Annotated in this window: 106 protein-coding genes, 2 tRNA genes and 2 pseudogenes (1 of these 110 running past the window's edge); 49 read left to right on the top strand and 61 right to left on the bottom strand. The window is 54.9% G+C overall.

The annotated features are described in order from the left end of the window. The 8 genes from pnp to rimP form a co-directional block, all read right to left on the bottom strand. Positions 1–80, bottom strand: the 5' portion of a protein-coding gene (pnp, locus tag J4P41_RS00550) for a polyribonucleotide nucleotidyltransferase (protein ID WP_426065742.1). 2071 nt of this gene lie to the left of the window's left edge; only the first 80 of its 2151 coding nucleotides appear in the window; the start codon lies at positions 78–80; its stop codon lies off the left edge, out of view. A 195-nt stretch (positions 81–275) separates the two neighbouring features. Continuing rightward, entirely contained in the window at positions 276–545 is a 270-nt protein-coding gene (gene rpsO / locus J4P41_RS00545) for a 30S ribosomal protein S15 (protein ID WP_010500901.1), read from the bottom strand. Continuing rightward, positions 505–1506, bottom strand: coding sequence for a tRNA pseudouridine(55) synthase TruB (gene truB, locus J4P41_RS00540; RefSeq protein ID WP_426065741.1), 1002 nt, complete (start codon positions 1504–1506; stop codon positions 505–507). The genes rpsO and truB overlap by 41 nt, the downstream gene beginning before the upstream one ends. Positions 1507–1606: 100 nt before the next feature. After that, on the bottom strand, positions 1607–2026 hold the full coding sequence (gene rbfA, locus J4P41_RS00535) for a 30S ribosome-binding factor RbfA (RefSeq protein WP_010500897.1): 420 nt from the start codon (positions 2024–2026) through the stop codon (positions 1607–1609). Next, positions 2023–4818, bottom strand: a complete 2796-nt coding sequence (gene infB / locus J4P41_RS00530; RefSeq protein ID WP_010500895.1) for a translation initiation factor IF-2 — start codon at positions 4816–4818, stop codon at positions 2023–2025. Before infB ends, rbfA begins: the two co-directional genes overlap by 4 nt. Further along, the gene (locus tag J4P41_RS00525) at positions 4815–5519 is read right to left on the bottom strand and encodes an RNA-binding protein (RefSeq protein ID WP_023944810.1); all 705 of its coding nucleotides are present in this window, start codon (positions 5517–5519) and stop codon (positions 4815–4817) included. The genes infB and J4P41_RS00525 overlap by 4 nt, the downstream gene beginning before the upstream one ends. Further along, positions 5467–7014: a transcription termination factor NusA gene (gene nusA / locus J4P41_RS00520; protein WP_010500891.1), complete on the bottom strand. Its 1548-nt coding sequence runs from the start codon at positions 7012–7014 to the stop codon at positions 5467–5469. Before nusA ends, J4P41_RS00525 begins: the two co-directional genes overlap by 53 nt. A gap of 34 nt (positions 7015–7048) precedes the next feature. Further along, positions 7049–7663 carry a ribosome maturation factor RimP gene (gene rimP, locus J4P41_RS00515; protein ID WP_010500889.1) on the bottom strand — a complete coding sequence of 205 codons (615 nt, stop codon included), beginning with the start codon at positions 7661–7663 and terminating at the stop codon, positions 7049–7051. A gap of 202 nt (positions 7664–7865) precedes the next feature. Between rimP and J4P41_RS00510 the strand changes: the two genes are divergently transcribed. From J4P41_RS00510 to J4P41_RS00500, 3 genes are read left to right on the top strand one after another with little or no spacing between them, the layout of a single operon-like run. Beyond that, positions 7866–8468 carry a hypothetical protein gene (locus tag J4P41_RS00510; protein ID WP_061932739.1) on the top strand — a complete coding sequence of 201 codons (603 nt, stop codon included), beginning with the start codon at positions 7866–7868 and terminating at the stop codon, positions 8466–8468. 31 nt (positions 8469–8499) lie between these two features. After that, positions 8500–9750, top strand: a complete 1251-nt coding sequence (locus J4P41_RS00505; RefSeq protein WP_034881021.1) for an AAA family ATPase — start codon at positions 8500–8502, stop codon at positions 9748–9750. A 3-nt stretch (positions 9751–9753) separates the two neighbouring features. Continuing rightward, positions 9754–10677, top strand: coding sequence for a hypothetical protein (locus J4P41_RS00500; protein ID WP_426065740.1), 924 nt, complete (start codon positions 9754–9756; stop codon positions 10675–10677). Between the two features lie 65 nt (positions 10678–10742). Here J4P41_RS00500 and J4P41_RS00495 read toward each other — a convergent pair whose 3' ends face one another. Both J4P41_RS00495 and J4P41_RS00490 read right to left on the bottom strand, forming a co-directional pair. Beyond that, a complete protein-coding gene (locus J4P41_RS00495) occupies positions 10743–12311 on the bottom strand; it encodes an ABC transporter substrate-binding protein/permease (protein WP_426065739.1) in 1569 nt (522 codons plus the stop codon). Continuing rightward, the gene (locus J4P41_RS00490; RefSeq protein WP_023944804.1) at positions 12311–13096 is read right to left on the bottom strand and encodes an amino acid ABC transporter ATP-binding protein; all 786 of its coding nucleotides are present in this window, start codon (positions 13094–13096) and stop codon (positions 12311–12313) included. Before J4P41_RS00490 ends, J4P41_RS00495 begins: the two co-directional genes overlap by 1 nt. 171 nt (positions 13097–13267) lie before the next feature. Between J4P41_RS00490 and ccmA the strand changes: the two genes are divergently transcribed. The 4 genes from ccmA (at position 13268) to J4P41_RS00470 (ending at position 20249) form a co-directional block, all read left to right on the top strand. Further along, the gene (ccmA, locus tag J4P41_RS00485; protein WP_023944803.1) at positions 13268–13897 is read left to right on the top strand and encodes a heme ABC exporter ATP-binding protein CcmA; all 630 of its coding nucleotides are present in this window, start codon (positions 13268–13270) and stop codon (positions 13895–13897) included. Next, positions 13894–14559: a heme exporter protein CcmB gene (ccmB, locus tag J4P41_RS00480; RefSeq protein WP_426065738.1), complete on the top strand. Its 666-nt coding sequence runs from the start codon at positions 13894–13896 to the stop codon at positions 14557–14559. The genes ccmA and ccmB overlap by 4 nt, the downstream gene beginning before the upstream one ends. Positions 14560–14806: 247 nt before the next feature. Then, on the top strand, positions 14807–16786 hold the full coding sequence (locus J4P41_RS00475) for a Hint domain-containing protein (RefSeq protein WP_426065737.1): 1980 nt from the start codon (positions 14807–14809) through the stop codon (positions 16784–16786). A 148-nt stretch (positions 16787–16934) separates the two neighbouring features. Beyond that, positions 16935–20249 (top strand): S41 family peptidase, encoded by a 3315-nt coding sequence (locus tag J4P41_RS00470; protein WP_426065736.1) that lies wholly within the window; start codon positions 16935–16937, stop codon positions 20247–20249. Between the two features lie 45 nt (positions 20250–20294). On the opposite strand, the gene J4P41_RS00465 is transcribed toward J4P41_RS00470, so the two are convergent. After that, complete coding sequence (locus tag J4P41_RS00465) at positions 20295–20825, bottom strand: cytochrome b (RefSeq protein ID WP_426065735.1); 531 nt, start codon at positions 20823–20825, stop codon at positions 20295–20297. Between the two features lie 124 nt (positions 20826–20949). Here J4P41_RS00465 and J4P41_RS00460 point away from each other — a divergent pair, with 124 nt between their 5' ends. The 3 genes from J4P41_RS00460 (at position 20950) to J4P41_RS00450 (ending at position 23372) form a co-directional block, all read left to right on the top strand. After that, positions 20950–21528, top strand: a complete 579-nt coding sequence (locus tag J4P41_RS00460; protein WP_426065734.1) for a YqaA family protein — start codon at positions 20950–20952, stop codon at positions 21526–21528. Positions 21529–21729: 201 nt separating this feature from the next. Further along, positions 21730–22008, top strand: a complete 279-nt coding sequence (locus J4P41_RS00455) for a hypothetical protein (protein ID WP_426065733.1) — start codon at positions 21730–21732, stop codon at positions 22006–22008. After that, on the top strand, positions 22005–23372 hold the full coding sequence (locus J4P41_RS00450) for an MFS transporter (protein ID WP_211567652.1): 1368 nt from the start codon (positions 22005–22007) through the stop codon (positions 23370–23372). The genes J4P41_RS00455 and J4P41_RS00450 overlap by 4 nt, the downstream gene beginning before the upstream one ends. A gap of 101 nt (positions 23373–23473) precedes the next feature. Here J4P41_RS00450 and J4P41_RS00445 read toward each other — a convergent pair whose 3' ends face one another. Then, a complete protein-coding gene (locus tag J4P41_RS00445) occupies positions 23474–25444 on the bottom strand; it encodes a transglycosylase SLT domain-containing protein (RefSeq protein WP_426065732.1) in 1971 nt (656 codons plus the stop codon). Positions 25445–25609: 165 nt separating this feature from the next. After that, entirely contained in the window at positions 25610–26443 is an 834-nt protein-coding gene (locus J4P41_RS00440) for a uracil-DNA glycosylase (protein WP_426065903.1), read from the bottom strand. A 21-nt stretch (positions 26444–26464) separates the two neighbouring features. On the opposite strand from J4P41_RS00440, the gene J4P41_RS00435 reads away from it, so the two are divergent. Genes J4P41_RS00435 through J4P41_RS00425 form a run of 3 tightly spaced genes read left to right on the top strand, consistent with a single transcriptional unit; the run spans position 26465 to position 29539 of the window. Next, positions 26465–28228: a tetratricopeptide repeat protein gene (locus tag J4P41_RS00435; protein ID WP_426065731.1), complete on the top strand. Its 1764-nt coding sequence runs from the start codon at positions 26465–26467 to the stop codon at positions 28226–28228. Continuing rightward, positions 28225–29103, top strand: coding sequence for a 4-(cytidine 5'-diphospho)-2-C-methyl-D-erythritol kinase (locus J4P41_RS00430; protein WP_426065730.1), 879 nt, complete (start codon positions 28225–28227; stop codon positions 29101–29103). Before J4P41_RS00435 ends, J4P41_RS00430 begins: the two co-directional genes overlap by 4 nt. A gap of 37 nt (positions 29104–29140) precedes the next feature. Continuing rightward, positions 29141–29539 (top strand): hypothetical protein, encoded by a 399-nt coding sequence (locus tag J4P41_RS00425; protein ID WP_426065729.1) that lies wholly within the window; start codon positions 29141–29143, stop codon positions 29537–29539. A gap of 7 nt (positions 29540–29546) precedes the next feature. On the opposite strand, the gene J4P41_RS00420 is transcribed toward J4P41_RS00425, so the two are convergent. From J4P41_RS00420 to J4P41_RS00375, 10 genes and pseudogenes are all read right to left on the bottom strand, one after another. Next, positions 29547–29873, bottom strand: a complete 327-nt coding sequence (locus J4P41_RS00420) for a hypothetical protein (protein ID WP_426065728.1) — start codon at positions 29871–29873, stop codon at positions 29547–29549. Between the two features lie 3 nt (positions 29874–29876). After that, the gene (locus tag J4P41_RS00415; protein ID WP_023944789.1) at positions 29877–30272 is read right to left on the bottom strand and encodes a response regulator; all 396 of its coding nucleotides are present in this window, start codon (positions 30270–30272) and stop codon (positions 29877–29879) included. Next, the gene (locus J4P41_RS00410; RefSeq protein WP_426065727.1) at positions 30269–31330 is read right to left on the bottom strand and encodes a protein-glutamate methylesterase/protein-glutamine glutaminase; all 1062 of its coding nucleotides are present in this window, start codon (positions 31328–31330) and stop codon (positions 30269–30271) included. The genes J4P41_RS00415 and J4P41_RS00410 overlap by 4 nt, the downstream gene beginning before the upstream one ends. Then, a pseudogene (locus J4P41_RS00405) lies at positions 31327–32156 on the bottom strand (CheR family methyltransferase). The gene J4P41_RS00410 and the pseudogene J4P41_RS00405 overlap by 4 nt, the downstream one beginning before the upstream one ends. Then, on the bottom strand, positions 32144–32566 hold the full coding sequence (locus J4P41_RS00400; protein ID WP_426065726.1) for a chemotaxis protein CheW: 423 nt from the start codon (positions 32564–32566) through the stop codon (positions 32144–32146). The pseudogene J4P41_RS00405 and the gene J4P41_RS00400 overlap by 13 nt, the downstream one beginning before the upstream one ends. 2 nt (positions 32567–32568) lie before the next feature. Continuing rightward, entirely contained in the window at positions 32569–34581 is a 2013-nt protein-coding gene (locus tag J4P41_RS00395; protein ID WP_426065725.1) for a chemotaxis protein CheA, read from the bottom strand. Further along, positions 34578–34937 (bottom strand): response regulator, encoded by a 360-nt coding sequence (locus J4P41_RS00390; protein ID WP_426065724.1) that lies wholly within the window; start codon positions 34935–34937, stop codon positions 34578–34580. The genes J4P41_RS00395 and J4P41_RS00390 overlap by 4 nt, the downstream gene beginning before the upstream one ends. Next, entirely contained in the window at positions 34937–35203 is a 267-nt protein-coding gene (locus J4P41_RS00385; RefSeq protein WP_426065723.1) for an STAS domain-containing protein, read from the bottom strand. The genes J4P41_RS00390 and J4P41_RS00385 overlap by 1 nt, the downstream gene beginning before the upstream one ends. After that, on the bottom strand, positions 35203–36699 hold the full coding sequence (locus J4P41_RS00380) for a methyl-accepting chemotaxis protein (RefSeq protein WP_426065722.1): 1497 nt from the start codon (positions 36697–36699) through the stop codon (positions 35203–35205). The genes J4P41_RS00385 and J4P41_RS00380 overlap by 1 nt, the downstream gene beginning before the upstream one ends. A 116-nt stretch (positions 36700–36815) precedes the next feature. Continuing rightward, positions 36816–37778: a retropepsin-like aspartic protease family protein gene (locus J4P41_RS00375; protein ID WP_426065721.1), complete on the bottom strand. Its 963-nt coding sequence runs from the start codon at positions 37776–37778 to the stop codon at positions 36816–36818. A gap of 202 nt (positions 37779–37980) precedes the next feature. Between J4P41_RS00375 and J4P41_RS00370 the strand changes: the two genes are divergently transcribed. Beyond that, positions 37981–38057, top strand: a tRNA-Asp gene (locus J4P41_RS00370). A gap of 194 nt (positions 38058–38251) precedes the next feature. Next, positions 38252–38488, top strand: coding sequence for a hypothetical protein (locus J4P41_RS00365; RefSeq protein WP_426065720.1), 237 nt, complete (start codon positions 38252–38254; stop codon positions 38486–38488). Between the two features lie 11 nt (positions 38489–38499). On the opposite strand, the gene J4P41_RS00360 is transcribed toward J4P41_RS00365, so the two are convergent. After that, positions 38500–39264, bottom strand: a complete 765-nt coding sequence (locus J4P41_RS00360; RefSeq protein WP_426065719.1) for an ABC transporter ATP-binding protein — start codon at positions 39262–39264, stop codon at positions 38500–38502. Between the two features lie 3 nt (positions 39265–39267). Further along, positions 39268–40107 (bottom strand): ABC transporter permease, encoded by an 840-nt coding sequence (locus J4P41_RS00355; protein WP_426065718.1) that lies wholly within the window; start codon positions 40105–40107, stop codon positions 39268–39270. Positions 40108–40230: 123 nt separating this feature from the next. Between J4P41_RS00355 and queE the strand changes: the two genes are divergently transcribed. The 3 genes from queE to J4P41_RS00340 are packed head-to-tail and all read left to right on the top strand — an operon-like array spanning position 40231 to position 42100. Then, a complete protein-coding gene (gene queE / locus J4P41_RS00350) occupies positions 40231–40872 on the top strand; it encodes a 7-carboxy-7-deazaguanine synthase (RefSeq protein WP_426065717.1) in 642 nt (213 codons plus the stop codon). After that, complete coding sequence (gene queC / locus J4P41_RS00345; RefSeq protein ID WP_023944775.1) at positions 40869–41570, top strand: 7-cyano-7-deazaguanine synthase QueC; 702 nt, start codon at positions 40869–40871, stop codon at positions 41568–41570. Before queE ends, queC begins: the two co-directional genes overlap by 4 nt. Next, positions 41567–42100, top strand: a complete 534-nt coding sequence (locus tag J4P41_RS00340) for a 6-carboxytetrahydropterin synthase (protein ID WP_426065716.1) — start codon at positions 41567–41569, stop codon at positions 42098–42100. The genes queC and J4P41_RS00340 overlap by 4 nt, the downstream gene beginning before the upstream one ends. 6 nt (positions 42101–42106) lie before the next feature. On the opposite strand, the gene folE is transcribed toward J4P41_RS00340, so the two are convergent. The 5 genes from folE to J4P41_RS00315 form a co-directional block, all read right to left on the bottom strand. Beyond that, entirely contained in the window at positions 42107–42745 is a 639-nt protein-coding gene (gene folE, locus J4P41_RS00335; RefSeq protein ID WP_426065715.1) for a GTP cyclohydrolase I FolE, read from the bottom strand. 8 nt (positions 42746–42753) lie between these two features. Beyond that, positions 42754–43641 (bottom strand): 2-amino-4-hydroxy-6-hydroxymethyldihydropteridine diphosphokinase, encoded by an 888-nt coding sequence (gene folK / locus J4P41_RS00330; RefSeq protein ID WP_426065714.1) that lies wholly within the window; start codon positions 43639–43641, stop codon positions 42754–42756. Beyond that, positions 43638–44483, bottom strand: a complete 846-nt coding sequence (folP, locus tag J4P41_RS00325; protein WP_426065713.1) for a dihydropteroate synthase — start codon at positions 44481–44483, stop codon at positions 43638–43640. The genes folK and folP overlap by 4 nt, the downstream gene beginning before the upstream one ends. 46 nt (positions 44484–44529) lie before the next feature. Further along, on the bottom strand, positions 44530–46995 hold the full coding sequence (locus J4P41_RS00320) for a putative bifunctional diguanylate cyclase/phosphodiesterase (protein WP_426065712.1): 2466 nt from the start codon (positions 46993–46995) through the stop codon (positions 44530–44532). Between the two features lie 339 nt (positions 46996–47334). Beyond that, a complete protein-coding gene (locus J4P41_RS00315; protein ID WP_175266246.1) occupies positions 47335–48150 on the bottom strand; it encodes a DsbA family protein in 816 nt (271 codons plus the stop codon). 152 nt (positions 48151–48302) lie between these two features. On the opposite strand from J4P41_RS00315, the gene J4P41_RS00310 reads away from it, so the two are divergent. After that, positions 48303–49694 (top strand): gamma-glutamyltransferase, encoded by a 1392-nt coding sequence (locus J4P41_RS00310; protein ID WP_426065711.1) that lies wholly within the window; start codon positions 48303–48305, stop codon positions 49692–49694. Between the two features lie 2 nt (positions 49695–49696). Here J4P41_RS00310 and fliP read toward each other — a convergent pair whose 3' ends face one another. Both fliP and J4P41_RS00300 read right to left on the bottom strand, forming a co-directional pair. After that, on the bottom strand, positions 49697–50434 hold the full coding sequence (fliP, locus tag J4P41_RS00305) for a flagellar type III secretion system pore protein FliP (RefSeq protein ID WP_426065710.1): 738 nt from the start codon (positions 50432–50434) through the stop codon (positions 49697–49699). After that, the gene (locus J4P41_RS00300) at positions 50431–50724 is read right to left on the bottom strand and encodes a hypothetical protein (protein WP_426065709.1); all 294 of its coding nucleotides are present in this window, start codon (positions 50722–50724) and stop codon (positions 50431–50433) included. Before J4P41_RS00300 ends, fliP begins: the two co-directional genes overlap by 4 nt. Before the next feature lie 208 nt (positions 50725–50932). Between J4P41_RS00300 and J4P41_RS00295 the strand changes: the two genes are divergently transcribed. The 7 genes from J4P41_RS00295 to recA all read left to right on the top strand — a co-directional run bounded on the left by J4P41_RS00295 (position 50933) and on the right by recA (position 55456). After that, on the top strand, positions 50933–51325 hold the full coding sequence (locus J4P41_RS00295) for a flagellar basal body rod protein FlgB (protein WP_061932798.1): 393 nt from the start codon (positions 50933–50935) through the stop codon (positions 51323–51325). Positions 51326–51338: 13 nt separating this feature from the next. Then, a complete protein-coding gene (gene flgC / locus J4P41_RS00290; protein ID WP_023944765.1) occupies positions 51339–51746 on the top strand; it encodes a flagellar basal body rod protein FlgC in 408 nt (135 codons plus the stop codon). Between the two features lie 3 nt (positions 51747–51749). Beyond that, the gene (locus tag J4P41_RS00285) at positions 51750–52067 is read left to right on the top strand and encodes a flagellar hook-basal body complex protein FliE (RefSeq protein ID WP_426065708.1); all 318 of its coding nucleotides are present in this window, start codon (positions 51750–51752) and stop codon (positions 52065–52067) included. A 3-nt stretch (positions 52068–52070) separates the two neighbouring features. Beyond that, positions 52071–52343, top strand: coding sequence for a flagellar biosynthetic protein FliQ (locus J4P41_RS00280; RefSeq protein ID WP_426065707.1), 273 nt, complete (start codon positions 52071–52073; stop codon positions 52341–52343). Next, positions 52340–53167 carry a flagellar biosynthetic protein FliR gene (locus tag J4P41_RS00275; protein ID WP_426065706.1) on the top strand — a complete coding sequence of 276 codons (828 nt, stop codon included), beginning with the start codon at positions 52340–52342 and terminating at the stop codon, positions 53165–53167. Before J4P41_RS00280 ends, J4P41_RS00275 begins: the two co-directional genes overlap by 4 nt. Positions 53168–53170: 3 nt before the next feature. Beyond that, positions 53171–54247, top strand: a complete 1077-nt coding sequence (locus J4P41_RS00270) for an EscU/YscU/HrcU family type III secretion system export apparatus switch protein (protein WP_426065705.1) — start codon at positions 53171–53173, stop codon at positions 54245–54247. A gap of 174 nt (positions 54248–54421) precedes the next feature. Next, a complete protein-coding gene (gene recA / locus J4P41_RS00265; RefSeq protein WP_010500791.1) occupies positions 54422–55456 on the top strand; it encodes a recombinase RecA in 1035 nt (344 codons plus the stop codon). Positions 55457–55498: 42 nt separating this feature from the next. On the opposite strand, the gene J4P41_RS00260 is transcribed toward recA, so the two are convergent. The 3 genes from J4P41_RS00260 to J4P41_RS00250 all read right to left on the bottom strand — a co-directional run bounded on the left by J4P41_RS00260 (position 55499) and on the right by J4P41_RS00250 (position 58342). Continuing rightward, positions 55499–56464, bottom strand: coding sequence for a diguanylate cyclase domain-containing protein (locus tag J4P41_RS00260; RefSeq protein ID WP_426065704.1), 966 nt, complete (start codon positions 56462–56464; stop codon positions 55499–55501). A gap of 199 nt (positions 56465–56663) precedes the next feature. Further along, entirely contained in the window at positions 56664–57647 is a 984-nt protein-coding gene (locus J4P41_RS00255; protein WP_010500788.1) for a hypothetical protein, read from the bottom strand. A 53-nt stretch (positions 57648–57700) separates the two neighbouring features. Beyond that, positions 57701–58342, bottom strand: coding sequence for an ATP-dependent Clp protease proteolytic subunit (locus J4P41_RS00250; protein ID WP_026017357.1), 642 nt, complete (start codon positions 58340–58342; stop codon positions 57701–57703). Positions 58343–58360: 18 nt separating this feature from the next. On the opposite strand from J4P41_RS00250, the gene J4P41_RS00245 reads away from it, so the two are divergent. The 6 genes from J4P41_RS00245 to J4P41_RS00220 all read left to right on the top strand — a co-directional run bounded on the left by J4P41_RS00245 (position 58361) and on the right by J4P41_RS00220 (position 65044). Beyond that, positions 58361–59509 (top strand): hypothetical protein, encoded by a 1149-nt coding sequence (locus J4P41_RS00245; protein WP_327791927.1) that lies wholly within the window; start codon positions 58361–58363, stop codon positions 59507–59509. 97 nt (positions 59510–59606) lie between these two features. Then, positions 59607–60833 carry an LL-diaminopimelate aminotransferase gene (locus J4P41_RS00240; protein ID WP_426065703.1) on the top strand — a complete coding sequence of 409 codons (1227 nt, stop codon included), beginning with the start codon at positions 59607–59609 and terminating at the stop codon, positions 60831–60833. Then, a complete protein-coding gene (locus J4P41_RS00235) occupies positions 60830–62119 on the top strand; it encodes a homoserine dehydrogenase (RefSeq protein WP_426065702.1) in 1290 nt (429 codons plus the stop codon). The genes J4P41_RS00240 and J4P41_RS00235 overlap by 4 nt, the downstream gene beginning before the upstream one ends. Then, positions 62116–63117, top strand: coding sequence for a class II fructose-bisphosphatase (glpX, locus tag J4P41_RS00230; RefSeq protein WP_062014957.1), 1002 nt, complete (start codon positions 62116–62118; stop codon positions 63115–63117). The genes J4P41_RS00235 and glpX overlap by 4 nt, the downstream gene beginning before the upstream one ends. Positions 63118–63127: 10 nt before the next feature. Beyond that, complete coding sequence (gene recJ / locus J4P41_RS00225; RefSeq protein WP_426065701.1) at positions 63128–64927, top strand: single-stranded-DNA-specific exonuclease RecJ; 1800 nt, start codon at positions 63128–63130, stop codon at positions 64925–64927. Between the two features lie 41 nt (positions 64928–64968). Beyond that, positions 64969–65044, top strand: a tRNA-Glu gene (locus tag J4P41_RS00220). A gap of 232 nt (positions 65045–65276) precedes the next feature. Here J4P41_RS00220 and J4P41_RS00215 read toward each other — a convergent pair. Both J4P41_RS00215 and J4P41_RS00210 read right to left on the bottom strand, forming a co-directional pair. Beyond that, entirely contained in the window at positions 65277–66413 is a 1137-nt protein-coding gene (locus tag J4P41_RS00215) for a HupE/UreJ family protein (RefSeq protein WP_426065902.1), read from the bottom strand. Positions 66414–66476: 63 nt separating this feature from the next. After that, positions 66477–68432, bottom strand: coding sequence for an adenine deaminase (locus J4P41_RS00210; RefSeq protein ID WP_426065700.1), 1956 nt, complete (start codon positions 68430–68432; stop codon positions 66477–66479). Positions 68433–68737: 305 nt separating this feature from the next. Here J4P41_RS00210 and J4P41_RS00205 point away from each other — a divergent pair, with 305 nt between their 5' ends. Next, positions 68738–69421 carry a Fe2+-dependent dioxygenase gene (locus J4P41_RS00205; RefSeq protein WP_426065699.1) on the top strand — a complete coding sequence of 228 codons (684 nt, stop codon included), beginning with the start codon at positions 68738–68740 and terminating at the stop codon, positions 69419–69421. A gap of 452 nt (positions 69422–69873) precedes the next feature. After that, the gene (locus tag J4P41_RS00200) at positions 69874–71670 is read left to right on the top strand and encodes a putative bifunctional diguanylate cyclase/phosphodiesterase (RefSeq protein ID WP_426065698.1); all 1797 of its coding nucleotides are present in this window, start codon (positions 69874–69876) and stop codon (positions 71668–71670) included. Between the two features lie 66 nt (positions 71671–71736). On the opposite strand, the gene J4P41_RS00195 is transcribed toward J4P41_RS00200, so the two are convergent. Then, positions 71737–74004, bottom strand: a complete 2268-nt coding sequence (locus J4P41_RS00195; protein WP_426065697.1) for a TonB-dependent receptor — start codon at positions 74002–74004, stop codon at positions 71737–71739. A gap of 182 nt (positions 74005–74186) precedes the next feature. Here J4P41_RS00195 and J4P41_RS00190 point away from each other — a divergent pair, with 182 nt between their 5' ends. Beyond that, positions 74187–76448 (top strand): TonB-dependent receptor, encoded by a 2262-nt coding sequence (locus J4P41_RS00190; protein WP_426065696.1) that lies wholly within the window; start codon positions 74187–74189, stop codon positions 76446–76448. A 26-nt stretch (positions 76449–76474) separates the two neighbouring features. Here the strand turns inward: J4P41_RS00190 and J4P41_RS00185 are convergent, their stop codons facing one another. Beyond that, on the bottom strand, positions 76475–77128 hold the full coding sequence (locus J4P41_RS00185) for a TetR/AcrR family transcriptional regulator (RefSeq protein WP_426065695.1): 654 nt from the start codon (positions 77126–77128) through the stop codon (positions 76475–76477). Positions 77129–77412: 284 nt separating this feature from the next. Here J4P41_RS00185 and J4P41_RS00180 point away from each other — a divergent pair, with 284 nt between their 5' ends. Beyond that, entirely contained in the window at positions 77413–78357 is a 945-nt protein-coding gene (locus tag J4P41_RS00180; protein ID WP_426065694.1) for a glycosyltransferase family 2 protein, read from the top strand. A gap of 28 nt (positions 78358–78385) precedes the next feature. Here the strand turns inward: J4P41_RS00180 and J4P41_RS00175 are convergent, their stop codons facing one another. The 4 genes from J4P41_RS00175 to J4P41_RS00160 form a co-directional block, all read right to left on the bottom strand. Next, a complete protein-coding gene (locus J4P41_RS00175) occupies positions 78386–78931 on the bottom strand; it encodes a cupin domain-containing protein (protein ID WP_211567704.1) in 546 nt (181 codons plus the stop codon). Positions 78932–79221: 290 nt separating this feature from the next. Then, positions 79222–79989, bottom strand: a complete 768-nt coding sequence (locus tag J4P41_RS00170; RefSeq protein ID WP_426065693.1) for a sulfite exporter TauE/SafE family protein — start codon at positions 79987–79989, stop codon at positions 79222–79224. 15 nt (positions 79990–80004) lie between these two features. Then, entirely contained in the window at positions 80005–81690 is a 1686-nt protein-coding gene (locus J4P41_RS00165; protein WP_426065692.1) for a TIGR01244 family sulfur transferase, read from the bottom strand. A gap of 44 nt (positions 81691–81734) precedes the next feature. After that, complete coding sequence (locus J4P41_RS00160; protein ID WP_426065691.1) at positions 81735–82661, bottom strand: MBL fold metallo-hydrolase; 927 nt, start codon at positions 82659–82661, stop codon at positions 81735–81737. Positions 82662–82765: 104 nt separating this feature from the next. On the opposite strand from J4P41_RS00160, the gene J4P41_RS00155 reads away from it, so the two are divergent. The 4 genes from J4P41_RS00155 (at position 82766) to J4P41_RS00140 (ending at position 85420) form a co-directional block, all read left to right on the top strand. Then, entirely contained in the window at positions 82766–83410 is a 645-nt protein-coding gene (locus J4P41_RS00155) for a peroxiredoxin (RefSeq protein ID WP_023944745.1), read from the top strand. Then, entirely contained in the window at positions 83407–83814 is a 408-nt protein-coding gene (locus J4P41_RS00150; RefSeq protein WP_211567709.1) for an ArsR/SmtB family transcription factor, read from the top strand. The genes J4P41_RS00155 and J4P41_RS00150 overlap by 4 nt, the downstream gene beginning before the upstream one ends. Positions 83815–83929: 115 nt before the next feature. Next, complete coding sequence (locus J4P41_RS00145; protein WP_408871196.1) at positions 83930–84193, top strand: hypothetical protein; 264 nt, start codon at positions 83930–83932, stop codon at positions 84191–84193. A 144-nt stretch (positions 84194–84337) separates the two neighbouring features. Continuing rightward, entirely contained in the window at positions 84338–85420 is a 1083-nt protein-coding gene (locus tag J4P41_RS00140; protein ID WP_034880995.1) for a LacI family DNA-binding transcriptional regulator, read from the top strand. Between the two features lie 25 nt (positions 85421–85445). Here the strand turns inward: J4P41_RS00140 and J4P41_RS00135 are convergent, their stop codons facing one another. The 7 genes from J4P41_RS00135 to J4P41_RS00105 all read right to left on the bottom strand — a co-directional run bounded on the left by J4P41_RS00135 (position 85446) and on the right by J4P41_RS00105 (position 93251). Further along, a complete protein-coding gene (locus tag J4P41_RS00135; protein ID WP_211567713.1) occupies positions 85446–86111 on the bottom strand; it encodes an HAD family hydrolase in 666 nt (221 codons plus the stop codon). A 46-nt stretch (positions 86112–86157) separates the two neighbouring features. Next, positions 86158–87024 (bottom strand): methylenetetrahydrofolate reductase [NAD(P)H], encoded by an 867-nt coding sequence (gene metF / locus J4P41_RS00130; protein ID WP_426065690.1) that lies wholly within the window; start codon positions 87022–87024, stop codon positions 86158–86160. A gap of 30 nt (positions 87025–87054) precedes the next feature. Beyond that, positions 87055–87981 (bottom strand): ArsR/SmtB family transcription factor, encoded by a 927-nt coding sequence (locus J4P41_RS00125; protein WP_426065689.1) that lies wholly within the window; start codon positions 87979–87981, stop codon positions 87055–87057. A gap of 283 nt (positions 87982–88264) precedes the next feature. Continuing rightward, a complete protein-coding gene (locus tag J4P41_RS00120; protein WP_426065688.1) occupies positions 88265–90412 on the bottom strand; it encodes a beta-N-acetylhexosaminidase in 2148 nt (715 codons plus the stop codon). 84 nt (positions 90413–90496) lie between these two features. Then, entirely contained in the window at positions 90497–91453 is a 957-nt protein-coding gene (locus J4P41_RS00115) for an ABC transporter substrate-binding protein (RefSeq protein ID WP_426065687.1), read from the bottom strand. Continuing rightward, complete coding sequence (locus J4P41_RS00110; RefSeq protein ID WP_426065686.1) at positions 91450–92232, bottom strand: ABC transporter ATP-binding protein; 783 nt, start codon at positions 92230–92232, stop codon at positions 91450–91452. The genes J4P41_RS00115 and J4P41_RS00110 overlap by 4 nt, the downstream gene beginning before the upstream one ends. Next, positions 92229–93251 (bottom strand): FecCD family ABC transporter permease, encoded by a 1023-nt coding sequence (locus J4P41_RS00105; protein ID WP_426065685.1) that lies wholly within the window; start codon positions 93249–93251, stop codon positions 92229–92231. Before J4P41_RS00105 ends, J4P41_RS00110 begins: the two co-directional genes overlap by 4 nt. Before the next feature lie 427 nt (positions 93252–93678). Here J4P41_RS00105 and J4P41_RS00100 point away from each other — a divergent pair, with 427 nt between their 5' ends. From J4P41_RS00100 to J4P41_RS00090, 3 genes are read left to right on the top strand one after another with little or no spacing between them, the layout of a single operon-like run. After that, positions 93679–95013, top strand: coding sequence for a c-type cytochrome (locus tag J4P41_RS00100; RefSeq protein WP_282857134.1), 1335 nt, complete (start codon positions 93679–93681; stop codon positions 95011–95013). A 26-nt stretch (positions 95014–95039) separates the two neighbouring features. Further along, on the top strand, positions 95040–95516 hold the full coding sequence (locus tag J4P41_RS00095) for a (2Fe-2S)-binding protein (protein WP_426065684.1): 477 nt from the start codon (positions 95040–95042) through the stop codon (positions 95514–95516). Further along, on the top strand, positions 95509–97821 hold the full coding sequence (locus J4P41_RS00090) for a molybdopterin cofactor-binding domain-containing protein (RefSeq protein WP_426065683.1): 2313 nt from the start codon (positions 95509–95511) through the stop codon (positions 97819–97821). The genes J4P41_RS00095 and J4P41_RS00090 overlap by 8 nt, the downstream gene beginning before the upstream one ends. 69 nt (positions 97822–97890) lie before the next feature. Here J4P41_RS00090 and J4P41_RS00085 read toward each other — a convergent pair whose 3' ends face one another. Continuing rightward, a complete protein-coding gene (locus J4P41_RS00085; RefSeq protein WP_426065682.1) occupies positions 97891–98907 on the bottom strand; it encodes a 1-aminocyclopropane-1-carboxylate deaminase in 1017 nt (338 codons plus the stop codon). A gap of 143 nt (positions 98908–99050) precedes the next feature. Between J4P41_RS00085 and J4P41_RS00080 the strand changes: the two genes are divergently transcribed. The 3 genes from J4P41_RS00080 to J4P41_RS00070 all read left to right on the top strand — a co-directional run bounded on the left by J4P41_RS00080 (position 99051) and on the right by J4P41_RS00070 (position 102020). Next, positions 99051–99527 carry an Lrp/AsnC family transcriptional regulator gene (locus tag J4P41_RS00080; protein WP_010500732.1) on the top strand — a complete coding sequence of 159 codons (477 nt, stop codon included), beginning with the start codon at positions 99051–99053 and terminating at the stop codon, positions 99525–99527. A gap of 83 nt (positions 99528–99610) precedes the next feature. After that, complete coding sequence (locus J4P41_RS00075; RefSeq protein ID WP_426065681.1) at positions 99611–100702, top strand: glycosyltransferase family 61 protein; 1092 nt, start codon at positions 99611–99613, stop codon at positions 100700–100702. A gap of 139 nt (positions 100703–100841) precedes the next feature. Next, complete coding sequence (locus tag J4P41_RS00070; RefSeq protein WP_426065680.1) at positions 100842–102020, top strand: nucleoside hydrolase; 1179 nt, start codon at positions 100842–100844, stop codon at positions 102018–102020. 39 nt (positions 102021–102059) lie between these two features. On the opposite strand, the gene J4P41_RS00065 is transcribed toward J4P41_RS00070, so the two are convergent. The 3 genes from J4P41_RS00065 to J4P41_RS00055 all read right to left on the bottom strand — a co-directional run bounded on the left by J4P41_RS00065 (position 102060) and on the right by J4P41_RS00055 (position 104739). Further along, on the bottom strand, positions 102060–102986 hold the full coding sequence (locus J4P41_RS00065; RefSeq protein WP_426065679.1) for a lysophospholipid acyltransferase family protein: 927 nt from the start codon (positions 102984–102986) through the stop codon (positions 102060–102062). A gap of 210 nt (positions 102987–103196) precedes the next feature. Next, positions 103197–104252, bottom strand: coding sequence for an adenosine deaminase (gene add, locus J4P41_RS00060; RefSeq protein ID WP_426065678.1), 1056 nt, complete (start codon positions 104250–104252; stop codon positions 103197–103199). 79 nt (positions 104253–104331) lie between these two features. Beyond that, entirely contained in the window at positions 104332–104739 is a 408-nt protein-coding gene (locus J4P41_RS00055) for an MliC family protein (RefSeq protein WP_426065677.1), read from the bottom strand. Positions 104740–104852: 113 nt separating this feature from the next. Between J4P41_RS00055 and J4P41_RS00050 the strand changes: the two genes are divergently transcribed. Then, the gene (locus J4P41_RS00050) at positions 104853–105446 is read left to right on the top strand and encodes a DUF4339 domain-containing protein (protein ID WP_061932874.1); all 594 of its coding nucleotides are present in this window, start codon (positions 104853–104855) and stop codon (positions 105444–105446) included. A gap of 6 nt (positions 105447–105452) precedes the next feature. Here J4P41_RS00050 and J4P41_RS00045 read toward each other — a convergent pair whose 3' ends face one another. Together J4P41_RS00045 and J4P41_RS00040 are read right to left on the bottom strand one after the other, a co-directional pair. Continuing rightward, positions 105453–106481 carry a glycosyltransferase gene (locus J4P41_RS00045; protein ID WP_426065676.1) on the bottom strand — a complete coding sequence of 343 codons (1029 nt, stop codon included), beginning with the start codon at positions 106479–106481 and terminating at the stop codon, positions 105453–105455. Positions 106482–106493: 12 nt separating this feature from the next. Then, positions 106494–107027: a hypothetical protein gene (locus J4P41_RS00040; protein WP_062014936.1), complete on the bottom strand. Its 534-nt coding sequence runs from the start codon at positions 107025–107027 to the stop codon at positions 106494–106496. 145 nt (positions 107028–107172) lie between these two features. Between J4P41_RS00040 and J4P41_RS00035 the strand changes: the two genes are divergently transcribed. Then, positions 107173–109872, top strand: a complete 2700-nt coding sequence (locus tag J4P41_RS00035) for a M16 family metallopeptidase (RefSeq protein WP_426065675.1) — start codon at positions 107173–107175, stop codon at positions 109870–109872. 100 nt (positions 109873–109972) lie between these two features. Here J4P41_RS00035 and J4P41_RS00030 read toward each other — a convergent pair whose 3' ends face one another. The 5 genes from J4P41_RS00030 to J4P41_RS00010 form a co-directional block, all read right to left on the bottom strand. Then, positions 109973–110098 carry a hypothetical protein gene (locus J4P41_RS00030; protein WP_426065674.1) on the bottom strand — a complete coding sequence of 42 codons (126 nt, stop codon included), beginning with the start codon at positions 110096–110098 and terminating at the stop codon, positions 109973–109975. 478 nt (positions 110099–110576) lie between these two features. Beyond that, on the bottom strand, positions 110577–110906 hold the full coding sequence (locus J4P41_RS00025; RefSeq protein ID WP_426065673.1) for a hypothetical protein: 330 nt from the start codon (positions 110904–110906) through the stop codon (positions 110577–110579). 76 nt (positions 110907–110982) lie between these two features. Further along, a complete protein-coding gene (locus tag J4P41_RS00020) occupies positions 110983–112002 on the bottom strand; it encodes a CgeB family protein (RefSeq protein ID WP_211567743.1) in 1020 nt (339 codons plus the stop codon). A gap of 48 nt (positions 112003–112050) precedes the next feature. Continuing rightward, a complete protein-coding gene (locus J4P41_RS00015; RefSeq protein ID WP_426065672.1) occupies positions 112051–112497 on the bottom strand; it encodes a glycosyltransferase family 4 protein in 447 nt (148 codons plus the stop codon). 21 nt (positions 112498–112518) lie between these two features. After that, positions 112519–115032, bottom strand: coding sequence for a glycosyltransferase (locus J4P41_RS00010; RefSeq protein ID WP_426065671.1), 2514 nt, complete (start codon positions 115030–115032; stop codon positions 112519–112521). A 171-nt stretch (positions 115033–115203) separates the two neighbouring features. Here J4P41_RS00010 and J4P41_RS00005 point away from each other — a divergent pair. Then, positions 115204–115343: pseudogene (locus J4P41_RS00005) on the top strand (IS5/IS1182 family transposase); the annotation flags it as partial.

Raw genomic sequence — 115343 nt, 5'->3', positions numbered from 1 at the left:
GCCTGACGGGCAATCTTGCCGGTTTCGAGGATCAGCGGGCGTCCGGCCCACTCGATTTCCTTACGGAAATAATCGAACATATCGTTCTCCTAGATTAGGAACCAGCCATCATCTGGATAGTCCGGCAGGTGACGGAGCAGCGTTTCGGACGGCATGGCGGTGGCAACGGGAGAATACCCGCAACGACACCATGTGGCCTGAAACGCCGGTCGCGCACCCCACCTGCGGAACATCCGATGGCAGGAATGTCCGGGGGCAAGCCCCCGGACGACGTATCAGCGACGCAGGCCGAGACGCTCGATCAGACCCTGATAGCGGGCCTCATCCTTGCGCTTCAGATAGTCCAGCATGCTGCGACGCTGACCGACCATCATCAGAAGACCACGACGGGAGTGGAAATCCTTCTTGTGGGTCTTCAGGTGCTCGGTCAGGTTGACAATGCGCTCGGTCAGGATCGCGACCTGAACTTCCGGGGAGCCCGTGTCGGTCTCGTTCTGGCGGTATTCAGCGATCAGAGCCGTGCGGCGTTCTGCAGTAATCGACATCGTGTTCTCCAAAAAACTCGTGGTTTTCCAGCATCCGTGCTGCCCTGAGCCGTCCATCGCGGATCTGACACAGGCCAATCACGTGCTCTCCGATCATCGCACGCCACAGTTGGTCTCCCTCCTGTGACACGGCCGGCAGAGGATACGTCAGATCAGCGGGGTCAAGAGACTGCCCCCAGATCAGTATCCTTCCCTCCGCTTCGGTAACGGCCAGCGCCGGGATGTCGACCAGCGCGGTCGCTACATCCAGCAGAGGAGCCGGAAGAGCATCGGCCTTGTCCACAGTTTGAGCCGATTTGTCCAGTGCTATCTGATCTATCGTCATGGCATGGGACAGATCGAAAGGTCCGCATTTCGTCCTGCGAAGGACTGAAATATGCCCGACCGTTCCACAGGCCAGAGCAATGTCACGGGCCAGCGAGCGCATATAAACACCCTTGCCGGATTGGACTTCAAAGATTGCTGTGTCTGCATCAGGACGCGACACCAGAGTTATCGAATCGATACGTGCAGGACGTGGAGGAAGCTCAGGCGGACGGCCGGAACGCGCCAGATCATAAGCTCGCTGACCACCAACACGCAGCGCTGAAAAGACAGGAGGAACCTGCATGACGTCACCGGTCAAAGATGGCAGGCAGGCTCGGAGTTCTTCATCCGTCGGACGATACGATGAGGTTGCCAAGACCTCACCTTCCAGATCATCAGTCGTGCGGCTTTCACCCATCGTCAGCGTGAACTGGTAACGCTTTGTCGCATCCATGATGTAGGGGATGGTGCGTGTAGCCTTGCCGAAAGCGATGGGCAAGATACCAGAAGCCAGAGGGTCAAGCGTACCAGCGTGGCCAGCTTTCTGAGCGTCAAATGCCCAGCGCAGCTTGTTGACCATATCTGTTGAGGTCGGACCAAGTGGCTTGTCGAGAATCAGCCAACCGTCAATCTCGCGTCCACGTTTTCTCGCCACTGTCCCAGCACCCTTTGTCCATGATCGGGCGCTGATAGACCAGTCAGACAGGTAAATGCAAAAAACTCCTCCTGACGAATGTCAGAAGGAGTTTTTCAAATCAGTCTTCCAGATCGCGCTTCACTTCCGGAGACCGGAAAAGCTGATCCAGTTCCATCGCATTGTCCAAAGCCGTATCTGGCTGGAAATGGATTTCGGGAACAGTCCTGAGCCGAAGCATCTTGGACAGCCCCGTCCGAAGGAAAGGAGCAACCCGCTTCAGCGCCGGAAGAACCTCTTCCACATCGCTGCGACCCAGACGGGTTACAAAAGCCGTCGCATGACGAAAATCCGGAGAAATCCGAACTTCCGTCACAGTCACATGAACATCCAGCAGTTCCGGATCACGGAACTCCGTACGGGCAAAGATTTCCGCCAGAGCACGACGGACTTCCTCAGCCACCCGAAGCTGCCGGGTGCTTGGTCCGTGAGCAGAGACGCCCGCCGGACCCTTCAGGTCATTTCTGGAACGTGAGCTCAAGCCGGGATCACTTCCATCTCATAGCACTCGACGACATCGCCTTCGCGCAGATCATTGTAACCTGCGAAGGACAGACCGCACTCATAGCCACGAGCCACTTCCTTGACGTCGTCCTTGAAGCGCTTGAGCTGGCTGAGTTCACCCTGATGGATGACCACGTTCTCACGCAGCAGACGCACGCCACAGCCACGCTTGACGAGGCCTTCGGTGACATAGCAACCGGCAACCTTGCCAGTCTTCGTGATGTTGAAGACCTGACGGATTTCCGCATAGCCCAGGAACTTCTCGCGATGCTTGGGCGCAACCTTGCCCTTCACGAGCTGCTCTACGTCGTCCGCCACCTGATAGATGATGGAGTAGTAGCGGATGTCCACACCTTCACGCTGCGCCAGTTCACGAGCCTGCGTTGTCGCACGAACGTTGAACGCCACGATGATGGCATCGGAGGCCTTGGCCAGCTGAATGTCGCTTTCCGTGATCTGGCCGACAGAGGCGTTCAGAACCCGGATCGCAACTTCTTCATGGGCAAGCTTCTGAACCGTCGTCGCAATGGCTTCAGCAGAACCCTGCACGTCAGCCTTGATGAGAAGGGCAACTTCCTTCTGATCACCAGCCTGAATGCGGGCCAGCATCTGGTCGAGCGTTCCACGAGCGGCAACCTGCGTTGCAGCCTGCTTGTCCTTGATGACACGCTGACGGAACTCGCTGATCTCACGGGCACGGGCGTCGTTTTCAACAACAACGAACGGCTCGCCAGCACCAGGAACACCCGTCACGCCGAGGATTTCAACCGGCATGGAAGGACCAGCATCCTTGAGCTGACGTCCACGATCGTCGAGAACCGCACGGACACGTCCCCATTCCGCACCTGCGACAACAATGTCACCACGGCGAAGAGTGCCCTTCTGGACAAGAACGGAAGCAACTGGGCCACGTCCACGATCCAGACGGCTTTCGATAACCGTACCTTCAGCCACACGATCCGGGTTAGCCTTCAGGTCAAGCATTTCTGCCTGCAGAAGAATGGCTTCTTCCAGCTTGTCCAGACCAGTGCGCTTGAGAGCAGACACTTCGATGTCCTGCGTGTCACCACCCATGGCTTCCACAACGATTTCGTGGCTGAGCAGTTCCTGACGGACACGATCCGGATTTGCACCCGGCTTGTCGATCTTGTTGATCGCCACAATGATCGGAGCATTCGCAGCCTTGGCATGCTTGATGGCTTCAATCGTCTGCGGCATGACGCCGTCATCCGCAGCAACCACCAGAACAACCACGTCCGTCACGGATGCACCGCGAGCACGCATGGAGGTAAATGCCTCATGACCCGGGGTATCAATGAAGGTGATCTTCTTACCGGAAGGCGCCGTGACCTGATACGCACCAATATGCTGCGTAATACCACCGGCTTCTCCACCCGCCACATCAGCAGCGCGCAGGGCATCCAGCAGGGACGTCTTACCATGATCGACATGGCCCATCACAGTCACAACCGGAGCACGCGGCTTCAGGTCTTCCGGACGGTCCTCGACACCTTCAATGCCGATTTCAACATCGCTCTCGGCAACACGCTTCACGCGGTGGCCGAATTCCTCGACAACCAGTTCTGCCGTATCACCGTCAATGCTCTGAGTTGCCGTCGCCATGACGCCCATCTTCATGAGCGACTTGATGACTTCACCCTGACGGGACGCCATACGGTTCGCCAGTTCGGCAACCGTGATGGTCTCCGGCACGATCACGTCACGAACGACGCGAACCTGATCCGAACGCAGACGCTCCAGTTCAGCCTGACGACGCTCGCGATCACGCTGACGACGGACCGAAGCCAGTGAACGGGTCTTACCGTCGTCACCTTCAATCGCTGCACGCACGTCAATACGTCCGCTACGACGATCGCTACCACCGCCAGCGCCCTTGCGGGGTGACGGCTGTGCAGAACGACGCTGCGCCGCACCACCCGGTGCGCCACCACCGCCACCACTGCGGCGGGCAGGGGCACGACGTTCCTCATCACCGCCTACATTGGCAGCAGCCGAACGCAAGTGAAGGGTTTCCCCACCACGCGGCTGAGCCGGTGCAGAGGCGGGAGCCGGACGAGCCGTCTGAATGGGGCGCTCCGGCATGATGGCACGTTCTGCCAGCGGACGAAGACGCTGAACCGGCGCGGCCAGCTGAACACCACCAGTTGAATGGCTGCGCGGATCAAGAGGAGCAGAGCGCGCGGCTTCTTCGGCTTCACGTTCTGCCTGACGTGCGGCACGTTGCGCTTCCTGCTCAGCATGGATGCGCGCTTCTTCGGCGGTACGGACAGCCTGAAGGTCACGTTCTTTGCGAGCGGCCTCTTCAGCAGCCTGAGCCTCGACAGCCAGGCGCTGTTCTTCCTCGGCACGTCGAGCTGCTTCTGCAGCCGACATGATCTGGATTTTTTCTTCTTCGCGACGCGCAGCTTCCTCGGCTGCAGCTTTCCGCTGCGCCTCGAGAACGCGCTGGCGGGTCGCAAGCTCGGCAGCCGTCAGGGCGCGACCGCCGGCACCAGCACCACGTCCACCACGCGCACCACCTGCCGGGCCACCAGGACCAGAAGTTGCACGCTTGGGCTTGCGCACCTCAACCTGCACGACCTTGGATCGGCCATGGCTGAAGCTCTGCCGTACGGAGCCGGCATCCACTGTACGACCAACATCCTTGCGGCCTGCGGGGCGTAGGGACAGGCGGCCGCTCTTGTTCTGTTCGCCGCCCTGTGATGGGGTCTGTGTTCCGTCCTGGTTGCGCTCGTTGCCGTCGCTCATAGTTCCGCCTGTTCCTTACTGACCCCTGCGGGGTCTGGGAGTGGACGTCCTGCCACTCCCGAAAATCTCTCATGTTCGGCGATCAGGCGCTGTGCCAGCGCACCCGGCGCCATCACCGCATAGACCGCCCGGTCCCGGCCGAACGCCGAAGCCAAGACGCGATCGGGAACTGTCACCACCGGCAGAGAACGCCGGCCCGACACCAGTCTGGAGAACTCGTCCGGACTTGCACTTTCCGAACGGATCACCACCCCTGCCCTACCGGAAGTGAGCCACTCCCGGCATTTCTGAAACCCGCAGACAACCTGCCCCGCTCTTCGGGACAGACTGACGGCATCCAGCATCCGCTGTGTCAGACCGGCTTCGACGAGATCCGCCAAACTGTCCGGTACAGACACCTGAGCCTTCGCAGCACGTGCGAAAGCCTGACGGGTGCGGGGGCTATCTAACACATCCCGGCTAGCACTCAACCACATTCCCCGACCCGGCAGCTTTGCCGCCAGATCAGGCACAACCCGGTTATCCGGGCTGACTACGAAACGGATCATGCTCTCAGGCGGCTTCTGCTCTCGAGTCACGAGGCAGCGCCGCTCTGAACTGCGGCGCCCTAGAGCACCACGAACGGGACCATTATCAGTATCAGAAATATCAGACGTCGGTCGACTCCCCGTCCTGCTTGTCGGCTTCAGCCGATTCGTCACCTTCGAACCAGTGTGCTCGAGCAGCCATGATGACTTCATTTGCAGCATCTTCATCCATGGCATCGGCGCCAAGAATGTCCACAAGTTCGTCACCAGCCAGATCGGCCAGATCGTCGAGCGTCTTCACACCCTTCTCACCCAGCGTTACCAGCATCTGGTTCGTGAAAACTCCGAGGTCAACAACATCGTCCGTCACGCCAAGCGCCTTGCGCTTGTCGTCCAGCTCCTGTTCCTTGCCAGCCAGATACTCGTTTGCACGGAGCATCAGCTCTTCGGCAACGCTCTCGTCGAAGCCTTCAATATCATGAAGCTCGCCCGGGTCCGTATAGGCCAGTTCCTCAATGGAATGGAAGCCTTCTGTCACCAGCAGACTTGCAATCACGTCATCCACGTCAAGGGAGTCCACAAAGAGACCTGTCCGCTTGCGGAACTCTTCCTGACGGCGCTCCGATTCCTCGGCTTCTGTCAGAATATCGATGTCCCAACGCGTCAACTGGCTAGCCAGACGCACGTTCTGACCGCGACGACCGATAGCGAGCGAAAGCTGCTCGTCAGGCACCACGACTTCAACGCGCCCTGCCTCTTCGTCCATCACCACCTTGCTGACTTCAGCAGGAGCAAGGGCGTTCACCACGAACGTGGCGGCCTGCGGGCTCCAGGGAATGATGTCGATTTTCTCGCCCTGCAGTTCGGCCACAACAGCCTGAACGCGGGAGCCGCGCATACCTACACAGGCACCGACCGGATCAATTGCCGCATCGCGGGAAATCACGGCCATCTTGGCACGAGATCCAGGATCACGGGCAACAGCCTTGATCTCAATGATACCGTCGTAGATTTCCGGCACTTCCTGAGCAAACAGCTTTGCAAGGAAAGCCGGATGCGTACGGGACAGGAAGATCTGTGGTCCGCGCGGTTCGTCACGCACATCATAGATATAGGCGCGAACGCGGTCGGAGTTGCGGAAAGACTCGCGGGGGATCAGTTCGTCACGACGCAGAAGGCCCTCGGCATTGCCGATTTCGACCATCATGTTGCCGTACTCGGTCCGCTTGACGGTACCGTTGACGATCTCGCCTACGCGATCCTTGAATTCGTTATACTGGCGCTTACGCTCATATTCGCGAACGCGCTGAACGATGACCTGCTTCGCCGTCTGGGCAGCGATACGTCCGAAATCGATCGGAGGGAGCGGATCAACGAGATGCTCGCCAATCTGGATTTCCGGCTGGAACTTGCGGGCGATGTGAATGGGGATCTGCGTGTCCTCATTCTCCACCTGCTCGACAGCTTCCGTCCAGCGGCTGAGACGAACTTCGCCCGTCTTACGGTCGATGGTCGCGCGAATATCCTTCTCGTGACCATACTTTGCGCGGCCGGCCTTCTGAATGGCCTGCTCCATCGCTTCCAGCACTTCCTCGCGGTCGATGTTCTTCTCGCGCGAGACTGCGTCTGCGACCAGCAGCAGTTCAGGGCGGATAACAGATGTGTCCATCAGATCGGACCTCCAGCCAGCATGAGACGGGTCATTAGTTCTTCTTCCCCGGCTTCTTCGGGTTCAGTTTAGGAACGCGCGGCGTCTCGCCATCGCTTTCCTCGTCGGACGAAACGCCTGACAGGGCAGCACTTGCCTCGATCAGGGCATCCGTCAGCACCAGACGAGCCTTGCGGACTTCCGTCAGCGGCAGCTCTGCCTCGGTGCCGTCATCCAGACGGATAACACCTTTGCCATCCCGCGCGCCCATCACCGTTCCGGAGAAGCGACGACGGCCATTCAGCGGCACATCAAGTTCAGCCTTGGCCAGATGCCCGGCGAATCGATCCCAGTCCTTGGCGCGGGTCAGCGGACGGTCGATCCCTGCGGACGACACCTCCAGCATCCAGGCCCCAGGAATTGGATCATCGACATCAAGAATGGCGCCGACAGCGTGGCTGATCTGCTCACAGTCATCCACAGAAATCAGGGAGCCGTCTGCACGGTCTGCCATGATCTGGATGGTCGGGGTGTCGCGCCCGAGAACGGAAAGGCGAACGAGCTCGTAGCCCAGATCCGCCAGAGTCGGCGCGATCCGCTCTGCAATACGGGCTTCAAGGCCCGTGAGATGAGGCAGTTCGAGACCGGAAGATGTGTTCTGTTGAGGCAAGACAAAAAAGGCGGCCCGTCAGGGCCACCCCCCGAAAAGAGCGGAAGATGAATGGAATGGAACCTACTTAGGCCCTCGCCCCTCTCAATGCAAGTAGAAGCACAGGGAAGCTGCCATGCAGGGGATTCGAAAGATTTGTTTACATTTATCCAGACGCAGAGTGCTTGCCTTGGAAGGCCTGTCGGGGTGAGATGACTATCCGATGACAATCCAACCCGAGCCTAAACCACAACTTCTTCCTCAGCAGGAAACGCCTCGCAGTCGTTCACTCTGGGCGGGAGGAACCCTTCTGGCCGTTGCGTCCATCGGAGCGGGAGCTTTTTTCTTTACGCACTCTACTTCAACGCCAGCGGCGGCAACACTCGCTTCCTCAGCTGGCAATCAGACAGCCAGCGCTGCATCGACCTTTCAGGCAGATGCTCAGCTTTCCATGATTGCTCCTGGGGACGCTCCCAAAGCATTGGCAGGCACCAGCTTCACGGAACAGCAGAAAATCAGCATTTTGGCTGCCGTCAAACGGGGCGACATGCGACTTGTGGAAATGCCTGTTCTTGATGGCGCAGGCGTTACAGGGCAAACCGTTGATGTTACAGTGTCAGGGTTCACGCAGCGTATTGTTCTGACAGGAAAATTCCAGCACCTCGTGCTCCCGATTGTGGAAGCAGCGCAGGTCACGATTGATCCCGTCACCATGCCTCATGCCCCCGCTCTCACCATCGGCGCCCTGACCGCTCTTGGCCCCGAAGCCCTGCCAAGCCTGACTGCGCTGACCCAGCGTATCGTGCTTGACGTGATTGTTCAGTAAAGGCCTCCCGGTGCTTAAGTCGATCGTCCCCATGCTCAACCGGGCCATGCCACTCATGATGGCGGCCTTCCTAATTTTGGCGGTCATTCAGGTGGCCGTCATGCTACATCTGTCCCTGGACGGGCTTTGGCGAGCCATAGATTGGATGCGCCCTGCTTACCTACCTCTCGCCGGGACAGGCGCAGCACTCACCGCTTTAGGCCTCGCCTACGAAACTTCTGCTGAAAAACTGGCACGCCGTGGGCTACGCCGGAGGAAAGGTTTGATCATGGATGTTCTCAGCCGGCTGACCAATCGCGGTGCCCTCGAAGAACTCATGGCCCGCGAACAGCGAGAAACCGTCATTGATGCGGAAGAACTCGCCGCCTCCCTCCGGGCCCGTGTCATCGGGCAGGATCGCGTCTGCGAAGATATTGCCCAACAACTTCGGCGGCGACTGGCTCTTCAGGTCCGTGGCAAGCCTGTTGGAATTTTTCTGCTGGCTGGTCCCCCTGGCACAGGCAAGACCTATTTGGCCAAACAGATCGCAAAGCAGATGGAGCGACCCCTCCTGCATTTCGACATGACCCAGATGTCCAGCCCTCATGCAGCAACCCAGCTTTTCGGTTCTCCGAAAGGCTATGTGGGTTCCGACACGTTCGGCAAGCTGACAGGCGGCCTCAAGGATCAACCAGATGCGGTCGTTCTGCTAGATGAAATCGAGAAAGCACATCCAGATGTCTTCAAGAAGTTTCTGACGGCCTGGAACGATGGTCATGTTACGGAGGCTTCCACCGGTGAGCAGGTTTCCACCACGCGCGCCATTTTCATGCTGACATCCAACATCGCAACCGACGCCCTGACGGAAATTGCAGACCGGCTTGAAAATGAGCCGGACAAGATGCGGGCCGAGTCTGTGGAAGCTCTTAAGCGGGCCGGCTTTGCGCCGGAAGTTCTGAACCGCCTTGATCGGATCTTTGTTTTCCGCGCTCTGAGAGGGCTGGATCTGGCACGCGTGGCAGCTCTGGAAATCGAAGCCATGATTGAAAGCTACGGCCTTCATGTCGAGACAGGCGGCATTGATGCCGCCCTGCTCTTCCAGGTTATGGTCAAGCAGAAGAACCTTGGAACAGGGGCCAGCGCACGCGATCTGGTTCGCTCTATTGAGGATATGGTCAGTGAAAGCCTGATTGTCGCACGACAGCAGGGCGCAAAGATGGTCCGCCTTTCTGCCGGAGACGATGGCGTCAGAGCTGAAATCTCAAAGGATGCAGATGTACAGCTCGGTCGCCTGAGTCACTGATCCATGACAGCATTTGGTCGACTCTGGCGCCGTGCGCCCCTCTGGCGCACAAGCCTTTTCATTATGGTGGGAGGCATGGGAATGGCAGCATTCTTTCCTACCCCCACACTAAAGAAGCATCTTCCATGGCTTCCGGGAAAAGCTCCGGGAGCCAGTCCTGCGCCCACACAATCCGCACAGGGAAATGGCGGCGGCACGCCGAACAATAGCCCGGATAGTGTGACGGCCCCAGATCCCGCTATCATCCAACAGGCGGGACTGCACCTGGCCGGGCGCATCATTCCTCTCCCCGTTGGCGAATGGCATCCTATCCTGGCGGCCCGCACCGGGCCACACGGCGAAATTTCCCAACAGGTTCTGGCCAGAACGTCTCTTGGTGTCGTTTCGGGCGTCATAGTCGTCGAGGCCAGCCAACAGCCTCTACCGCCCCAGGCCGTAGATGATCTGGAACGCCCCTGCCATGATGATCGGAACTATGCATCCCAGATTGTGGAAAAACAGGGCCTGGTCGAAGAATGTGCCTATATCGGCAATGCCTTCATTCTGCCCGGGTCTCCCAACGGTGGCCCTTTTGTAAGTGCAGCTTTCGACCGCATGAACACTCTGGGCTTTCCCATCCCACCGCTCATGATTACGCTTGGATGGTATCACGCAGCGGCTCAAGGTACTCAGGGCGTCCAGATTGAAGCGGTGGAAACCCTGATTGCCCCAATAGAGCCGGGCTCACGCCAACTTCTGGCCCCTCCCCCCGTCTGGACGAAGGATGGGATCAAGACCAACCCGGCAGCGGCGAAATTTATTTCCGACGTTAAGACATGGATGCCCGGATGGACGGATCTGCTTCGCAGGGGATTCGATGGCAAGCTGGATGCGAATGCAATCCCTATTGCCCCCACCAGAGATCCGTCTGCCCCCAAAACGCCCTGAACTCTGTCAATGTCTGAGTAAGTAAAGGTCGCGCTTAGAGCACGACCTCTACTGCCTTCAAGTTGTTAGTGATGACCGACATTCCCGCCCATGCTGCGCCCCATCCGACGTTCTGCCATGCGGGCCAAACGTACGAAGGGCAGCCCCAGCAACAGATAGGCTGCGCCCACCATCAGGCCAGTTCCGAAATAATCGTAATAGGTGGATGACAGGCGCACATAAGTCTGGCTGAGCTCCGTCAGAGTGATAACGGAGACCAGCGAACTGTCTTTGAGCAGGGAGATGAAGTCGTTGGTCATGACGGGCACAACCGTGCGGAACGCCTGCGGCACCACAACCAGACGCAAAGCCTGCCAGTGCGTCATGTTCAGAGCAATCGCCGCTTCCATTTGTCCACGTGGAACGGACAGAAGTCCCGCACGATAGTTCTCGGCCTCATAGGCAGCGTAATTCAATCCAAGGGACAGGACACCGGCCATGAAAGGCGACAGGCGAATTCCAAACGCTGGCAGGCCGTAGAAAATGAATAGCACCTGAATCAGGAGCGGCGTACCACGCACGATTTCGACATAGAAACCGGCCGTCAGACGCAGTACAGCGCCACCGTAATGTCGGGCCAGAGCAAGTAAAAGCCCCAACGCAACAGCAAGAACCATGGCAAGCGCAGAAACCGCTAGCGTCATGAGAGCGGCCTGCCCAATCAGGGGCAGAAAACCGACATAGCGATGAACCAGAACTTTCCAATTATTTCCCGTCGTACTGGCCATGGCAGCCCGGTACCGGTCCCATTCCACCGGAGCGATGTCCGGATGGGTATGGTCGCCGGTATAGTTCTCCATCAAGGGAGTCCACAGGTTCCAGCGTGCCAGAATTTTATGGAGCGTTCCGTCCTTGATGAGTTCGCCAAGGACTGCATCCACCTGATCGCGCAGCGCACGGCTTCCAGGCGCAAAGGCGATGCCATACTCCATGCTGCCAATCGGTTCGCCGACCAGCTTCATGTCATCGGAAATACTGCCGTAATACATCGCGATGGGTGCATCGAGCAGGATCGCATCCAGTCGCCCGTTCCGAAGATCTGAAAAGGCGTTCGTCTCTTCTTCGTAAGACCGGATTGTGGAACCACCCTGTCGACGGAGCATACGCTCAGCAGTTGTATCCTTAATGGTTCCGATCTTGTGCCCCTTGAGCGCCTCCATCGTGTCGAGGCCAGTCTCATCCTTGCGCAGAATGATCCGCTCGCTCGTCACATAATAAGGGCGAGAAAACAGAACAGCCGCCTTGTGTTCCGGCGTCATTTCGATGCCGTCCACAACCATGCTGTACAGATCGCGGGACAGACCGGGGATCAGGCCGTCCCAGTCGTTCTGAATAAAGCGCCCTTTGCGGTGCATCTTCTCAGCAATGGCGTTGACCAGATCATACTCGAAGCCGGTCATCCGGGATTCATGTTCCGGGTCATGGAACACATAAGGCACGTTGGCCTCACCGTCCGAGGCCCAGGGCAGGTCCGTACTGTCCTTTGCTCCCGGAACAACCAGCGGTGCAGCAGTCTGCTCGTCAGCAGCTACAGCATGAACGGACGGCGCCAGCGTAAGAGCCAGCACAACGAGACACGCAAAAAACTTGTTCATTACAGCAGCGTCCGCAGGAAGCGTCGTGTGCGCCCCTCTTTCGGGTTGGCGAACATCAGGTCCGGGTCACCGCTTTCGACGATTTCCCCACCTTCTACATACAGTACCCGATCAGAGGCAGCCCGGGCGAATCGCATGTCATGTGTCACGACAAGCTGCGTCATGCCATCATCGTCCAGATCCCGCATGACGGAGAGAACTTCTTCCGAAAGCTCCGGATCCAACGCAGAAGTCGGTTCGTCATACAACATGACGGAGGGCTTCATCGCGAGTGCACGCGCGATGGCGGCCCGCTGTTTCTGCCCGCCAGACAAACTGTCCGGATAACGGTTCTTGACGCCAGACAGACCAACCTTCTCCAGAAGGGTACAAGCGGTGGCCTGCGCCTCATCCCGTGAAACACCCTTTACATGCATGGGCGCCATCATGACGTTATCAATGACGGTTCTGTGCGGAAAAAGATTGAAGGCCTGGAACACCATACCAACATGCGCGCGAAGGCGATGAGCCTGCGCTTCATTGGCGCGTGTCCAGTGCTTTCCGGTACAGGACAGTGTCACGTCTTCAATGCGGACAGTCCCGGCATCCGGATGCTCGAGGAAATTAAGGCACCGCAGGAACGTGGATTTGCCACAGCCCGAAGGCCCAATGATCGAGATCAGCTCGCCACGTTCAACATCCAGTGACAGACCACGAAGAATTTCGTTGCCATCAAAAGACTTGGCGATTGCGCTCGCCTGTAACACCAGATCAGTCAGTGCCGGATATCCCTTCAGAAGCCTCACGACCTTGCAGCCGCCCAGCCCTCATAACGAACCTCGCTGCAGCTATCGAGACCTTTCCTGCACATGACTTCGAGAATTCACCAGATTGCAGCTTTTCGGACGCCCCCTTGCAGTTCTTTCCTCCAGGGTCTCTAAGTCAGGCAGGACTGTGAACGAGACAGAATACGACACATGATACCCCAGCCTTCGTCTTCCGCGCCTCCTGCGTCCCTTCTGGATGTCAGGGATGTTACGGTGTTCCGCGGTGATCGACTGGTGCTTGATGGGGTGTCTCTTTCTCTGTTTTCCGGGGATGCGATGATCCTGACCGGCCCGAATGGGGCTGGAAAATCTACGCTTCTCAGAACCATCTCCGGATTACGCAAACCGGATGGCGGAACGGTCGACCGTCAAACAGAGATCGCCTGGCTGGGCCATCAGGATGCGCTGAAGCCCGGATTAACGCTGATCCAGAACCTTGCCCTTGCTGAGAAGCTCGGCAAAAGCCAGATGAACAAAGTTCTGGAGGCTCTGGACCTCGCATTTCTGGCAGATTTGCCTGCCCGTTTGCTTTCTTCCGGGCAGAAACGTCGGGCCGCTTTTGCGCGTGTCATGTTATCAGGCGCGGGTCTCTGGCTTCTGGATGAACCCACTGTCGGGCTGGATGTAGCGAGTATCGAACGACTTGGCGCCATCATGGCAGAGCATCGTGCAAAAGGGGGGGCCATGATCGTGACGACACATGTTCCCCTCCCCCTTGAAAACACCCGTTCGCATGAACTGCCCTCTCTCGCGAATACTGAACCGCTCTGGCTGTCATGACTGCTTTTCTTGCCCTGATCGACCGTGACCTGCGTATGGCCTACCGGTTTGGCGCCGATACGCTGGCGTCCCTGCTCTTCTTCATATTGTGTGGCAGTCTGTTCCCGCTGGCGCTTGGTCCGTCCCCTGACCTATTGCGCCATATGGGCCCCGGTATTGTCTGGGTCTGTGCGCTACTCGCCTCCCTGCTTCCCCTGGACCGTCTGTTCGGCTCAGAATTGGAAGACGGCTCCCTAGATTTGCTGATGCTGACCGGTCTACCCGCTTACGCCGTTGCGTTTGCCAAGATGATCGCTCACTGGCTGACAACAGGATTGCCTCTGCTGATCGCCGCCATACCGCTGGGAGTCATGCTTGGCGTTAAAGGCACCGAACTTCCCCTGCTTCTTCTGGGATTGATGCTGGGAACGATGTGCCTGTCCCTTCTGGGCGGCATGGCAGCATCCGTGGTTCTGGGCGCCCGACGTGGAGGCGTACTCCTGCCGTTGCTGGTCCTGCCTCTTGCAACACCAGTTCTGATTTTTGGCGCGGCCTCGTCTTATGCCGGACAGTTGGGGACCTCTTCGACTGCCGGATTCGATCTTTTGGGGGCGTGCCTTCTGGCTATGCTGCCTCTTTGTCCGCTCGCTGCAGGACAAGGCCTTAAAGCCGCAGTCGGCTAGGACGCGACACTACTTACAGCCTTACATCATATGGATTTTATAGCCGCTTATCTTCGAGAGAGGTGGACAACGGCTGATATCATCCTTCGTTAATAATACATAAATTGTTTATTTTTTTCAAAAAAATTATTGACTGTTAATTTTATATAATCCAAATAAGGCCTCAATACGCTTTCACGTTCCCGTGAGATTAAACTCCGTGAGCGCAGTCAAAGCTTCCCCTTATTTTCTGGAAATTTATAACATCATGGCTACACCTGACTGGACCACTGGCGACAAGTACACTTGGGTTGGCCCCAAGACCGGTGGCGACTGGAACGATGTCGCGAACTGGCAGTATGACGGCGTCGCCGCAACGCATGTTCCTAACACCCAGACAAATCAGGGAACGGTAACGATCCCTGCAGGGGTAACCGTCACGGTTTCAAGTTCCACGACGACGCTTGCAAACGTAAACATCAAGGTTTCCGGTACGCTTGATATTACATCAAGCAGCAGCGCTCTGAGCGTTAACAATCTGGAAGTTGCGTCTGGCGGCACAGCCAATATTGCGCGCGCCCTCACCGCGAACAACGGCCTTCAGGTTGACAGCAATGGTACGGCAACCTTATCAAATGTTACGCAGGACTGGTCGGGTTCTCCGGGCCTTAAGCCTTCCGTTGCTTCGGGCGGCACGCTGAACTTTGACAACTCGAATATTACGCTGGGAAGCGTTAACGGGAACGGCATTGCTGGCAATCTGAACATCTACAACGGTTCAACCGTCAAAACAGCCGGAAACAGCACGACCATCTCCGGTCCGATTACCGTCAGCGGTACGAATACGTCCTTCACTGAAAATTCGCAGCTTCAATCAACTCTGACGCTGAATGACGGCGCCAAGGCAACCGTTACAACTTATCCAGCAGACGGCACAAAGGTTGTTTTCGGAACGGGCCATAACACGCTCATTCTGCCAAGCGAGCAGTATGCTGCCAATAAGTTGGTTCTGGCCAACCTCAAGGAAGGCGACACGCTCGGCGTTAATGGTCAGACGGTAACTTCCGCGACCATGACAAGTGACAATGTCTCCCTGACCACGTCCAGTGGTACCATTGCCCCAAAGAGCGTCACCTACGACAGCAGCTACACAAGCGCTCCAACAGGCAATCAGAAGGTTGCGGTCGACACCAGCAACGGCAACGGCGTCATCTGCTTTCTCGCAGGCTCAATGATCCTAACGCCAACCGGTGAAATCGCAGTCGAAAACTTGGCAGTTGGCGACAGCGTGATTGTACATGTTGCGGGCCGCGAAGAAATTCGTCCTGTGACCTGGGCTGGCCGTCGCACCATGACGGTTCGCGCAGATCTTCCGGCTGATGAAGCGGGCTACCCGGTTCGCATCCTGAAGGACGCGATCTCAGCTGGTGTGCCTCATCAGGATCTGCGGGTCACGGCAGAACATTGCCTGTTCCTGGATGGCAAGTTCATCCCGGCTCGTATGCTGGTGAACGGTCGTTCCATTCACTATGACCTGTCCATTAGCTCCTATGACTACTTCCACATCGAGACGGCTGAACACTCAGTCATCACGGCCAATGGCCTCCTGACCGAGAGCTACCTCAACACTGGTAACCGTGGCTCCTTCCAGCAGGACGGCTCCGTGATCAGCCTTGGTGGCTCCATCAAGAGCTGGGTTGAAGACGCCGCTGCACCTCTAACGACGGATCGCACAACGGTAGAGCCGATGTTCCGGGCCATTGCTGCTCGCGCTGAAGCAGCTGCACTGCCGAAGGTTGCGCAGGACGTCACGCTGACAGCCGATGCAGACCTACACCTCGTGACGGAAGACGGTACAGTCCTTCGCAAGATGCGTGAGACCAACGGTTATGCCATGTTCATGCTTCCGCAGAACGTCCGCACCGTCCGTCTCGTGTCCCGCACGAGCCGTCCGGCAGACGTCGTTGGGCCGTTCGTTGACGATCGCCGCCAGCTTGGCGTGCTTGTCGGCAATATTGTTCTCTACGATGCAGGCAGCACAACCAACCTTTCCGCTCACCTGACAGAAGAAACACTGTCCGGCTGGAGCGCATTGGAAGGCCAGACTGCACGCTGGACGACCGGAAATGCAGAAATCCAGATCACGGATCGCGCTACGCACAGCATCGCCATGCTGGGTGTGCAGATCCTGTCTTCCAGCCAGTACATTGTGTCTGATGTGAAGACGGCAGCAGCCCAGACAGCCTGATCCTGCTTTCTTTTCCAACGGAAAACGCCAGCCTCCCGGGGCTGGCGTTTTTTGTTTTCAGCCTACGAAAATCACGACTGTTATCTCGACGCTGATAGGAAACCGCCGCATCATCAGGCCACGTTTCATATCAGAAGTCTTGCTCACCATGCGGTTTTCCCTCCGACGCTCCCTTCTCTCATGCGCCGCCATTTTAGGGTGCGGCTATGGCCTGACAGCCCACGCGGAAGCTGGTTATTTCAGGGAACCATCTTTATCCGGCCAGACAGTTCTCTTCAATGCAGAGCAGTCTGTCTGGAGCGTTCCGCTTGCAGGCGGCACGGCCCAGCGCCTGACGAGCGCACCGCACGGTGCAAACGCAGTTGATCCGCATCCCGTCCTTTCCCCAGACGGAACCGAAATCGCGTTTCTGGCCAATTTTGATGGACCGACAGAGGTCTATGTCATGCCGAGTTCTGGCGGCACGCCTAGACGGGTCACGTTTGAGAATGCCCCGAAGCTGCTTCTGACAGGCTGGGATGCACATGCTGGTATTCTGTATGCCATGCCGGATGCGACTGGCCCCTACTACAGCTACAACGTCGCCTCGCTCGACCCGAAAACGGGTACGAAACACGTCTATCCCTTGGCCTATGCCAATGACGCTGCGCTCAGCCCGGACGGAAAATGGCTCTATGCCGTTCGCTTCGGGCTTGCCGTTACGGGCGATCATATGCGGGCCTATCGTGGCGGTAGCCTCTCCCAGCTCTGGCGCTTTGACCTGCAATCCGGGAAAGAAGCCGAGCGGATCGGGTCACGCACAGCCAACCTTGTCCATCCCATGCCATGGCGTGACCGTCTGATTGTCCTGTCTGACGAAAACGGCCGCTACAATCTCTGGAGCCTTGCAACAGACGGAACTGATGCAAAGCAACTGACGCATTTCACGGATTACAGTGTTCTGGAGGCCTCTCTCTCTGGCGATACTGTTGTTTTCCGCAAGGGGGCGGACCTGTTTGCTCTGGATCTGACTTCCGGTCAGAGCAGGCAGATCCCTATCACTCTGGTGTCGGACAATGCACCACGCGCACCCTATTGGCTGGATCGTCCAACGCGCTTCACGACGTCCGAGGCCATCTCCCCCAAGGGGGATACAACAGTCTTCACCATGCGTGGTCACACCGTTGTCGCCGCAGCATCCCCCAGACGCCTCATTGTCATCCCGACAGCCGATAATGTTCGTCTGAGACTGGCCCGCGTCACACCTGACGGAAAGTCTGTTATCGCGTTCAGCGATGCAGGAGGCGAATCTGCCCTCTGGCGCTTCGCCGCGGATGGCAGTGGCAAAGGAGAAGCCCTGAGCCAACCTTCCTCCACCGAACCTGTGGCGTTGGCCATTTCACCTGATGGCAAATTCGTCGCCCATACCGATCTTCTGGGTCGTTTGTGGCTCTTCAACCTGTCTAACAAATCCGAAAAGCTGGTTGATGACGCGACAGCGGACGGAACGAATGTCTTTGACACCCTGTCCTGGTCGGCAGACGGGAAAGTTCTGGCATTTGTCAGAACACGAGGTACGGGTCTGCGACGACAGATTGCTCTCTACGCCCCCGAGACAAATCACACGGAATGGGTAACCGGGGATCGCTATGAATCTTATAGCCCGACATTCTCCCCGGATGGAAAGTGGCTCTGGTTCCTGTCAGACCGGACGTTCTCTCTGGCCAACATCTCCCCTTGGGGTGACCGCAATCTCGGTCCGGCCTTTCCACATCGCACGGGAATCTATGCCCTCGCCCTTCAGGATGGAAACCATTTCCCGTTTCAGCCCCCCACCGAACTGGATCACGACGACAGCAAGGACAAGCCTGACGAGAAGACCGGAAAGAAAGACGGCAAGGACACTCCGAAAAAGCCACTCCCTGCTCTTGAATGGAACGGGCTGGCAGATCGTCTCTATCAGGTACCGGTGCCAGCGGCGGACTATCATGGTCTGGGTGCCTCAAACGAGTTCCTTTTCACCATGGATGGCACCGATGATGATACGAACCCTCTGAAGTCCATCCACATCGACAATAATGAGCACAAGATCGAAACTTTTGCTCCAAAAGTGGAGGACTTCGACATTTCGGCAGATGGCAAAACCATCATGACCGTCACGCCTCGTCCAAAGCAGACACCGGAAGTGATGCTGCTCCCTGTCGGAGCAAAAAAGCCTGACGATGTTACCGGCAAGACCGTCAGCCTTGATGGGCTCCGTCTGCGCATCGACCCGGCTCAGGAATGGAGCGATGAATTCGTTGATGCCTGGCGCCTTCATCGTGATCATTACTATGACCGCGATCTGCATGGCGTGGACTGGAAAGCCGTTAGAGCCCATTTCGCACCATTTGTGGACCGACTGGGAGATCGCGCCGATCTGGATGACCTGCTCGGCCAGATGGTGGCAGAAATCGGTGCAATGCACTCCCAGCTTCGCCCTGCACAAGGCCTCGACGAACCAGCAACAAGTCTGATTGCTGGGCTAGGAGCGCAACTGACCCGTGAGGCTCAGGGCTTCCGCATTACACATATCTATAGAGGAGACCGGGACCTGCCGGATCAGCAGTCCCCTCTCGCAAGATCAGGTGTAGACGCACAGGACGGAGACCTGATTGTTGCTGTCAACGGACAACCCACAGCTGGCGAACCGGATCTTTCCGCTCTTCTTGCCAATCAGGCTGGAAAACAGGTTCTCCTCACGCTCTCCCGCAAGGGAAAAGAGCACAAAACCGTCGTGACAGCCGTTAGTTTTGCCAAGCAGAAATCCTTCCGTGCGCGGGACTGGGAAGTCAGCCGCGCCGATGCCGTGGATCGCGCGAGCCATGGCCAGATCGGCTACCTGCATCTGCAGGCCATGGGCGGAGACGACATGGAGGCCTTTGCACGGGAATTCTACGCCAATATCGACAAGGATGGCCTGATTGTTGACGTCCGAGGCAACAACGGCGGCAACATTGATAGCTGGGTGCTGACCCAGCTCATGCGTCGGCCATGGATGTTCTGGAGCCGCTATGGAAACGCTCCGGCCATCGACATGCAGCAGGCTTTCCAGGGGCACCTCATCGTCATCGCAGATGAGAGAACCTATTCAGACGGCGAGACCTTCTCGCAGGGGATCAAGTCTCTTCATATCGCGCCAGTTCTGGGCGAACGCACGGCGGGCGCGGGTGTCTGGCTGTCTGATGGGGATCGTTTGATTGATAACGGGAATGCCCGGACGGCCGAAAATCCGTATTTCGATATGGATGGGCATTGGCTGGTCGAGAACAAGGGAGTCTCGCCAGATATCGAGGTCGAGAACATGCCAGTCGCGACCTTCAATGGACAGGACCAGCAACTCGATGCAGCGATTGCCTATCTGAAGAAGCAAATGGCTGACCATCCACGACCAGCACTCAAGGCGGAACCTTTCCCGCTGCAAGAGCCTGCGTCCCCGAAGTAAGGCACATTGAACAGGGCCTCTGCTTCTGGCGGAGGCCCTCTTTTATCAGAGCATCATGTCCATGACCTGATCGCGGCGGGAGAACCGATGCATCAGGGCCGCCACGATATGCCCAGCAATCAAAACGCCCAGAATCCAGGCTGAAAACTGGTGCAGGACCCCGAGGGTCGGGGCCAGAAGAGGCGTTTTCTGGATGAGTGCGGGGAGATGAACCGTCCAGAGCATCTGCACGGGCGCTCCATGGGCAGAGGCCATGAGCCATCCCGTCAGAGGCGTGCTCAGCATCAGAAGATAGAGACATCCCTGTAGAACGCGGGCCGCAATCTGCTGCTCTTCCGGAACGCTGCCGGGCAACGCGGGTGGTCGATGTGTTGCCCGCCAAGCCATTCTCAACACCACAAGAATAATGACCGTTGAAGCGATTTCCTTGTGAACGGACAGCAAATCGCTCTTGAGTGGAGACGGTCCACGCGGCAGCAGTCGACCGGCCGAAAAGCCAATCAGCCAAACAGGAATGATAATGGCCGCCATGCCCCAGTGAAACAGGCGAGCCGTAAGGGAATAACGCTGGGGCACAGAAAATCCGTTTTGTGAAAGATAAGATTTTCTACTTTCCATATCCCAGATGAAACACCAACGGATTTCCATTCAGTGGCTGGGAGGATAGGAAGTTCTGATATTTTCTCCACAAGGCCAGACCGTGATCGACTCTCTTTACCGCCGCATGACCGACCTCGCTGCCTCTCCAAAAGCTGTATGGTGGCTGATCGTCATCGCCATGGCAGAAGCGTGTATCTTTCCCATCCCAGTGGATCTGATGCTGATCCCCATGATCCTGACACGCCGGGACAGGGCTTGGTTTCTGGCCTCTGTCTGCACAATCGCAAGCGTGATTGGCGGCATAATCGGATGGATTCTTGGGGCATTCCTGATGAAACACATCGGTATGCCCATCGCACATTTCTATCATGCGGATGGACGGATCGTGGCACTCGAAGAAATGTTCCGGCGCTATGGTGTCTGGATCATTCTCGGAAAAGGGCTAACGCCCCTGCCCTATAAATTTGTCACTCTGGCGGCCGGAGCGGCGCATTATTCTCTCCTGCCCTTTATCGCCGCAAGCATCGTTACACGTGGGGCACGTTTCTTTCTGGAAGCAGCCCTGCTCAAGGCTTTTGGCGAGCCCGTCCGTGAGTTTATCGAGAAACGCCTGACTGTGATTCTGCTGATTTTGCTAGTGGTGATTATCGCCGGGGTAGCGTTGGTCGAGCTCTTCTGATCTTATATTCACACGAAAACAACCAATTTTGCATATAAAATAACAGAATTACGCTTTAATTATAACAAATCCATGTTATCATCGCCAATGATCGTAAACCTCATACGGTCATCGGTTACGGCTTTCCGGCAGCTACACCTGCTTACCAGTCCCCGCCGTCCTTTCTGCTTCGCCCACCGCGGCGCTGAAGGGGTGGCGAAGATGGATTGCCAGTCTCCGCACGACAACCCGAACGTCCAATTCCCGCTGTCACAGGAGTATGCCATGTTCAGAAGAGAGACTAACTTTAGCGCTAAACGTTTTCAGATTCTGCCTGCTGCCACACGCGCAACTGGTGTGTTCAGTAGTCTGGAAGCGCAGTTTCTTGGAATGGCTTCTCCTGGCATTCTCACACTGCGGGACGCTGTTGATGGTGCAGACTCCCAGCCGATGACGCCGTTTGAGGACAACTTCCCTTCACGGAGGCATGACCATCCATGAGTGCCACAGAGGTTTCTCCTCCCCACCGACCGCTCATCACAAAATCCCGCGTCCTTTGGGGCATGCCGGTGATGTTGCTGTGGGGCTACATCGCTGTTGCCCTGTACATGACGGGCGACGGCATTGAAGTCGCATTCCTTGCAAAATACGTTACCCAGATCGGATTTACCCCCAAGCAAGCCGGGATGCTCTTCACCATCTATGGTGCAACCGCCGCCCTTGCGAGCTGGCTGTCTGGCGTTCTGGCTGAAGTCTATGGCGCACGTCGCATCATGGCGATCGGCACGCTGTGGTGGGCCCTATGTCATGTGGCTTTCCTGAGCCTGGGGCTGTCCCAGCATTCTTTCCCACTGATGATGCTGTTTTACGGCCTGCGTGGCTTTGCCTACCCGCTGTTTTTCTACGCTTTTTTCTTCTGGATCGTTCAGAAAACACCGGATCACCGACTGGCTTCCGCCATTGGCTGGGTGTGGTCCATGTTCACACTGGGCTACGGCATCATTGCTTCGTTCCTACCAAGCTGGACGATTCCGGCTTTCGGCTTCATGCCTACACTCTGGATGTCGCTCGCATGGGTTCTAGCTGGTGGCGCGCTCGCTTGCCTGACCATTCGTGAAGAACCATCCGAGGGGGCTCCTCTGGCATCAAAGGTTCCGCTGAAGGATCAGTTGATCGAAATCAGCCGCAGCCTCACGCTGATTGTGGACAATCGAGACATCGCGCTGGCACTTATCACGCGTGTCATCTGCAACTTGTCCCTGTTCGGTTTCCCGGTCATCATGCCGCTGTTCTACACCTCTCCAGAGGTCGGCTTCACCATGCCGGAATGGCTTCGGATCTATGGTGCTTTCTTTCTGGTGCAGCCTGTAACGAACGTGGTGTGGGGACTGATCGGAGATCGGATTGGCTGGTTACGGCAGATGCGGTGGTTCGGTTTTGTCGGCTGTGCCATGGCGAGCCTTGCCTTCTACTTCATTCCTCACCTGATGCCGGGCAACATGTTCACCGCCATCATTGGTGCCCTTTTTCTTGCTTTAACGCTCAATGCCTTTGTGCCCATGGGAGCGATCTTCCCGGCTATTGCGCCTGAGCATAAGGGAGCTGCCGTATCGGTTCAGAATCTTGGTGGTGGTCTGAGCAACTTCCTTGGCCCGGCACTGGCAACAGTGTTTGTCACCAGTTACGGCACGCAGGGCGTCGTCTTTATTTATGCCGCCCTGTACCTCCTAGCCGCTGTCATTACATGCTTCATTCGCCTGAAGCAGCCCAAAGGCGCCAATGCAATGGAGGTCTTCTCCGCTGCCAAAGCCGCTGCAGTTCATGAAGAAATGAGTGATCTGGGCCTTCAGACGCAGAAAAGCTGAAGCCAAAAAAAAACAGAACAGCCCGGCGCATGACCACCGGGCTACCAGACAGACAGAAACGCCACCCGCAGCTTTTGTGGGTGGCGTTTTTTTTGTGTCGTTCAGTTCAGGGCGAGACGCTCATGGGCCAGAGCCATTTCAGCTCCGAAGGACGGCCATTCAGCGTGCGTCAAAGCCTTAAGGGATGGGGAAGAGAGACCCATACGTTTGGCGTAAAGCCATGTGTAGGTGAGCGCACGATGAACATAATCCCGTGTCTCGGTATTTGGCAGCGTTTCCATGAAAAACAACGGGTCATGCAAATCTGCCGTCTGAGCGCTTTCCCAGCGGGCGATGGCGCCCGGCCCGGCATTATAAGACGCCAGAACGCGTACCAGATCCCCACCTTCGGGCTGAGCAGCCTGGGCCGTATGGCTGGACTGATTTGCCAGATAGAGGACGTAAAGCTGGCCGATTTCAAGATTGGAAGCCGGATTGTGCAAACGGCTCACCATATCTGGCGGAACCGGGATCACAGCCATACCGTGAGCATCATATGTCTGATGATGCAGCGTGATGAAACTCGCTGTCACAGGACGGATCTGCATCAGACCGTGAGCTCCAGCCCCCGAGGTCGCAGCCGGATCAAAGTTCGATTCAACACGGGTCAGCGCATAGACAAGCGCCGGGTTCATACGGAAACCATGGTTGGGACGAAGGCGCGGCATTGGAAGTATCGTTGCCGACGTATCTGAATGGCTTTCCCCATCCATGATCAAAGACGCCAGTTGCTCGGAAAGATCCTCGAAACCGGCAGCCTGCGCAACGAGTTGAAGCGAACGCGCGCGCGCACTGTCTACGGCAATTTCAGGCCAGATACGCCGCATCAGGGCTTCAGCACGCGCACGCTCCCCGATCTGAAGAAGCGCGAAAAGCTGACGCCCCTGCGGAAGCGCTCCAATAGCCTCGACATCAATTTCGCCGAGAACCGGAACAGGATCATGCAGAGTGATTTCGATGGGGCTATCTGGCAGGCGGGCATGACCTCTCCGTCCCAGATCAAGCGTCTGGGCCGCCAGCATCCCATAGAATGTTTCGTGATGGTTTGCTGCACGGTGCAACCAGGACACATATGCCGCCATGGCATGACGACGCGCCTCTGCCCGCGCAGCCCAGAAAGCTGCAGCGGCATGAAGCTCCCGTGACGTCACAGGCGCGTTGGCTGCAGATTCAAACAGCTCATATGCCGCATCAACATGCCCTTCTCGCCATGCTGCCAGCCCAGCCACATACGCCGGGAGTCCCACCTGATGACCGCCACGCTCAAAGCCTGCACAGCCATGTCGTAATGCACTCTGCGCTTCGCCTTGAGAGAGTAGACTAAGGGAAATCTCTCCATAGAGCTGCGCAGCGTAAGCGGGCGTCATTCCGGGCGTAATATCCACGAGGTGCAACGCACTCGTTGCCCCTTTGAGACCTTGCATGGATCGCTCCTGAACCGTGTGGTCCAGAAGAGGATTCCGGGTAAACGCTCGCGCCAAAGGGTCAGAATTGGGGGTCTGGGACACATGCACCGTGTTCGGGCTGTCATTAGGAGCAAGAGATCGCACAAACGATTGGGCTGAAACGGTTCCTGATGGAGCCGTTTTAAGCAGAAGCCCCTGAATGGCTGGAGCATCCGGTTGACCAGAATAGTTTTTCAGCCAGTCCCGAAGCTGATCGGCTACGGGATGTGCGCCTGGTGCCAGATAGCGATCTGCCAGAACGTCCGAGATCAGAACACGATCCGTCAGAAGACGTGCCAGGTCGTTCGCCGTTTGCAGATCGCCACGACGCTGGGCCTGAAGGATCAGGCGATATCGGTTGGCCACAGTGGCCGTAAGAGGGTGAGGCAGCGAGACGGTACCGTCTCCACCAAGGGAGGGGCGTGCTTCCGCAAACGCTGTTTCGTCACCTGCATGATCCGGTTGAGGCGGCTGTAACCGCAGACCTTCTGCACGCGCCGGGGAGAAAGTTCCACCGGCCAGAATCAGCACACTGACGAGCAACGCTCGTGCCGTGCCACCTGAGATGAAAGGGGTAATCCTTCGCATAGCAGCGGGGTGCTACCCGGTTTCGACTGCGATGGCAAGGTTTCGTTAACCCAGACAGACATCCGGACTAAGCGATGATACAGTCACACACTGGAACAATCCAGTGGCAAACACCTGTTTTCGAGCAGTTTTTTACGTTTTCACGAAGTTTTTTCAGAAGAGAAATTAAGACTGATTTTGTACCTTATTTTCAGATGCCAATCGCTCCATCAAAACCAGCAAATCCTGCCAGGCATTCCGCCGCGCAGCAGGGCTCGCAGCGAGCTGAAGCGGATGCCGCATGGGAAGCAACGGCAACGGATTCGACAGGCCAGGAATCGACACATTCATCCATTTTCCACGCAAACGACCCAACATGGCCTGATCACCGATCAGCATTCGTAAGGGCGTCACTCCCATCGTCACCAGAAACGGCGGCTGACACAGAGCAATTGTCTTGAGCAAAAGAGGACGGCAGGAGCGCATCTCCTGCTCCGTAACCCCTCGCCCCCCGGGTGGACGCCACGGTATGGCAGGTGCCATGGATAAAGAAGCCCGCCTCAGTCCAGCAGAAGCCAGCATCCGGTCCAACAATTCCCCTGCCCAGCCCGCGAAAAGGACGCCTGAACGATCCTCGTCGGCATCAGGCGTTTCACCGATCAGCATGAAAGGAGCCTGCTCAACATGGATGGGCTGGAGTCTGTGTGTTGCCGTTCGAGCAAGAAACAGATCATCCAGAGCATTACTGGCCGCAATCAGAGACGGAAGATCTTGAGCGCGATCGAGAGCAGCTCCTCCTGAAGCACGCGGGGCCTCAGAAGGACTCTGCACGCGAGGCAACCCACTGATCCGTTCAGGAAGCACGCGGGAAGCCTCTGAAAGACGATCTATCGTCTCTTCCGAGAGCACTTCATCCACACCCCATTCGTATTGGAGGTGCAGGGCGGCAAGCAGTTCAGCCCGGCTCGGAACTGGCTGGGGCGTCATGAAGCATCCGTTCAGGTTGGCGTCAGACCACATGCGGTCTAGGATTGGCGCATTATGCAGATCACGCGCGGCTGGCACAGATCAATTCCGGTTTTTTCCTTTCCGCTTCGTGCGGGCCTTTCGGCTGTTTTGCTGACTGGAGCGGTATTACGGGGGGCGTCCGCCGCACCGGCACCAGAGATTCTGCCTGCCGTTAGCCCTGAAAGATCCCTGACCGGCTGGCTTCTGGCATCAAGCGTCATGATGCAACGGGGAGAGATAGACGCCGCCCATGAGACACTGTCGCATGTTCTGGCCCTGTCCTCGCAGAACCTGAAGCTTCGCGAAGATGGCCTTCGATACGCCGCAATGACAGGACATGAAACCGAAGCCGTCGCGCTTGCAAAGACCTTGCCCGCCAGTGACATCGCAACACTTGTCCTCGCCCAGAATGCTGTTCCCAGAAAAGCCTGGGCAGAAATGCGTCAAACCCTGAACCGCAACAGTCATCATGGACCGCTGGTTTCAGTCGCCGCCCCAGTCCTCCTCGCTTGGGCACAAGCTGAAGAGGGACACGTTGAGCAGGCCCTCAACACCCTAAGTACGGCTGCGACCTTTGCCCCAACACGACGTCTATACCAACTCCATGCAGCCTTGATCGCAGAACACCTTTCATCCCAGCATGAGGCTCAGTCTCTTTATCAGAAAGCTGGCAGCAGCCCTGACGACCCGCTCACTCTCCAGATTCTCTATGCACAACTGTATGGCGGCTGGCTGGAAGGCCAGGGACAACATCAAAGCGCCCGTGAGGCCATCGCCGCACTTGGCGTCAGTTCACCATTAGCCTCGATGATCATCGGCCCACTTCAGCATACACTTCAGAAACGGGCGCCCCTCTCCGCAACCCAAGGGGTTGCGATTCTGAACCTGCAACTGGCCCTGATGATTACGGACGTCATACAACAGGAAGGAATTCCTCGAGACCCGGCCATCATCACGCTGCAGCAGGCTCTTTATCTTGATCCGAATCTGACGGTAGCACGCATTTTTCTGGCGGACACCTTTCGGGAAGGAAACCAGACCTCCAAAGGGCTAAGTGTTCTCGATCTTGTAGCAGACACAGATCCACTCGCAGCTCTGGCCGCTCAAGAACGTGTCAATCTGGCCAGCCGCTCCCACGATCTTCCCATGCAGGCCGACGCTCTGAACCGTGCCTTGACCCTCCTGCCGGACAATCCGGAGTTTTTGGTCCAGCTTGCAGAAGTACAGGATCAAATGGGCCATCATGATGAAGCCATAGAACTCTACACCAAGGCTCTGAAAGCATCTCCCCCTCGTAAGGAAATTGTCTGGCCCATTCTCCTGGGTCGGGCCATGGCAGCTCAGGAGAGCGGCAACTGGGCAGTGATGAAGGAAGACATGCATCATGCCCTCGAATTGGCACCCGACCAGCCGGAAGTCCTTAACTTCGTCGGATATGCCAGCATCGAACATGATGTGGATCAGGAGCGCGCCTTACAGCTTCTCAAACGCGCTCTGGACCTGCAACCAAATGACCCCTCCATTCAGGACAGCTATGCCTGGGCACTCCTGAAGCATAAGGGGGACCTGAAAACCGCTCTTCCTATCCTCATTCAGGCGGCCGAACATGCGTCAAGCGATGCCGAAATTGGCTACCATCTCGGGGTCGCCTATTGGTATCTCGGTCGCCACACAGAGGCACAGGATCAATGGAACCAGTCTCTGGATGACAGTCCACAGCCTCAGGACCGTACGCTCATTCTAAATGCCCTTCAGCAGGGCGGCCCCCACCTTAAGGCGTTTGAACAAAACAGATGACTCTTCTTCACGATACCGCTCATGCCAAGATCAATCTCTACCTGCATGTAACCGGCCGTCGCCCTGACGGATATCATCTTCTCGACAGCCTCGCTGTATTTGCTGGCGCCGCTGATGAAGTACGTCTTGCAAAACCGTCAAATACCTTTTCCCTTTCAATCGAAGGGCATTTTGGAAAAGGTCTCGAAGCCAACGACAGCAACCTCGTGCTTAGGGCCGCACGCGCACTCCAGACACATGCGCGACAAGAGAATGCCTACCACCTGATACTGGAAAAGAACCTTCCAGTTGCGTCGGGCATTGGTGGCGGATCAGCCGACGCGGCCTGCACACTCAGATTACTGGGGCAACTCTGGAATATCGCGGAAAAAGATCTTTTGGCGATCGCCGAGCCTTTGGGCGCTGATGTTCCAGTATGTGTTCAGCAGAAAACGACCCGGATGGAAGGGATTGGGGAAATCCTGACATCGGCACCAGCCATGCCAGACGGGGGCATCCTGCTCGTTAATCCCGGCATTGCAGTGTCTACGCCCGATATTTTTCGGAGCTTCGCGGCTATGGGTGGAATTATTGAGCGTCCCACCCCCGTATTTCCTGCCCGCTGGGCATCCATGAACGCTCTTGTGGACATGCTGTCTCACACAACGAATGATCTTCAGGCCCCCGCCATTCATCATGCTCCTGTGATCGGAACTGTTCTTGACCGCCTAAATGCTCAGAACGATTGCCTGATGGCGCGTATGAGTGGTTCAGGTGCCACCTGCTTTGGCCTTTTCCCTACAGCCGAAGCGGCGCGCAAAGCTGAAATGGAACTTTCCAAAAACCCGCTCCATTCGGGATGGTGGACATGGGCGGGTCCTTTCCTTCAGAATTAGTCCGTTTCTACGCTGAGAAAGAAAGAGACTGAGAACCATGACAACCGGACCGCGCATGCAGGTAACCCGCTCCGAGGACGGACAGAAAATTGTTCTCTCATTCCTTGAAAATAGCGGACTAACTGGAGATATCACGCTCGATGAAGCCCAGTTGACTCAATTAATCACAAGCCTTGGGTTGGCGAGAACCGCACTGGTTGAACAGAAACCTCTCCCCCCGATTGAAGGAGCGCGGTTTTCCCCGGTGTACAAAACTAACTGGGCACTTCAGATCGACACACTGACAGAAGGCTCTCTGCTGGCTTTTCAACACCCGGCCTACGGGCCCGTTGGCCTAGTGTTTACTCCTACCGATGCAGAGCGGCTTATTGGGGGGTTACAGCGCCATCGCACGATGGTCCACTCCAATCCTGACGATGCACACACACCAAGCTGACAGGCCGCTAGAAAAAATCGACGTCGCCTGTATTCTGCGGAGAAGTCTGGTTGCACCCACTAAGGGCTTCACGCAGAACTACCAACGTCATCCGATCTACCGCATTGGTAGTCATGATTACGTCCTGAATATCTTCCTGCATAGCAAGTCTCTGAAAGAGTAACGCAAACTGCTCGATAGTCTGCGTTAAGGAATCAAAAGCCTGCAACGCAATTATCTCTTCAGCCCCCACATACGAGAGAGCTAACCGCTCCAGCATCTGACATTCTTCAAGAGCATGCCCCAACTGAATAGCCGCCCCTCGAAACAGCGTCGCCAGCGCAAGCGATGCCATGTTTCAAGCGCCACAGATCGGCCCGAAAACGGCCTCGATGCGCGCTTTTAAGGAACTTGTCGTGAATGGCTTTGCAAGAAAATTGTTTACTCCAGAAGAAATGGCCTGCTGCACCAAGTCTTTACTCGCCTGCCCTGTCAGCATGATGAAGCCAGTTTTTGCGTTTTGCGAAGATGCACGCACAGCTTTCAGCAATTCTAGACCATCCATATCCGGCATGTTAAAATCAGAAATAATCAAATGCGTCGAATTGGTCTTGAGATGCTCCAAAGCTTCCAAGCCGTTACGAACCCCAGCTACATGTACGAACCCCAGTTGAACAAGACTGTTGCGTAGAAGCGAACGAATGGATGTTTGATCATCCACAAGCAGAACGGACATGGATGAAGCGGAAATCATTGATAACTCTCCTGAGTACGATGTTCAGCAAGACGAAGAATAGACGGTCCAATTTCAGGTAATGGTAACTGCATCTCCACAGCCCCACATTCAAAGGCTGCTTTTGGCATACCGTAGATGACAGACGTTTCGCGATCCTGCCCGATGGTTCTCGACCCAGCGCGTTTCATGGCAAGCAACCCACGAGCACCATCAGTTTCCATTCCTGTCAGAATAACCCCGATGGCAAGACGTCCAGCCGCTTGAGCTACTGACAAAAATAACGCGTCAACAGAGGGTCTATGTCCATTAAGCGGAGGGCTGCATACAAGATGACAACTATACGAAGCCATACGCCCGGTACGACTCACTTCAGTATGGGCCTCGCCACCAGGGGCAATAAAAACTTTTCCTCTGGCCAGCTTGCATCCATCCGTCACAAGAGAAACTTCTGGTCTTGAAATGGTATTAAGGCGACGTGCAAAATTACCAGAAAATTGCTGAGGCATATGCTGCACAATGATCGTCGGAGGACAATCCTCTGGAAAGCTCCCCAGAACTTCCCCAAGAGCCTCCACCCCGCCCGTAGAGGCACCAATCGCAACGATAAGATCAGAATTAACTAAAGAGCCCCTCATCCCGCCTGAGCGAGGGTTCTCGATCTGAAGAGCTGCTCGAACGACAGCATCTGCCAGACCGGCAAAGACAGCCTCTCCCTGCATACCAGAAGACTTGGAAAAGCATTCTACCGCACCTAATCGGCACGCCATTTCAGTCATTTCGCTCCGTGACGTCAGGAGACTGGAAACCATGACAACAGGCATGGGTCGAAGCCGCATAATTTTTTCAAGAAACTGCAAACCGTTCATGCCTGGCATTTCAACATCCAGAGTCAATACATCAGGGTTGAGTTTCAAAATCAGGTCTCTGGCTTCCAGCGGCGTACCAGCCGTTCCAACAACCTTGATTCTAGGATCCCGTTTAAGAGCAAGCGTTATCAGCGCGCGACTGGTTAAAGAGTCATCCACGACCAGGACAGAAATAACTCCAGAATAAATTTTATGATCTCTAGTGATCATTCTACTCTCTTATATGAATTAAGACCAACAGATCTCAGTCCAAGCATATTGGGGTTTGAAATTCTTTCTGAGTGACCAATGTATAGTTCTCCGCCAACATGTAGTCTCTGTGCCAAGCGAGACCATAATTTTTCTCTAGTCATTTTATCGAAATAAATCGCGACATTCCGACAGAATATTGCATGAAACTTCGAGCGAAACGGCCATTCTGCTATAAGATTTAGGGATTTAAACCTTAACCGATCTGATATTTCCTTTTTAAAGGTAAATTGATTTTTTTGTTCTAAGCAAAATTCATTAAATATTCCTGAAGGAATGTTTTTTTTCCTTCTAAAGAATAAATTCCAGCTTTGGAACGCTCCAGCATGTTGTTATCAATATCAGTGCCAAGAATTTTCACTTTTGCACATGGTAGAGACATAAGAATTTTAGACGCAGTCATCGCAGCTGAATAGGCCTCTTCGCCGCTAGAACAAGCAGAAGACCATACTCGAAACTCCTCACCATTTTGTATTTTTTCAATAAATTTATCTTCTATTAATTTTGACAAATAATAAAAATGATGTTTTTCCCTATAAAATGATGTCACATTTGTTGTTAACGCGGATACCATTTGTAACCGCTCATCAGTACTCTCCTGAATGAGCGTACAATATTCTTCGAAGCCTGATAGATTATTTGCTCGCAATCGTTTATTGAGACGTGAGCAAATAAGATCTTTTTTCTTTTCATTTAAAATAATACCTGAAACATTGAAAGCGATCTGAGAAATAATCACCAAAGATCTCCGAGAGATTTTTTCATCTTGCTTAATCAATTTAGACATTCTTTTATCAAATCTTTAATATTTAAAATAAATATCACACGACTATCAATAGATATCACTCCATCAATAAAATTATAAATATCATAATGACCGATATCAGGAATATTTTTTACATCATAACTATTTAATTCTATTATATCAGATACGTTATTAACAGAAAAAGAAAATTTTTTATTATTGCAATCGACAATAATAATTGCTTTCTTATCATATTCTTTATTGTTTTTATTAATTTTTTTACAAAAATCAACAAGAGGAATTACTGTTCCGCGAATATTAATAATTCCTTCTATATAGAATGGTGATGAAGGAATAGGTGTAGCTTGAGTCCAGTTTCTAATTTCGCGTACAGATTCAATATCAATTGCATACTCTTGATTGCAAGATGTAAAAATCAATATTTTATTCATTATTACTCTCCAAAATCAAAATTTTTGTTGCTTTTTCTCAGTGAGAAACTTTCTACAAGAAAATCTACATCAACAATAAGAGCTACACTGCCATCACCCAGAATAGTAGCCGATGAGAATCCTGATACTTTTTTATAATTTTCTTCTATTGATTTAATAACAAATTTAGATTGATCTATTATTTCATCAACCATAATAGCTATCTTAGATTTTTTTTCATTTTCTATTATCAAGCAAGAATTACTTAATTCTTTTCTATGTTCGTTGTTTATTAAATCGTAGCAATTCACTATAGGAATATATTCATCTCGATACGGATATCCATATGCATTTTCGGAAATTTCAAACATTTTGTTTTTTTGAAAAAGGAATGCCTCTACCACACTAGACACTGGCACAATAAAATTTTGTTTTTCCACTCTAAAAATCAATCCTTCTACAACAGCCAATGTCAATGGAAGTGAAATTGAAAATAATGTTCCTTTATTTTTTTGTGTATATATGGAAATATTTCCGCCTATTTCTGAAATGGATTTTTTAACAACATCCATTCCAACTCCTCTTCCAGACAGATCTGAAATATTATCGACCGTAGAAAACCCAGGTGAAAAAATAAGATTTTCTATTTCATCTTTTTCTATTAAAAAATCACTCTTAATAATTCCTTTTGAAAGAGCTTTTTTGTAAATTTTATCACAATTTAAGCCTGCACCATCGTCTTCAACTTCGATGATTATTCGACCAGAATGATGAAATGCACGTAAAAATAAATTACCTTCCGCAGTTTTTCCTTCACGCATACGAAGATCTGCATCTTCAAGTCCGTGATCTATGGCATTACGTACCATATGCGTTAACGGGTCAGATAATTTTTCCAAAATAAATCGATCGACTTCAGTATCTTCACCCTCAAGATGTAGAATTACTTCTTTTTCAGAAATTCGACTTGTCTCACGTACAATGCGTCCCATACGTTGAAAAACCATTTTGATAGGATGGGCCCGCATCGCCATGACATTTTCCTGCATCTCATGAGTGAGTTGCTCTAGTTCAGAAATAACAATATCCAAAGCAGAACCAGGACGAACGTTATTTATCCTCATTTGGGTTCGAATGGCACCCTGATTAATGACTAACTCGCTTAAAAGATCGACCAAATTATCAATCCTTTGAGTATCGACTCGAATAGTTATACTTTCTTTACGATAGGAAAATTCTTTATTTTCGTCATTTGGTTTCTTATTATTTTTCTCCTGTAATTTATTAAAATTATCCAGAAACTGTACTTCTAAATTATTTCCAGACCACTCAAAAATCTCTTCAATTAAATCCTTACTGTACGTAGTTTTTATTTCAACATACCATGTTGCGTACGTCTCCCTTAAATCAAAGCGATCAATATCTGGAAGTACATTATCATCTAAATTTGATATAATTGCCCCTAATTTACTTAATGAATGTAATATATTTAAGATATCATCCCCATTTTTATAAAATTTAATTGTTGTATTTATTTTAATAAAAAATGTATTATCTATTTTAACATCAATTTTAATAGGATTAAATAAAATTTCATCTATATTTTCTGAAACACCAACAATTTCATTATGATTTTCTACTTCTTTTAAGTATAAATTTAACTCTTCATTAATGTCATCCTGAACCGCAAAATCTGTTCCATCTCGATAAAATGCTACAATATCACTCAGTACGTCTGCCGCTTTCAAAAATGTAGCGATGGATGCATGACTAACCACGCATTCTCCAGAACGAAATTTTTCTAATACAGCCTCGAAAAGATGAGAAAACCGAACAAGTTTCTCCATTCCAAAAGCTCCTGCTCCCCCTTTTATAGAGTGAACTGCCCGAAAAATTGTGTTGATTTTCTCACCACTCTCTTTCTCCCCTTCAAGAGAAGAAAGCTCTTCCTCAAGAAGACTTAACTGCTCTCCACACTCTTCAAAAAATATCTGACGTATATTTTCTAGATCATCATTTTCAACATAATTATTCATGCTGAAACTCGCTCTATAGCGCTTACAACTCGATTTGAATCAAACGGTTTTACCAACCAACCTGTTGCACCAGCCCTTCGTCCTTTTTCTTTCACCTCCAGACTACCTTCAGTCGTTAGAAAAAGAATAGGAAGAAATCTTGTCTTATCTATCTGTCGCAATTTCTTTACTAGCTCGAGACCATCCATACGAGGCATGTTAAGATCGGTAATAATGACCTGTGGGCTGAAACCCTCTAATTTATCAAGAGCATCAACCCCATCTTCTGCCTGACAAACAGTATGCCCTACGCTTTCTAACGTATCGTTCAGAAGCTTTCGAATTGTCCGAGAATCATCAACAATAAGAATATTCATTATGCCGTTTCCTCATCCAAAATTCTTCTAGCTCCCATCAGAGCCAAGGTTTTTTCTAGTTCAGGAGACGGATTCTGGATTTTAAAGCGCTTATTTCGGGAAAGTGTTGTTTTTCGAGACGACAGGATTATCTCAAGACAGCGGCCACCCAAACGTTTCACTTTTCCACCGTCTAAGAGAGCGTCTCCTGATAGCGTTTTCAAGCTTTTCAGAAGGTCTGCAGCAGCAGCTGTATCAAGAATCTCTGGTAATTGCATAATTTCCATTATCGAAACTCCTCCCATCCCTCATCGGAAGTCTGATAGGTTTCTGTAGCAAAATGCAGAGAAGGTCCTTCATTACGCGACTGCACTTCTGTCTGAGCGGGGAGCATAACGTCACTGTACAAATGAAAATGACGAACAATCTGAACCAATTCTCCCGCTTCTGCGCTGAGATTATGACTCGCGGCCGTCGCTTCTTCGACCATTGCCGCATTTTGCTGCGTATTTTGATCCATCTTTCCAACAGAAGTACTAATTTCGGAAAGATTATTTGCTTGTTTCTGGGCCGTGGTTGCAATTTCGTTAATAAGGAGGCTGATTTCTCCCACATTTCCTACGATTTTTTTCATTGCTACTCCCGTTTCCTGGACAAGAGTTGTGCCTTGACTGATCTGCTGAGTACTTGATGTAATCAGACTTTTAATATCCTTGGCTGCATCAGCAGATCTCTGTGCCAATGCTCGCACCTCTGTCGCGACAACGGCAAAACCTCTACCTGCATCCCCTGCTCGGGCAGCTTCCACTCCAGCGTTCAAAGCCAGGAGATTTGTCTGAAAAGTAATATCATCCAACAATCCAAGAATTTGACCAATTTGCGTAGATGATTTTTGAATATCCAACATTGCTGCTGTCGCTGCAGCCATTACGGCTCCCGAGCTTTCTGCTTGTTCAACGGTTTGTCGTACGACAGCGCTTGCATGCATTGCGGCTTCAGCAGTTTTTTTTACTGCCTCGGTCACTGCGCCAACAGATAGAGTTGTTTCTTCAAGACGACTGACCTGTTGCTCCGTCCTGCGCGCGAGATCATCTGCAGCAGAGGCAATTTCCGCTGATCCGGAAGAAATTGTACTGACGCTGTCATTCAGAGACATGAGGATCTTCTGAAAATCTTCAACTGTAATATTAAAATCCAGCCTCAACTTCTCGTATCGATTTGGAAACGCTTCTTCCAGCCGATAATCCAGACACCCTGCACGCAATTTATTGAATGCCACTCCAAGAGTGTCTGTTAGTTTCTCAAAAGACTCGATCTCAGTTCGGGCATTTTTTCTTTCGCTCGCAGCATCTTCCTGTGCCTGTGACAGAGCCTTAAGAACTTCTGATGCATCTTTATTGCTGGCAAGAAGGTCAGCATGCGTTTGTTGCAACCGGTCTTGTATCGCAATCAGTTCGGGAATCCTTCTCCCTGGCGGAAGAATATTCTGATACGCGAGAACCTGCGAACCGTTTGAAAGAATATTAGCTGGCCTGAATATCCTGAAAAACTGCAGAAACGCACTTAATAAAAGAGCGACTAAAAGCAATTCCTCTGGCAACATTTTCAGGAGGTAGGGCGCTGGGGATATCCCTTCTGGAATTACCCTGACGTGCCAGAATGCTCCTCCTGCCAGAACCAACACGGGAAAAAGTGCTGTCATCCAGAAAAAAAAGCTGGAGGCAATGCTACTTTCAGAACGTACGGTCACATGAGAGGAAAACATTCCAGATTGCCCAGCCATAACAACTCCCTACATTCCGCAGATACAAGACCTGCAAACGTGGCAACGTGTTTAGCTGGAACTGATTGATACTCCGTTAACAGCACTCAGAGAACTCACTCAGCGTTGGCGGCAGCCTATTGCGCTGACTTCCTGTCCGGGTCGTCAGAAGGGATGTCTGTATCGTGTTGGACGTATAGCTTGCTTCCCCGCTCAATCCACAAACGGTAATGCTGCATAAAATCACTCCCAAGCAGCACATCCCCTTCAGGAATATCCTCAACAACAGTCAGGCGAATATTATGAAAAACAATGCCGCCGACTTCGAACATCGAAAAAAGGTGATGATAAGCTTTCAGGGGATCGTGAGTAATACCCCACGTCAGGCTGACCGGATCCTGCTGGAGCATTGCACGTGTTACACCTGCACGGCGAGCCGCGCTCCTTGTAACGAGAGTATTGGCAGAACCAGTATCTAAAGTTGCGTCTGCCGCGTGGTCATTAATTTTGACCTCCAGCGTCGTCTTCAAAGAATCTGATGAACTATGGGTGACAGGAATGGTGTGAATTTTTCCTCCCCATCCCGGCGTCGCACTCGGACAATTTTCCGTCCTCACCAGACGAACGACATGATCAGGAATATCAATGATCGTATCGTAATTGCTGAGAAAATCGTTTCCAAATAATCCTACGATCGGAAGGCCATCAATGGATGATCCAAATTTTCCTCCTGCAATAACAGTAAAATTGGATGCTTTGGATGGCCCCATTTCCAGGCTGTCAACTTTCACTGCCTGGCTAAACTCCCGTCCCCCAACCCCCTGTATGGTTCCATAGGCCCCCAGAACCTCTAAACCCAAAGGATCAACATGGGATGTTCCTATCAAGGACACCGTAGCGCCGGTATCCACGATAAGAGCCACTGGATGACCGTTGATGCCCGCCCGAACAACAGGGGAGCCAGAACGATTGATGATTGGCATCACTCCGCTCGTATAAACCGTGCATTGACGTTCTCCTGTCTGCGCACAGGCTGCCAGTCCTGACATCAGCATTCCGATAACGGCACCCTGCCCCCATGCTCGCATACCGCTTCTCATCCCGCTTTTCATTATTGCAAACAATGACACTTGTCCCGCAGGAGCAAATTCTCCCGCAAGTGACTTTTTTTGTTCGAAAAGCATTTTTTTTGAAAAAAGCCTCTTGTCACCCCCCCGGGAGATTGGTAAATCACCGCCACCGACCGAGAGGACGCCAACACGGCCCCGAACGGACGGTCCAAAAATCGCTAAAAAGCGGTTTGCGGGTGTAGCTCAGTTGGTTAGAGCGCCGGCCTGTCACGCCGGAGGTCGCGGGTTCGAGCCCCGTCACTCGCGCCACTCTCCTGAAAGAGTGGCATAAAAACTTCCCAAAAACTCAAAATATTCCATAAAACCTAATTGAATTAGGTTTTCCTTATCATTTCACCGTTACAAACCGTTACCTTTCGTTCTGAAGCGATACGGTTTTGGTAAGGATGCATTAACTCTGCCGTACGACACTGATGCCTCCAATTTTCCCTCAAGGATGCATCATGTCTTCAAGCATTTCTTCCGTTGCCGCATCGGCTATGTCGTCCCTATACGGCACCACAAGCAGCCAGAGCGCGTCTTCAACGTCCTCCACTCAGGAGACGACGACCACAACCAATGCTGACGGATCCGTCACAACGACGGTCACTGATTCTTCAGGAAACGTCGTTTCTGAGACGACGACTGGTGGAACGTCTTCCAAATACAGCAGCAATCATGAACTGGACGTTACTGCTTAAAAAAGACAGGGTCAGGCCGTAAGGTAAACGTCCAGCACCTCGTCTGGCGTTCCATCCATCCGGATCCGGCCATCTTCCAGCCAGATAACCCGCGTGCACCATTTACGCATCACATCTGGCTGGTGAGTAGAAATTACCAGAATATCCGCGTGCTGGACCATGGCCTCAAGACGCTCCTGCGCTTTGTTCATGAAAGCGCCATCGCCCGCTAAAAACCATTCATCCATCAGCAAAATCTGCGGCTTCACAGCCGTTGCCAGGCCAAAAGCCAGACGAACCGTCATGCCCGAACTGTAAGTTTTCACAGGCATATCCATATACGAACCCAGGTCGGCGAAATCCTGCACGTCTTGGTCAATCTGGCTGATTTCCGCCTTGGATAGTCCAGCATGCAGACCGTAGAGGCGTATATTCTCCCGCCCCGTCAGTTCCATATTCATGCCGAGGCTGGCATCCAGAAGTGTGCCGATAGACCCTTCCAGCCTCGCACGGCCCCCCACCGGTTCGTAAATACCAGCCATCGCACGCAGAAGCGTAGTTTTGCCCGCACCATTCCTGCCGATCAGCCCAAGCCGCTCTCCGGATTTCAGAACAAAGCTGACCTCTCGCAGAACACTCACTACGGTGCGTTCACGCCCGTCCTGCATGAGGTGAGCTGCGGGTGAACCCGGACGCAGGCTGGAGATCGTGTTGCCGACATGCTTTTTCAGCGAGCGGCTCTGACCATGATAAAGTGGGAAATCGATCTGGAGCCGATCAATAGCGATGCTGGGCATAGGTCAGATCCAGTAAGGGATACGGGCGCGCATCCGGCAGAACAGGGCCGCAGCCAGCCCCCACAACAGAACGCCCTGCACAATCGCTGCGATCCATAAAGAGGAACGCACATCATAGCCCATCAGAGGACCACGCATGATTTCAAGAATTGGGTAGAACGGGTCCAAGAGCAGATACTGTCGTCCCACGTAAATCAGATCCGGTTTCCAGATCACAGGCGTGACGAAGAAGAAGATCTGAAGGATCGAGGACATGATTGGCGCAATATCGCGGAAACGGGCACCAAGCATGCCAATCAGAAGAATGATTGCAAAACTGTCCAGGAACCAGATGGGCAGACTGACCAGCAGGCTCCAGCTCTGCTTTGGCCAGACATGATAAATGCCGAACACGACAGCAATCACCACGACATTGTGCAAGAACGTCAGCACGTTGCGAACGACAAGCCGGATAACAGGAAGCGTCGCAGGAATGCGCCTTGCGTGGAAGAGAGACGTACTCTGAGTAAAGACTGTCGCAGCATCATTGATGACACCACTGATATATCCCCACAGAACAATCGACAGTGACAGAAACGGCAGGTAGTGGGGCAGATCCATGTGGAAAAGGTAGCCATAGACGACCCCCATGGCCGCAACCATGATGGCCGTTGAAAGCGTCAGCCAGAATGGTCCAAGGATCGAGCCGCGATAGCGCAGTTTGATATCCAGCCAGCCCAGCGCAAGCGCAAGCGGCAGCAGGCGGATACCCGCCTTCAGGTCATTCAGGGCGGCCCGCACACGGCCGAATCCTCTCTGTGGCGAGAGATCAAGTATGGGAGTACGGGAGTTGCTGTCTTCCATGAGCCTCTCCCTACCATGAAAGAGGGTTCTGCCCACCCCTGCGCACCTCTGGAAATACATCCCGAGCCATAAAAGAATGTTTTCCCTTGCATCTGGCGTCATCCTCGTCGACATGCTGCGGTCATGTCTTATGCTGTGAAGGAAATGTTCGTAACTCTCCAAGGAGAGGGTGCGCAGACGGGCCGTGCGTCCGTGTTCTGCCGGTTTGCCGGGTGCAACCTGTGGTCAGGCCGGGAGCAGGACCGCGAGACGGCGGCCTGCCGCTTCTGCGATACGGACTTTATTGGAGTGGATGGTGAAGGCGGTGGCCGCTTCAAGACCGCTGCCGATCTAGCCGAAACCATTGAGCAGTGCTGGAAAAGTGCTGCGGACGAAAGTAGCCGACGTTATGTCGTCTTCACGGGTGGCGAACCTCTCCTGCAACTGGATGCGGAACTGATTGCCGCTGTCAAAGCCAAGGGGTTTGAAATCGCCGTCGAGACGAACGGGACAATTGTCGCACCTGCTGGAATTGACTGGGTGTGCGTCAGCCCCAAGCCGGGCGGTCCTCTTGTTCAGACCAGCGGTGCGGAACTGAAGCTTGTCTATCCACAGGCCGAACTTCCGCCTGAAATGTTCGATGGCCTGTCGTTCCAGCATTTCTGGCTTCAGCCTATGGATGGTCCTGCACGACTGGAAAACACACAGGCTGCGGTGGCTTACTGCCTCGCCCACCCTCGCTGGCGCCTGTCCCTGCAAACTCACAAACTGATCGGAATCCCATGAGCAACGCCGCACTCGTTCTGTTTTCTGGCGGCCAGGATTCCGCAACGTGTCTGGCCTGGGCGCTATCCCGTTTTGATCGGGTCGAGACTGTCGGATATGCCTATGGCCAGCGCCATCTCGTAGAGCTTGAATGCCGGGACACGCTCCGCGCTCGAATGGCCGAGCATTCCCCTGAGTGGAAGGCGCGCCTTGGCGAAGATCACACGATTGATCTCGCCTCTCTTGGTGCAATTTCTGAAACGGCCCTGACACGCGAAGCGGAAATTGGTTTCAGCGAGAGCGGCCTACCGAATACGTTCGTACCGGGCCGCAACCTGATCTTTCTGACTTTCGCGGCAGCCCTTGCCTATCGCCGGAACGTCAAGCACATCGTCACTGGCGTATGTGAAACCGACTATTCGGGCTATCCGGACTGCCGGGACGATACGATCAAGGCCCTTCAGGTCGCGCTTAATCTTGGCATGGACCAGCGTTTCGTCCTTCACACGCCTCTGATGTGGATCGACAAGGCACAGACCTGGGATCTGACGGAAGAACTCGGCGGAAAGACACTCGTTGATCTGATCAACCATGAGAGTCACTCGTGCTACATGGGAGACCGGACCCATCATCACGCCTGGGGTTATGGCTGCGGCACCTGCCCGGCCTGTGAACTCCGTGCGGATGGCTGGCGTCGATACTGCGAGAGCAAGGCATGACGGCAGAACTCGTCTTCACCCGCCGTTTCTGCATGGGCCACCGGCTGATCACCGGGGGCAGCGAGAAATGCGCCATTCCGCACGGTCACAATGAATATGTGAAGGTAACACTCAGACCCGTTGAAGAGACGCGCTTGGACGGTCATCAGAACATGATCCTGCCATTTGCAGACGCCAAAACGCGTTGGCATGATTTTGTGGATAACAGCCTCGATCATGCTCTTCAGCTTTCAGAGCATGACCCTCTTCTTTCCTGGTTTCGGGATCATGAACCTGAGCGTGCGCGCAGGATCGTCGTCACGCCCGGCGACCCGACAACCGAAGTTATGGCCGCTCTTCTGCTCGCCAAACTGACGGCTATTCTGGCCGCTCAGGAGACCAGTCTGCGTGTTCACGCATTGGAACTGGAAGAAACACCGACCAACACCGTGCGCCTGACGGGTGATTCGGCATTTTATCTTCCGAAAGTCAGCCGGGCTCCCCAGGAGTGCTGGTGGAACCGGGCTGATATGAGCATTTCAGACTTCTGAAAGTTTTCAGCCGCGCAGGAGCGACAGAATTTCCATCCGCGCGGCGTGATCGTGTTTCCATGTTCCACGAGCCACGGTTGTCACGGTCGTAGAGCCGGGTGAGCGAACGCCGCGCATACTCATGCACATATGCTCGGCCTCGATTACGACCAGAACGGCTTCCGGCGCCAGAACATCTTCCATGGCCTGAGCAACCTGATCGGTCATACGCTCCTGAAGCTGTGGGCGACGGGCAAAACCTTCCACAACACGCGCCAGCTTACTGAGACCTGTCAGGCGGCCACCTGCTGGCAAATAGGCCACATGAGCCTTGCCATGCACCGGGAGCAGATGATGCTCGCACATGGAGTGGAAACGAATATCCTTCACAATCACCGCGCCATGATGCTGATCTGCGGAAAACTGCGTCTTCAGATGCTCCCGCGGATCTTCATACAGGCCACCGAAAACTTCCAGATACATCTTGGCCACACGTTGCGGCGTATCCTGCAAGCCTTCACGCTCCGGGTTTTCACCCACGGCTTCCAGAATGGTCCGGACAGCATTGGCAAGCCGTTCTTCCGCATCCGCAGGCCGTGACAAAGCGCCCAGCGGTCGCTGTTCGTCTTTGCAGGCGGTCATGGCAGTAGCGTTCAGATCGGTCATGGCGGGTTTCAGGCTCCTTCGTTCCCTGACGCGGTGCAATCCGGATCACGCCGGGTTACGTCTCCGCTGGTGCGAGGCAGGACTGCTAGCGCGTCCGCCAGCCGCCGTCCACCGATGACATGGTCAGCAGCAATTTCAGCGAGCGGTTCGAGAACAAAAGCCCGGTCAAACAGATGACGATGCGGAACCGTCAGAATACGGTCGGACAGGCTACGCTCACCATAATACAGCACATCGATATCAACGGCCCTGGCGCCCCATCGTGTCCCCGGAATGCGCCCCAGATCCCCCTCAATGACTTTGCAGACCCTGAGGAGAGCATGAGGGGTCAAAGTCGTACGACCCGTCGCGCAGAGATTGACGAAGGAAGGCTGATCAATCCCGCCCCATGGAGCGCTATCATAAAAGGAAGAAACATCCGTGATATCCAGCCCGTTTTCCATCGACAGACGATCGAGAGCAGCATTGAGTGTCGCTTCGCGTTCTCCAAGATTAGCTCCCAGAGAAAATGCAACCTCATGAATCCTGTGTCGCGTTACAGTCGTGGCTGTCTCCGACACCGGGTAAGGCACAGGAGCGGATGGCTTGTGAACGGTTACAAGAACGACTTCGACGCGTTCCAGACGCTCCAAAATGTCATTCGCAATACGACCGGCCAAAGCCTCAATCAGACCCATCGGCTTACCGGCGACGCTTTCCGCTGCGATATCGCAGAGCGTGCCGTAACAGACTGCCTGTCTGTAATCATCCTCCGCAATCGCGCCTGACAGATCAGCCCGGATTTCAATATCAATAATGAACCGCTGTCCGATGCGGTTCTCTTCCGGCAGAACGCCGTGATATCCAAACAGGCACAGATCCCGAACAAAAACGGATGTCAGGGGCACCGAAATCATACAGCCTCCTTGAGGATACGTCGGACGGAAAGAGCATCAGAATGTTCCCGGATATCATGAACGCGCAGAATATCGGCCCCAAGGTCTGCCCCCACCAGATTAGCCGCCAGCGTTCCAGCCAATCGATCTTCTACCGGGCGCCCCAACAGATATCCAAACAGAGACTTCCGGGAGAGTCCAAGTAGGATCGGAAGGTCGTATTCCTGCTTCAGAATTCCGAGAGATGCGATCGCCTGAACATTCTGATCCTGCGTCTTTCCGAACCCGACACCGGGGTCCAGAATGAGGCGCTTCCTCTTCAGACCTGCTTTTTCGGCAAGTTCCAGAGAATGATCGAAAAAACGCCGCCAATCTGCCAGTAGATCAAGCTGGTCATCCACTTCATACCGATTGTGCATGATAACCGCACAGGCTCCGCTATCCGCAACAACCGACGGCATATCCGGATCTGAATGGAAGCCCCAGACATCATTGATGAGTCGTACGCCACCTTGCAAAGCTTTACGGGCCACGACGGCTTTCGTCGTGTCAACCGACAGAGGCACCCCTTCAGGAACCAGTCTGCTGAGCACGGGTTCGAGCCTGGCCCATTCCTCATCTGCCGGAACTGACCGAAAGCCAGGGCGTGTGGATTCCGCACCGATATCCACAATGTCTGCGCCGTCCGCCAACATCTCCCGGGCATGCGCCAGCGCTGTTTCGGGAGACTGAAAAAGACCCCCATCCGAAAATGAGTCCGGCGTGACATTCAGGATGCCCATCAGCGCCGGCCGTCCCATGGCATGAGGTTTGGACAGCCAGAGCGCATGCCCCTCAGAGGCAGACAGAAAATGCTGTTTCATCAGACGCGCGTGACCTTGCCGACCCGGCCGATCAAAGAGGACTGTCTCAAACCTGCGTAAAAGAACATAGAGGAAGGGGATCCCAAACCAGATCTTCCGCAGGGCATGGACGGCCAAGGAAATACCCCTGCACCTCGTTGCACCCCTGCGCCTGCAAAAAGCGGTAATGCTCTGGAGAGGATACCCCTTCTGCCGTTACGGCGATACCCAGATCTACTGCAAGTTCAATCGTGTTGCGTACAATGGCCGCGCTTCGGGAATCCTGGAAAATATCCTGCACAAAGATAGTATCGAGCTTAATCTTGGAAAACGGAAACAGACGCAGATAGCTCAGCGCCGAAAATCCTGTACCAAAATCATCCAGAACGAGCCTGACACCCTGCTGATCCAACAGCCGGAATGCCTGATAAACGGCGGGTTCAGGCCGCAAACCAAGCATTTCCGTCACTTCGATCTGCAAACGTCGCGGGTCCAGACCTACATGAGAGAGGATCGTCAGAATCCGCTCCGCCACATCTGGCTGAGAAAAGCGGGTCGCCATCATATTAACAGCAACCCAGAGGTGGGATGGCCATTCAACGGCAACCCTACAGGCCGTTTCAAGCACCCAGAAATCGAATTCGCTCCCCTGCCCTGAAAACTCGATCAGACCGATAAGTCGTTCAATGGAAAGCGGCCCATGTCGAGAGCCACTCCATCGAGACAGCGCCTCAAATCCATTGATTTCCCCTGTCTGGGCATCCACAACAGGCTGGTACACAAGCGAAAAACTCTTCTCCTGAATAGCCTGGCTGACGTCCTGCAGCAGAGCCTGCTGGTGTTCCTCATCTTCCTGTGTAAGGCGTTCGTAAAATGAATATCGGTTTCCGGGTTTTCCTTTTGCGGCATGAAGGGCCACCTCGGCAGCTTCAAGCAGAGCCTCAAGACCTTGCCCCTGACAGGAAACAAGAGCAATCCCGGCCGCGACACTGGCAGCAAGGATCATACCGTCAGTGAGGATTATAGGCTGCTCAAATAACGCTATTAGCTCAAGAGCCATCCGTTTTGCCTCTTCCGGCCCGGTAAAAGCAGCTCCCTGCATGATCGGAGAAAACGCAAATTCCGTTATTCCGTAACGTCCTGCTACGCCGGATTTTTCTTTGGAAAACTGCAAAAGACGTTTCCCAATTTCGGTAAACAGCACATCCTGTAGAACGCTATCCTGCGTCTTCACACCGTTACGAGACAGACTGTCCACTGAGAAAAACATCAGACTGCACAATGGAGGTTGAGCCGATTTTTCAAGCATCCTGGCTTGCAACTGTTCACAAAACGCCAGACGGTTTGGCAAACCCGTTACAGCATCATGCCGGATTCGTGCCGCATACCGAATCCTTGCATTCCGTTGCCTCGTAATATCAGCACCGATCCCACGGTAGCCCTGAAAGACGCCTTGGCTGAAAACCGGATGTCCGGTCATAAGCCACCAGATCGTTTCTCCACCTGAACTGACCGGAATACACAGATCTCTGAATGCCAACCTGTTGGCAAGGCAATGACCGAAATGTACGGTATCGGACATGGGCTGCCCATCAATCCAGGGTAAAGGCCTGCCTGGTTGAATAACAGGCAATGCCAACAGATCAACAAGCTGTAGACCGGCAATTTCTGCAGAAGATCGGTTCAGAATCGTACAAAATTTATCGGAAGGCGTCCGTACACAGCCATCCGCATCAGTGACCCATATCCAATCACCAGTATGACTATCAGATCCACGGGTCATCATGCTGATGATCTCATTGCGCTCCCGCTGTTCAAGGCGATCCAGAAGAAGGCGCTGCAAGAGATAACGACCAAGATGACTGCCCCCCACCACGAACAGACCGCAGACTGTTATCTCCAGAAAAATCGAAAGAATGATGAATGCCAGTGCACCGCAGAAATGCTGCGCCATCACAAGACAGGCTGCCGCAACGACAGGAAGAGTCAGCGCTTCGACGGATCCACTGACAACCAAGCACAGCAATAGCGGCGCAAAAAGCCCCGTACAGACGATCACTGCAAGAATATGAATGCGTTCACTTGGAAGATGGAAAACGTAGACCAGAAACCATCCCCAGACAGCCCCCAAGGCGCCATTCAACACCCTGAGTGATCTGGCAATCTGTGCGTAGGTCCAGGCGAACTCCATTTTTTCGCCACAGACATCCCCCTTCTCACCCAGCCGGCTTTTGGCGGCCAGTCTGTAGAAACTATTGAGAAAGGACCATTTTAAAATCGTCCATAACCCCACAAGACTCTCGACACATGCCACGAGCATAAAGGCTGCTTTGTGATCCAATGACCACAGGCATCCCCCCGCGACAGCCGCGCTGAGAAATTGGGCGAACAGAAAGAACGGAAGGAAAAGTGCCAGAATACGCAGACGGGAATAATCAAATGCAGGTTGCAAATGCGTTGGCACAGGGGATGGGCCAGGAAGAAAAGACTGAGCCAATATCCGGACCGCACGAAGCACGGGGAATTTGCGCATATACCGCCAAAAAAAGACAGATCTGGAACGCGAGATATTATCGTCAGCCTCAAAAAACGGCTGTTTCTCTTTATTATCCTTGGGATTGAACAGTAAATTCAATGCGAAGGCGCTCCTTGCTTCGCGTGTTTTTCTGTCTGCCATCAGGGCCGTACCAGGGGAGCGTTCTGTTTCAGTTAAAACATCGAGCGACGACGCCATGTCGCAGCTTGAGGTATATGAAGAAAGATTACACAGATTATCTTCAAGAAAAACCCGTCAATAAAGAAATCACCTGCCGCCAATACCTACAGCAGGTATAATTTCAAAAATTTGACGAGGTGCACTCTGAGGACGTGATCAGGATTTTTGAGCCTGCTCCAGAAATGCATCCATTTGATCAGCACTCAATGCACCGGGGGCAACTGCTGCGGCACCGAAAATAAAGGTCGGGGTTCCATCAAGCCCAATGGCGCGCCCCTGATCCAGATTGGTCGTAATCAGTGCGACAGTCGCGGTCGAACTCATGTCCGTCTTGAGCCGATCAGCATCCAGCCCATTCGCCTTTGCCAGTTCCATGACGCGCTCCATGGTCGGCTTGGTCGTATCTTCCATGAGCGCCTGACGCATGACGCCGTATTTTCCCTGCGCACTGGCGGCGAAAATAGCGCGCGTATCCAGAACACTTCCACTTCCCAGAACAGGAATGACCTTTTCAACCAGCCGGACGTCCGGGTGACGGGCCAGGAAACGGTCAACTTCCGGGATCATGGCGCGGCAGTAGGAACAACGCGGATCATAGAATTCTACAACCGTGATCTTTCCTTTCGGATTACCTCGCACCGCATAATCCGGCGCGGTCTGAAGATCATGCAGATGAGCCCGCACAGCCTCGAGTGCCGAATCCTGTTTTTGCCGTTCCGCTTTTTCCCGAAGAGAGCTGATCGCATCCGTCAGAATGGACGGATCTTCTTTGAGAGCCTGTCGCAGGATCTGAACAACTTCGGCACGCTGCGCAGGCGTGAAGGTCTCCGGCTGGCTTGCAGGCGCAGCTCCTGCCACGTTTCCACTCAGAGAAAACATGGAAAAAGCGGCAAAAGCCGTTGCGAGCAAAGGATGTTTCACGGGCAGCTCCAGATTGGCAGACGTCGTGGCACCGTAACGGCAGCTCATGATTAAAGAAAGACTGTCACAAAGAGAAGCAGCCAAGGCCCCTCCCACAAGAGCGCAATACCCGTTATGACTGGAAAAAACTGAACGTCAGAGCTGCTTCCCATTCGAAGCAACTCGCTTGCCGGACCCAAGACCAGAGAGTGGAGAAACGCCAGGTGGCGCACCGTCGAAACCAGATTTCCATCCACGGCATCGTCAACGCACGCCGTGCCTCCATCCTTCTGGCCTCGGTAGCCTCGGGGCTCCTCCTGTCAGCATGTTCCAGCATTCCAGGTATCAGTTCTCTCGTTGGCCCGGCTGCTGCCCCTGCCCTGACAGGAAGTATCGGAACAGTCGTCGCTGACGAACCCCAGGCAGCTCTGGTCGGGCATGACGTTCTGGCTCGCAGCGGCAATGCGGCTGACGCAGCAGTTGCAACAGCTCTTGCTCTGGGTGTCACACTCCCCTCCCGCGCTTCTTTTGGCGGCGGTGGGGCCTGCATTGTTTCCCCCCCGAATGCCCCCGCGGAAAGTGTCAGTTTTCTTCCGCTCCCCGGCACAAGTTCTGGCGGAGACCGACCAGCCTCTACGCCCGCCATGCTGCGCGGCCTCTATCTGATCCAGCATCAGTATGGCTCTGTTGAGTTCAATGATCTGATCGCACCGGCGATGAACCTTGCCAGTAACGGCGTCACCGTCAGCCGCGCGCTGGCCTCCGACCTGTCAGTTGTCCGGACAGCCCTCCTGGCAGATGAGGGCGCGCGCGCAATCTTCGGACGCGGTGAGGCTGGAACGGTCACCGCAGGTGACAGCCTGATCCAGCAACGCCTCGCAGGCTTTCTCGAACGCGTCCGCTCTGCAGGCGTCGGCGATCTCTACAACGGCGCACTGGCTGACGTTTATTCAACCGCTGCCCAGAAAGCTGGTGGACGCGTCAACGACGAAGACCTTCGCAAGACCCTCCCCATCCAGACCGTTGCTCTGACGACCCAGACCAATGGCCTTACGGCAGCCTTTCTGGCACCCCCTGCCGATGGTGGACTGGGCGCTGCAATTCGCTACACAACCGGCGCTTCTGCTCAAGGTGCTGTTGCTTCCTGGCGCGCCTCGGGTGCAACGGATATTGCAGCCGCACAGGCTGCGCTGGATAGCGGCAAGAGCGGTGGCGGCTCACTGCTGCCCCTCCCGGCTTCCACTTCTTTCGTCGTGACAGACCGTAACGGCATGGCTGTCGCCTGTAGTCTGAGCGAGAATAACCTGTTCGGTACGGGCCGTATCGCTGGCAATACCGGGATTGTTCTGGGGGCCTCTCCAGCTTCAACGCCTCGCCCACTCCTAGCCGCTGCCATCCTACGGGATCGTCGCGGTCTCCGCGCAGCGATCGCAGCATCCGGCCAGAATGATGCATCTGATGCCGTCGGTGAAGCGGCACGAGCTGTTGCTCAAGGGGCCGAGATTTCCCATTCCGGTTCTGGTCGCGTCAATGCGATCACCTGCGCAAGTGGTAGCGCCTGTCACGGTAACACCGACCCGCGTGGTGCTGGTCTGTCCGCTGGCACCACAAACTGACATTATCCGGTAAAACTTTGCAACAGGCTCCCCGCCACCAGTGACCAGCCGTCCACGATCACGAAAAAGATCAGTTTGAACGGCAGAGACACGGTACTGGGGGGGAGCATCATCATGCCAAGGCTCATCAGAACACTCGAAACGACGAGGTCGATGACCAGAAATGGCAGATACAACAAAAAACCCATTTCAAAACCACGGCGCAATTCGCCGATCATGAAGGCCGGAACCAGCACCCGCCAAGGTGTATCCACCAGCTTTTCCGGCGGCTTTTCATGAGCGATATTCAGAAAAGTTGAAATATCGGCCGGTCGCGCCGTTGCAGCCATAAAATCATGAAATGGCTGTGCAGCCTTGCTTAGCCCCTCCATTTCTCCAACCTGCCCCGCCATCATTGGTGCCACACCGGTATCCCAGGATTTCTGGAGCGTCGGCTGCATCACGAAGAGCGTCAGAAAAAGAGCCAAACCGATTAGAACCGTATTCGGGGGCGTACCCTGCGCACCCAGCGCACTTCGCAACAGGGACAGCACAATCACAATCCGGGTAAAAGCCGTGACCATGACCAGAAGACTGGGCGCAAGGGACAGAACGGTGATGAGCGCACTGAGCTGCACCAGACGGCTGGTCGTCCCAGCTCCCCCAGACTGCCCCAGATCAATACTCACTGCCTGGGCATGAGCCAGATGAGGAATGAGCCAAGGCAGGGCCAAAACAAGAAAAAGGACCCAACGCTTCACGAGGCATCCTCCAGAGCGGACGTAAACGCTGCGCCCTCATTCTGCCATTCCAACAGAACGTCCTGTGTCCCGCCTGTTAAAACCAGAACTTCACGACTGCCATAGCGCACGACCGAAAGACGCCGCGTCCGATCCAAAGCCATCTGTCCAACCAGCGACAATGCCGCAGTCCCGCCTTTCAGACCGCTACGCTGCGGCGAAACGAGCTTCAACAGCGACTTGAGGCAGACAAGCAGCACAATTACGAACATTAGCGCTGAACAGGCAGTCAGACCGTCATGCAGGGTCATGGCATCAGGTTTCCTTCACTTTGAAAGGAATGATGCAAGACAAAGATTAATAGACGCCTAATACCGCGCCATTCTTTCTCAAATTCTCATCACGCAGCCACCCGATCCTCCAGAATCGGAACCATCATCAACCATTTATTAAGCTGTTTCATTCATGATCCCTCCTGTCGAGCCGCTATCCGGCACCGCAGGGAGGAAAACTGCACCAATGCGCAACACAGACACCACCTCAACCAGTGGAACCAACCTGTTTGCCTTGGGTCAGGACCGCCTGAACTGGCTACAGGCCCGTCAGCAGGTTCTGGCGGGCAACATCGCCAATGCAGACACACCCGACTACAAACCCAAAGATGTCTCTCCCTTCGAGGCGGCTCTGGGCCAGTTCGACATCACCCCGGTTGCGACACAACCCGGCCATTTCGGGGTCAGCACCTCTGATACTTCCGTGCGGGAAGTGGACTCCGAAAGTTCGCTGGATGGAAACCAGGTTTCCCTCGACCAGCAGATGGAACAGGTGGCGGACGTCAACGATCAGCAGCACCTCGCGGTTAATATCTATGGAAAATACATGAGCATGTTCCAGACGGTTCTTGGTAAATAAGGCGCCCTGACACATGAACCTCTCGAATACCATTGGCATCTCCGCCAGCGGCATGGACGCACAGGCCCAGCGCCTTCGTGTCGTCGCTGAAAATCTGGCCAATCAGGATACGACCGGGTCAACGCCCGGCGCCGATCCCTATCGTCGCAAGACGATTACTTTTTCAGAGCATATCGACGATGACACGGGCGTATCCTCCGTTGATGTTCATGATATCGGCCAGGACATGTCAGACTTCCAGACGAAATATGACCCGTCTCATCCAGCAGCGGATGCAAAGGGTTACGTCAAGATTTCCAACGTGGATTCCATGGTGGAGATGATGGACATGCGCGAGGCGGAACGGTCCTACGAAGCCAACCTCAATACGATGCAGAGTTCGCGCACCATGCTGTCGCGCACGCTCGATCTTCTGAAGTAATCCATGATCACATCCCTTTCCCAGGCCCATAGCGCCTACGCCCAAAGTTTGCAGAACAGCCTCCAGACAAGCGTGACGGACGATGTTCCCGACAGCACATCCGGCAATGATTTTGGCTCTGTCATGTCACAGGCGGTCAAGAACGTCATTGCCACAGGCCATGATGCGGAAACCCAGTCAGCCGCCGGCCTGAACGGTGGCGGAGACATGACCCACATCGTCACAGCCGTTTCCAACGCTCAACTCGCGCTCCAGACGTCAACCGTCATCCGGGACCGGATGGTGCAAGCGTATCAGGACGTCATGAAAATGACGATCTGAGCCATGCAGGCGATCGATCTCGGCGCCATTCTTGAGCAGACGTTCATCGTTACCCTCAAGTTGAGTGCCCCCGCTCTGCTCACGGCTCTTGTGGTTGGATTGCTGGTCTCTCTTGTGCAGGCGGTTACGCAGCTCAATGAAAGCACACTGTCCTTCGTCCCAAAGGTCATTGCCATTGGCGCTGTCATGATGATGGCAGGGTCATTCATGACAGCAACACTCCTGACATTCACACGCCATCTTTTTGACCAGCTCATTCTCGTCGGCACAACATGACTCCCATGTTTCTGCCTACGGACCTCGCAGGGCCTGCGCTAACGGAATGGGCCCTCGCTTTCCTGCTCGTTCTGTCCCGCACGGGAGCGACGGTCATGGTCATGCCGGGACTTGGGGAACAGTCTTTGCCCATGATGGTCCGGGCTGGCATTGCCCTGACGCTGACCTTTCTGGTCCTGCCTCTCGTTGCTCCTCTGCTGAATATGGGCAGGCTTGATGCTCTGGGGCCTTTGGGGTTGGGCGGGATGATTGCGGTTGAACTCTTTGCGGGCGTTCTGATTGGCTGGCTGGCCCGGCTGATCACCATGGCCCTTCCTATCGCAGGCCAGATGATCGCCATGTTCATCGGTATTTCCAGCGTTCTTCAGCCAGACCCGGATCTTGGATCAAACAGTTCAGCTCCGGCCAGATTCATGAACCTTCTTGCGCCCCTGATGCTTCTGATCACCGGAGCCTATATCTTCCCGGTTAGGGCAATGATTGGCAGTTATGACCTCATTCCCCCCGGGGGTGCCCTTATGGACCAGACTACCATTGATCATTGGCCAATCCTCGGAGATGCAGCACACAGCGTCATTCAAATGACCGGCAAGGCCTTTGCACTCGGACTAGAACTCAGCGCGCCCTTTCTCATCCTTTCCCTGATCTGGGAAATGATGCTTGGCATTATGACGCGCCTTCTTCCTGCTCTACAAATCTATAATGCTGCCAATCCTCTTCAGATGCTGGGAGGAATTGCCCTTCTTGGACTGACGCTGCAGGCCATGCTGACCGTCTGGCAAGGACAGGCCTTTGACGTGCTGCGCGCTCTGCCGGGTCTGTAATCCATGGCAGACGCAGAAGACAGAACACAAGCCCCGTCCCAACAACGGCTTCAGAAAGCCCGGGATGATGGCCAGATTGTTCTCTCCCGTGAAGCCATGAGTTTCATCGTCCTGATGGCCGGAATACTGGGTGTTTTTACACTTCTGCCTTTTCTAGTGACGGATTTTGTCCGTAGCATGCAGAGCCTGATGGCCAATGCCGGGACTGTTTCCATGGTTCAGGACGGTCTTCTGGTCGCTACAGAACATTCCATTGTCGCGGGGCTGAAACTGGCTATTCCCGTCGCTGGTCTGGTCACAGCACTCACGTTGGCAGCAGGTTTTTTACAAACGGGCTTTCTGATTCATCCCGCCTCACTCCTCCCTAAGATGTCCCGTGTTTCACCTATGGCCGGTCTGACACGCATCCTTGGTGGCGGTACTCTGCCGGATACATTCAAGGCCGTTATCAAGCTGCTTATTTTTACGGCAGTCCTCTGGCAGCTTGCCAAAGGCATCATTCCCGATGCGCGCAGTATGACGGGTCTGACTACAGCGGCCATCCTGACAAAAATTGCTCATCTGGGTTTCAGCGGCGCCATCAGCATGGCTCTGGCACAACTTGTCATTGCGGGCGGGGATATTTTCTGGATGCGCTTCCGCCACACCGCCAAGCTCAAGATGAGCCGGGAAGAACTGAAAGAAGAATATCGGAACACGGAGGGTGATCCTCACATCAAGGGGCAACTCAAGGCCCTTCGAGCCAGACGGGCCAAACAGCGCATGATGGAAGCCGTCAAAAACGCAACAGTTGTCGTAACCAACCCCACCCATTATTCGGTAGCGCTCGTTTACGAGAAGGGGAAATCCAGCGCACCCCGAATTGTCGCCAAAGGAATGGATGATCTTGCTGCTCGGATCAGGGAGACGGCGCAGGATCATCGTGTCCCGGTCGTCTCTAACCCGCCTTTGGCGCGTGCGCTCTTTCCTCTTCCTCTTGAAAGCGAAATTCCGGCGGAACATTTCAAAGTAGTCGCCGCGATCATTGCCTATGTCTGGAAACTTAAAAGGCCAGGCAGCCGGAGTACCCCGGCAGAATAAAAATCTTGCCTTTCCCGCACCTCCCCTCTTGGCGAAACCGGCATGAACCATAATATGAGCACCAGAACATTTGTGAACACGACACGCTTACCGACTGAAATCTGCCCTATGCGGCAAAGAATGTGCGGTCTATCGTGTTCCTCTTTGCCAGCCATGAGCGATTACGAGGATTGAATGGACAAGACCAAGGCGCTTGAGGGCGCACTCAGCCAGATCGAGCGCGCATTCGGCAAAGGGTCCATCATGCGCATGGGCCAGCGTCCGAAAGAGCAGGCCGACGTTATTTCAACCGGTTCTCTGGGACTTGATATCGCCCTTGGCATTGGTGGCATGCCACGTGGGCGTATCGTCGAAATCTATGGCCCGGAAAGCTCCGGCAAGACGACCCTAGCCCTGCATGTTCTGGCAGAAGCCCAGAAAAAGGGAGGCACTGTCGCTTTCATCGATGCTGAGCACGCGCTTGATCCCGGTTATGCCCGCAAGCTTGGCGTCAACATTGATGAGCTTCTTCTGAGCCAGCCGGATGCAGGTGAGCAGGCCCTTGAAATCTGCGATACGCTGGTCCGTTCCGGCGCTGTAGACGTTCTCGTTGTTGACTCTGTGGCCGCTCTGGTTCCGCGTGCGGAACTGGAAGGAGATATGGGCGACAGTCACGTTGGTCTGCATGCCCGTCTCATGAGCCAGGCCCTGCGTAAGCTGACCGGAACAGTGGCGCGCTCGAATACGCTTGTCATTTTCCTCAATCAGATCCGCATGAAAATTGGCGTGATGTTCGGCAACCCGGAAACAACGACGGGCGGCAATGCGCTGAAATTCTACTCTTCCATCCGACTTGATATTCGCCGTATCGGGTCCATCAAGGACAAGGATGAAGTCGTCGGCAACCAGACGCGCGTAAAGGTCGTCAAGAACAAGATGGCGCCTCCGTTCCGTCAGGTTGAATTCGACATCATGTATGGCGAAGGCATCAGCAAGATGGGCGAACTGCTTGATCTCGGTGTGAAAGCCAACATCGTCGAGAAATCCGGCGCCTGGTTCTCCTTCGACAGCCAGCGCATTGGACAGGGCCGTGAAAACGCCAAGCAGTTCCTCCGGGAACACCCGGAGATGTCTGGTGAAATTGAACGCCGTATCCGTGCGGATGCAGGTGTCGTGGCTGACGCCCTGATGGTGGGCCCAGACGCGGCAGATGACACCTCTGAAGACTGAACTTCTTAAAGAAAGGGGCTCTCTCAAGAGCCTCTTTTTTCGTTAAGCGCGCAAAACTCCTGCAGAACTCTCCAAACCGTATTCCCTCGGGTTTTCACTAAAAATTATCAAACCACCTCGTCCTGAGGATTTTACCTGATACAGAGCCGTATCACTGGCTTTGAAAAGAGTGCTGATCTCTTTCAGCCGGGACGAAGATATCGCTCCACCAATACTCAGACCGATCTGAAAGACCCTGCCTCGATAATGAACGGGTTCTTCAAGACTGGCATGAATTCGTGCACCGATCTGTTCCAAAGCCAGTTTATTAGAGGTTTTGCGTGCCAGAAGGGCGAATTCATCGCCTCCCAATCTGGCAATACATTCTGTTGGAAGGCGCACAGATTCCAGGCGCGCTGCGATTGCCTTAAGAACAAAATCCCCTGCATCATGCCCAAAAGCGTCATTGATCTGCTTGAAGTAATCAACATCCAGAAGCAGCAAACCGACTTCTTCTCCTCTGCTCCTTTTCCTCAGCATAAGAGCGGAATGTTTCTTGAACATTCGTCTGTTAGGAAGCCCCGTCAGGGCATCATTTTCGGAAGCAATACGCAGTTTCCGTTCAGCCTCTCTCTGGCGCGTTACGTCTCTGGAGAGGCAGAGAATAGCCATAATCGCGCCATCTGCTCCCATCACAGGCGTTAAAATATTATCCCAATAGACAGTTTTCTGGCCCGGGAGTTCGCTCCGGCCAGAAAATGATGCTTTGAATCCTTGTCTTGCTCGAGAAAGCGCACGTCGCCCACGGGCTCGAATATCCTGCGGAAGCAACTCAAGCCATTTCATGCCAAACGTGGTCTTGCCATGCTCCAAGCCTAAAGCCTCACAACCCGATCTGTTCATACGCAGAAGGGTTCCATCGCAGGACAGAAGCTTGATGCAGTCCACACTGGCGTCGAGCATCAGAGTAAGCCTGTCCAGATCCTGCCGGAGTTGCAGGTCGTGTTCGTGCGAAGAGTTTTTCTTCATAAAATCTTCCCATGCCTCCTCTAGGACATGACGAAGCTTTATTTTGAAAAAAGGTCAATAAGAGGACAATGCCCCTCAATAAGAATCAACGATAACTTATAATTTTTAAGTATTATTTTATGATATATTAACGAACTACATTGCTTATAGAACTCTTGAGGGAGGCATAATTATGCCTCCCCCAAGCCTGATTACCCCATCATTCAGCGACAGCTTTTCGTCCGCCACGCAGGCGCTCCCAGAGATGAGCACCCTTGATAATGACTTTTGCAATTGCTGGCGTTGTCGTCGGACGCAGCAGGCGCGGATCGTAACCAGCAAAACGACGATCATTCTCATCAAGGCAGAGCTGCATCAGCTCAGGAACCTTGATGTCGATATTCGTCATATCCTTGGCGCCAGTTACAGTGAAATTGTTGTCCTGCGTATGCTCCTCGCCATTGTCGTCAATGGAACGGGCTAGTCCCATGCGCTCGTAGGCTAGGAAGATCCAGACGCCAATGACGCGCAGTTCGAACCATGGACGCTTCCAGAACGGCATAGTCGCACGGTGCCAGGCCAGCCAGTTGGCAAAGAGTAGAATGTGACGGCACTCTTCCTGCATGACAGGCTCGAACGTCTCAATCAGTTCCATCGGGAACAGACCAGCGCGCTCAGCCAAGGCAAATAGGCCGAATGCGAAAAAACTATCCACGCATTCTGAGAAACCGGTCACGAGATAGGCCCATTCCGTGTCCTTGGGCTCCACATAAGGAGGCTCGGGCGCCATCGGAATCTTGTAGGCTTCGACCAGTTTGCTCAGAACTTCCTTATGCCGGTTTTCTTCCCAGGCATTGCGGGACAAGGCGTCCTTCATGTCCGGGTCATCAATCATCGCAGCATAGGCTGCCATCCGCAGACGGGCCTTACCCTCGGTCTGTACCGCAATGTCCCAGATCGGCAGGGACGTAATGCGATGCAGCGTCTCCGGGTCCAGTTCCGGCCAGTCGATGACGGATGGTTTGTATGGATTGAACGTGTCGCGGAACATCTGCGCGACAGCCTTCTTGTGCTCTTCCGTTCCCGGCTTGAGAGGTCCCTTGATCGGGCTACTCCAGTGACGCGCTTCATAATCGACGCGTTCAAGGGTCTTCTCCGACGGTGCGTCGGGAAGATGGGAATAGATGTCAGCCAGGCTTTTCATGATATTTTCGCGGCGTGCCCTGCGACACGCCGTGCCCCTTGGAGCTTGTCGTTTTACTTCAGGTCGGTCGCGGAGTGGATGATACGGTTCACTAGACCGTATTCAATCGCTTCCTTTGCGGACATCCAGTAGTTGCGGTCCGTATCCTTGGCGACCTTTTCATAGGTCTGTCCGGTTTCCTTGGCGAAAATCCGGTTCAGACGCTCGCGCATCTTGATGATCTCGCGGGCCTCAATGTCGATATCCGTTGCCGGACCACGCACACCACCCATCGGCTGATGAAGAAGGAAGCGTGTATTCGGCAGGCAAACGCGACGTTCCGGACGGCCCGCTGCATAGATCAGCGCACCGGCGGAGGCGACCCAGCCCGTGCCGATCATGTTGATAGGCGCAATCGAATCCACAAAGCGGATCATGTCATGGATCGTGTCACCACTTTCCACATGGCCACCAGGAGAGTTCACATAGACGTCGATCGGCTTGTCGGACGACCCAGCAAGCGCCAGCAGGCGCCCCGTGACGTCACGCGCGATCTTGTCGTTGATCCCACCAAAGATCAGAACCTTGCGCTGGTCGAACAGGCGGCTTTCGAGTTCGCTGATCGGGCTGTTCAGCGTCTTGTTGTCGTCTTCCGGGGCCTCTGGGGCATCGGGCTCGTCATCCAGACGGGTAAGGGTCATTCTGGTGATGTCCATGTCGTTTCCAGATCCATCGTGCGTCTTCATCCCCCTATCCTGCGCTTCGTTTGCCTTCATGCCAAGTCCGGGAAAGACGAAGTCTCGCCATCCCGATCACGAACGGCTAGTCTCCGCCCTGTTCAGAGATTTGGCGAAGGCAGGAACGGCACAGTGGGTTCAGGGAACATGACGCATCCCGGGAAAGTGGTAACGCGCAGAAATACGGGAAAGATCCCGTTCATGCTGCTGCTGGCCACACCCCTCTTTACCGCCTGCCAGCATCAGGACGCCGTCGATGTTCCGGCTGGATGGTGGCATAGCTTTGAGGGGGGCGAGATCGCCAAACTGCGTCCGCCTCCGCCGGGACAGAACCTGCCATACCCGCATGTTGGTCGTACCCCGGCCCAAAATCCGGAAATGCCATCCCCTGAGGCGCGCGTTAACCTGACAATGCAGCTGGAAGCCCAGCGCAATCTGGCCCAGCGCGAGAGCGCGGCTCAGGGCACACTTCCCACCATACCGCCACCGCCGCCGAAAACCGTACCGTCGGCCGTTAACCCGACCGGGACTGAACCGGAAGAGCAGAACAATCTGACCATGACGTCAGTAGGACAGCCAGCGGACACAACACCTCCTGTCAATGCGGCTCCGGGAACTCCTGCGCCTGTCACCAAGCCTGCCTCCCCATCAAAAACGCCACAGCCAGCCGCGCCAGAAGCCGAACTTCCGCCAGTGGTTGCTGCCTCAATTCCGCCAACACCGCCAGGAGAGTTCCCGCAGATCGGTGCGCTTCCGCCGCCACCGCCACAATTCCCAGGTTTTGATCTTCCCCGAGATGCCAATCTGACTGGCCCTCTCCGCCCGGACATCGATACCTCCACCCCGGAAGGCACGCTGATCCGCTTTCAACCTTCGACAGATCACGTCGTAGGGGACCCTTCGAGCGACTATCAGCGAATCATTTCCCAACGCGGGGATCAGAAAATTACGATTCTTGGCTTTGGTGCGGCCATGAGTGCGGACGCAGGTCTGTCTACGGCCGATCAGGGTCGTGAAATTGCACTCGGACTTTTGCGCGCCCGCGCAGTCGCCAATGCGCTTATCCAGCGAGGCGTCCCGGCTTCGGCCATTGTCCTGCGCGCCGAGGCCATCGGCAACGGTGTTCGCGTCAGGAATGGCGGCTGATCAGGTCAGAAAGGAACATGTCTTAAAGGACTGTTCCCCTTACAGAAAAACCTGTCTATCGTGCCTCCTCCCGTAATCTTCTTACCCTGAGCTGGTCATGACCGAAGAGTTCCACCGCATCCGCCGCCTGCCGCCCTATGTGTTCGCTGAAGTGAACAAGGCCAAGGCTGCCGCGCGAGCGGCCGGTGAGGACATCATTGACCTTGGAATGGGCAACCCGGACAGTGCTCCGCCGGCTCATGTCGTGCAAAAGCTTGTCGAAACTGTCGGTGATCCGCGCGCTCATGGCTATTCTGTCAGTCGTGGCATTCCCGGTCTACGTCGCGCCATGGCAAACTACTATGAGCGCCGCTTCAACGTTTCTGTCGATCCGGAAACGGAAGTCATCGCAACGCTGGGGTCCAAGGAAGGCCTTGCCAATCTGGCAGCTGCCATCACCAGCCCAGGTGATACGATCCTCGTGCCGAACCCGTCCTACCCCATCCATCAGTTCGGGTTCATCATCGCGGGCGCGTCCGTCCGCTCCATTCCGGCAACACCGGATGAGGATATGCTGCGTGCGCTGGACCGCGCCGTACGCCACTCCGTTCCGAAGCCGACCGCGCTGATCGTCAACTTTCCGTCCAACCCGACGGCTTTTGTTGCCAATCTCGATTTCTACAAGGAAATCGTGGCTTTCGCGCGCCGGGAAAATATCTGGATCCTGTCAGACCTTGCCTATAGCGAGATCTACTTCAATGCGGATGAGCCGCCGCCATCCCTGCTGGCGGTGCCAGGCGCGAAGGATGTGGCCGTGGAGTTCACCTCCATGTCCAAGACGTATTCCATGGCGGGCTGGCGCATGGGTTTTGCCGTTGGCAACCCGAAGCTGATTCAGGCCCTGACGCGTATCAAGTCCTATCTGGATTATGGTGCTTTCACGCCGATCCAGGTGGCCTCGGTCGCGGCTCTGAATGGCCCACAGGATTACGTGTCCGACATCCGCGCCATGTATAAGGATCGCCGGGACGTTTTGCTGCGCGGCCTGAGCGCTGCTGGCTGGGACGTTCCTACCCCCGCCGGATCCATGTTCGCATGGGCCCCTATTCCCCCCGCTTTCGCTGACATGGGGAGCGTGGAATTTTCCAAGCTCCTGCTGAAAGAAGCTGGCGTGGCCGTCGCACCCGGCCTCGGCTTTGGCGAATATGGCGAAGGGTTCGTCCGGATCGGACTTGTCGAAAATACTCAGCGGCTGCGTCAGGCGACGCGGGCCATCAAGAGCTTCATGAGCCGGCACGGTGCCGGTGCATCGACCGCTGATCTTCTTGGAGCTGCATCATCGTGAAACCACTGCGGATCGGACTGGCCGGACTAGGGACTGTCGGTGTCGGCGTCATTCGTCTTCTTCAGAAGAATGCCGAAACGATTACGGCCCGGGCCGGTCGGCCGATCGAAGTGGTCGCGATCACGGCGCGCAGCCGGGACAAAGACCGTGGCGTCGATCTGTCTGGCATGCGCTGGCATGACAAAGCCGTGTCCGTCGCACAGGACCCCGAGATCGACGTTGTTGTTGAACTGATCGGCGGTTCCGAAGGCCCGGCACGCGACATGGTGGAAACGGCTCTGACACGTGGTGTGCCTGTCGTGACGGCCAACAAGGCACTCGTTGCACTGCATGGCTCGGAACTGACGCGTCTCTCTGCCGAAAATGCTGCGCCGCTGTTCTTTGAGGCTGCGGTCGCTGGCGGAATCCCGGCCATCAAGCTCGTCCGCGAAGGACTAGCAGCTGATCGTCTGGATAGCGTGGGTGGCATCCTGAATGGCACCTGCAACTACATCCTCACGGAAATGCGCACGACCGGGCGCGATTTCGGGGACGTCCTGACAGAAGCACAGGCCAAGGGATACGCAGAAGCAGAGCCTTCCACGGATGTTGATGGTTGGGACACGGCTCACAAACTGGCCATTCTTGCCGGGATTGCCTTCCAGCCCATCGTTTTCGACACCCTCCCCGTCCACGGTATCCGAGATGTGACAGCCTCGGACCTGACGTTCGCCAATGAACTGGGATACCGTATCAAACTGCTCGGTATGGCTCGCGCCACCGGGGATAATGGGATCGAAGCGTGGGTCCGTCCCTGCCTCGTCCCTGCCAAGGCAGCCATTGCCGCCGTGGAAGGGGTCTTCAATGCCGTCACCACACAGGGGCCGTTCAGCGGTCCCATCACAATTTCCGGCCGTGGCGCTGGCGAAGGCCCAACGGCAAGTGCCGTGGTTGCGGACCTGATCGACCTGGCCCGCGGGGCAACTCTCCCGGTCTGGGGCGTCAAAAGTGCTCCGGCACCTGTGTCCTGCACAAGTCTCGGGGAATTGAAGAGCGCATTCTATATCCGTCTGGATGTGGAAGATCGTTCTGGTGTCATGGCCGATCTGACATCCGTTCTCCGTGACCATGATGTTTCCGTGCATTTCGTCTCGCAACATGACGCTGCGGCGGGACGAGCACATCTGGCCCTGGTGACTCATCAGGCCCCAGAAAAGGCTATTTCTGCAGCTATAACAGCACTTTCCGCGCTCCCAGTCGTTAATGGGGCTCCTTTAGTGCTCAAGATCGAGGATTCTCTCCAGTGATCGATCCCACAAGTGTTCTTCCTTACCGCGTTACCGACCGCAACCTGGCGCTGGAGCTTGTCCGCGTCACGGAAGCGGCCGCCATTGCCTCTGACCGCTGGACAGGCCGTGGCCTGAAGAACGACGCCGATGGGGCGGCCGTTCAGGCCATGCGCGCCGCCTTTGATACGGTTGCCATTGATGGCGTCGTCACCATTGGTGAAGGCGAAATGGACGAAGCACCGATGCTCTACATCGGTGAAAAGGTCGGCTCCGGCGGCCCAGCCATGGACATCGCGGTCGATCCGCTTGAGGGCACGAACCTCTGCGCCAAGAGCCTGCCGAATGCCATTACGGTGGTTGCTCTCGCCGAGCGCGGCAAGTTCCTGCATGCCCCAGACATCTACATGGAAAAGATCGTCGTCGGACCGGATCTGCCGGAGGATGTCGTCAATCTGGACTCTTCCATCGAAGAGAACCTGCGCAACCTTGCGAAGGCCAAGAACCGCGACGTCTCGGACCTAGTTCTCTGTACTCTTGACCGTGAGCGCCACGAAGAACTGATTGCCCGCGCCCGTCAGGCCGGTGCCCGCGTTCAGCTTCTGAGCGATGGTGACGTTGCTGCAGCAATCGCAACCTGTATCGATGGTGGCGGTGTGGATCTTTATGCTGGTTCAGGCGGTGCGCCCGAAGGCGTTCTGGCAGCCGCAGCAATCCGTTGCATGAATGGCCAGATGCAGGGCCGCCTGCTGTTTGAAGACGATGCACAGCGTGAACGCGCCCGTGAAATGGCCGATGGCAAAGATCCGACGCGCCTTCTTGGTTTGCACGACATGGCAGCCGGTCACGTTTTGTTTAGCGCTACAGGCGTTACCACCGGCTCCCTGCTGAAGGGTGTCGAGCGTCTCGGTCCGACGCGCGCAAAGACGCATTCGATTGTCATGCGTTCAAAATCAGGCACAGTTCGCTATATTGAGAGCCATCACGACTTCAGCCTGAAGACAAATCGACCATCCTGAATGGAGTAGCATGTTAGAAGACGATACGGGCCTGGTCCTCGGAGTATCCCGCAGCGCAGGCAACCGTCGGTGGATCTGGCGTGATCCACGTCTGGCAGAGGCAGATAACCGCCTCGCCCTCGGTCTGGCCCAGCGTGCAGCCATTCCGGAACTTCTGGCCCGTATCCTGACAGCCCGTGGCGTTTCCGCCACGGAAGCTGCTTCTTTTCTGGACCCACGCCTCCGCGATCTCATGCCCGATCCATCCTGCCTGCAGGATATGGATGCTGCCGCATCCAGATTGGCCGAAGCTGTTCGCAACCATGAGCATGTGGGCCTTTTCGGCGACTATGACGTCGATGGGGCCTGCGGGACTGCACTGGTCTGCGATACGCTTCGTGAAATGGGTTGCACAGTCAGCACGCATATTCCCGATCGGATGACCGAGGGTTACGGCCCCAATACAACCGCTCTGGAAAAGCTTGTCGCTGACGGTGCGACCCTTCTGGTCTGCATCGACTGTGGAACAGCAGCCATCGACATTCTGAACGGCTTCCATGGTCAGACCGACGTTATTGTTCTGGACCATCACAAGCCAGATGGTTCCATTCTTCCCAAAGGTCTTGTTGTAAACCCCAACCGACTGGATTGCACCTCCGGTCTGGGATCAATCTGCGCCACCGCAGTCGCGTTTCTGACAATGGTCGCCACAGTGCGCCTCCTCCGTCAGGAAGGCTGGTTCACGGACGGACGTCAGCCGCCTGACCTTCTCAAACGCCTCGACCTCGCAGCCCTCGCCACCATCTGTGACGTGATGCCTCTGACCGGCCTGAACCGTGCTCTGGTCATGCAGGGACTGCGCGTCATGGGCCGTGGGGAACGGCTCGGTCTGGCAACCCTGTCTTCCGTCGCGGGCGTCAAGGAGGAAGCCAGTGCCATGGCCTGCGGTTTTGCACTTGGCCCACGGATCAACGCGGGTGGCCGGATTGCAAAAGCCAATCTGGGTCTGCGTCTTCTTTTATCTGACGACGTCATTGAAGCCCGAGCGCTGGCGGATGAGCTCGACAGCGTCAATCGTCAGCGCCAATCAGTTGAAGCCGGTATTCTGGCGCAGGCCATGGAGCGGGCCGAGCAGCAAATAGAAAACGGACACGCCGTTATCTTCCTGCATGGGGAAGCATGGCATCCCGGCGTTGTAGGGATTGTCGCTGGACGTTTGAAGGAACGCTTTAATCGCCCTGCCCTTGTGGGGGCTTATACAGATGGCATCATTAAAGGCTCTGCCCGCTCCGTACCGGGCCTCGATATTGGAAATGCCATCATTACGGCACGGCAATCCGGTCTGCTGGTCACAGGTGGCGGTCATGCCATGGCAGCAGGCTTTTCCCTGACAAGCGACAATGCTCCAGCATTCCATGACTTTCTGGATACCACTCTCTCCGAAGCACACGCGCTCCCTGTACAGGAAGCGCTGCGCATCGACGGTGTTCTAACCCTGCGCGGTGCTTCGCTTGAAGTTGCCTCCCAGCTTGAGCGACTGGCTCCTTTTGGACCAGGTAACGAGGAGCCCGTTCTGGCGATCAGCAATGTACGATGCGTCAAAAGCGATCGGATCGGCAAAGACGGCAATACGCTGCGTCTGATGTTCCAGGGTGAGGACGGAGGGACCCGACTGAAGGCGCTCGTCTTCCGTGCAGGAGACAAACCCTTCGTGCCACTTCTGGAAGATCGAGCAATGCCGCTTCTGCATCTGGCGGGACATTTGAGGGTCGAAACCTGGCAGGAAAGAAAAAATCTAACTTTTTTCATTTCTGACGTTTCAGCCGCTTGACGAGGGTCCGGAACCCCCTTATACACCCGCTCACGCCTCCAGTCCCGTTCGTCTAGAGGCCTAGGACACCGCCCTTTCACGGCGGCAACACGGGTTCGAATCCCGTACGGGACACCAAGGTATTCAGCTAAAAACTGAGTTCCTCATACAGAATGAGCAGCTCATTCTGACCACTTCAGTGCGAGTGCTATCTGCTGTTAAGTGTGTAAATGGGCTGAGTTCAAGCTTTCAACAATCTCACCTCAATATACCGGGATTGACTGTCGGATCAGTCTACACTGTGTCCATGATAGATCGTTCCTACGCCTGAGGCACCACGCCAGTGGCCCGTATGTCCTCGAGAAATACTTCAAAACAATAGATTATACGCAAGGATGCGTTGCCCTGCCCAGAACAGACCGATAGCGGCAATCACAAGCGAGCCAGGTATCGCAATACGGCTTCTGAACCATGGGCGCTTTCTGAACCAGCCCACCGCCAATGTCGCAAGCAGGATGATAAAAAGCTGTCCTGCATCGACACCCAGATTGAACCCCAGAAGAGCACCAATAAAATCACGCTTGGGGAAAGGCACCTCGCTTAGACTGCTGGCAAAACCAAAGCCATGAATCAGCCCGAACGCAAAAACCACCAAAAGCCGCATTATGCCCAACCGGGGCCTGAAGACATTTTCCAACCCAATAAATGAAATAGACAGCGCAATCGCAGGTTCTACAAAACGACTGGGAAGCTCGAAAATCCCATAGGTCGAAAGAAACAATGTTGTCGCGTGCGCAACGGTAAAGACCGTGGTTTGTGAAAGCAGTTTCCGCCGACTGATCCCAAGGAAGAAAAGCCCGAGAACGAAAAGGATATGATCTGTTCCTTCAGGAACAATGTGCTTGAAGCCCAGCTTGAGATAGATCGGAATCTGTTGCCACCACGCCAACGTATCTGGATCAAAACTGGCAGGTTGATCAGCGTGATGAGTAGGAAGTTTGCCACGATACTCGAAGGACAGACTTTCATGTTGTCCCGCATCCATCCACCGGGTCTGTGTAAAATGTCGCTCAGGAAGTTGGAGCGTGTATGCAACAGGGTAATCGATCTGAGCGCCCAGCGGTATCCGAAGCTGTAAAGCTTCCCCCTCCGGAGGCAGCGCAACATCAAACTGGAAATGCGCAGGCTTGTCTGCTGCGAGATCCATGTATTCTGCTTGGCTTTTCTGAGAGAAACTGTACTTTACGAACGAGAGGTGTAACGGTTTCGATCCTGCAAAAAGCGGCAGAACACGGGTAATAAGAGCAGCGACATGCTGCACTTCTGCCGTATGTTGCGGCCCTTTTCCGGTTGCCAAGGCATAATAACGAGCGGGATCACCAAGCAGAACCGTCAGATCCATATCGATCATGACGGTGGCCGCATCAGGTCGATCCAATGACACCAGAACTCTCGTTATGGATTCAGGGTCAGCCTCAGCAACAGAGGCCAACCCGAAAAGGGTCACAATGAGCAAGCCGCAAAGAACAGTCCTGAAAAACCGTCCCAGGCTGCGAACCTTCCTCATACCTTACCAGACCGTCGGCATCGTCTGCCCCGTCTGAAGAAGCACAAGCCCGCTGGGATTACCTGGATAGGGAACAACCAGCCGCCATGTGAAGGGACTGCATGTAATCATGGATATCAGAAGTCTCCGCGGATATCCCGGCGTTCCAATCCATTCCAGAGTATCCGCTTTGGCATAGACATTTTCCATGCTGGCCGCAGCGTCCGGAATGGACCGGCTCGTCATCAGACCTGCAATTTCCAACTGCATTTCCGCCAGAACCTTGCCGTGAGACACCATCACGATGCCTCCTTTGAGTTCGGCAATGCGATTGACGGCTAGCGCCATGGCTTCGTCACTCGTCCCCATGACGGTGATATTATGCAGATCATGAGAAACAGATGTGGCAATCGCACTGTCTGGCGTCTTTGGGCCATTGCCCGTCCAGAACATCTTTCCCAGACGTCCCTGCCCCATGTAGCGATCCACAGTCGCGACTTTGATGATGTCATGGGCAATATCGCGCTGAACAACGCCGTTCACAACGGATAAAGTCGCGGTCTTCTGCACGGGGTCAGTATAAAACGGTGCCTGGATGGCGGCTGTGACCTGTGTTGTCCTGCCTTGAGGAGCAAGGATTTCAAAATCCTTTGCCGTCAACTTCCTGCCAATATGAATGGTATCAGAGGCCCAGGACGGCCATGTGATTTTCGGAACAGGAAGAAGATACTTCCCATCCTGAGCCGCCAGCTTTCCATTTGCAAAAACATATTTGATTTTAACATCTGGCACAGACGACAGAAGAACCACATCCGCATAACGACCCGGCGTGATTGATCCTACAATCTGGTCCATATGGCCGTGCTGCGCCGGATATAAGCTCGCCATGGCATAAGCGGCTTCTACCGGAGCACCCATCTTGATAGCCAGCCGGATATGATAGTTCATCGTCCCCTGCTTCAGGGTATCCGCAACATTCCGATCATCCGTGACAAGGGAAACATTGCTCCAGCTTTTCAGTCCCTTACTAACGAAATAGGGGATAGCCCGCTCAATATTATCATCCCGCAATTGCAGGAACAAACCGTGCTGAAGCTTGTTCCATGCTTCCTGCGGCAAACGGGTTTCATGATCGCTGGACAGACCCGCGCCCGCAAAAGCGTTGATCGTATCCATATCCCACAAACCGGCACCGTGACCGTCGATCACCCCACGATTATCAAACGTCGCCTGAATGTTCTCCCAAATACGCTGATGCCCGGGGTGTGCAGGGTTGGATACCGCAGGCCAGTCCATGACCTCATCCAACCCCTGAACTCGTGGGTTGTTGCGAATATTGTCCGCAATTTCCTGATAGGCGTAACTGCCCCCACCCTGTTCAAAAGCGGAAGGCGGCGTAGCCGATCCCAAAGCAGGAAAGATTTTCAGTGGGCTTCCGAGCCGTTCAGGCGTTAGCCAGAACTCCACGTTATGCACGCCGCTTACATTGGCAAATTCATGTGAGCCTTCTGTCGTCCAGGTATTTCCAAGCGGAATGACAAGAGCCGCCTCCCATTCCGGGGACAACATTGAGCTTTCGATGTGCTTATGGGACTCTCCAAAGCCCGGTACTGCCGGAAGGCCCTTGGCATCAAACACCGAAGACGCATGGCCCTTCCACTGCCCGGCTGGACCAACCCATGCAATGCGTTTGCGGGCGATAACAATATCCTGCCCGTCTTCCCAACTCAGAGTATAGACATTCAGTACCCGAGCATTGTGAATCACAAGATCGGCCGGTTCCCGTCCCAGCGCAACAGCTACAAGGGTCTGCCGCGTTTTGACTTCATCGCTGAAGACAATCGGATGCAGCACATGGCTTGCCGTAGGCACATCGGAAGCTACTCCCGAGGCCATCGCGCCCGCCTCCATAAAACTCCCGATGCAGAAGCAGGACAGGGCGATTATGGAACGACGCCACAGAGACAGGACGATAGGCATTTTGATGATCCAGTCACTCAAAAAAGTGCCGGAGTGTAGGCTTACTAATAACGTATTCGCAATATTTCCGGAGATGTTTTTAATCGAACACTCTGAAGCAGAATATATCCTACTCCGTACGGTCTCCATCCGTTTCCTACGTCTCTGAGCTTTTCGTCGGATACACAAACACATGAAACACGCTGTGGATTGCAGGGATCTTCAAAGGGCTCTAAAAACAACAATGAGAGTCATTCTTATTTACAGAAAATATTTTGGACTGGGCCGTAAAGGGCCAGATTTCACCACAGGGAAGCTTCAGAAACATGCTCATCCATATTCCAAATGTTCTGTCCGACGAGGAAGTTCGCTACTGCCGCGAACGCTTGGAGACTGCAGAATGGACGGACGGCCGCGTTACAGCTGGAGAGCAGTCTGCAAAAGCCAAACTGAACCTTCAAATTCCGCAGGATTCAGCCATATGCCGGGAGTTAGGGGAAATCGTTCTCCGCGCCTTGGGGCGTAATCCAACGTTCAACAGTGCAGCCCTGCCCTTGCGGGTTTATCCACCCCTTTTCAACCGGTACGATACCGGAATGCACTTCAATGCTCATGTCGATAATGCCATCCGCCCTGTTCCTGGCGCAGGTTTTCGTATTCGAACAGATGTTTCCTCCACGCTATTTCTATCCTCCCCGGAAGATTATGATGGTGGAGAACTCGTCATTCAGGACACATATGGCCAGCAAAGCATCAAACTGCCAGCGGGCGATATGGTCGTCTATCCCTCCACCAGTCTGCACAGCGTCAATCGTATTACGCGTGGAAGCCGCTGGGCGTCCTTTTTCTGGTCTCAATCCATGATTCGGGACGATACCAAACGCGCTCTGCTATATGATTTCGATTGTTCCATTATCGAAACCCGCAAAGCACTTCCCGATGATCACCCAGCAGTTCTCGGCCTGACCTCCACTTACCATAATCTTCTGCGGCAATGGGCTGAACTGTAATTGAGCAGTTCCAAGCAACGCCTTGGAGCGTCCTGCACCCTCTCCATGATCTGAAAACAGAACAGTCTGTATTCGAACAAGACAATACCAGCATTGCGTGTCAGTCATGCAGGTCGGGTAACATAGAATACCCGGCCAGCATTACCCCTTCTCAGAGTTCATTTTCTCGGATACTCAGACAAATACGTCTGTTTTCAGATTGCCCCAACCTCACCTAAAAAGCAGCAGCGGCATCCCTCCCCTCCAGCGGAGAGCCAAAAAGCCAGGTTGCATGATCAATCAAAGCGTTTCTAGCATTTACAACTATTCTGCTTTAAAAATGCCGCCCTTCTGGCAAACCTCTTTTGCTGTACTGGCTTTCGCCAGAAACAGAGGCACTGAAATATTTTTTTAGCGTTTTGTTAGTGTTTTCTCGCAACACTCACATCATATGGACGAGCGGGACAGACTTTGTGATACCTCCCCCTGATTTTGGAACTTACCTCGAGTCACTTCAGGCGTGGTCTGAAAGTGCTCATGATTCTTTTGTTCTGCACGCCTTGGACTGCTCAGCTATTGTGGCCGTTACCAATACGCGCGGACAGATCCTCTCTGCCAATGATAAATTTATTGAAATCAGCGGGTATTCACGCGAAGAACTGATCAATCAGGATCATCGAATGCTCCATTCCGGCATTCATGATTCAGGCTTTTTCCAGAAAATGTACAAGACGATTGCACAGGGTAACGTCTGGCATGGCGAAATCTGCAACCGGCGGAAAAATGGTCAGCTTTACTGGGTTGATACAACGATTGTTCCGCGACGTGCCTCAAATGGAAAAGTCACAAACTACGTTGCGATCCGCTTCGACATTACCGCCCGGAAAAATGCCGAACAACGACTTACGGCTAACAAGCTGAAGCTTCAGGTAGCAGTTAATACGGACTTCCTGACGCATATTCCCAATCGCACATCATTCTCCCAATACCTCAAAGATCTTTTCACCTACGATCATCCAGACAATCGGTATGTCTGCCTGTGTCTTCTCGATATTGATACTTTCAAGGCCATTAACGACACCTCAGGCCATGAATCCGGCGACCGGCTGCTCAAGCGTATTGCCAACAGACTCAAAGCCTTTCAGGCAACAGATTGCTTTATCGCGCGTATTGGAGGCGATGAATTCGCCATCATCATGGTATCAGATGAGCCGCAGACATTTGAAATCCGGCTCAGGAAGATTCTTGAAACGATGCGCTTTCGTTTCAGGGGCGGTGGCCTGACGCATCATTGCAGCGCCAGTCTGGGCTATGCCGTTTCACGCCTTAATGACAGCCGGAGACGTGAGATCCTGCGATGTGCGGATCTTGCGCTTTATGAAGCCAAGGCTGAAGGACGCAACCGTATCAAGAAATACGCCCAGTTCATGAAGGAAAAGACCGAAAGGCGCTCCCGCATGAGAAAGGCTATTCAGCTTGGTCTCAAGAAAAAGCAATTCAAGCTTTTTTATCAACTCGTGCTTCCCAGAGACAACAAACGCCACCCTTCCTTTGAAGCCCTTCTACGCTGGGACCATCCCGAACGTGGGCTTCTCGGCCCACATTATTTCCATGAAGCCTTTGAAGATGCTGAACTCAGCATCGCTATTGGCGATTTCGTGCTGCGTCAGGCCCTGACGGATATTCACCATCTGACACAACAGAACATCCCGTTCGAGCGCGTTGCCATCAACGTGACGTCTGAAGATTTCCGGGATCATAATTTCACTGAAAGACTCTTTCGCGAAATGCAGCGCCATACCGTGCCTGCCGAAAAAATTACTATCGAAATCACTGAAAAGATTCTTTTCGGAATGCACAACCAGCACATTCTGGATGAACTGAAGAGCCTCCATCAGGCAGGCATCCAGATTTCACTTGATGATTTCGGAACAGGGTTTGCGTCTCTCACCCATCTCCGCACCGTAACCTTCGACCACGTCAAGATTGACCGCGTCTTCACAGCAGGTGTGACCGAACGTGGAATTGATACTGCCATTATTCGGGGAGTGATCGATATCGTCCATAGTATGGGACGGGTTGTGGTCGCCGAAGGGGTGGAAACAGCCGAACAGGCAGATGCTCTCGCCGTTATGGGATGTGATTTCTTTCAGGGATGGCATTTTTCCAAAGCCATTCCCCTTTCGCAAATCCCCCATATCCTGAACATGAATGGACCACCATGGATACGCCATGACCCGTTCGTTCTGAATATGGAAGTGGCGGAATAAATTCCACTCATAGCCGGCAAGACAAAAGAAGAGGCAGACACTTTCGCGTCTGCCTCTTCTGATTATTCAGAACCGCTGATCGATACCCGTCAGGATTGTCCGACGCAGACCATACTGCGGCGCGCCCACACCAATTCCACTGCCATCACGCAGAAGGTAGGTCTTGTCGAACAGATTTGTGACGTCCAGACGAAGCTGCGTCTGCTTCAGGAATGGAACATGGAACAGATCCTTGAAGGACTGAACCAGAGACAGGTTGAACGTCGCATACTGCGGAACCGACGCACCATTCGGTGTTGCACCATCGGCTCTCAGGCCACTTCCGTACACCATGGTTGCTGACAGACGCAGCGGATGGCCGGTCTTGTAGAACGCCGTGTAGCTTGTGCCGGCAGACGCCGTCCATCGCTGGTCATGATCCAAATGGACCCAATGCTTCTTGATGTAGGACAGATCGTCCGGATCGAAGTTCCACTCCCCGGACACCACATCCTTGCCGATCGCGCGCGACCAGGAGAAGTTGCCGTACACGCTGAATGGGCCGCGTGTGTAATCCGTTGAGAACTCGTATCCGTGCACCTGACCACGCCGGTAATTGAATACCGACAAGATGACCGGCGAGCCGAACTGTCCTTCGTCGATCATGTTCTTCGCCAGTTTAACGTAGGCATCAAACGACGCATGCCAGCCCGGAAGGATCGTCTGGGAAAAACCAGCATCAAAGTAATGGTCGCGCTCAGCTTTGACCGTGCTGTTCTTATAGTTCGCAGGCTGCGCAGAGGTGCCTGTGTATTTGTACAGGGCCGTTCCGGTCACGAGTTCGAACGGCGGCGGCGTGAAGTACCGGGAATAGCCCGCATGGAAGGTTCCACCATGCCACGGCTTGTAAACGATATTGATGCGCGGGCTGACCTGCTTTGAATGGGTATATTCATCCACACCATCAAATCGCAGACCATAATTGATGGTCAGGTTTTTGATCGGGCGCCACTCATCCTGGGCATACAGTCCATACATCCAGCCAGTCCGGCCTGAACCCTCATGAATGTTCGCCGTATCGCCGGAGTAAACGGCGTTACCGTCGTCGTCTTCACCCGTCTGTGTGTAAACGGTTGAGTCAGACTTGGACGTGTTGCGTTCGACATAGATTTGATAGCCGAAGCGGACGGTATGGTTCTTCGCCGCCTGCCAGGTCGCATCCGTCTGGGTGCCTGTTGAGAAAACGGAACGGGCCGCACGTTGGGCGATACCGTTATAAACCAGATCACCCAGAGGATCGGGCGAATATCGCAGGGAACTGTATCGCAGAACGGCAGACGTCTGGAAGCTCAGACGGCCCATATCCTTCTGAAGGGACAGCATGCCAAAATCGGTAATTTCTTTCTGATGTTCGCTCAGGCTTCCACTGTCTCCAGTACCGTACTGGTTCTGGGACAAAGAGCTTCCAAGATAGGATGGGTTGGCAAACTGACGCTGCTGACCCGGATTGTTCGGAAGCTGGTACTCAGCATTGGAAACACCTGCCGTCAGGCTGATCCGGGTATTCTCGTCGACCGTGTAACGGGCGTGGCCGAGGAAGTGATACTGATTGGTCAGATCATGGATCGCATTGAAACTGGGGGTCGTATTTTCAATGCCAACACGGTTGTGAACATAGTCAGCTGTCGCGAACCAGTCCCACTTCCCCTTGTGACCGCCATATTGAAGTGACGGGAAGAAATAGTCGCGCGCGCCGCCGTAGATGGAGATGCTGCCACCAGGGTCGGAATAACCGTTCTTGGTGTTGATATCGATCACACCAGCCTGAAGGAATCCGTACTCACTGGGAAGTGCGCCCGTCGTCAGGGACATGGAATGGGCAAAGCGGGTCATCAGCGCCTGACCGAAGACACTCATGCCTTCTGGCAGCGCCACACCGTCCAGACGGAACTGAACTTCGTTATGATCGCCACGGATATGGATCTGACCATAACTGTCCTGCGCGACACCCGGAGCCTGAAGCAGAACAGAGGTCAGCGGTGCATTGTCACCACCCGGATTGGTTTCGATATCCTGACGGCTGAAACGATAGGTAGTCGCCCCCGTGGAGGACTGAAGTGCGTCACGCGCGCGCTCCAGATGGGCGTTGACAACAATATCATCTTCGCCCGTCCGACTTGTCTCCGTCACTGTCGTTCCGTGCTGATTGTCGGAATGACCGAAGCTGGACCGGGAGGTTTCAGTTTCAGCAGTCGTCGTCCCTGCCGTTGCGTCCTGTGCATGAGCAGCGCCACACAGGGCGGTCGTGCATCCAAGGAGCACAAAGAAAGATCGGGCAGACACAAAAGGCAGCATGCAGTCCTCAACAGACGAAAAAGATAATCAGCGGCAGCTTTGTATTATGTTATATCATAACGTATCAAGCCGAAGCGGACTCTTTTCCTCCTGTTTGCTTGCTCTGGCTTTCGGGTGAGATATAAAAGCCACAATTTCTGCCGTGTGCCGGTATCTCCCCTTTCAGAAGAGTTACTTTTCCCATGTCGTTTCGCAGGGTTCTTTTTCTCGGCGCCAGCCTTCTGAGCGCCACGTCCGCCTTCGCAGAGACGCTTCCACACAGCCAGAAATCACACCGGCACATCACTCCAAAAGCCCTTGAGGCGCACACGGACGAGACCATCAAGGTCAGCGTCAGAAGAACGGATTTTGCTTTTCAAGCCGCCCAGAAACAGCCGGATGCCGATACGCGCTTGACCGCAGAGCGCCTAATCGAGCGCGGTGTTGTGACGTTACGCGACGTCGAGCGTGTTGCCCCCAATCTGACGATTCAGTCCATCAACGGCACAGCCTCCACAAACTTCTATCTTCGCGGCGTAGGCTTCAACGACTTTACCCAGAACAACATTCCAACCGTTCTAACCTATTTCGATGACGTGCCATTTGCCTTTTCGACCATGGCCAGCGGCCTGATGTTCGATCTGGCAGATGCAACCGTTACACCGGGCCCGGTCGGCACCACGCATGGACAGTCTGACACGGGCGGCGAAGTCCGCTTTCACACGGCGGACCCGACGAGCACTTGGCATTATGGCGCCAGCGAAGACATTGCATCCTATGCGCGCAGCAGAAGCGAAGCTTATGTCTCTGGCCCGCTGGCCAAAGGGCTGGATTTTCGTCTGGCCGGACAAACCCGGCAAGGTGGCGGATGGCAAACCAATCCTGTTACGGGTGCTCACCTGGGGGATGCAGACTCCTGGGCCTTACGCGGAAAGCTTCGCTGGCGCCCGGATAGCAAAACAACAGTTCTGCTATCCGGCCATTTCGTTCAGGATGACAGCGAAGTCGTGACCGGGATTCCCGTTCATCGTCTGATTGGATCACAGGGATTACCCTCTCTGGGACGGCAGCAGGCGCAATGGTCTCTCCGGCCTCAGTTCGCGGATCTTATTGGCCGTCCACGGAGTCTCAAACCCAGCGAGCATAATCAGTTCTGGGGCTGGGATCTTCATATTGACCGCGATCTGGGATTTGCCAAAATCACATCCATCAGTGCCTTCGAGACAGAACGTCAGGGCGAATACACGGATCAGGACGGAACATCTGCCTCACAGGCCGACACTTATCGGACCATTAGCGCCAACGCTTTTACGCAGGAACTGCGGCTCTCATCCCGTGATCCGTCCAGCCGCCTGCAATGGGTTGTCGGCGCATTCTATCAGCGCAGCCGGATGAAACAGCGCTTTCTGTTCGATTACACGGATTACTCCGCCCGCGGCTACATGATGTCCACCAACTTTGGGATGAACCAGGAAAGCACGTCCGAGTTTGGCCATATCAGTTATCGTCTGCCGCATAACGTGACGCTGTTCGGAGGTCTGCTCCACGAAATTGATGATCGCTCACTGACAGGTCTGAAATCGGAAATCTTCGGCCGATCGACCCATATCTTTCAGCCTGAGAGTACGGCCTCGGCCCAGTTTGCCGGACAGGTTGGCGTCTCATGGCAGATGCTGCAAAGCACCATAGTGTATTACAAGCTAAGCAAAGGCTTCAAACCGGGCGGATTCAGTGCAAACAATACCCAGATTCAAGCTCAGCTTGACCCATTCGGGCCGGAAACAGTGCTGACCCACGAAGTCGGCTTCAAAAGCGATCCGATCCCTGGAAAACTGCGCCTGAACGGCGCGGCCTTCTACAATGATTTCCATGGGCAACAGGTCGTCGGCACAGTTCTGATTCCGAATTATGGTCCGCTTAGCGAGATTACCAATGTTCCAAAATCCGAAAGCTGGGGTTTTGAGGGCACGCTGGAAATGCACCCTGTGCAGCACGTCTTTGTGACGCAGAATATTGGCTGGCAGCGGGGCAACTATCAGGATTTCCCGAACGTCAATCGCGCTGCGACAAATGCCTATTACGCCAAGACAGGCGTGTGGAAAGCCATAACCAATAATTTTGCAGGCGTGGATAACGGTCAGCCCCAACTGACCCTGAACGGTCAGGCCGAATGGCGGCAACCCCTCACAGACAAGCTGGGCCTCGATGTCGGGCCTGACTGGTCTTATCGGGGGAATCAGGCCATTGCCGTTGGAGGAACCGGCTTTTATCGCCTTCCACCGTATTTCCTGCTGGGCGCCCACGCCACCCTGCACCCCGCTTCAGGGCACTGGGAAGCTACGATTTATGCGTCGAACATCCTGAACCGCCAGTATTTCGAAAGCGGCGGGATGGCGACAACAACCTACTTCTATATCCCCGGCACCCCGCGGTTTATCGGTGGCCGTATTTCAAGCAACTTCTGACCTGGAAGCAGATGATTGAAGCCCGCTTACTGGCGGGTTCCAATCATGCAACGGACCAGCCCCTTGAGATCCCGGATATTGGCCTCTGTTTCCAGCGGACAGTTCCACAATGTGTCCATTGCGCGGAAGTGTATTGTGCTGAGAAGCATGTCCAGAACCGTCTCGGCCGGGTAGCAGAACCCATCTTCACCACGCTGTCTTGCACGCTCCAGAAAGCGGCGCATTTCCAGACGAGCCGGCTCAATGCTGACCTCGCGCAGGACAGTTCCGAATTCCGGGTTGTGAACTGCCTCACCCAGCAGGGTGCCATAGGTGCGCCCAAGTGGGGTCGCCAGAAACCGGATACGTGCCTCTACAAGCTGATCGACGTCTCCAAGAAAACTTCCCGTATCGACATCGGGGGTCAGGCTGGTCTTCCACTGACGGATTGCGTCAAAGAACATGGCCTGCTTCGTAGGCCAACGCCGGTAAACGGTTGCAGTTGAAACGCCTGCGGCCTTGGCCACCTTACCAATCGTCAGGCCCTGATACCCTTCTTCGGTCAGGACCGTGGCAATTGCTGTCAGAATCGTGTCTTTCAGCAGAAGATTGATGGGTCGACCAGGCGAACGCCCTGCCCTCATATCTCCGAGATGCGGCGGAAAAACTTCCTTTACCGCTAAAGATGATGACTGGGACATACCCGGCCTCCCTGTTGAAAAAGGTCTTGTCTCTAGCCTTAACGAAATCGAGAGGCTTTTCACAAGGCTTAAGATTGGTGCGTTTCTCGGAAAAAACACCCCTCATGAAATTGTGAGCATTCTAACGGTACGAGGCAGGGCTCCCGTCTCGCTCATATGGGCGCAGGATAGCGGAAAGTATCGAACTTCTTTATGTAATGCTGTTGAGGCGCGTCTGATTTTGCAATCAGCCTCTAAACGATTCGCCTGCGTCGCATGTTGGAAGCATTGGGAAGAGTATAATCATGGCTATTGTGCGCGTTGCAATGATGCAGCGGGATGAAGGTACTGCACTCGCCCGCTGGATCGCACATTATGCTTGGCTTTTCGGCTTCGAAAATCTGACTATTCTCGATAACGGATCTCTTGATCCACAAACAATCGCCATATTGGATAGCGCCGAAAAGCGCGGGGTAGTGGTTCGGCGAGATCTGAACCAACCCCATGATTTTCATAACAAAGGCGGTCATTTTACCAACATCATCCATAGCTGGGACGGGAATCATGATTATGATTTCGCCCTCCCCGTCGACTGCGATGAACTCCTTGCCATTTTTACAGAAGACGGCCTTTCGCTAGACAAAACCGCAATTCACGCTGGGCTTGATGCGCTTAAAGGGACGGATTGCGCCCTGAGAATTGATACGTCCCTTTTCAATGTTCCGGGTCGGCCTGGCTGGTATGCGCCTGTCCGTCATTTCCACAAAGGGTTTGTCGCAGCGAAAACGATCTCCGTATGTGATAATGGTCAGCACGAACCACGGTCAGCCATTCGTGATGAGTTCAAGAGTACCGCATTGACCTACCTGCATGATCATCATGTCCCTTATCAGGCTTGGCGGGCACGACTGAAAAACAAGGTGAGCGGTCTGGTAGATGCTGATGATGAAACTGCGTTGCGAACATATCTCGCTCAGCCACACGCCGAAGGAGCTCACGCCGTCGAGGCTCTCCTGACTACGGCCGAGGAGTACGCCCATCTTTATGACAACAGTGTGCGTGTCTTTATCGGTGCGGGCTCAACGCCGATCAATTTCGTTGAAGGGCCTGGCCTACCAACCACTCTATGGAATCACGACGCCTATCTTGAAGCCAATCCGGATGTAAAAAAGCATTACACGATTGGCGCGCTACAACATTATCTTCGAGATGGTTTCCGGGAAAACCGGGCTCTGTACCCGACAGACTAAGTGTCGATTATCTGAAGCAGCTTTTTGATCAGAACGTCGGCGGGGTACAGGCGCTGATCAATTCACACGGCGCTTCCCCGATACAACGGAAACGGTGAGGCTTACGGCTGTCAAAGTAATACGCATCACCCGGTCCCAGAATATGAGTCTGATTCTCTACAGTGATTTCGACCTGGCCGCGAATAACGACGCCTGCCTCTTCCCCTTCGTGAGCATAGGCAACACCCGTATCCGAAGCAGGCTCATAGCGCTCATGCAGAACCTGAAGCGAACGTCCGAACAGGTTGCTGCCAACCTGCCGCAATGAGACGCCCCCCTGCCCAATTTCCGTAAGATCCCGGGCCTCATAGAAGTATTGCTCATGCCCCTCAGTCTGGAAGCTGAAAAAATCTCCCAGCGTAACAGGGATACCATCAAGCACGCGTTTCAAGGTGCCGATTGAGGGGTTCATATCGCCTGATTCGATCAGGGAAATTGTAGAATTGGTGACACCCGTACGCTTGGCCAGTTCCCGCTGAGATAGATTTTTTGAGACACGAACATGCCGCAGTCTCTGACCAACATCCGCCACCATTCGCTCTCCCTGCTCTGACAGTCTTTGCAGTATGTCATAACGGTTCAGGAATGGAACACGGAAAAAGACCGCTGCGCCAATGAGATGCCGATCAGAGGTGTAGCTACGAACCCCGCAAATTCTTCAAAACAAGCATATCTCTCGAAACGGATTAAACGAGCAATAATTTATAGTAACTTTATTTAATTGCGAAATTCATATTCCTGAGATGTTTGCGCAAAAAAAGCCTGTCCGATGCAGTCGCACAGGCTCTGGGTCAGCCAAACATCAAAACCGCTCTTTGAAGCACGTCAAAGAGCCGCAAGACTCCGCCAGATCATATAGGCCGCAACGACAAAGATAACGCCTGCAAAGAACGTGGTTAAGGTACTGCCCGCCCCGGCCAGACGACGTGCCACAGACGTTCCAAGTGTACTGCCTACAACGCCTCCGATCACAAAGAGCGCACCCATAACCCAGTCAACATAGCCTGACAGCATATAGCTCAGAGCCGTACTGGCTCCGAAGGCAGCAACGGCGACCAGAGATGTTCCAATCGCGTTCAGAATAGGCATTCTTGTACAGGCGACCAGAGACGGAACGATCAGGAACCCACCTCCAATACCGAAAAAGCCGGAAAGAAGACCTGCCCCAAGACCACTGGCCATGACTTTGGGCATGTTGTCGCGGTTGCAGGCAGCCCCTGCAATTCCCGGATTGCGGCGCCCCCGGAGCATCAGGACACCCACGACAATCATCAGGATGGCAAAGCACAGAAGCAGCTTCTGGCCATCCACCTCTTTTCCCAAAGCAGCACCAACCAGAGCACCGACCACGCCAAAGGGCGCAAAAACAGCCGCACACCGCCATTTGACGGTTCTCTGTCGCGCATGGCTGACCAGCCCGGCCAATGCGTTGACAGCCACCGCCATGGCGCTGGTTCCAATGGCGACATGAGGGTTTTTTACCCCCACCATATAAACCATCAGAGGCACAGCGAGGATGGACCCACCCCCGCCAATTAATCCAAGCGTGAAGCCGATAATGACGCCACAGAACAGTTCAATCGCGATATGCATTGCTCTGGCTAACGATTATTTCTTATCAGATTTCAAAGGCTTGGGAGCGACAAAAAGCTCATGCCCCTTGAGCATTCCCTTCCAGTACAGAACGGGCATAACGTATTTCTTCAGCCACCAGGCCAGACGGGTCGCCTTCTGACCGTTGAGCAGCCATTTCGGCATTGTCGGAGCGAGCTTGCCCCCATAGGAGAACTCAGCCAAAACGATTTTGCCGTTCTCCACCGTCAGTGGGCATGCTCCATAGCCGCCATATCCTGAAACCGGATCCTTGCGCTTCAGGAAGGCCAGTACGTTCGTTGCCACAACCGGAGCCTGAACACGCACGGCCGCAGCCGTCTTGGCACAGGACGCCCCTATTACGTCTCCAAGGGCAAAGACCTGTGGATAACGGACGTGCTGCAATGTTTCGGGATTAACCTCCACGAACCCGTCCGAACCCGCGATGGCACTTTCACGCACGACTTTCGGGGAAATTTGAGGCGGAACGACATGCAACATATCGAACGCACATTCCACACGATCAACACCTGTTTCCGTCTTGCGCTCGAAGACGGCAATACGCTCCGGCCCATTCACCTCAACCAGCTTGGAGCCAAGATGCAAAGCGATATCATAGTCACGCACATAATTCATCAGGGCGGGAACGAATTCCTTTACACCAAACAGGCCTGGCGTCGCTGTATTGAAATCGACCGAAATGCTTTTCAGAACACCCCGACGGCGCCATGCGTCACAGGCCAGGTACATGGCTTTCTGCGGGGCACCAGCACATTTGATCGGCATCGGAGGCTGCGTAAAGATAGCCTTGCCGCCCTTCAGTTGCTCCACCAGTTGCCAGGTGTATGGCGCCAGATCATAGCGGTAGTTGGACGTGACACCGTTCTTGCCCAGCGTTTCCGTAAGGCCGGGAATTGCATCCCAGTTCAGGGAAATGCCGGTTGCAACGATCAAGGCATCATAAGACAGAACCGTCCCGTCCTTCAGAACCACCTCACGCGCTTCCGGACGGAAAAGTTCTACCGCATTCTTTAGCCAGACCGCGCCCTTCGGAATCAGATCCTGTTCATGGCGACGCGTCTGCGCAGCCTTGAAGACACCGCCACCCACCAGCGTCCAGCCTGGCTGATAAAAATGCTCTTCGGAAGGCTCCACAATCCCTAGAGCAAGAGCGGAATCGCGCTTAAGCAGGCTTGCCGCAACAGATAAACCACCTGCTCCACCGCCAATTATCAGTACCTGAAAATGACGAGCCCCCTCGCGCGACGGCATGGAAGGCGCTGGCACAGCTTCAAGGCGGGACTTTAAACCACCCAGATCGATCCCGGCACGCGCGGCATCTGCAAGAATGTCACTGGCCGGACGAGAACCAGCCTCTGCCAGAGCCCATATCTGGGCAGCACGGGTGCCAGAGCGACAATACCCCACGATTGGCGTTGGCAGGGATGTCAAAGCTGCACGGGTTGCCTGAATCTGCGAGTCATCAGGCACAGTCCCTGCCTTAATCGGAATGGTGACAAACGCCATATCCGTCGCTTTTGCAGATTCAGCGACCAGATTGGCTTCCGGCTGGTCCGGGGCTTCACCATCCGGACGGAAACAGATGATACTGCGAAAGCCCTCACTTTTCAGAACAGCAACGTCCTGCGGCGCGACCTGAGGGGAAACAGCATAGCGTTCCGTGATATGGTTTGTCGGCATGGCGACCTCTCCGGTGACAGTGAAACTGGAAAAACAGGGTCCGCTCAGAGGCGGTTGACGGGAATTTTGATGTAGCTGATGCCGTCTGCTTCCGGCTCGGGCATATGCCCGCCACGCATGTTGACCTGTACGGACGGCATCAGCAGTTTTGGCATCGCCAGTGTGGCATCTCGCGTCGTACGCATGGACACGAACTCGTCTTCACTGATGCCATCATGAACGTGGATATTGCACTCACGTTCGAGGGCAACCGTCGTCAGCCATGCATAATCTTCGCGGCCGGGCGCTTTGTAGTCATGACAGAGAAAAAGGCGCGTTTCTGGCGGCAAAGACAACAAACGACGAATGGACTGGAAAAGCTGACGGGCATCGCCCCCCGGAAAATCCGCACGAGCAGTCCCGAAATCTGGCATGAAAATCGTATCCCCCACAAAAGCGGAATTTCCGATAATAAACGCCATATCAGCGGGGGTGTGGCCAGGGACGTGCAAAACCGTAACGGGAATTTCACCAAGCAAGAAAGTCTCGCCGTCCTTGAACAGTCGATCAAACTGGGACCCATCGCGAGCGAAGCGTGTTCCAGCATTGAAAATCTTGCCGAAAACATTCTGGACGCGAATAATGTCCGCACCAATTCCCAGTTTTCCGCCAAGCTGCTCCTGTAACCATGGGGCTGCCGACAGATGATCGGCGTGTGCATGGGTTTCAAGCTGCCAATCCACCGTCAGCCCTTCGCGGCGGACATAGTCCACAATCACCTGTGCAGATCCGTTGGATGTGCGGCCAGCAGCGGCATCATAGTCGAGCACGCTGTCGATGATTGCAGCCCGGTGCGTTACTGGGCAGTGAACGACATGACTAGCGGTGTTTGTGGCTTCGTCAAAGAACGTGCAAACTACCGGAGATGGAACCTCACCGTTCTGCACACGTCTGATTTGGGCGGTCGCAGCTTTAATGGCAGCATCGCACATGACGTTTTCACCTCTGGAGTTTATCGTTTCCAAGAAATTTATTATTGATTTAATAAAGTCATTAACTATCTTGCGTCAAGATCCGGATAAGCTGGAACAGCACCATGACAGGCCTCAATACAGAAGACCTTCCCTTCCCTACACTGCGCATCGGGGATGAAGCTCCTGATTTCACTGCTCGTACGACGCATGGCGAATTCGTTCTGAGCGCCCTGCGCGGACGCTGGGTTCTGCTATTTGCCCATCCGGCGGACTTCACCCCGGTCTGCACAAGCGAGTTCATTACCTTTTCCAAACAGGAACCTGCCTTCCGGGAACGGGACTGTGTTCTACTCGGATTGTCCGCAGACAGTCTGCCCTCACATCTGGCTTGGGTGTCCGCTATTGAAGAACAGTACAACGTGCGTGTTCCCTTCCCGATTGTGGAAGACCCTTCCCTGGAAGTGGCCCGCGCCTACGGCATGATGGATGTGCAGGCGCAGAGCAGCGCCACGGTCCGATCAGTTTTCTTCATTGATCCAACAGGGATCATCCGCACGATCCTGACCTATCCCGCCAGCGTCGGACGTTCGGTAGCAGAGCTTCAGCGCACTCTCTGCGCCCTGCAGGAAGTCGACCGGTCAAACATCCTGACCCCTGAAGGGTGGCAACCAGGCGAACCAGCCATTGCCCCCCCGCTTCAGACACAGGAAGCCGTTCTAAAAGCCGGACCAAGCTGGTTCCTTCAACCGAAAAAGCCTCGCCCATGACCCTGCTTGCCCTTGAAGAAAGCCGCAATCTTGCAGAGTGGCTGCGCCTCCTCGCACAACCTCAACGCCTGACGATCCTTTCTGCTTTGCTGGATGGACCTCATGCCGTCAGCGAAATCGAAAGCATGACAGGAATCGGGCAGCCGACACTGAGCCAGCACCTGGGCACGCTACGTCGCAGCGGCCTGATTGAGTCTCAGCGTGAATCGCGGGCCATCAGTTACTGCATGGCCGACACACCCGACGCTGCCCGGGCCCGGATACTCCTGATGACCCTTCGGCAGGACGGCCAGGCCGTAGCGCCGTCTGCAGCAACCCCCCTGCGCAAAACGAATATTCAGGCGGCATCACAGGATGGCGCACGATTTGCCCGTATCATTCGCCCCTTGCCCCGGTCCGTCTGAATCAAGGCTGTTTGCGGTCACTGAATGTATCCCTGTCATTTTCTTGACGAACAAATCATCAGGCCGGAAACCCCTTCTCTCGCCGGACGCTTTTACATCAAAAAGGAGATGGCTCATGACCTGCTATCCAACCCGTTCCCTGATGACACTGACCTGCATGGCCGGACTGATCCTTGGGTCCGCCCACGCTGCGACACGCGACGAGCAGAAACAGGCCTGTCAGGGAGATGCCATTCGGCTCTGCACCTTTGCCATCCCGAATGAAGCCAAGATCACGGCCTGCATGAAGAAAAAGCTGGATCAGCTTACCCCCAAATGCCGTGCCATGTTCGATCCCCCCGCCAAGAAGGCCAGCACCACCTCCAAACCCAAAGAATGAGCTTTCCAGATTGTGCTGTCGTAATTGTGAAGACGGAATGGGCCTCCGCAGGCTAATATTTGTTTTCAGGGTCTTAGCCCTGACGGGTCAGCGCAACACCCCGCAGGATTGCGTGAAAGATCCGTTTTCATTATTGGACAGCGTATGAAAACCACCCGTCAGCACGGCCGCCGCAAAGTTACCCTCAAGGATGTAGCAGCACAGGTCGGGGTGTCTCACACGACAGTCTCCAATGCCTATATTCGCCCCGGTCAGTTGTCTGCCGCGCTGCGTGAGAAGATTTTCGCAGCGGCACAGGAGATGGGTTACACAGGCCCCGATCCGGCAGCCAAGCAGCTTGCGACAGGACATTCGGGTGCGCTCGGGTTTCTTTTCAGCGAAGATCTCCCCTACGCCTTCTCCGACCCGGCCGTCCTGACCGTTCTGAATGGCGTAGCCAAAAGCTGTAACGAGCTTGAAACAGATCTGGCACTGATCTCCGCTGGCAGCAGCCTTCGTAACATGAATACGCCGGTTTCATTGGGCAATGCTGCTGTTGATGGATACATCCTGTACTCCGTCGCCCCTGACAGCCGCTGCGTCATGATGGCTCAGCAACGCAATGTCCCACTGGTTGTCGTCGATCAGCCAAGGCTTGATGGCGTCCCGTATGTTGGCATTGATGACCGGGATGCTGCCTACAAAGCCGCCAAAACGCTTCTGGAGCTTGGCCATCGCAGCTTTGGCATCCTGTCTCTCAAGACGGCTCATGACGATTATTTTGGTATCCTGACAGCAAAACGCCGGGCCAACATCGCACACAGTACGATCGCCATGCGCCTGGAGGGATACCTGACTGCTCTTCAGGAAGCCGGGATTGCTCCCGAGACTGTTCCGGCTTGGGAAATTCCCATCAATTCCGAAGAGGCTGGCGCAGAAGGCGCCCGTTTTCTCATCAACCGCCCCGAGCGCCCCACAGCGATCCTCGCGATGAGCGATCGTGTCGCGATCGGCGCCATGAAGACCATTCGCGCGGCAGGGCTGAGTATTCCGCAGGATGTGTCAATTTTTGGTTTTGACGATATTCCCGCCGCAGCGACCGCAGATCTGAGCACAATCCGCCAGCCCCATGAGCAAAAGGGCACGGAAGCCGTTCGCCTTCTGATGCAGCAGGACGGCCGTCAGAATGTCATTCTCAAAACAGAACTCGTGAAGCGCGGCAGTATTGGCCCAGCCCCCCAAGGCTGAGCCTTTCAGGGGCTGAGCCTCCCCGTTACAGGCTGACGACGTTCAGAAGATCGGCAACGCGATCAATCCGGTAATCCGGTCTGAGATCAATACAGGGCTGCGCGGCACCATGACCATAACTCGCCCAGCAGGAGGCGATACCCGTATTGCGGGCGAAGGTCAGATCCGCCAGCGTATCTCCCACCATCAGGAATTCGGCAGAATCCGCTTCCGGGAACAGGGGCCGCACCCGATCCGTCATGACGCGGGGATCAGGTTTATGGGGATATTGCGGCTCTGAGCCTATAACGCCACTGAACCAGCGCGACAGGCCAAAACGCTCAATGCTTTTATGGACTGTCGGCGCATGCTTGTTACTCAGCACAACAAGTGTTGCGCCCTTTCCCTTCAGAGCTTCCAGAACCGGCTTCACCCCATCGAACAGAACCGTTTCTTCCTGATCGGCCCTTGGATAACTGGCACGGTAATGCCGGACAAATGCCCCGGCATCTTCGTCTTCACTGTCCGGAACGATAGCCTGAAAAAGCGTCTGAAGCGTCCCGCCCTTCGACAGTTCCGCCTTGAGAGTATCAGGGGCAGGACTGTCGTAACCACTGGCCTCGAAGGCTTCTTTCAGGCTGCGAAGAATGGCCGGCTGCGTTTCCGCCAGCGTACCATCGTAGTCGAGAAGGATGATCGGGAATCGTGTCATTCCCTTTTGTCACCCCGTTTAGGCTGGAAATCCAGCCCCCACTTTTTCAAAGGGGACGACGCCCAAGCAGGCGGCAGAGAGCGGATGCCGTATCTGCATGATTCAACGTGTAGAAGTGGAACTGCTCTACACCCTCGGCCCTCAAAGTCTGGCACAAACGATCAGCAATGGTCGCAGCCACAAGAGCCCGCGTCTGTGGCGTCTCATCCAGCCCATCAAACAGGTCGCGGATCCACCTCGGCACGTTTGCACCGCACATCTCGGCAAATTTCCACGCCTGTGCAGCACTTCCCACGGGGAGAATACCCGGCACAATCGGCTGCTCGATTCCAACGGCAGCCGCCCGGTCCCGGAAGCGTAAGAATGTGTCCGCTTCAAAGAAAAACTGTGTTAGAGCCCGGTCCGCGCCAGCATCAATTTTCGCCCGCAGATGTTCCAGATCCGCCTGAGGGCTGAACGCTGCAGGATGTGTTTCCGGATACGCCGCCACGGAAATTTCGAACGGCGCAATCTCCTTCAGTCCGCGCACCAGATCCACAGCCCCCGCGTAGCCTTCCGGATGAGGCTCATACACGCCCCCGGCTGACGGCGGCGGATCACCACGCAGGGCCACGATGTGCTTCACACCAGCATCCCAGTATGCCCGGGCCACGGCATCGACCTCGTCTCTGGAGGCTCCCACACAGGTCAAATGCCCTGCCATGGGCGCGCCAGTTTCCCGAACCATATCTTTTAAGGTGGCTAATGTGCGGTCCCGTGTTGAACCGCCCGCCCCATACGTCACGGACATGAACTGCGGGCCAAAAGCAGCAAGCGTTTTTGCGTTCTCCAACAGCGTAGCGGCTGCCTTCTCCGACTTTGCGGGGAAAAACTCGAACGAAATTGCGGGCAGAGGCCCTGACTGTGCGGCCATCACGCCAGCTCCTTAGTTCAATATTTGAAATCAGTTAGGACGTTGGCCAAGCCAGAGTTTGACCGTCAGTTCGCCTTCAAGAGCAACCGTCTCCGCGGGGAGTAAACCGGCGGCATGAAACCATGCCGCCATCTGGGAATCCGTGAACCCGAGACGAACATGCGCGTCCCGCGTGCGAAGTTCTTCTCGGTTATGAGAGGCAAAGTCGACAATCAGCAGCCGACCATTGACGTCCAGAATGCGTGCGGCTTCTGCAATCACAGCAGCGGGGTGCTGCGCGTAATGCAGAACCTGATGCATGATCGCGGCATCCGCAGAGTGCTCTGGTAAGGGAAGAGCCTGAAAATCTCCCTGCCGCAGATCGGCGTGTTCCAGACCGGCTTCCGCAAGCTTGGTTCGTGCCAGCCGCAGCATAGCCGGACTACGGTCAAACCCGATAACGGTTCGGGCGCCGCTTCCCAGCAACTCCATCATACGACCGGTCCCAGTACCGATATCCACGAGCCGATCAATCGGAGAGGCTGAGAGCATCTTCACAATAGCGGCTTCAACTTCCTGCTCGGACACATGCAGAGAGCGCAGCGCGTCCCACTCGGCGGCATGGGTTTCAAACCAGTCTTCCGCAGCAATGGCACGAACATCCCGAATGGCCTGCAAGCAAATACGATCTGCCCGAATTTCTGCCGGCTCCCTCACCGTCCAACGATCCAGCGCCATGAAAACAGGCTCAAGGATTTCCGGCGTCCCTAGCGTCAGAAACACCCAGCTTCCTTCCTTGCGACGCTCGATCAACCCCGCATCAGCAAGGATTTTGACATGCCGTGACACGCGGGGCTGGCTTTGCCTGAGAACCTGAGCCACTTCCCCAATGGACAGTTCCATTTCATGCAGCAGGGCCAGAATCCGCAGACGTGTCATGTCTGCCAAAGCCTGAAAAATGGTAAGTGCCTGCTCCATAACGATTTACATATAAGGAGTTCTTTATATGAACAAGAGCTACTAACCCTTTTCCAGAATATGCGGCAGTCATAAGGCCTGTCATGGTTCCATGCCGGATGTTCACGCATTCGGTTTGGCTAAGAAGACAGCGGCCCTCATCAACATGATTGCGGCAGCCCGCTACATGCGCTCGTAAATGAGGTAATTTTCCCCACCAATTCCGCAAAAATATCCAGTTGCGGGCAAGCCAAACAAGACGAAAAAGTCATGCCCCAGAACAACAGGGCATGACCAGACGGTGTCAGTTCTTGCTTTCGACGAGCGCTTTGATCCCGGGCAGAATTGCAATCAACAGACCACCCGGGGGCTGCTCACGCTTCATGGACAGGATGTGGTTCGACGAATTATGGAAGAACTCATCCTGCGCCGCGATCAGATGCTCCGCATCCAGACGCCATGCCGTCCCGGAAGCACCGTTCAGAACATTCAGTCCTGCATTGGAAAGCGCTGCAACCGCATGGGACACAGGCGTCACTTCCTCAAGGGCGGGCACATCCTTGGCGATGGCGGAAAAAGCTTCATCATTGGAGGACCACGCCGTCAGCATGGCTTTCAAGGGTGCCTTCAGGCTTTTCTCACCGGCCAGATACCGCTTGACCATGCTGTTGAAACGTTTGGCTTCAAACGCATCCGGATCGGCAATCGCCACCGGAGCAGACAGCATGGCATCTCCACTCTTGGACGCCAGACGGTTCAGAGCATAGTTCCGCACCGGAACAACGGTTTCCAGAAAAGTGGAAAGCGGACCAGTATGCCCTGGAGCCAGCGCTTCTTTCAGACCATTCTCATGCTGCGTGGCCTGCAGACCGGTTGCCTGAAGCTCCCCCATGATGACAGGCAGGCGACGCTCCAGATCATCCACATCCCGCACGCTCTCAGGAGACCAGAACCGCTCCGCCAGAGCAGCAGTCCGAGGCCACAGACGGGCGTCCAGCATGTTTTCGGAAACAATTTCCGTCCACAAGGCGCCTTCTGCACCGAGAACCAGCTTCTTCTGCTCATCGGTCAGCGGAGCTGCGTTTGGGTCCTGGAGGAAAGCGTCCATCAGCGGAGTGATGTGAGGATGCGTCTCCTCCACCTCTGATGGCGTAATACCATTCGCCTTCGTGTCATACGGATCAACCGCATAATGCGTGCGCGATGGCGTCAGCAAATCAAGATAATAGCCGGAAGACACCACGACCGGATGACCAGCCTGCGTGGCAGACCCCGTCCATTTGGAGCCGCGCCACCCCTCAACAACAACATTCTTTGGGATGGGCGCTTCGCTGACCTCGTCCCAACCCATCATGACACGTCCCTGGCTGGACAGGATCTTCTCGACCTGCGCCGTAAACGCAGCCTGAAGAGCCGGCGCATCCGCATAGCCGTGCGCCTTCATGTAAGCCGCGATCTTCGGATTATTCGTCCACTGCGTGCCGAGAACTTCATCGCCCCCCGAATGGAAATAATGATCCGGGAAGAGCGTCTCCATTTCCGCATAGAGCGCACGGATGAATTTCAGCGTCTTGGGGTTGGTCGGGTCCATTGCCGGGTTGTTCAGGTTCTCACCCACGGCATTAACGTCCGGCAACGGCTGGGCCGCCAGTTCCGGATAGGCTTGCAGAACAGCCAGTGCGTGACCGGGAACATCAAACTCAGGAACAATGCGGATGCCACGATCCGCAGCATATGCCACGACGTCCCGGATCTGAGCCTGCGTATAATACTGCCCGTGAGACCCAACACTGGTCAGCTTCGGGAAAACATGGCTCTCCACGCGGAAGCCGGTACCGTCATTCAGATGCCAGTGCAGAACATTGAGCTTCAGAAGCTCCATGGCATCAAGCTGGCGCTTGACGGCTTCGACCGACGCAAAATGACGGGACACATCCAGGAGCAAACCACGCCATGCAAAGCGGGGAGCATCATCAATATGCAACCGCTCTACGACCGCACCATCAGACGTCCTGTGAACAAGCTGAAGGAACGTCGCCAGTCCATAAACGACACCCGCCGGGCCATCGGCCTCAAGATGCGCTCCATCCGCTGACGTGGTCAGAGCATAATGCTCTTTGGTCGACGTGGTGAGATAGGCGGGATCATGGCCTGCGCTGATATGCAGCACATAAGGTTTCCCCTGCCCCGCAGGCCCGGCGAGAGCCTCAAGACGCATCGTGAAGCGGGCTGCCGCGCGTTGCAGAAGCGGAGAAGCCTGCGTATCCCAGACGATCCGAACGCCTCCCGAAAGAGCGCTGACGCCATTGGACGCTGAAACAGTCTGAGGGACCGGCATGAGCACGGGTGCTGCCTGCGCCATCCCACCAAAGGCCGTACCAGCCAGGAGAACAGCACCCAGACATGCTTTTTTCCAAAAAGAGCTGTTAGGGAAAGAGGAGGTCCGGGTCATCCGAGAGTTTCCTTGCAGTTTCGAATCAATATCTGAAACGATTCTGATCGAATCAGCAATCTTTTTGAGTGCTTTTTACCGTTTTCATTCCGGTGGCAGGGCGGCCAGCATTCGTTTTGCATCCTCAGCACGAAGCGTGATGCCGTAGAACTGTCGGTAAAAGTCCTGCATTTTCGTGATCATTCCAGCCTTATCCACATGACCGGTCTGAACAATCTGTCGCGCCCAATCAACCTGCAGAAGCAGTTCAGGGCTATACCGGTCCCATGGAAAAATTCCGGCCGGATTGCGATAGACACGCCCCGCTTTCACCGCCGCAAGCTGGGACCACACGCCATCACTGGCAAGCTGCGTCGGATCACCCGCATTGGCACCGACTATAATAATGTCCGGATTCCAGGACAGGATCTGCTCGATTGAGACCGGCTGCTTGTTTCCATGAACGCCAATAGCGGCATTCCGCCCTCCCGCAGACCGGATCCACTGATCAATGATGCTCTGATCGCCATCCACACGCAGCGGTTTGAGCGATTCAATATGGAGAACGCGTGGGCCTTGCGGATTGGTGGCAGCCTGCGAGACTGCTTTCAGAAATGCAACGCGATAAGCCTGCGCCCGCTTGGTGGCCAGAGGCGTCTGAAGCAGGGTCGCCGTTCCGTCCACACACTCCAGAAGACCGACGAAACGATCAAACCCTTCGGGCACGACATGCAGCCCCACCTTTGCAAGCGCATCAGCCGAATGCCCGGATGCCGTCACGAACACCAGATCCGGATCAAGACGCAGCAGCTCTTCACCGTTCAGATTGCCGGGCTCCAGGGGTTGGGCCTTTGACAGAGACGGCACCAGTTTAAACATCCAGGGCATGATCGAGGGCTTGGCCACGGTTGCCACGATGTGATCCTGCGCCCCCAGCATGATGAGCGTCGCATTATGCGCGTACCATCCTTCCACAATCCGTGTCGGGGGTGACGCGTAAGCTGTTGTCGCCATGAGGGAGAGGCTCAGAAGCCCCCCGAACAGTCGAGACAGTGTCATCATGTATTCTCCTCATGGTGGAAAAACCGTTTCCCGGCATGATCGATCTGCGCCAGCGGCACACCGTAAAGGCGGGACATCCGTTCTGCCGTCACAATCTGCTCAGGCGGACCATCTGCAACGATATGGCCCCCATCCAGAACAAGCGCGCGACTTCCAGACGAAAAAAACTCTTCCGGCCGATGCGATGTCAGAAAAACGAGATGTCCCTCTGACGCCAACTCTGCCAGCAATCTCATCAACCTGACCTGATGACCATAATCCAGACCTGTCATCGGCTCATCAAGCAGCAGCCCGACGGCTTCCTGCGCCAAAGCCCGTGCCAGAACAACGCGCTGCCGTTCTCCGCCAGACAGCTCCGTCACCGGTCGATCCGCCAAGGCACACAGGCCCAGCCGCTCCAGCGCAGCATCGACTTTCCGCTGATCGTCTGGCCCCAACCGTCCGGCAATGCCGTGATACGGAACACGTCCAAGCTCAACCATCCGCCGCACCGTGTAGGGAAAAACCGCCGCATGGGCCTGCGGCACATACGCCAGTCGCCGCGCCACATCCGTTGAACGAAAAGACGGCAGCAGACGCCCCTCCAGATGAACCGTACCGGATGTCGGCTTCAGCAATCCCATCAGAATACGCAGAAGCGTACTTTTTCCCGCGCCATTCAGGCCCAGCAGTCCAACCAGTTCTCCACGACGAAACGTCAGCGTAATTCCGTCAAGCACAGCCGGGCGTCCGAGACGCTTCAACGTGACACCCTCGCAGGACAGGAACACCTCCGTCATACGCCTTCTCCCCGCAGGCGTCGCAGCACCAGAACAAAGGCCAGAGCGCCAAAAAGCTCGGTCATGATCCCGAGCGGCACTTCTCCCGATGTCAGGGAGCGGGCGACAGTATCCGCCAGAATAAGCCCTGCGGCTCCGAGAAGCGCGCAGACCGGCATCATGTTCCGATGCTCCGCCCCCGCCAGCATCCGCGCCACATGCGGCACCAGAAGCCCCACCCAGCCGATAATCCCCGCCATGGAAATCGTCATGGCACAGACCAGCGTTGCCAGAAGGATGATCACCGGGCGCATGACCTGAACGGACACACCAAGACTTCGAGCCTCGTCATCCCCCAGAGACAGAACATCCAGCAACGGAGACAAAAGAATCAGGACCGTGACCAGAGCAAGAACCGGGACTGTCAGCCAGGAGAGTTCCGCCCAGCCCGTCTGGGACAACGTGCCCAGAAGCCAGTTCACAACAGCGGGCAACTGATCCATCGGATCAGCCGTATATTTCACAAGGGACAGCAGAGCGGTGAAGACTGCATTGGCGATCAAGCCGCCCATTAACAGTGTCAGAAGTCCCCCTTGCGGCAGCAAACGGGAAATGGAAAGACCGGCACTCACCGCTGCCAGGCCACCACAGAATGCCCCAAGTTGGATCAGAACGGGCGAACCACCCATCACGATCACCAGAGCAGCCCCAAATGCTGATCCACTCAGAACACCAAGAATATCCGGCGAGACGAGCGGATTTCGCAGAACGGCCTGAAACGTCGCCCCACCGCAGGACAAAGCACTTCCAACCAGAAATCCAGCCAGAACACGCGGAAGGCGCACCTGCCAGATGACAGCATCTGCAATCGGGTCAGACCCGCCACACACATGCAGCAGTCTGCCAAGAACGACCGCCACACGCGTGGGAGACAGGGGGTACCGTCCCCAGCACAAGCCCAACAGGACTACCAGAACAAGCACTGCGATCGAAAGACTACGAATAAAGGCCGGACGAATGGAAATGAGGCGCCCTTTCACGCGAGATATGTCCCCATCCTAGCCCCTGTCAGGGGGGATCGGAAACTGGGCCGGCCTCTTCTCCTTGCGACAGGACTCTCAGCCTGAGTTGAAACATATCTTCTTTTTGGCACTCGGTGACAGAATATTCATCCAGACCGAATCGTTTTTTCAGAGTGCCTAGACAGTGATGGAACCATATAGGACCAATAAAATACCTATTTATAAATCTGAATATTGACGCATCCCTGCATGGATTTGACTGAAAGATTTTTGAATATGTGTGACATTGAAGCCCCTCCTCCATGAAAACTGCATGACAACATCAATCCAGATGAATTTTGAGTTATCTCAATCTTCCATTTCTGTGGCGTGTGCCATATTGAGGGGCAATCATCCGTCACAACGTGGACGGCAGTTCTGAAAACAGTGCCGGGACAGTACAAGAATGCTCAAACGGATAGCCGCCAGTATTGTGGGCCTCGGTGCGGTGGGCGGTCTCGGGTTCCTCGCTTATGCTTGGTATCCTGCAATTTCCCCAATCTCCCCCCCTTCTGCATCGTCCTTTTCCGCGGACGCCATCAAGCGTGGCGAAATCGTCGCGGCTGGCGGATACTGCGCGGAGTGTCACACCCGCGTGGATGGCAAGCCCGGCCCCGAACTGGCTGGTGATTTCAAGATGGCCACCCCGTTCGGTGACATCTTCTCCTCCAACATCACGCCTGACCCGGAATGGGGTATCGGCAACTGGTCTCTGGAAGCGTTCAAGCGCGCCATGAACAAGGGCATCGCCCGCGATGGCTCGCAGCTTTATCCGGCCTTCCCGTTCGACCACTTCACAAAGGTCAACGATCAGGACGTCTCGGACCTGTATGCGTATCTGATGACCCGTCCAGCCGTGCATCTGAAACCGCGTGACAACACGGTCCCCTTCCCGATCAACATTCGCCTGATCGGTCAGGGCTTCTGGAAGCTCCTGTTCTTCACGCCGGGCCGCTACCAGAACGACCCGAAGCATGATGCACAGTGGAACCGTGGCGCCTATCTAGCTGAAGGCAACGCCCATTGTGGCGCCTGCCATACGCCGCGTAACCTTCTCGGCGCAGAAAAGGCAAGCCATGCCTATGACGGTGCCGTCATTGATGGCTGGATTGCGCCGCCGCTGAACGACCATAACCCGACGCCGGTTGTCTGGACGGAAGATGAATTCTTCCAGTACCTGCGCTTCGGCGTAGCCCCGCTGCACGGTTCTGCGGCTGGCCCGATGTCTCCCGTGCCGCATCGCTTCCTGTCCAAAATTCCGGAAGAAGATGTGCACGCCATTGCTCATTATTATGCTGACATCGCCAAGGCTGATCAGCGTGCTCATGGCGATGAAGCTGCGATTGCCCGTGCCATGCAGATGTCTGGCAAGGATCTGGTCGGTCCGCAGACGCTCGATGCGGATGCCCGTCTCTATCAGGGTGCCTGTGGCGCCTGCCATTACAATTCCGGCCCTAAGCCTGTTTCCGGTCGTCCGGAACTGGCTCTGAACAATGCGCTGTGGCTAGATGAGCCAAACAATCTCTTCCAGGTGATGTTGCATGGCATCGGTGCTGCCGAAGGTCAGGACAACATCGCCATGCCGAGCTTCTACACGGCCCTTTCGGACCATGACATGGCCCGCATCGCCGCGTATCTGCGCCGCACCCGCACCACCCTCCCCCCCTGGACGGATCTGGAAAAGAAGGCCGCGGAAGCCCGCGCCACACTGTCCGCACCGCCCGTTAACGCCTCGCACTGATCCGGGCAGGACAGGGAAACACGAAGATGACGACGAAATTTGAACTCAACGGACAACCCGTTTCGGTCGATGCACCGGATGACACCCCCCTGCTGTGGGTCCTGCGTGACGAACTGAACCTGACCGGCACCAAGTTCGGTTGCGGTATCGGTGAATGCGGTGCCTGCACCGTGCATGTGGGTGGGCGCGCCACGCGTTCCTGCATCACGGCCCTGTCTTCCGTCGAAGGTGCTTCGATCACAACGATTGAAGGTCTCGACCCGGAAGGTAATCACGTCGTGCAGGTCGCCTGGCGTGACCAGCAGGTGCCACAGTGCGGCTACTGTCAGTCCGGCCAGATCATGCAGGCTGCGAGCCTTCTGAAAGACTACCCGAGCCCAACGGATGCCGAAATTGACGGTGTCATGGGGGGCAGTCTCTGCCGCTGCATGACCTATATCCGCATTCGCAAGGCCATCAAGGAAGCGGCTGCCGCACAGCAGGGAGGCGCCAACAATGGCTAAAATCGAGCAGATTGCCCGCAAGTCGGACAAAGCCCGCCTCTCACGCCGCAGCTTCCTGATGACGGCCGCCGGGGCTGGTCTGATGTTCGGCTTTGCCCGTAAGGCTGAAGCCTCCCAGACCTATCCGTCGGCCATGCCGCCAGAAGCCGCATTCGAGCCGAACATGTGGTGCGCCATCGCGCCGGATGGCTCCATCAACGTCAATATCGTCCGTGCCGAGATGGGTCAGCACGTCGGAACCGCCCTCGCCCGTATCATTGCGGACGAAATGGAAGCCGACTGGGATCACATCAAAATCACGGAAGTGGACACCGCCCCGAAATGGGCTGGCAAGTTCGTGACCGGCGGTTCCTGGTCTGTTTGGGATACGTGGGACACGTTCCGTCAGGCCGGCGCCGCAGGCCGTACGATCATGCTGGAAGAAGGCGCAAAGCTGCTCGGCACCACGCCAGACAAATGCGTTGCCCGCAACAGCACGGTCACGGCTGGCGGCAAGAGCATTTCCTACGGCGAGATCGTCTCCAAAGCCAAGCCAACGCGGAGCTTCACGGCGGATGAGATGGCCAAGCTGCCACTCAAGCCTGCCAGCGAACGCCGCCTGATCAGCAAGCCGGTTCCCGCTCTGGATATTCCAGACAAGACGACGGGCAAGGCCATCTACGGCATCGACGTAAAGCTTGAAGGGATGGTCTATGGCCGCCCCAAGATGCCGCCAACGCGTTATGCCGCTAAGGTGCAGTCAGTCGATGACAGCGAAGCCAAGAAGATCCCCGGCTTCCTGCGCTATGTTGTTCTGGATGATCCGTCCGGTATCGTTCCGGGCTGGGTTGTGGCTCTGGCCAAAACCTATCCGGCCGCCATCAAGGCTGCGGACGTTTTGAAGGTTCAGTGGAATCCCGGCCCGACGATCAATGTCTCGGAAGCCGACATTATTGAACACGGCCGCAAGCTGATTGCAGACCCGAACACAGGGGCGCGCGTCTTCAACGACAAGGGCGTGGATGAAGCTCTGGCTCATCCGGCACACAGCTTCGAGCGCAGCTATACCTGTGCCTCCGTTGCGCATTACCAGCTTGAGCCGGTCAATGCCGTGGCCCGTCATGTTGACGGCATGTGGGAAATCCATACCGGCAACCAGTGGCAGTCCCTTGTTCTGCCGCAGCTCTCCAAGGCGCTTCAGGTGCCAGAAGAGCAGATCGTCATGCGGACCTATCTGCTCGGTGGCGGATTTGGTCGTCGTCTGAACGGTGACTATTCCATCCCGGCGGCGCTGGCGTCCAAAGAGATTGGTGGCGCACCCGTCAAGCTGATCCTGACGCGCTCTGACGATATGGCGTTTGACTCCATCCGCTCCCCGTCCCTTCAGACGATCCGCGTCGCCCTCGACGCAGACCAGAAGAAGATCACGGCGATGGACTATGCTGCGACGGCTGGCTGGCCGACGCTCATCATGGCCCCTGCTTTCATGGCAAAGGGCGAAGACGGCAAGTCTTACGATCAGTTCGCCATTGCCGGTGCGGATCACTGGTACGAAACTGGTCCGACCCGCGTTCGCGCCATCACGAACGATCTGGCCAACAAGACCTTCCGTCCGGGTTGGCTCCGTTCCGTGTCGGCGGGCTGGACGCCATGGGCGCTTGAGTCCTTCCTTGATGAAATTGCTCATCAGACCAAGCAGGACCCGCTGGAGTTCCGCCTGTCCATGTTCACGGGCACAGGCCGTAACGCGGGCGATGCGCCAAATGCCGTCGGCGGGGCCAAGCGTCAGGCTGCTGCTCTTCAGCGGCTCGCCGAAAAGATCAACTACGGCAAGACGCAGCTTCCAGCAGACACGGCCATCGGCATCGCGACCAGCTTTGGTCAGGAACGCGGTATGCCGACCTGGACGGCTGGTGCGGCTCAGGTTCACGTTGATCGCAAGACCGGCGTGATTACCTGCCAGAAGCTCTGGCTGGTGCTGGATGCGGGCACGATCGTTGATCCGGGCGGCGCACTGGCACAGACCGAGGGTGCGGCTCTGTGGGGTCTGAGCATGGCTCTGTTTGAGGGCACCGAAATCGTCAATGGCACCATCAAGGACAGCAACCTCAACACCTACACGCCGGTCCGTCTTCCAGACGTGCCGGAGATGGACATCGAGTTCGTCCAGAACACCGAGAAGCCTACGGGTCTTGGTGAACCGGGTGTGACGGTTGTGGCTCCCGCCATCGGCAATGCCGTGTTCAATGCCGTGGGTGTGCGCCTGCGTCACCTTCCGATGCGTCCGGCGGACGTACTGCGTGAACTGAACGGTCACAACAGCTAAAGCCCGGCCCTATCGTCGGAAAACAGAAACGCCGCGCCCACTCGGGACGCGGCGTTTTTTATGGCTGCATCAGCCGTTGCGATAATAATAGCTGTAGCCGTTCAGGGCCGGTGCGCCGCCCAGATGAACGTACAGAACCTTTGACCCGTCCGGGAAATATCCCTTCTTGGTCAGGTCAATCAGACCCTGCATGGATTTCCCTTCATAAACGGGGTCGGTCATCATGGCTTCTGTGCGAGCAGCCAGCCTGATGGCTTCGTTCGTTTCTTCTGAAGGAACGCCATACGCGGGATAGGCGTAGTCTTCGAGGATCACGATCTCATCGTCCCGCACTGCCCGCCCCAGTTCCACCAGATCCGCCGTACGATCCACGATCTCCCTCACCTGTTCGCGCGTCTGCTCGGGCGTTCCGGAAGCATCAATACCGATAACCCGATCTGCACGGTCCTGCGCCGCAAACCCCACGATCATTCCCGCCTGCGTCGACCCCGTCACGACACAGACGATAATGTAATCGAACGTGAAACCGAGTTCCTTTTCCTGTTCCGCGACTTCTTCCGCAAAAGCAGCGTAACCGACGCCGCCATATTGATGAACCGACGCACCGGCCGGAATGGCATAGGGCTTTCCACCAGAATCCTTCACGGATTGAATGGCATCTTCCCAGCTCTGGCGGATACCGATGTCAAAACCATCTTCCACGATGCGGGACTCAGCCCCCATGAGGCGCGTCATGAGGATATTGCCGACACGGTCATAAACGGCGTCATAATGCGGGACCCATTTCTCCTGCACGACAACGCATTTCATGCCCAGCTTGGCGGCTGTCGCTGCGATCATGCGGGTATGGTTGGACTGCACACCGCCGATGGAGACTAGCGTATCAGCGCCAGAGGCTAGAATGTCCGGCACGATATATTCCAGCTTGCGGAGTTTGTTCCCGCCCAGCGCCATGCCGGAATTACAGTCTTCACGCTTGGCGTAGATCTGCACCTTGCCACCCAGCGCTTCACTTAGCCGTGGCAGATGCTCAATGGCAGTCTTACCGAATGTCAAAGGATAACGCTCGAATTTTTCCAGCTTCATGGTCTGTGCCCTTGAAAGAATGACAGGCCACGAGGCGTAATGAATTTTCTTCGGAAGGTGCTTTCTAATTTGATCTATATTTTCTTCTGAAAACTCATCAATCTCGATTTTTATCGAAGATATTATTAATTTTTAGGATTATTATGAAAGAGTCTTCCTCCTCTGATCTCGATGCCATTGACCGCAGGATTCTTCGGCTTCTGCAGGGAAACGGTCGCATGTCCAATGCCGAACTCGCAGAGCATGTGAATGTCAGTCCCGCGACCTGTCATCGCAGAACGCAGCGCCTATTTCAGGAAGGTTATATCCGCGGTGTTCGAGCGGAAATTGACCCGGTGAAGGTCGGGCTTGGCACCATTGCACTCGTTGGCGTCGTGCTGGACCGGTCCACACCAGAGAGTTTTGCGGAACTGGAAGCCGCCGTGAAAAACATGCCCATGGTGCTGGACTGTCATCTGGTAGCGGGCGATTTTGATTATCTTCTCAAAATCCGCGTGGATGACATGGCGGATTTCAACCGCCTTCATGCCGAAAAGCTGATCGCTTTCCCCGGTGTTCGTCAGGCCAGGACGTTTTTCGTTATCAAGGAAGTGAAAGACAACGCACCGCTGGCTTTCTAAAGCTCAAAATATTCCAACGTCTGGAAGAGATCCGGAAAGGCTTCTATTGTTGGCGATACAGTAAAATCAAAGGTCTTGACGTCATGAGATTTTCCGATCTGTCCCAAGGAACGAAAACTGCCGATTGCGGGATTTCAGACTTTCAGGAATGCAGGCCAGCCGAAAAATCCGTTGGACCCTTCAAAATCTGGGAACTGACGGATCATCGGGGGTGGGTTTACGAGCACCATTGGAAAAGACCGACCGAAGACCTTAACCCCGTTGGTTTTTATACCGTCAAAGACCTTATTGTGACGCGCCCGGGCAGTACAATTCTCAGCACGCATCTGGTCTATGACTGTGCCACAGGGCAGGACAATCAACGTACAATTCCGCCTGAAGAAGACTATTTTTCACAGTCTTCCAAAAATAAGATCATTATAGAAGAGCCAGTCATTGTCGCCGATGGGATTTCTTTTGAGATCTGGGGGCACTGGCTGATTGATTATCTGCCCCGGTTCGGTGTCGTAAAAGCCGTGAAGGGAGAGCATTTTGCGGACCTGAAAATCCTTCTTCCGCATTCATCACCCGAATGGATTTACCGCTTTCTGGCTCTGGCGTGCGGCGTCAACAAAGACAATATCATCGGATATAATCCCGGCTCCGATATCGTTCTGTGCAGAGAGGCCATTCTTCCATCGTACTGCTACACGGGAGAATTTTCCTTCCACAGTTTCGTCAGGGATTTTTACAATTCCCTGAAACCGAACATCCGTACTGAAAAGAAATCCCGCAAGATTCTGGTGTCCCGGGCAGACTTCTCACATGGCAATCGGCCATTCCCCAACCGTGCAGCTTTTGAATCCATGGCGGCAGAACATGGCTATGAAATTATCCACCCCGAAAAGCTCTCCCTTGAAGAGCAGATCGAAATTTTTTCCGACGCAGCAGCGGTTATTGGCGAACATGGATCAGGCATGCACAGCACGCTGTTTTCCGGTCCTGCCACTGTCGTCGGATGTCTTGGCTTCTGGAACGCCGTTCAGTTGAACATCGGGTTTCTGATGGGCCATCAGAATGTCTATGTGACCAAAGGCTGCGCGTGGCCCACCCCCGAAAAAAACGAGTTCCTGGTTGGATGTTCTGAAGAAGATCTTCAGGCTTTCCTCCAGAAAATTGACGCTCTCATTCCGTAAGCATTCGCAAAACGCGTACCCGCCGTCCTGAAATATAATTATTCCAAAGAGCTGCGAACGGCTGGTTCGCGATGTGCAAACCCTTTCATTGAGGTATGGTCTCGCGGTTCTCTGCCAACAGCCATGGACACAGTCTCCCATGCCTCTCCTTTCAATCGTCCGCAAAGCGGAACGTTTCACAAAGATACGCAAACAGTTTTGCAAAACCCTGGCTCTCAGCCTGACCGTTGGCACTTTTCTCGCCGGAGCAACGCAGGCCAAGGCTGATCCGCGTCTCGTCATTTTTGATGATGACGGTTTCAGCATCGCCCAGTGGATGATCATCAAGGCGCCCAACGTGCGCGTGCTTGGCATCACGACCGTCACGGGAGACGTCTGGCAGAAAGAAGCGACGAATGATGCGCTTCGTGGCGTGGAAGTGGCAGGCAGGGCAGACATCCCTGTCGTTCCCGGCGCGACATACCCGTTCCTGAACTCCGAAAAGCTCACAGATCGCTGGGAAGCCCTTTATGGCAAGCTGATCTGGAAGGGCGTCTGGATGAAGAAATGGGTCGAGAAGACCGAGCAACCCCTGCCCTATTATCATGGCCCCGACGTTGTGCCGGATCTGCCCTATGGCAACCCGGTCAAGAAGCCGGAAAACGAGCGTGCGGCTGATTTCCTGATCCGTATGGTTCATCAGTATCCAGGGCAGGTCAGCATCATCGCAACGGGGCCAATGACCAATATTGCACTGGCGCAGACGCTCGATCCGGAATTTGCGAGCCTTGCGAAAGAACTCGTCTACATGGGTGGTGGCCTGAACCCGCGCCAGACCCGGCCCGGCGTTGTGGCGCATCAGTTCGCGCGTGAATTCCTGAACAGTCCCCGCCGTGAGTTCAACTTCCGTCTGGACCCGGAAAGCGCAAGCGCTGCTCTTCGCGCACCGTGGAGGCACATCGTGATGGTTCCGGCCGACCCTTCAACAGATACCGAACTGACGCCGGAATTTCTGAAGAAGCTGGAAGCAACCGGCACGCCCATCGGGCATGTCATGAAGTGGCATCTGAGTGGGTTCCCGCTCTGGGATGAGATTGCAGCATCCGTCTGGCTGGATCCGAGCATCATTACGGAGAAACAGGAACTGTTCGTCGATGTGAACAGCCAGTTCGGTCCGGGCTATGGAGACGTTGTCTCTTGGACGCCGGGTTATGAACCGGGTCTGGGTGAGCGTAAGAACGAGGTCGTTTTACGCATCAATGTGCCGAAACTTGAGAAGCAGATCCTTGATCTGATTGGCAGCCCACAGGCTCCCGTCAGCGGTCGTCCTCTGCCCTGAAACATCAAAGCCCCGCTACACATCGTCGCGGGGCTTTTTTCATACTGCAGGCAGGGGCATTGGTTCTTTTGGCCACCGCCGATGCAGCCAGAGCCATGCTCCGGGTCGCTCACGGACCCAACGCTCAAGCGTCTCGTTCATGGCAACACAAATAGACCGGATATCCGCATGACGATCGCCCGTGCGCGCAGCCTGTAACGGTGCTTCACACACCATACGGAACCGCCCTTCTCCCAGACGAACAATGTACACGGGAATGATGGGAAGGTTGAAACGTAGAGCCAGTTGCGCCACAGCCGGAGCCGTCATCGCGTCACGCCCCAAAAACGGAATAGCGAGCCCGTCATTCATCTTCTGATCCACCAGAAAACCCAGTGATCCGCCATTCTGTAAATGGGTCAGAGCCTGCCGGGCACCCTTGGGGCCTTTGGGAAACATCGTACCAGTCGAGCCAAGAGCCTTCTGGCGCATTTTTTGCGTCGCGCTTTCAACGGCCAGATTGGACGAAGCCCGATAAAAACCTGCAACCGACATACCCAAGCTGGTCGCGATCGGCAGGATCAGTTCCCAGTTTCCCAGATGGCCGGAAAAGAACAGAGCCTGTGCTCCTTGAGCCTGAAGAGCAACAAGATGCTCTTCGCCCTCGATTTCCCAACCCGGTCCAACCTCACTGCGCGCAAACGACGCCAGATGAGGCAGTTCCGTGACGTTTCTTCCCAGATTGGTCCAGACATCCCGAATGATCTGCTGTCGTGCATCCGCGGCGAGACCAGGAAGAGCCTGTTGCAGGTTCTGATCGGCGATACGGGTAGCGGAGAGTTTCATCCCCACCCTGCGCATTAACCAGCCGCCGGCGTCAGACGCACGCTTTGGACCGACACCGCGCAGGATGCCGATCACACTCCCCAGTGCGGCGGATTGAAGGTGATAGGAAAGGCGGTGCAGAGCCGAGACGATAAAGGCCATAGGCAGATCATCGTCACAGAAAAAGAGATAATCAATTTATGATTTGTATCTAAAGAATACGGATATACCTGAAATATATTTATCAAGAAAAAATACAGACATATAAAAACATAATTCGTTTTTAAGGATATGAAATTATTCCTGAAATTACTTTTAAAAGATCCTTCCTGCCCCCACACCTTGAAGCCACAGGAAGGATCAACGTCTTCGTCAGGCCGGACCTGCAACCCGGTATGTCTGCGCAAAATCCTGAAGAGCCGCCAGATACGTCTCGCGCTCTGCATCGGAGATCCAGGCTGCCTCAAAAGCATTTCTGCTAATCTGAACGAGTTCTTCCGGTGTCAGATCAGCAGCGGCCTGCGCCTTGGCGAGGCTTTCCGTCATATACACACTTTGCATATAGCCCGGGTCGTCGGAATTGATGGTAATTTTCAGACCTGCCGCCATCATATCCCGAATATCCTGACGGGACCGACCGGGACGGATGACGTCATTCGGGGACGGGCAAAGCGTAAACGTCACGCCTTTTTCGCGTGCCATGGTAATCAGTTCAGTCTTTTCCAGCACATTCAGCCCGTGGTCCAGACGTTCGCTCCCAAGGTCCTGAAGCGCCTGTCGGATGTGCTCATGCGTGTTCTCCTGATCGAGATCGCAATGCATGGTCAGGTGGAGCCCCATTGCTTTTGCACGGGCAAAAGTCTTCGCAAACTTTGCGGGAGGATTGCCCTTCTCGTCAGAGTCCAAACCCACACCAATGATACGACTACGGTCAGGCCGCTCCAGATAGGGGAGCGCCTGGGTGAAGGTCTCATCAGCGGATTCCGCACTCATCTCCCGGATGAAACACAGGATGAGACTGGACCGGATACCGAAATCGCGTTCAGCGTCTTCCTGCGCGGCATTGAAGCCGCGAATAACAGTCCCGAAATCCAGCCCACGGCGAATATGCAGTTGCGGGTCAAAGAACATCTCGGTGTAGAGCACGTTCTGTTGCGCCACTTTCGCCAGATAAGCGTAGCAAAGATCATGAAAATCCTGCTCGGTCTGGAGAAGCTCCACCCCTTCATAATACAGCGCAAGAAAAGACGGCAGGTCATGGTAGACATAGCCCTGCCGGATGTCTTCTGCAGTGCTGGACTTCAAAGGGTGGTTGTTACGTTCTGCAAGCCTGATCTTCAGATCTGCCTCCAAAGTTCCTTCCAGATGAACATGGAGTTCAGCCTTGGGCAGCTTTTCCAGAAACTCCTGCATAGAGACAGCAGACATGATGCGTTTTCCTCATCAACCGAAGACAGGAAACCATCATGCATGCCTGCTGGAAAATTGAAACGATCCCGATACGGTTTTACCGTTTTGTGGTGGCGCGGCAGGTCACAAGTGCCTTGTCGTCCATAGCGCTCGAAAAGAGCACATCATCGCCTTTGCTCCACCAGATATACTGAGCCGCCGTATATTTTGCGCCATCCGCCGCAATGACATTGGAAAAGACCTGTGTCTGCCCACGAATCTGCAGAACAGCCAGACTGATGTCACCAGCGTTGAGATACTGTGCGGTCACAGGATTTTTAGGGAGCACAGCCAGAAGGTCTTTCGCGTTTTCGTCCTGCGCACTACAGGTATAGACCGCCATCTGACGATCCACCTTCACTCCTGAAGGCAGAGGGATCTTCAGGCTGCCTGTCGGAGCAGCCTGAGCCAGGCCAGTGGCCAAGCAGAGAACAGACAACACGCCAATCGAACATTTCTTCATCATTTGATCCTCCATGAGAGGGTAACGCCTCTGCCATTGCCTGAGACGCATCTTTCAGTCAGATTAAGCGCCCATCCTGCCAGGATGATGACACCTTTCCCGAGCAAGGATGGATTGTGAGCTGGTTTTACGAAGAACACGGTAGCCGCAAAGGCCCGGTCTCCGAAGAGGACATGCGCACTCTGGCAACAACAGGAATGATCGAACATTCCACTCTCTGCTGGACGGAAGCCTTCGGGGCGGAATGGCAACCAGCGGGAAGCTGCTCCTTCTGGCCTCCTCAGCCTGCGGGTGTCCCCCCTGCACTGCCCGCCAGCCGGGTTTCCAATCGCTGGGCATGGCTGAGTATTTTCGGTCCGTTTGTCAGTAGCATGATTGTCAACGCACTGGCCTGGGTCGGCGGGATGCCTGACCGGCAGTCGGGGATCATCGCTGTTATTCTCAGCTTTGCCATCATCTTTACGTCCATGCTGACAGACCGTCGCGCCCTGATGGCCGCCGGCTTCCGCCCCGGCTCACCATTCTGGATTCTGATCCCGCCCCTGTATTTCTGGAGACGCATCCGGTTCGTAGGACGCGGAATGCTGCTGTTCTTCCTGTCTATGCTGGTATTCCTGTTCCAGTTCGTTCCGTCATTCTCAGAAAGCTGGGACATGGTGCGTCATCCCGGGAATGTCTCCAGCTACGTCTCTCGCCACTACGAATTATAAGTCTGCTCAGAGAAACCGCTGGTAAAACCGTTCTGTCTTCCGAGCCTGCTCCGCCAGATCGTAGGAAGACAGATCCCAGACCCGTCTGGGCTGCTGCCGGAGACGCTTCAGCCCAGCGGATAAGGCTTCCACATTATTCGGCGTGACGAGCGAAGCCGGATCATGCTCCAGAATATCCAAAACGCCTCCAGCCGCCGTAGCACAGACTGGCAAACCGGCCGCCATAGCCTCCAGCAGAACCAACCCGAATGGCTCGCGACCTGAAGGCAGAACGAAGCCATCAAATGCGGCAAATACGGCCGGTGCGTCGTCCCGGTAGCCCGCAAAAATAATGCGATCCCGCACGGTATGTCCCCGTTCAAGACACGCTCGCTCAGGCCCATCACCTATCAGAACCAGATACGCCTCCGCCGCAAGACCAGCCTGCTTCCATGCCTGCACCAACAGATCAAACCGCTTTTCCGGAACCAGCCGCCCCATCGCACAGATAACAAAAGCGTCCTGCGAAATCCCGTGGTGCTGCCGAAATTTCTTTCGAAGAGCTGGACCTTCCTGTTCAGTCTTGGCGCAGGGAACAGTCCAGTTCGAAATCAGCGCATTTCGGTTGGCCCATCGCTTGGGCAAACTGTCCTGCTGCCAGCGCGCAATACAGATCAAACCATCATGCGCGCCATAACTGCGCCAGCGATAGACGTTATGCAGCGTGCCAATGACCGGCATCCTGCCGCCTATTCCGGCTTTTTTCAGAACCCCAGTCCGAATGGATGCCTGCCCCAGATGCGTATGAACAACATCGAAGGAGCCGACCTGCATCAGTCTGGCCAGACACCCCAGATATCCTCGCCAGTCTGCCCGGACAATCCGAACAGCCGGGTCAATATGAGGTGTAATATCGCCGCCCGTTCTAAAGTCAGTCGTACGGCTTTCCAGCAGCAGCGTCACCTCATGGGAACGGGCCTGAATTGCCGTCAGTTCAGCGACATGGCGCTCGGTCCCGGCAAATTCCCGCGTTGAAAGACAGTGAAGAATTTTCACCGTCTTTCCCAATCAGTTGATTCGACCACCCGTAGACCAGACGCCTTCAATGATTGGCCCAGTGCGGGAAGACATCCGCTGGCGGGGCGGCTGAGGCTGACAAGACACAAAATACAGCCCCATCACGAATGTAAGCTGAGACAGCGTCATAAGCTGGGATAGAATCCAGCCGATACCAACCCCATCCAGCCCACGGAAAAGCTGATAAATCAGAAACGCAATCGCGATCATGCGCATACTGAGCATCATGGGGCGCAACGGGTTCATCATGCCAGGCCGGATCAACGGGATCGTCTTCTTCATACCCAGAAAGAAGGCCAGATTCATGAACCAGATCAGCGCCGTATCAACCAGCCCCCCCAGCGTGACACCGAACAGCACGATCGGCAGCAGCAGGGCGGCACCATTCAACATCAGCGACCCAAGCTGGAAGCTCAGTCCAAGCTGAACAGCAGACAAGCCAGCAGGCAGCCGGTTTGCAATCGGCTGGAACACGCGATCAATCAGCCAGTCATCACAGCGAACGATAAAATTGGAAGACGTCATAATACTTCCACTCTTAGCGGCGACCGATTGAGCACGTCACATGATTTTTTATTCATCCTTCGGCAATCCTGCTCCCGTAGACAGCATCCCCGACAGTCGATTTACTGTCTGGCAGACCATTTTACCCGCAGGAAGTTAACATCCTATGCCCGGTTTCCCCCGCCTGACCCGTCTGACACTGCTTGCAGCTTCCATGCTGGCACCGCCCCTGCTGGCGACCGCACAGGCCGCCCCCGCAGTTCCGCAGGCCAGCACCGCGGCACCGGCAGCCGTGACACGGGCGACACTGCCCAATGGCCTTCGGGTCGTGATCGTGCGGGACACGCTGGCCCCCGTTGTTCAGACGATGCTCAATTACGAAGTGGGCTCCGTCAATGCGCCCAAAGGCTTTCCAGGTACCGCGCATGCCCTTGAGCACATGATGTTCAATGGATCGCAAAGCCTGTCGCGCGATCAGCTTTCAACCATCAGCGCCCAACTTGGCAACAACGACAATGCGGATACCACGTCTGACGTCACGCAGTATTATTTCAAGGCACCGGCGGCTGATCTGGATGTTCTTCTGCGGATCGAAGCAGGCCGGATGCGCGGCCTGAACATTACCGAAAAAGAATGGGCGCATGAGCGCGGTGCCATCGAGCAGGAAGTCTCGCGCGATCTTTCCAGCCCGATCTATCGTTACCTCTCGCAGGTTAGGGCAGCCCTGTATGCAGGAACTCCCTATGAGCATGATGCTCTGGGAACGCGTCCGTCCTTCGATGCCACCACGGCGCCTCTGCTCAAGCAGTTTTACGAAAGCTGGTATGCGCCGAACAACGCCATTCTCGTCATCACCGGCGATGTCGATGCACAGGAAACACTGAAAAAGGTTCAAGCCGCATTTGGCGACATTCCTTCCGCCAAACTCCCGGAACGCCCAACAGTCACTCCCACGCCCGCTAAAGCCCAGTCTCTTGCACTAGATACCGATCTGCCGATCGGGCTTGTCACCATGGCCTGGCGGATGCCGGGACAGCGTGACCCGAACTATGCCGCCGTTACCCTTCTGGCCGATGCCATCGCCAGCCAGCGCGGTGCCCTCTTTGGGCTGGTCCCGGACGGCAAGGCACTGGATGCAGGCTTCATGTATGATCCGGACGCACAGGCGGGTCTGGCCGTGGCCTATGCCGGTTTCCCCAAAGGCGCGAACCCTGACGAACTCCGTCATACGCTTGCATCTCTCATGGAGGGATTCCGCAAAAATGGCGTTCCGGCAGAACTGATCGAGGCGGCACGACGTAAGGAAATCGCAGCGCTGGAATTTAACGCCAACAGCATTTCCGAACTGGCCGAAAACTGGTCGCAGGCTGTCGCCATTCAGCATCTGAACAGCCCTGATGACATGATTGCAGCCTTCCGCAACGTCACCAAGGCGCAGGTGGATGATCTCGCCAAAGCCCTGCTGGACCCGCAACACGCCATCAGCGCAACCCTGACGCCTAGCGAAAAAGGCAAGGCGATTGGCGGCAAAGGATATGGCGGCGCGGAATCCTTCAACACCCCTCCTTCCGGGAAGGTTTCTCTTCCGGGATGGGCCACCGAAGCTCTTGCCCGCCTGAGCATCCCGGCAGCAGCCCCGCTCCCAACGGCCTATACGCTTCCGAATGGTCTCCATCTTCTGGTCCAGCCAGAACATGTCAGCCACACAATCGAACTGGTTGGTTCAATCCGGCAGAACCCCTCTCTGCAACAGCCTGCCGGGAAAGAGGGGGTCGCCGGACTGACGGCGGACATGTTCCTCTATGGCAGCACGCATCATGACCGGCTGGCTCTCGCCAGTGCGCTGGACGAAATTTCCGCGGACGAAAACGCTGGTCCCAGTTTCAGTCTCAGCACGTTGACGCAGAATTTCAGTGCGGGTCTTTCCCTGCTGGCCGAGCATGAGCTCTCTCCTGCCTTCCCGGAAAAAGCATTCCACGTCACGCAAATGGAGGCCATTCAGGCGCGCGCTGGCGAACTTCAGTCGCCAGCCTACCGCTTTGGCCGTGCCACACGTCACGCGCTTGTCCCCGCCAATGACCCCACCCTCCGGGAAGCCACGCCCGCCACATTGAGCAAAATCACGCTCGACGATGTGAAGTCCTATTACACAGCCACTTACCGTCCGGACCTGACCACAATTGTCGTCGTCGGTGACATCACACCAGAAGACGCCAAAAATCAGATCGAGAAAGCTTTTGGCGGCTGGAAAGCCACGGGCCCAGCCCCGGTTGTGGATCTCCCTTCCATTCCACTCAGCAAAGCCTCTCAGGCCGTTGTCTCTGATCCGGGGCGCTCTCAGGATGACGTGAAGCTGGTCGAAACGGTTGGAATGAACGTCACAGATCCAGATCGCCACGCTCTGGCTGTCGGCAACGAAATCCTTGGGAATGGCTTCTCTTCACGCCTGATGCAGGATCTGCGCGTTCGCACCGGATACGTCTATGGAGCCGGTAGCAGCTTCAGCTATTCCCGCACCCGCAGTTCGTTCGGCATCAGCTTCGGCGCGGACCCGGACAAGGTCAGCAAAGCGCGTGTGCTGGCCATCAAGGATGTGCAGGACATGCGGACACAGCCCGTCTCACAGGAGAGCCTCGATCTGGCCAAAGCCTCTCTGCTCCGCCGTCAACCCATGGCGCGCGCCAGCTTCGGCGCCTTGGCCGGAAGCTATCTGGACCTGATCGATCTTGGTCTTCCCCTGAACTCGCCAGCCGAAGCCGCCAAGGCCATCTATGACATGACGCCCGCTCAGGTGCAGGCTGCTTTCAGCAAATGGGTGCGTCCGGATGATCTGGCCCAGATCGTTCTGGGACCTCAGCCTAAGTAAAAATAAAGGTGCCGGGCTTTCCCGGCACCTTTACTGAACCTTGGTATTTCAGTGCTGTTTTTCACCACTTGATCTTGAGCAGCCCCCACGTCTTAAAAATTCATTCGATGATTTTTATACGGAACGCCATATTGCGTACCTCTCCTGTCGGGCCACCAGCATCCACAAGAACGAGATCAAATCCTGTATAATCACTGCTCGCATGGTAGTGCAGAGCTTTCGCCATAACTTTGGTTTTATTGCAACGAGAACGTGGGTTGTTCTCTACAAATTGAGGAAAAACAGAATAATCAGCGAGATATGCCGTACCATGAAGAGGCTGTTTATTGATCTGCAAGACCTGATAAGGGTTTGTAGTGCAGTCAACATTCACCGATTTCCAGGATGCAATAATAACATCGCTGTTCTTTTTTTACGATCCTGTCCGTAAGGCTGTAATAATTAGAGGCGGCCGGAACAACAACCCGCCTTGGCGCCTGAGACGCTTGGGGTACATTCACCACAGTCGCAGTTGTGTGGACACAACCGGCCAGAGCAAGAAAAGTAAGGCTGTAAAAGGTCCTCTTAAATATATGCGGTGGCATTTTCTACGCAAAGCTCCCAACGACATTCAGATCCGTCAGGATCTTTATGAAAACATTACGTCACAATTCTATTTTACAACAATACATTTCAAGCAACAGTTTTGAGACAAAGAGGATGTCTTAACGCCAAACCGTCATCACGGCGCCACCCAGAACAATCAATGTGCCCCCAACACAAATCGGAAGCGTCAGTGTCTGGCCAAAGGCAAAATAGGCGACGATCTGGGCGGCCACAAAGAACAGCGCAACATACACCCCCATCAGGCGTCCGAAATCCCAGTCAGGCAGATTGACGGTCAGGCCATAAGCCAGAAGCACGGCTCCTCCAGCGGCAATATATCCTACCCGTCCCAGCCCAGCCGTATGCAACCCTGATCGCACAAGAGCATCGCCTCCGACTTCCAGAAACGCCGCCACAATCAACAAAACCGTAAGCCAGACAGTTTGCACCACTACACCCCTTCAAAAAGAAAAAGCCGGACAGAAGCCCGGCTTTCCATAATCACCCTCTCAGCAACACCCAAGATCAGAGAAGTCCCTCTGACTGAAGCACAGCCAAGGCCTGCTTGATCCGATGGCTGTAAAGATGCTCGGCCTCTGTCCGCGCCTGAGCCTTGCGGGTCATGGCCAGACGCGCTTCATCATCTCCCAGATACTTTTCAATCAGATTTTCAAAGTCGATCCGATTGGAAAAGACAGGAATTTCATCCGCATCGAAATAGCGACGGATTTCATGCGTATCTTCGTGGAAGACCTGAAACGCACCCGCGAGAGCCGCTTCAAAGGTCCGCGGACCCGGCGTGGAAGGCGCAATCACAAAACGCTTGTTCTCGAAATGCAGCGAACGACCAAGATTAAGAACAATCTTCGAGCGACGATACAGTTCCACGAGTTGGGACTTCTCAATACGCGCATCAGAGAAGCCAATACCTAGCTCGCCCCAACCCGGACCAACAATCTTGATATTCAGATTGCGAAGCACCGGCAGAAGGTTGCGCACAATGTCCTTACGGCTGGTAAACGCCACACCACAGAACAGAACGTCGATCGTTTTTTCGACGTTCTCCTCAATCGGCATGTAGTGCAGCTTCGGGCTTGCGGCGAGCGGCAGATGGAACACCCGGTCACGCTGATAGAAGTTGTGTCCCCAGCGATCACAGGAGAACACAACGTCAAAGTCATCAGCAATGCGATAGTTCGCATCCTGTTCGTAGGGGTCTTCAGTGGCCCAGAAAACCGTCACGGCGCCGATCTTTTTGGCTTCCCGGCATACTTCGCCGAAATAGGTGCTTTCTGGCAGGTAAGAGCCGATAGCAAACACGATCGTAGGCTTCAGGATTTTAACGGACGCCGCAGCGGCAGAAATATGGACAGCCGTTACGTTTTCTTCGCCAAAGCACTCCGCCCAACCGTCCATAATAGACTCACGGATCTGCGCGTTGGCCTGGCTCTCATAGCGGCCACCACTACACACCAGAACACGTCCGGTCAGGCCAGACACGTTCCGCTCTGTTGCAGCGGCATGTTCTTTCACTTCTGTGGTCATAGCCTCACCTGTTTCCTTACACTCTCATGATCCGGCCATCCGGCCCTTCTACGCAATGCAGGCCTGCAGGATCGAAGACAGATCCTGCCGGAATCGTGCAGGAGCGCAATCCCGTTCTACCGCCTTCAGCGCACCGTCCCTCAAACGCGCCCAGAGTGCGCTGTCCTGATAGAGACGGGCAACATGAGACGCGAACCCTTTGGCATCATCAGCGGCAGCCGAAAGAAGCTCCTCGTCATCTTTCCATCCCACCTGGCTGGCCAGAAGAGACGTGACAACCATCGGAACCCCAAAGGCCGCAGCCTCCTGCACCTTGAATGGCAATCCGCCGGCAAACCGTGTTGGCGCCACAAAGACACGATGCCTATTGAAGAGCGGTGCCAGATCATGCACAGCCCCCACAATATCCACGCGCGGATGCCTTGCAAAGACACTCACATCGACAGACGGATGAATGAATCCTGCGATTGTGAAGCGAACATCTTCCGGCAGCACGTCGTCCAGAAATGGCAGAACCTATCCGACAAACCATTCCAGACTGTCATGGTTAGGCGCCCCTTCGTCATGGAGCGCCCCAAGGAACAGAATATCTCTTCTGGTCTCAAAAGGCGCTGCCGTAGGGCGAATGCGCACCTCATGTCCCAGAACCGAAACATTCTCATAGCCTGCCCGACGCACCAGAGACGCATCATGCTCCGTCACAGCGACAATCTGCTGGCAGTAATGAGCGCAATCCAGTTCACGCCGCAGCATCTCGTCAAAATCCACCTTGGGTTCTGGCAGATTCAGAATCTTGATGCGCTCCAGCGTGCGTGGTGTGGAGATGACTTCCGTATCCAGCACAGCCCCGCCCGCCGGCAAGTAACGGCTGGCTTCATTCATGATCGGAAGCAACCGCGCCATGTTGTGCGTTCGCCCAACCCAGACAAGATCATAATACCCGGCACGCGCCTGAATGAAGTCCGGAAATGTGGACAAATGCTGATCTGCGATCAGTTCGACCGTCTCAGGGAAGTCCCCGAAAAGCTCGAGTTCACTCTGATCTCTCGGCAGCATCGGAAAAACCGTCACCTGATACCCGAGGGCCGCCATTTCACGAACAACATCATTGGAGCGCACATATCCCGACCCCAGACGACGAAGCGGCAATCTGTCTTCAACAAACAGAATATGCTTCCGGTCCGATCGACGTTCGCGAGCCTGAACGGCATTCCGGATATGAGCAGGCTGTTGATGCCTCAGGAAATCCTGATGCGCTTTGGCAAAGATACGCAGATTGGCGTGCATCAGGGTCTGTGATCCGGCAGAACCGGAACTGCCATACTCCAGATGTTCCACGACCACATTCGGATCATAGACAATCCGGAGACCCATCTTAAGAATCCGGACACAAAGATCCGTATCTTCGAAATAAGCCGGCCGATACCGCAGATCGTATCCGCCCAGACGTCTCAGCAAGGAAGAACGGATCATCAGGAATGCGGCAGAAACATAATCCACATCACGGACGAAATTGGCTTCCGGCAGATTGGGATTAGCCTCACGCCGATACCCATAGGTGGACCCATCACGCCAGATGATAGACCCCGCCTCCTGCAACCGCATGTTCGTCCGGATCAGTTTCGCCCCAACCGCCCCGACACCTTCATCAAACCGAAGCCGCTCCAGAGCATGGGCAATGCTGCAGGGATACAGGCGCAGATCATTGTTCAGATACAGAACGAAGGGTGCCTCAACCTCGGCCAAAGCCGCGTTGCACCCTTCAAGATACCCGATATTATATCTGAAGCGCAGGATTTTGGCCCCGCGCACCAGTTCTCCCAGACGTCGCGTCTGGTCGTGCGATCCTGAATCGACAACAATCAGCTGGATCGCACCTGCATAATTGGCTCTCAGTGACGACAGCGCCTGCATTGTCAGAGCTAATCGATTGTAAACAACCACAATGACACTGACTTCCGGTACGCCAGTAACCGTGAAATCAAGCGGGTGCCGAGCAAAAGCGGGCAAGAGCGCTTCAGCTTCCCGTTCAAAAACCTGCCGGGAATGATTTTCGTCTATGTCAGGCGTCTCGGCCAACGCTGCCCGCTGCACATCGCCCGTTCTCGCCGCAACAAGATGGGCAAAGGCGCTATCATAAACATGATTGCGGACATCGTTACGCACCTGAGGCCGATTCATATGCGCCAGCAGGTCTACACCTTCTTTGGGAACCCGTCCTTCATGGGCGCCAAAGCGCAGGAAATGCTCATAGCCATTCCTGAAAGACCCCAGGTCAATACAGGCCACGACGTCCGGATGAGACGCTGCATAATACTCTTCAGAGAACAGCTCCTGCGGGTCGAAACGACGCGCTGTCTCATTCGTTAGATAATGATGCAATGCGCTGCTGTAACGACCATCAGCAATCTCACGGCGCACATCCGGATATCGGTCCAGATACCAGACGGGATCAAAATACCATGACACTCGGCCTGCATCCGCGATGCTAGACGGAAGACTCAACCAAGACGCGAACAACCCGATGCTGCTGTCAAAATAGTCGGGGAAACGCAAAGCAAGTCTGCGGCACAATTCATCGTCGAAAAACGGATGCCCCCGATAGTAACGAGCCTCGCCAACTTCGAGATAATGATCGTAGCCATTTACAAAGCCCTGCTCATCCAGAAACCGACGGGTGAGTTCAGGATAGCGACGCAGATAACCGCTTTCGTCAAACAGCCAGTGCGGGGAGTTTTGACGAAAGCCTTCAGCACAATAGTGCTCAAATCCTGACTGCCACTTTTCCTGGATCAGGTCACGACGCACATCCGGATAGGCTTCCCGATACCAGATTTCATCAAAATAGCGATTGGGAGAGTGGCCGTAACGCTGGCCAGTCTCCAGATAAAACGCATAAAGATCCCGATGTCCTTCTTCATGCATCCAGCCCCTGACTTCCGGATAACGCAGCAGATACCACTGCTCATCAAACGCCCGCCAACGAGGCTGATGAGCAGACAGGGGCTGCTCAGGGACTGGATCAGACATCAGGGATAACGCTCCTGCTTCAGGCTATGGCTTTCTCATTCAGCAGGGCATCTACCCGTTCGGATTGCTCAAGCGTCAGACCTTCACGACCTGGAGGGTTCGAAAAACCTTCTGGATTTGAGGGTTCCTCTGTGATTCCATCTCTCCTGCGTTGATTGGGGATGATGGCAGATGAAGCAGCCTGGTTTCTTTGATGTTGAAGAGCGGCTGGCCCGGTTAAGCGGGCTTGGCGATCAGCTTGAGGCATTTTCCCGGACTGTGGATTTTGAGGTGTTCCGCCCTGATCTGGAGAAGGCTCTGGCCTATTCAGA

This window comes from Gluconobacter sp. NFX36 (assembly GCF_049887835.1).
In the GTDB taxonomy this organism is placed as follows: domain Bacteria; phylum Pseudomonadota; class Alphaproteobacteria; order Acetobacterales; family Acetobacteraceae; genus Gluconobacter; species Gluconobacter japonicus_A.
Note: the sequence above shows the minus strand (reverse complement) of the source record. Positions and strands in the feature narration are given on the sequence as shown.

Excerpts from the sequence above, each read along its gene's own strand:
- rpsO (WP_010500901.1), bottom strand. The coding sequence starts at position 545 with ATGTCGATTACTGCAGAACGCCGCACGGCTCTGATCGCTGAATACCGC.
- infB (WP_010500895.1), bottom strand. The coding sequence starts at position 4,818 with ATGAGCGACGGCAACGAGCGCAACCAGGACGGAACACAGACCCCATCA.
- nusA (WP_010500891.1), bottom strand. The coding sequence starts at position 7,014 with ATGGACACATCTGTTATCCGCCCTGAACTGCTGCTGGTCGCAGACGCA.
- J4P41_RS00510 (WP_061932739.1), top strand. The coding sequence starts at position 7,866 with ATGACAATCCAACCCGAGCCTAAACCACAACTTCTTCCTCAGCAGGAA.
- J4P41_RS00505 (WP_034881021.1), top strand. The coding sequence starts at position 8,500 with ATGCTCAACCGGGCCATGCCACTCATGATGGCGGCCTTCCTAATTTTG.
- J4P41_RS00500 (WP_426065740.1), top strand. The coding sequence starts at position 9,754 with ATGACAGCATTTGGTCGACTCTGGCGCCGTGCGCCCCTCTGGCGCACA.
- J4P41_RS00495 (WP_426065739.1), bottom strand. The coding sequence starts at position 12,311 with ATGAACAAGTTTTTTGCGTGTCTCGTTGTGCTGGCTCTTACGCTGGCG.
- ccmA (WP_023944803.1), top strand. The coding sequence starts at position 13,268 with ATGATACCCCAGCCTTCGTCTTCCGCGCCTCCTGCGTCCCTTCTGGAT.
- ccmB (WP_426065738.1), top strand. The coding sequence starts at position 13,894 with ATGACTGCTTTTCTTGCCCTGATCGACCGTGACCTGCGTATGGCCTAC.
- J4P41_RS00475 (WP_426065737.1), top strand. The coding sequence starts at position 14,807 with ATGGCTACACCTGACTGGACCACTGGCGACAAGTACACTTGGGTTGGC.
- J4P41_RS00470 (WP_426065736.1), top strand. The coding sequence starts at position 16,935 with ATGCGGTTTTCCCTCCGACGCTCCCTTCTCTCATGCGCCGCCATTTTA.
- J4P41_RS00455 (WP_426065733.1), top strand. The coding sequence starts at position 21,730 with ATGGATTGCCAGTCTCCGCACGACAACCCGAACGTCCAATTCCCGCTG.
- J4P41_RS00450 (WP_211567652.1), top strand. The coding sequence starts at position 22,005 with ATGAGTGCCACAGAGGTTTCTCCTCCCCACCGACCGCTCATCACAAAA.
- J4P41_RS00445 (WP_426065732.1), bottom strand. The coding sequence starts at position 25,444 with ATGCGAAGGATTACCCCTTTCATCTCAGGTGGCACGGCACGAGCGTTG.
- J4P41_RS00440 (WP_426065903.1), bottom strand. The coding sequence starts at position 26,443 with ATGTGGTCTGACGCCAACCTGAACGGATGCTTCATGACGCCCCAGCCA.
- J4P41_RS00435 (WP_426065731.1), top strand. The coding sequence starts at position 26,465 with ATGCAGATCACGCGCGGCTGGCACAGATCAATTCCGGTTTTTTCCTTT.
- J4P41_RS00430 (WP_426065730.1), top strand. The coding sequence starts at position 28,225 with ATGACTCTTCTTCACGATACCGCTCATGCCAAGATCAATCTCTACCTG.
- J4P41_RS00425 (WP_426065729.1), top strand. The coding sequence starts at position 29,141 with ATGACAACCGGACCGCGCATGCAGGTAACCCGCTCCGAGGACGGACAG.
- J4P41_RS00420 (WP_426065728.1), bottom strand. The coding sequence starts at position 29,873 with ATGGCATCGCTTGCGCTGGCGACGCTGTTTCGAGGGGCGGCTATTCAG.
- J4P41_RS00415 (WP_023944789.1), bottom strand. The coding sequence starts at position 30,272 with ATGATTTCCGCTTCATCCATGTCCGTTCTGCTTGTGGATGATCAAACA.
- J4P41_RS00410 (WP_426065727.1), bottom strand. The coding sequence starts at position 31,330 with ATGATCACTAGAGATCATAAAATTTATTCTGGAGTTATTTCTGTCCTG.
- J4P41_RS00400 (WP_426065726.1), bottom strand. The coding sequence starts at position 32,566 with ATGAATAAAATATTGATTTTTACATCTTGCAATCAAGAGTATGCAATT.
- J4P41_RS00395 (WP_426065725.1), bottom strand. The coding sequence starts at position 34,581 with ATGAATAATTATGTTGAAAATGATGATCTAGAAAATATACGTCAGATA.
- J4P41_RS00390 (WP_426065724.1), bottom strand. The coding sequence starts at position 34,937 with ATGAATATTCTTATTGTTGATGATTCTCGGACAATTCGAAAGCTTCTG.
- J4P41_RS00385 (WP_426065723.1), bottom strand. The coding sequence starts at position 35,203 with ATGGAAATTATGCAATTACCAGAGATTCTTGATACAGCTGCTGCTGCA.
- J4P41_RS00380 (WP_426065722.1), bottom strand. The coding sequence starts at position 36,699 with ATGGCTGGGCAATCTGGAATGTTTTCCTCTCATGTGACCGTACGTTCT.
- J4P41_RS00375 (WP_426065721.1), bottom strand. The coding sequence starts at position 37,778 with ATGAGAAGCGGTATGCGAGCATGGGGGCAGGGTGCCGTTATCGGAATG.
- J4P41_RS00365 (WP_426065720.1), top strand. The coding sequence starts at position 38,252 with ATGTCTTCAAGCATTTCTTCCGTTGCCGCATCGGCTATGTCGTCCCTA.
- J4P41_RS00360 (WP_426065719.1), bottom strand. The coding sequence starts at position 39,264 with ATGCCCAGCATCGCTATTGATCGGCTCCAGATCGATTTCCCACTTTAT.
- J4P41_RS00355 (WP_426065718.1), bottom strand. The coding sequence starts at position 40,107 with ATGGAAGACAGCAACTCCCGTACTCCCATACTTGATCTCTCGCCACAG.
- queE (WP_426065717.1), top strand. The coding sequence starts at position 40,231 with ATGTCTTATGCTGTGAAGGAAATGTTCGTAACTCTCCAAGGAGAGGGT.
- queC (WP_023944775.1), top strand. The coding sequence starts at position 40,869 with ATGAGCAACGCCGCACTCGTTCTGTTTTCTGGCGGCCAGGATTCCGCA.
- J4P41_RS00340 (WP_426065716.1), top strand. The coding sequence starts at position 41,567 with ATGACGGCAGAACTCGTCTTCACCCGCCGTTTCTGCATGGGCCACCGG.
- folE (WP_426065715.1), bottom strand. The coding sequence starts at position 42,745 with ATGACCGATCTGAACGCTACTGCCATGACCGCCTGCAAAGACGAACAG.
- folK (WP_426065714.1), bottom strand. The coding sequence starts at position 43,641 with ATGATTTCGGTGCCCCTGACATCCGTTTTTGTTCGGGATCTGTGCCTG.
- folP (WP_426065713.1), bottom strand. The coding sequence starts at position 44,483 with ATGAAACAGCATTTTCTGTCTGCCTCTGAGGGGCATGCGCTCTGGCTG.
- J4P41_RS00320 (WP_426065712.1), bottom strand. The coding sequence starts at position 46,995 with ATGCGCAAATTCCCCGTGCTTCGTGCGGTCCGGATATTGGCTCAGTCT.
- J4P41_RS00300 (WP_426065709.1), bottom strand. The coding sequence starts at position 50,724 with ATGACCCTGCATGACGGTCTGACTGCCTGTTCAGCGCTAATGTTCGTA.
- J4P41_RS00295 (WP_061932798.1), top strand. The coding sequence starts at position 50,933 with ATGCGCAACACAGACACCACCTCAACCAGTGGAACCAACCTGTTTGCC.
- flgC (WP_023944765.1), top strand. The coding sequence starts at position 51,339 with ATGAACCTCTCGAATACCATTGGCATCTCCGCCAGCGGCATGGACGCA.
- J4P41_RS00285 (WP_426065708.1), top strand. The coding sequence starts at position 51,750 with ATGATCACATCCCTTTCCCAGGCCCATAGCGCCTACGCCCAAAGTTTG.
- J4P41_RS00280 (WP_426065707.1), top strand. The coding sequence starts at position 52,071 with ATGCAGGCGATCGATCTCGGCGCCATTCTTGAGCAGACGTTCATCGTT.
- J4P41_RS00275 (WP_426065706.1), top strand. The coding sequence starts at position 52,340 with ATGACTCCCATGTTTCTGCCTACGGACCTCGCAGGGCCTGCGCTAACG.
- J4P41_RS00270 (WP_426065705.1), top strand. The coding sequence starts at position 53,171 with ATGGCAGACGCAGAAGACAGAACACAAGCCCCGTCCCAACAACGGCTT.
- recA (WP_010500791.1), top strand. The coding sequence starts at position 54,422 with ATGGACAAGACCAAGGCGCTTGAGGGCGCACTCAGCCAGATCGAGCGC.
- J4P41_RS00260 (WP_426065704.1), bottom strand. The coding sequence starts at position 56,464 with ATGAAGAAAAACTCTTCGCACGAACACGACCTGCAACTCCGGCAGGAT.
- J4P41_RS00255 (WP_010500788.1), bottom strand. The coding sequence starts at position 57,647 with ATGAAAAGCCTGGCTGACATCTATTCCCATCTTCCCGACGCACCGTCG.
- J4P41_RS00250 (WP_026017357.1), bottom strand. The coding sequence starts at position 58,342 with ATGGACATCACCAGAATGACCCTTACCCGTCTGGATGACGAGCCCGAT.
- J4P41_RS00240 (WP_426065703.1), top strand. The coding sequence starts at position 59,607 with ATGACCGAAGAGTTCCACCGCATCCGCCGCCTGCCGCCCTATGTGTTC.
- recJ (WP_426065701.1), top strand. The coding sequence starts at position 63,128 with ATGTTAGAAGACGATACGGGCCTGGTCCTCGGAGTATCCCGCAGCGCA.
- J4P41_RS00210 (WP_426065700.1), bottom strand. The coding sequence starts at position 68,432 with ATGCCTATCGTCCTGTCTCTGTGGCGTCGTTCCATAATCGCCCTGTCC.
- J4P41_RS00205 (WP_426065699.1), top strand. The coding sequence starts at position 68,738 with ATGCTCATCCATATTCCAAATGTTCTGTCCGACGAGGAAGTTCGCTAC.
- J4P41_RS00195 (WP_426065697.1), bottom strand. The coding sequence starts at position 74,004 with ATGCTGCCTTTTGTGTCTGCCCGATCTTTCTTTGTGCTCCTTGGATGC.
- J4P41_RS00190 (WP_426065696.1), top strand. The coding sequence starts at position 74,187 with ATGTCGTTTCGCAGGGTTCTTTTTCTCGGCGCCAGCCTTCTGAGCGCC.
- J4P41_RS00185 (WP_426065695.1), bottom strand. The coding sequence starts at position 77,128 with ATGTCCCAGTCATCATCTTTAGCGGTAAAGGAAGTTTTTCCGCCGCAT.
- J4P41_RS00180 (WP_426065694.1), top strand. The coding sequence starts at position 77,413 with ATGGCTATTGTGCGCGTTGCAATGATGCAGCGGGATGAAGGTACTGCA.
- J4P41_RS00175 (WP_211567704.1), bottom strand. The coding sequence starts at position 78,931 with ATGGTGGCGGATGTTGGTCAGAGACTGCGGCATGTTCGTGTCTCAAAA.
- J4P41_RS00170 (WP_426065693.1), bottom strand. The coding sequence starts at position 79,989 with ATGCATATCGCGATTGAACTGTTCTGTGGCGTCATTATCGGCTTCACG.
- J4P41_RS00165 (WP_426065692.1), bottom strand. The coding sequence starts at position 81,690 with ATGCCGACAAACCATATCACGGAACGCTATGCTGTTTCCCCTCAGGTC.
- J4P41_RS00160 (WP_426065691.1), bottom strand. The coding sequence starts at position 82,661 with ATGTGCGATGCTGCCATTAAAGCTGCGACCGCCCAAATCAGACGTGTG.
- J4P41_RS00155 (WP_023944745.1), top strand. The coding sequence starts at position 82,766 with ATGACAGGCCTCAATACAGAAGACCTTCCCTTCCCTACACTGCGCATC.
- J4P41_RS00150 (WP_211567709.1), top strand. The coding sequence starts at position 83,407 with ATGACCCTGCTTGCCCTTGAAGAAAGCCGCAATCTTGCAGAGTGGCTG.
- J4P41_RS00145 (WP_408871196.1), top strand. The coding sequence starts at position 83,930 with ATGACCTGCTATCCAACCCGTTCCCTGATGACACTGACCTGCATGGCC.
- J4P41_RS00140 (WP_034880995.1), top strand. The coding sequence starts at position 84,338 with ATGAAAACCACCCGTCAGCACGGCCGCCGCAAAGTTACCCTCAAGGAT.
- J4P41_RS00135 (WP_211567713.1), bottom strand. The coding sequence starts at position 86,111 with ATGACACGATTCCCGATCATCCTTCTCGACTACGATGGTACGCTGGCG.
- metF (WP_426065690.1), bottom strand. The coding sequence starts at position 87,024 with ATGGCCGCACAGTCAGGGCCTCTGCCCGCAATTTCGTTCGAGTTTTTC.
- J4P41_RS00125 (WP_426065689.1), bottom strand. The coding sequence starts at position 87,981 with ATGGAGCAGGCACTTACCATTTTTCAGGCTTTGGCAGACATGACACGT.
- J4P41_RS00120 (WP_426065688.1), bottom strand. The coding sequence starts at position 90,412 with ATGACCCGGACCTCCTCTTTCCCTAACAGCTCTTTTTGGAAAAAAGCA.
- J4P41_RS00115 (WP_426065687.1), bottom strand. The coding sequence starts at position 91,453 with ATGATGACACTGTCTCGACTGTTCGGGGGGCTTCTGAGCCTCTCCCTC.
- J4P41_RS00110 (WP_426065686.1), bottom strand. The coding sequence starts at position 92,232 with ATGACGGAGGTGTTCCTGTCCTGCGAGGGTGTCACGTTGAAGCGTCTC.
- J4P41_RS00100 (WP_282857134.1), top strand. The coding sequence starts at position 93,679 with ATGCTCAAACGGATAGCCGCCAGTATTGTGGGCCTCGGTGCGGTGGGC.
- J4P41_RS00095 (WP_426065684.1), top strand. The coding sequence starts at position 95,040 with ATGACGACGAAATTTGAACTCAACGGACAACCCGTTTCGGTCGATGCA.
- J4P41_RS00090 (WP_426065683.1), top strand. The coding sequence starts at position 95,509 with ATGGCTAAAATCGAGCAGATTGCCCGCAAGTCGGACAAAGCCCGCCTC.
- J4P41_RS00085 (WP_426065682.1), bottom strand. The coding sequence starts at position 98,907 with ATGAAGCTGGAAAAATTCGAGCGTTATCCTTTGACATTCGGTAAGACT.
- J4P41_RS00080 (WP_010500732.1), top strand. The coding sequence starts at position 99,051 with ATGAAAGAGTCTTCCTCCTCTGATCTCGATGCCATTGACCGCAGGATT.
- J4P41_RS00075 (WP_426065681.1), top strand. The coding sequence starts at position 99,611 with ATGAGATTTTCCGATCTGTCCCAAGGAACGAAAACTGCCGATTGCGGG.
- J4P41_RS00070 (WP_426065680.1), top strand. The coding sequence starts at position 100,842 with ATGCCTCTCCTTTCAATCGTCCGCAAAGCGGAACGTTTCACAAAGATA.
- J4P41_RS00065 (WP_426065679.1), bottom strand. The coding sequence starts at position 102,986 with ATGGCCTTTATCGTCTCGGCTCTGCACCGCCTTTCCTATCACCTTCAA.
- add (WP_426065678.1), bottom strand. The coding sequence starts at position 104,252 with ATGTCTGCTGTCTCTATGCAGGAGTTTCTGGAAAAGCTGCCCAAGGCT.
- J4P41_RS00055 (WP_426065677.1), bottom strand. The coding sequence starts at position 104,739 with ATGATGAAGAAATGTTCGATTGGCGTGTTGTCTGTTCTCTGCTTGGCC.
- J4P41_RS00040 (WP_062014936.1), bottom strand. The coding sequence starts at position 107,027 with ATGACGTCTTCCAATTTTATCGTTCGCTGTGATGACTGGCTGATTGAT.
- J4P41_RS00035 (WP_426065675.1), top strand. The coding sequence starts at position 107,173 with ATGCCCGGTTTCCCCCGCCTGACCCGTCTGACACTGCTTGCAGCTTCC.
- J4P41_RS00030 (WP_426065674.1), bottom strand. The coding sequence starts at position 110,098 with ATGGCGAAAGCTCTGCACTACCATGCGAGCAGTGATTATACAGGATTT.
- J4P41_RS00020 (WP_211567743.1), bottom strand. The coding sequence starts at position 112,002 with ATGACCACAGAAGTGAAAGAACATGCCGCTGCAACAGAGCGGAACGTG.
- J4P41_RS00010 (WP_426065671.1), bottom strand. The coding sequence starts at position 115,032 with ATGTCTGATCCAGTCCCTGAGCAGCCCCTGTCTGCTCATCAGCCTCGT.